This is a genomic window from Trueperella bialowiezensis (assembly GCF_900637955.1).
GTDB lineage: Bacteria > Actinomycetota > Actinomycetes > Actinomycetales > Actinomycetaceae > Trueperella > Trueperella bialowiezensis.
Genome location: NZ_LR134476.1, coordinates 1,899,035 through 2,014,377, shown reverse-complemented (window position 1 = coordinate 2,014,377; position 115,343 = coordinate 1,899,035). Strand labels below are relative to the sequence as shown.

General features: G+C 59.1%; 106 protein-coding genes, 1 tRNA gene and 1 pseudogene (2 of these 108 running past the window's edge). 31 read left to right on the top strand and 77 right to left on the bottom strand.

The annotated features are described in order from the left end of the window. The 17 genes from priA to hrcA all read right to left on the bottom strand — a co-directional run. A protein-coding gene (priA, locus tag EL234_RS09140) for a bifunctional 1-(5-phosphoribosyl)-5-((5-phosphoribosylamino)methylideneamino)imidazole-4-carboxamide isomerase/phosphoribosylanthranilate isomerase PriA (protein ID WP_126417157.1) crosses the window boundary here: on the bottom strand, nucleotides 1–62 show its start. The gene continues 679 nt to the left of window position 1, outside the view; the window shows 62 of its 741 coding nt (coding positions 1–62); the start codon lies at nucleotides 60–62; its stop codon lies off the left edge, out of view. A gap of 22 nt (nucleotides 63–84) precedes the next feature. Further along, nucleotides 85–612 carry a hypothetical protein gene (locus tag EL234_RS09135; protein ID WP_126417156.1) on the bottom strand — a complete coding sequence of 176 codons (528 nt, stop codon included), beginning with the start codon at nucleotides 610–612 and terminating at the stop codon, nucleotides 85–87. Continuing rightward, nucleotides 609–1,208 (bottom strand): imidazoleglycerol-phosphate dehydratase HisB, encoded by a 600-nt coding sequence (gene hisB, locus EL234_RS09130; RefSeq protein ID WP_126417155.1) that lies wholly within the window; start codon nucleotides 1,206–1,208, stop codon nucleotides 609–611. Before hisB ends, EL234_RS09135 begins: the two co-directional genes overlap by 4 nt. Beyond that, entirely contained in the window at nucleotides 1,205–2,341 is a 1,137-nt protein-coding gene (locus EL234_RS09125; RefSeq protein WP_126417154.1) for a histidinol-phosphate transaminase, read from the bottom strand. Before EL234_RS09125 ends, hisB begins: the two co-directional genes overlap by 4 nt. Beyond that, nucleotides 2,341–3,702 carry a histidinol dehydrogenase gene (gene hisD / locus EL234_RS09120; protein ID WP_126417153.1) on the bottom strand — a complete coding sequence of 454 codons (1,362 nt, stop codon included), beginning with the start codon at nucleotides 3,700–3,702 and terminating at the stop codon, nucleotides 2,341–2,343. The genes EL234_RS09125 and hisD overlap by 1 nt, the downstream gene beginning before the upstream one ends. Before the next feature lie 43 nt (nucleotides 3,703–3,745). After that, on the bottom strand, nucleotides 3,746–4,501 hold the full coding sequence (uppS, locus tag EL234_RS09115; protein WP_277870829.1) for a polyprenyl diphosphate synthase: 756 nt from the start codon (nucleotides 4,499–4,501) through the stop codon (nucleotides 3,746–3,748). After that, on the bottom strand, nucleotides 4,498–5,232 hold the full coding sequence (gene recO, locus EL234_RS09110) for a DNA repair protein RecO (protein WP_126417152.1): 735 nt from the start codon (nucleotides 5,230–5,232) through the stop codon (nucleotides 4,498–4,500). Before recO ends, uppS begins: the two co-directional genes overlap by 4 nt. A 15-nt stretch (nucleotides 5,233–5,247) precedes the next feature. Continuing rightward, nucleotides 5,248–7,017 (bottom strand): 2-isopropylmalate synthase, encoded by a 1,770-nt coding sequence (leuA, locus tag EL234_RS09105; protein ID WP_126417151.1) that lies wholly within the window; start codon nucleotides 7,015–7,017, stop codon nucleotides 5,248–5,250. 186 nt (nucleotides 7,018–7,203) lie between these two features. Beyond that, a complete protein-coding gene (locus EL234_RS09100) occupies nucleotides 7,204–7,992 on the bottom strand; it encodes a PP2C family protein-serine/threonine phosphatase (protein ID WP_164712457.1) in 789 nt (262 codons plus the stop codon). Nucleotides 7,993–8,058: 66 nt separating this feature from the next. After that, nucleotides 8,059–9,558, bottom strand: a complete 1,500-nt coding sequence (locus tag EL234_RS09095) for an alpha/beta hydrolase family protein (protein WP_126417149.1) — start codon at nucleotides 9,556–9,558, stop codon at nucleotides 8,059–8,061. Then, the gene (era, locus tag EL234_RS09090; protein WP_126417148.1) at nucleotides 9,555–10,472 is read right to left on the bottom strand and encodes a GTPase Era; all 918 of its coding nucleotides are present in this window, start codon (nucleotides 10,470–10,472) and stop codon (nucleotides 9,555–9,557) included. The genes EL234_RS09095 and era overlap by 4 nt, the downstream gene beginning before the upstream one ends. Further along, a complete protein-coding gene (locus EL234_RS09085) occupies nucleotides 10,465–11,703 on the bottom strand; it encodes a hemolysin family protein (protein WP_126417147.1) in 1,239 nt (412 codons plus the stop codon). The genes era and EL234_RS09085 overlap by 8 nt, the downstream gene beginning before the upstream one ends. Next, nucleotides 11,700–12,212, bottom strand: a complete 513-nt coding sequence (gene ybeY / locus EL234_RS09080) for an rRNA maturation RNase YbeY (protein WP_126417146.1) — start codon at nucleotides 12,210–12,212, stop codon at nucleotides 11,700–11,702. The genes EL234_RS09085 and ybeY overlap by 4 nt, the downstream gene beginning before the upstream one ends. Then, nucleotides 12,209–13,174, bottom strand: a complete 966-nt coding sequence (locus EL234_RS09075) for a PhoH family protein (protein ID WP_126417145.1) — start codon at nucleotides 13,172–13,174, stop codon at nucleotides 12,209–12,211. The genes ybeY and EL234_RS09075 overlap by 4 nt, the downstream gene beginning before the upstream one ends. Before the next feature lie 10 nt (nucleotides 13,175–13,184). Beyond that, on the bottom strand, nucleotides 13,185–13,916 hold the full coding sequence (locus EL234_RS09070; protein WP_126417144.1) for a 16S rRNA (uracil(1498)-N(3))-methyltransferase: 732 nt from the start codon (nucleotides 13,914–13,916) through the stop codon (nucleotides 13,185–13,187). After that, nucleotides 13,913–15,025: a molecular chaperone DnaJ gene (gene dnaJ, locus EL234_RS09065; protein ID WP_126417143.1), complete on the bottom strand. Its 1,113-nt coding sequence runs from the start codon at nucleotides 15,023–15,025 to the stop codon at nucleotides 13,913–13,915. Before dnaJ ends, EL234_RS09070 begins: the two co-directional genes overlap by 4 nt. Nucleotides 15,026–15,036: 11 nt before the next feature. Then, complete coding sequence (gene hrcA / locus EL234_RS09060; protein WP_126417142.1) at nucleotides 15,037–16,053, bottom strand: heat-inducible transcriptional repressor HrcA; 1,017 nt, start codon at nucleotides 16,051–16,053, stop codon at nucleotides 15,037–15,039. Nucleotides 16,054–16,149: 96 nt separating this feature from the next. On the opposite strand from hrcA, the gene EL234_RS09055 reads away from it, so the two are divergent. Continuing rightward, the gene (locus EL234_RS09055; RefSeq protein WP_126417141.1) at nucleotides 16,150–17,007 is read left to right on the top strand and encodes a DUF3097 family protein; all 858 of its coding nucleotides are present in this window, start codon (nucleotides 16,150–16,152) and stop codon (nucleotides 17,005–17,007) included. Between the two features lie 13 nt (nucleotides 17,008–17,020). On the opposite strand, the gene EL234_RS09050 is transcribed toward EL234_RS09055, so the two are convergent. Genes EL234_RS09050 through lepA form a run of 4 tightly spaced genes read right to left on the bottom strand, consistent with a single transcriptional unit; the run spans nucleotide 17,021 to nucleotide 21,448 of the window. Continuing rightward, nucleotides 17,021–17,629: a hypothetical protein gene (locus tag EL234_RS09050; protein ID WP_126417140.1), complete on the bottom strand. Its 609-nt coding sequence runs from the start codon at nucleotides 17,627–17,629 to the stop codon at nucleotides 17,021–17,023. A gap of 33 nt (nucleotides 17,630–17,662) precedes the next feature. Next, nucleotides 17,663–18,823, bottom strand: a complete 1,161-nt coding sequence (gene hemW, locus EL234_RS09045) for a radical SAM family heme chaperone HemW (protein WP_126417139.1) — start codon at nucleotides 18,821–18,823, stop codon at nucleotides 17,663–17,665. Continuing rightward, a complete protein-coding gene (gene trmB / locus EL234_RS09040) occupies nucleotides 18,816–19,592 on the bottom strand; it encodes a tRNA (guanosine(46)-N7)-methyltransferase TrmB (RefSeq protein WP_126417138.1) in 777 nt (258 codons plus the stop codon). The genes hemW and trmB overlap by 8 nt, the downstream gene beginning before the upstream one ends. Continuing rightward, entirely contained in the window at nucleotides 19,589–21,448 is a 1,860-nt protein-coding gene (gene lepA, locus EL234_RS09035) for a translation elongation factor 4 (RefSeq protein ID WP_126417137.1), read from the bottom strand. The genes trmB and lepA overlap by 4 nt, the downstream gene beginning before the upstream one ends. A gap of 143 nt (nucleotides 21,449–21,591) precedes the next feature. Between lepA and EL234_RS09030 the strand changes: the two genes are divergently transcribed. The 4 genes from EL234_RS09030 to rpsT all read left to right on the top strand — a co-directional run bounded on the left by EL234_RS09030 (nucleotide 21,592) and on the right by rpsT (nucleotide 23,656). After that, nucleotides 21,592–22,191, top strand: a complete 600-nt coding sequence (locus tag EL234_RS09030; RefSeq protein ID WP_126417136.1) for a hypothetical protein — start codon at nucleotides 21,592–21,594, stop codon at nucleotides 22,189–22,191. A gap of 12 nt (nucleotides 22,192–22,203) precedes the next feature. After that, nucleotides 22,204–22,776, top strand: coding sequence for a type II toxin-antitoxin system PemK/MazF family toxin (locus tag EL234_RS09025; RefSeq protein WP_241969015.1), 573 nt, complete (start codon nucleotides 22,204–22,206; stop codon nucleotides 22,774–22,776). Nucleotides 22,777–22,914: 138 nt separating this feature from the next. Next, nucleotides 22,915–23,148: a CsbD family protein gene (locus tag EL234_RS09020; RefSeq protein WP_126417135.1), complete on the top strand. Its 234-nt coding sequence runs from the start codon at nucleotides 22,915–22,917 to the stop codon at nucleotides 23,146–23,148. 241 nt (nucleotides 23,149–23,389) lie between these two features. Further along, a complete protein-coding gene (gene rpsT, locus EL234_RS09015) occupies nucleotides 23,390–23,656 on the top strand; it encodes a 30S ribosomal protein S20 (protein WP_126417134.1) in 267 nt (88 codons plus the stop codon). Between the two features lie 67 nt (nucleotides 23,657–23,723). Here rpsT and pntB read toward each other — a convergent pair whose 3' ends face one another. From pntB to leuS, 11 genes are all read right to left on the bottom strand, one after another. Further along, a complete protein-coding gene (gene pntB, locus EL234_RS09010) occupies nucleotides 23,724–25,157 on the bottom strand; it encodes a Re/Si-specific NAD(P)(+) transhydrogenase subunit beta (protein WP_197718438.1) in 1,434 nt (477 codons plus the stop codon). A 2-nt stretch (nucleotides 25,158–25,159) separates the two neighbouring features. Beyond that, entirely contained in the window at nucleotides 25,160–26,692 is a 1,533-nt protein-coding gene (locus tag EL234_RS09005; protein ID WP_126417133.1) for a Re/Si-specific NAD(P)(+) transhydrogenase subunit alpha, read from the bottom strand. 93 nt (nucleotides 26,693–26,785) lie between these two features. Beyond that, a complete protein-coding gene (holA, locus tag EL234_RS09000; RefSeq protein ID WP_126417132.1) occupies nucleotides 26,786–27,742 on the bottom strand; it encodes a DNA polymerase III subunit delta in 957 nt (318 codons plus the stop codon). Nucleotides 27,743–27,809: 67 nt separating this feature from the next. Continuing rightward, a complete protein-coding gene (locus EL234_RS08995) occupies nucleotides 27,810–28,046 on the bottom strand; it encodes a hypothetical protein (RefSeq protein WP_126417131.1) in 237 nt (78 codons plus the stop codon). A 363-nt stretch (nucleotides 28,047–28,409) separates the two neighbouring features. Next, nucleotides 28,410–29,129, bottom strand: coding sequence for an ABC transporter ATP-binding protein (locus EL234_RS08990; RefSeq protein ID WP_126417130.1), 720 nt, complete (start codon nucleotides 29,127–29,129; stop codon nucleotides 28,410–28,412). 5 nt (nucleotides 29,130–29,134) lie between these two features. Continuing rightward, nucleotides 29,135–29,845 (bottom strand): hypothetical protein, encoded by a 711-nt coding sequence (locus tag EL234_RS08985; protein ID WP_126417129.1) that lies wholly within the window; start codon nucleotides 29,843–29,845, stop codon nucleotides 29,135–29,137. Beyond that, nucleotides 29,805–30,416, bottom strand: a complete 612-nt coding sequence (locus EL234_RS08980; protein ID WP_126417128.1) for a hypothetical protein — start codon at nucleotides 30,414–30,416, stop codon at nucleotides 29,805–29,807. Before EL234_RS08980 ends, EL234_RS08985 begins: the two co-directional genes overlap by 41 nt. A gap of 515 nt (nucleotides 30,417–30,931) precedes the next feature. Next, nucleotides 30,932–33,142, bottom strand: coding sequence for a ComEC/Rec2 family competence protein (locus tag EL234_RS08975; RefSeq protein ID WP_126417127.1), 2,211 nt, complete (start codon nucleotides 33,140–33,142; stop codon nucleotides 30,932–30,934). Between the two features lie 8 nt (nucleotides 33,143–33,150). Further along, complete coding sequence (locus EL234_RS08970) at nucleotides 33,151–34,029, bottom strand: ComEA family DNA-binding protein (protein WP_126417126.1); 879 nt, start codon at nucleotides 34,027–34,029, stop codon at nucleotides 33,151–33,153. A 91-nt stretch (nucleotides 34,030–34,120) separates the two neighbouring features. After that, nucleotides 34,121–35,092: an aldose 1-epimerase gene (locus EL234_RS08965; protein WP_126417125.1), complete on the bottom strand. Its 972-nt coding sequence runs from the start codon at nucleotides 35,090–35,092 to the stop codon at nucleotides 34,121–34,123. Nucleotides 35,093–35,194: 102 nt separating this feature from the next. After that, nucleotides 35,195–38,071 (bottom strand): leucine--tRNA ligase, encoded by a 2,877-nt coding sequence (gene leuS / locus EL234_RS08960; protein WP_241969013.1) that lies wholly within the window; start codon nucleotides 38,069–38,071, stop codon nucleotides 35,195–35,197. A gap of 100 nt (nucleotides 38,072–38,171) precedes the next feature. Here leuS and EL234_RS08955 point away from each other — a divergent pair, with 100 nt between their 5' ends. Continuing rightward, nucleotides 38,172–38,603 carry an HIT family protein gene (locus EL234_RS08955; RefSeq protein ID WP_126417124.1) on the top strand — a complete coding sequence of 144 codons (432 nt, stop codon included), beginning with the start codon at nucleotides 38,172–38,174 and terminating at the stop codon, nucleotides 38,601–38,603. 24 nt (nucleotides 38,604–38,627) lie between these two features. Here the strand turns inward: EL234_RS08955 and EL234_RS08950 are convergent, their stop codons facing one another. The 3 genes from EL234_RS08950 to EL234_RS09425 are packed head-to-tail and all read right to left on the bottom strand — an operon-like array spanning nucleotide 38,628 to nucleotide 40,594. After that, nucleotides 38,628–39,311 carry a vitamin K epoxide reductase family protein gene (locus EL234_RS08950; RefSeq protein WP_126417123.1) on the bottom strand — a complete coding sequence of 228 codons (684 nt, stop codon included), beginning with the start codon at nucleotides 39,309–39,311 and terminating at the stop codon, nucleotides 38,628–38,630. Further along, nucleotides 39,292–40,065 carry an HAD-IIB family hydrolase gene (locus tag EL234_RS08945; protein ID WP_126417122.1) on the bottom strand — a complete coding sequence of 258 codons (774 nt, stop codon included), beginning with the start codon at nucleotides 40,063–40,065 and terminating at the stop codon, nucleotides 39,292–39,294. The genes EL234_RS08950 and EL234_RS08945 overlap by 20 nt, the downstream gene beginning before the upstream one ends. A 7-nt stretch (nucleotides 40,066–40,072) precedes the next feature. Continuing rightward, complete coding sequence (locus tag EL234_RS09425) at nucleotides 40,073–40,594, bottom strand: hypothetical protein (protein WP_126417121.1); 522 nt, start codon at nucleotides 40,592–40,594, stop codon at nucleotides 40,073–40,075. Nucleotides 40,595–40,697: 103 nt separating this feature from the next. On the opposite strand from EL234_RS09425, the gene EL234_RS08935 reads away from it, so the two are divergent. Together EL234_RS08935 and EL234_RS08930 are read left to right on the top strand one after the other, a co-directional pair. Further along, entirely contained in the window at nucleotides 40,698–41,999 is a 1,302-nt protein-coding gene (locus EL234_RS08935; RefSeq protein WP_126417120.1) for an AI-2E family transporter, read from the top strand. Nucleotides 42,000–42,075: 76 nt separating this feature from the next. Continuing rightward, a complete protein-coding gene (locus tag EL234_RS08930) occupies nucleotides 42,076–42,783 on the top strand; it encodes a purine-nucleoside phosphorylase (protein ID WP_126417119.1) in 708 nt (235 codons plus the stop codon). A 36-nt stretch (nucleotides 42,784–42,819) separates the two neighbouring features. Here EL234_RS08930 and EL234_RS08925 read toward each other — a convergent pair whose 3' ends face one another. Next, nucleotides 42,820–43,017 (bottom strand): hypothetical protein, encoded by a 198-nt coding sequence (locus EL234_RS08925; protein ID WP_126417118.1) that lies wholly within the window; start codon nucleotides 43,015–43,017, stop codon nucleotides 42,820–42,822. A 98-nt stretch (nucleotides 43,018–43,115) separates the two neighbouring features. Here EL234_RS08925 and EL234_RS08920 point away from each other — a divergent pair, with 98 nt between their 5' ends. Then, nucleotides 43,116–43,736: a thymidine kinase gene (locus tag EL234_RS08920; RefSeq protein WP_126417117.1), complete on the top strand. Its 621-nt coding sequence runs from the start codon at nucleotides 43,116–43,118 to the stop codon at nucleotides 43,734–43,736. On the opposite strand, the gene EL234_RS08915 is transcribed toward EL234_RS08920, so the two are convergent. The 3 genes from EL234_RS08915 to EL234_RS08905 form a co-directional block, all read right to left on the bottom strand. Further along, nucleotides 43,733–44,047, bottom strand: coding sequence for a branched-chain amino acid transporter permease (locus EL234_RS08915; protein ID WP_126417116.1), 315 nt, complete (start codon nucleotides 44,045–44,047; stop codon nucleotides 43,733–43,735). The genes EL234_RS08920 and EL234_RS08915 overlap by 4 nt on opposite strands. After that, a complete protein-coding gene (locus EL234_RS08910) occupies nucleotides 44,044–44,781 on the bottom strand; it encodes an AzlC family ABC transporter permease (RefSeq protein ID WP_126417115.1) in 738 nt (245 codons plus the stop codon). Before EL234_RS08910 ends, EL234_RS08915 begins: the two co-directional genes overlap by 4 nt. A 131-nt stretch (nucleotides 44,782–44,912) precedes the next feature. After that, the gene (locus EL234_RS08905) at nucleotides 44,913–47,012 is read right to left on the bottom strand and encodes a glycoside hydrolase family 3 protein (protein WP_126417114.1); all 2,100 of its coding nucleotides are present in this window, start codon (nucleotides 47,010–47,012) and stop codon (nucleotides 44,913–44,915) included. Nucleotides 47,013–47,246: 234 nt separating this feature from the next. On the opposite strand from EL234_RS08905, the gene EL234_RS08900 reads away from it, so the two are divergent. The 4 genes from EL234_RS08900 to EL234_RS08885 all read left to right on the top strand — a co-directional run bounded on the left by EL234_RS08900 (nucleotide 47,247) and on the right by EL234_RS08885 (nucleotide 51,593). After that, on the top strand, nucleotides 47,247–48,236 hold the full coding sequence (locus tag EL234_RS08900; protein WP_126417320.1) for a methionine ABC transporter ATP-binding protein: 990 nt from the start codon (nucleotides 47,247–47,249) through the stop codon (nucleotides 48,234–48,236). After that, nucleotides 48,233–48,955 carry a methionine ABC transporter permease gene (locus EL234_RS08895; RefSeq protein WP_126417113.1) on the top strand — a complete coding sequence of 241 codons (723 nt, stop codon included), beginning with the start codon at nucleotides 48,233–48,235 and terminating at the stop codon, nucleotides 48,953–48,955. Before EL234_RS08900 ends, EL234_RS08895 begins: the two co-directional genes overlap by 4 nt. 70 nt (nucleotides 48,956–49,025) lie before the next feature. Next, nucleotides 49,026–49,850 carry a MetQ/NlpA family ABC transporter substrate-binding protein gene (locus tag EL234_RS08890; RefSeq protein WP_126417112.1) on the top strand — a complete coding sequence of 275 codons (825 nt, stop codon included), beginning with the start codon at nucleotides 49,026–49,028 and terminating at the stop codon, nucleotides 49,848–49,850. A 117-nt stretch (nucleotides 49,851–49,967) separates the two neighbouring features. Further along, nucleotides 49,968–51,593, top strand: a complete 1,626-nt coding sequence (locus EL234_RS08885; protein WP_126417111.1) for a formate--tetrahydrofolate ligase — start codon at nucleotides 49,968–49,970, stop codon at nucleotides 51,591–51,593. A gap of 53 nt (nucleotides 51,594–51,646) precedes the next feature. Here the strand turns inward: EL234_RS08885 and EL234_RS08880 are convergent, their stop codons facing one another. Next, nucleotides 51,647–52,900, bottom strand: coding sequence for a class I SAM-dependent RNA methyltransferase (locus EL234_RS08880; RefSeq protein WP_126417110.1), 1,254 nt, complete (start codon nucleotides 52,898–52,900; stop codon nucleotides 51,647–51,649). Nucleotides 52,901–53,015: 115 nt separating this feature from the next. On the opposite strand from EL234_RS08880, the gene gcvP reads away from it, so the two are divergent. Genes gcvP through EL234_RS08860 form a run of 4 tightly spaced genes read left to right on the top strand, consistent with a single transcriptional unit; the run spans nucleotide 53,016 to nucleotide 58,623 of the window. Next, nucleotides 53,016–55,844: an aminomethyl-transferring glycine dehydrogenase gene (gene gcvP / locus EL234_RS08875; protein WP_126417109.1), complete on the top strand. Its 2,829-nt coding sequence runs from the start codon at nucleotides 53,016–53,018 to the stop codon at nucleotides 55,842–55,844. A gap of 11 nt (nucleotides 55,845–55,855) precedes the next feature. Next, a complete protein-coding gene (gene gcvT / locus EL234_RS08870) occupies nucleotides 55,856–56,956 on the top strand; it encodes a glycine cleavage system aminomethyltransferase GcvT (RefSeq protein ID WP_126417108.1) in 1,101 nt (366 codons plus the stop codon). 29 nt (nucleotides 56,957–56,985) lie between these two features. Beyond that, on the top strand, nucleotides 56,986–57,366 hold the full coding sequence (gene gcvH, locus EL234_RS08865) for a glycine cleavage system protein GcvH (protein ID WP_126417107.1): 381 nt from the start codon (nucleotides 56,986–56,988) through the stop codon (nucleotides 57,364–57,366). A 39-nt stretch (nucleotides 57,367–57,405) separates the two neighbouring features. Continuing rightward, entirely contained in the window at nucleotides 57,406–58,623 is a 1,218-nt protein-coding gene (locus EL234_RS08860; RefSeq protein WP_126417106.1) for a hypothetical protein, read from the top strand. A gap of 126 nt (nucleotides 58,624–58,749) precedes the next feature. Here the strand turns inward: EL234_RS08860 and EL234_RS08855 are convergent, their stop codons facing one another. Then, nucleotides 58,750–59,205 (bottom strand): hypothetical protein, encoded by a 456-nt coding sequence (locus EL234_RS08855; protein WP_126417105.1) that lies wholly within the window; start codon nucleotides 59,203–59,205, stop codon nucleotides 58,750–58,752. A 4-nt stretch (nucleotides 59,206–59,209) separates the two neighbouring features. Beyond that, complete coding sequence (locus EL234_RS09420; protein WP_197718437.1) at nucleotides 59,210–60,832, bottom strand: DUF5979 domain-containing protein; 1,623 nt, start codon at nucleotides 60,830–60,832, stop codon at nucleotides 59,210–59,212. A 403-nt stretch (nucleotides 60,833–61,235) separates the two neighbouring features. Between EL234_RS09420 and EL234_RS08845 the strand changes: the two genes are divergently transcribed. Further along, nucleotides 61,236–62,231, top strand: coding sequence for an acyl-CoA thioesterase (locus EL234_RS08845; protein WP_126417103.1), 996 nt, complete (start codon nucleotides 61,236–61,238; stop codon nucleotides 62,229–62,231). Between the two features lie 187 nt (nucleotides 62,232–62,418). Here the strand turns inward: EL234_RS08845 and EL234_RS09485 are convergent, their stop codons facing one another. The 3 genes from EL234_RS09485 to EL234_RS08825 all read right to left on the bottom strand — a co-directional run bounded on the left by EL234_RS09485 (nucleotide 62,419) and on the right by EL234_RS08825 (nucleotide 65,859). After that, nucleotides 62,419–63,954, bottom strand: a complete 1,536-nt coding sequence (locus EL234_RS09485) for an ABC transporter permease (RefSeq protein ID WP_241969011.1) — start codon at nucleotides 63,952–63,954, stop codon at nucleotides 62,419–62,421. Then, on the bottom strand, nucleotides 63,941–64,915 hold the full coding sequence (locus EL234_RS08830) for an ABC transporter ATP-binding protein (protein WP_126417101.1): 975 nt from the start codon (nucleotides 64,913–64,915) through the stop codon (nucleotides 63,941–63,943). The genes EL234_RS09485 and EL234_RS08830 overlap by 14 nt, the downstream gene beginning before the upstream one ends. A 182-nt stretch (nucleotides 64,916–65,097) precedes the next feature. Beyond that, nucleotides 65,098–65,859 carry a hypothetical protein gene (locus tag EL234_RS08825; protein ID WP_126417100.1) on the bottom strand — a complete coding sequence of 254 codons (762 nt, stop codon included), beginning with the start codon at nucleotides 65,857–65,859 and terminating at the stop codon, nucleotides 65,098–65,100. Between the two features lie 317 nt (nucleotides 65,860–66,176). Between EL234_RS08825 and EL234_RS08820 the strand changes: the two genes are divergently transcribed. Beyond that, complete coding sequence (locus EL234_RS08820; protein ID WP_126417099.1) at nucleotides 66,177–66,980, top strand: hypothetical protein; 804 nt, start codon at nucleotides 66,177–66,179, stop codon at nucleotides 66,978–66,980. A gap of 1,000 nt (nucleotides 66,981–67,980) precedes the next feature. Here the strand turns inward: EL234_RS08820 and EL234_RS08815 are convergent. The 9 genes and pseudogenes from EL234_RS08815 to EL234_RS08775 form a co-directional block, all read right to left on the bottom strand. After that, entirely contained in the window at nucleotides 67,981–70,368 is a 2,388-nt protein-coding gene (locus tag EL234_RS08815; protein WP_126417098.1) for a Cna B-type domain-containing protein, read from the bottom strand. A 285-nt stretch (nucleotides 70,369–70,653) separates the two neighbouring features. Then, entirely contained in the window at nucleotides 70,654–71,565 is a 912-nt protein-coding gene (locus EL234_RS08810) for a hypothetical protein (protein WP_126417097.1), read from the bottom strand. A 294-nt stretch (nucleotides 71,566–71,859) separates the two neighbouring features. After that, nucleotides 71,860–71,940, bottom strand: a pseudogene (locus tag EL234_RS08805) (terminase); the annotation flags it as partial. A gap of 998 nt (nucleotides 71,941–72,938) precedes the next feature. After that, nucleotides 72,939–73,011: transfer RNA gene (locus EL234_RS08800), tRNA-Ala, on the bottom strand. Between the two features lie 87 nt (nucleotides 73,012–73,098). After that, entirely contained in the window at nucleotides 73,099–73,800 is a 702-nt protein-coding gene (locus tag EL234_RS08795) for a histidine phosphatase family protein (RefSeq protein ID WP_126417096.1), read from the bottom strand. Continuing rightward, nucleotides 73,800–74,234 (bottom strand): ribosome silencing factor, encoded by a 435-nt coding sequence (rsfS, locus tag EL234_RS08790; RefSeq protein ID WP_126417095.1) that lies wholly within the window; start codon nucleotides 74,232–74,234, stop codon nucleotides 73,800–73,802. Before rsfS ends, EL234_RS08795 begins: the two co-directional genes overlap by 1 nt. A 14-nt stretch (nucleotides 74,235–74,248) precedes the next feature. Next, nucleotides 74,249–75,037, bottom strand: coding sequence for a hypothetical protein (locus EL234_RS08785; protein WP_126417094.1), 789 nt, complete (start codon nucleotides 75,035–75,037; stop codon nucleotides 74,249–74,251). Next, nucleotides 75,038–75,700, bottom strand: a complete 663-nt coding sequence (gene nadD / locus EL234_RS08780) for a nicotinate-nucleotide adenylyltransferase (protein WP_126417093.1) — start codon at nucleotides 75,698–75,700, stop codon at nucleotides 75,038–75,040. Next, entirely contained in the window at nucleotides 75,687–76,955 is a 1,269-nt protein-coding gene (locus EL234_RS08775) for a glutamate-5-semialdehyde dehydrogenase (RefSeq protein WP_126417092.1), read from the bottom strand. Before EL234_RS08775 ends, nadD begins: the two co-directional genes overlap by 14 nt. A 135-nt stretch (nucleotides 76,956–77,090) precedes the next feature. Here EL234_RS08775 and trxA point away from each other — a divergent pair, with 135 nt between their 5' ends. Further along, the gene (gene trxA / locus EL234_RS08770; protein WP_126417091.1) at nucleotides 77,091–77,453 is read left to right on the top strand and encodes a thioredoxin; all 363 of its coding nucleotides are present in this window, start codon (nucleotides 77,091–77,093) and stop codon (nucleotides 77,451–77,453) included. A gap of 83 nt (nucleotides 77,454–77,536) precedes the next feature. On the opposite strand, the gene EL234_RS08765 is transcribed toward trxA, so the two are convergent. From EL234_RS08765 to EL234_RS08740, 6 genes are all read right to left on the bottom strand, one after another. Next, nucleotides 77,537–78,484, bottom strand: coding sequence for a hypothetical protein (locus tag EL234_RS08765; RefSeq protein ID WP_126417090.1), 948 nt, complete (start codon nucleotides 78,482–78,484; stop codon nucleotides 77,537–77,539). Between the two features lie 266 nt (nucleotides 78,485–78,750). Continuing rightward, nucleotides 78,751–79,848: a glutamate 5-kinase gene (gene proB, locus EL234_RS08760; protein WP_407701390.1), complete on the bottom strand. Its 1,098-nt coding sequence runs from the start codon at nucleotides 79,846–79,848 to the stop codon at nucleotides 78,751–78,753. Between the two features lie 21 nt (nucleotides 79,849–79,869). Next, complete coding sequence (obgE, locus tag EL234_RS08755; protein ID WP_126417088.1) at nucleotides 79,870–81,384, bottom strand: GTPase ObgE; 1,515 nt, start codon at nucleotides 81,382–81,384, stop codon at nucleotides 79,870–79,872. Nucleotides 81,385–81,471: 87 nt separating this feature from the next. Beyond that, nucleotides 81,472–81,726 (bottom strand): 50S ribosomal protein L27, encoded by a 255-nt coding sequence (gene rpmA, locus EL234_RS08750; protein WP_126417087.1) that lies wholly within the window; start codon nucleotides 81,724–81,726, stop codon nucleotides 81,472–81,474. 39 nt (nucleotides 81,727–81,765) lie between these two features. Then, nucleotides 81,766–82,071: a 50S ribosomal protein L21 gene (gene rplU / locus EL234_RS08745; RefSeq protein WP_126417086.1), complete on the bottom strand. Its 306-nt coding sequence runs from the start codon at nucleotides 82,069–82,071 to the stop codon at nucleotides 81,766–81,768. A 145-nt stretch (nucleotides 82,072–82,216) separates the two neighbouring features. After that, nucleotides 82,217–84,529, bottom strand: coding sequence for an Rne/Rng family ribonuclease (locus EL234_RS08740; protein ID WP_126417085.1), 2,313 nt, complete (start codon nucleotides 84,527–84,529; stop codon nucleotides 82,217–82,219). 452 nt (nucleotides 84,530–84,981) lie between these two features. Here EL234_RS08740 and EL234_RS08735 point away from each other — a divergent pair, with 452 nt between their 5' ends. The 5 genes from EL234_RS08735 (at nucleotide 84,982) to EL234_RS08715 (ending at nucleotide 93,047) form a co-directional block, all read left to right on the top strand. Further along, on the top strand, nucleotides 84,982–86,493 hold the full coding sequence (locus EL234_RS08735) for a cytochrome ubiquinol oxidase subunit I (RefSeq protein ID WP_126417319.1): 1,512 nt from the start codon (nucleotides 84,982–84,984) through the stop codon (nucleotides 86,491–86,493). 8 nt (nucleotides 86,494–86,501) lie between these two features. Continuing rightward, the gene (gene cydB, locus EL234_RS08730) at nucleotides 86,502–87,638 is read left to right on the top strand and encodes a cytochrome d ubiquinol oxidase subunit II (RefSeq protein ID WP_126417084.1); all 1,137 of its coding nucleotides are present in this window, start codon (nucleotides 86,502–86,504) and stop codon (nucleotides 87,636–87,638) included. A 130-nt stretch (nucleotides 87,639–87,768) separates the two neighbouring features. Beyond that, the gene (cydD, locus tag EL234_RS08725; RefSeq protein ID WP_126417083.1) at nucleotides 87,769–89,619 is read left to right on the top strand and encodes a thiol reductant ABC exporter subunit CydD; all 1,851 of its coding nucleotides are present in this window, start codon (nucleotides 87,769–87,771) and stop codon (nucleotides 89,617–89,619) included. After that, nucleotides 89,616–91,370 carry a thiol reductant ABC exporter subunit CydC gene (cydC, locus tag EL234_RS08720; protein ID WP_126417082.1) on the top strand — a complete coding sequence of 585 codons (1,755 nt, stop codon included), beginning with the start codon at nucleotides 89,616–89,618 and terminating at the stop codon, nucleotides 91,368–91,370. The genes cydD and cydC overlap by 4 nt, the downstream gene beginning before the upstream one ends. A gap of 33 nt (nucleotides 91,371–91,403) precedes the next feature. Beyond that, nucleotides 91,404–93,047 (top strand): sensor histidine kinase, encoded by a 1,644-nt coding sequence (locus tag EL234_RS08715; RefSeq protein WP_126417081.1) that lies wholly within the window; start codon nucleotides 91,404–91,406, stop codon nucleotides 93,045–93,047. A gap of 23 nt (nucleotides 93,048–93,070) precedes the next feature. On the opposite strand, the gene EL234_RS08710 is transcribed toward EL234_RS08715, so the two are convergent. The 8 genes from EL234_RS08710 to EL234_RS08675 are packed head-to-tail and all read right to left on the bottom strand — an operon-like array spanning nucleotide 93,071 to nucleotide 99,737. Further along, nucleotides 93,071–93,694 carry a response regulator gene (locus EL234_RS08710; RefSeq protein WP_126417318.1) on the bottom strand — a complete coding sequence of 208 codons (624 nt, stop codon included), beginning with the start codon at nucleotides 93,692–93,694 and terminating at the stop codon, nucleotides 93,071–93,073. A gap of 46 nt (nucleotides 93,695–93,740) precedes the next feature. After that, entirely contained in the window at nucleotides 93,741–94,610 is an 870-nt protein-coding gene (gene mutM / locus EL234_RS08705; protein WP_126417080.1) for a bifunctional DNA-formamidopyrimidine glycosylase/DNA-(apurinic or apyrimidinic site) lyase, read from the bottom strand. A 2-nt stretch (nucleotides 94,611–94,612) separates the two neighbouring features. Next, nucleotides 94,613–95,302 (bottom strand): ribonuclease III, encoded by a 690-nt coding sequence (gene rnc, locus EL234_RS08700; protein ID WP_241969007.1) that lies wholly within the window; start codon nucleotides 95,300–95,302, stop codon nucleotides 94,613–94,615. Then, on the bottom strand, nucleotides 95,295–95,858 hold the full coding sequence (locus EL234_RS08695; protein ID WP_126417078.1) for a YceD family protein: 564 nt from the start codon (nucleotides 95,856–95,858) through the stop codon (nucleotides 95,295–95,297). Before EL234_RS08695 ends, rnc begins: the two co-directional genes overlap by 8 nt. Beyond that, complete coding sequence (locus EL234_RS08690) at nucleotides 95,855–96,361, bottom strand: hypothetical protein (protein WP_126417077.1); 507 nt, start codon at nucleotides 96,359–96,361, stop codon at nucleotides 95,855–95,857. The genes EL234_RS08695 and EL234_RS08690 overlap by 4 nt, the downstream gene beginning before the upstream one ends. Continuing rightward, nucleotides 96,358–96,834 (bottom strand): pantetheine-phosphate adenylyltransferase, encoded by a 477-nt coding sequence (gene coaD, locus EL234_RS08685; RefSeq protein WP_126417076.1) that lies wholly within the window; start codon nucleotides 96,832–96,834, stop codon nucleotides 96,358–96,360. The genes EL234_RS08690 and coaD overlap by 4 nt, the downstream gene beginning before the upstream one ends. Nucleotides 96,835–96,839: 5 nt before the next feature. Further along, nucleotides 96,840–97,409, bottom strand: coding sequence for a 16S rRNA (guanine(966)-N(2))-methyltransferase RsmD (gene rsmD, locus EL234_RS08680; protein ID WP_126417075.1), 570 nt, complete (start codon nucleotides 97,407–97,409; stop codon nucleotides 96,840–96,842). Then, complete coding sequence (locus EL234_RS08675) at nucleotides 97,410–99,737, bottom strand: ATP-dependent DNA helicase RecG (RefSeq protein WP_126417074.1); 2,328 nt, start codon at nucleotides 99,735–99,737, stop codon at nucleotides 97,410–97,412. Nucleotides 99,738–99,959: 222 nt separating this feature from the next. Between EL234_RS08675 and rpmB the strand changes: the two genes are divergently transcribed. Continuing rightward, nucleotides 99,960–100,151, top strand: coding sequence for a 50S ribosomal protein L28 (gene rpmB / locus EL234_RS08670; RefSeq protein WP_126417073.1), 192 nt, complete (start codon nucleotides 99,960–99,962; stop codon nucleotides 100,149–100,151). Nucleotides 100,152–100,373: 222 nt separating this feature from the next. Here rpmB and EL234_RS08665 read toward each other — a convergent pair whose 3' ends face one another. The 3 genes from EL234_RS08665 to EL234_RS08655 form a co-directional block, all read right to left on the bottom strand. Continuing rightward, nucleotides 100,374–101,333 (bottom strand): thiamine-phosphate kinase, encoded by a 960-nt coding sequence (locus EL234_RS08665; RefSeq protein WP_241969006.1) that lies wholly within the window; start codon nucleotides 101,331–101,333, stop codon nucleotides 100,374–100,376. A 122-nt stretch (nucleotides 101,334–101,455) separates the two neighbouring features. Beyond that, a complete protein-coding gene (locus EL234_RS08660; RefSeq protein ID WP_126417071.1) occupies nucleotides 101,456–101,998 on the bottom strand; it encodes an NADPH-dependent FMN reductase in 543 nt (180 codons plus the stop codon). Between the two features lie 187 nt (nucleotides 101,999–102,185). Next, entirely contained in the window at nucleotides 102,186–103,295 is a 1,110-nt protein-coding gene (locus EL234_RS08655) for a D-alanine--D-alanine ligase family protein (protein ID WP_126417070.1), read from the bottom strand. 157 nt (nucleotides 103,296–103,452) lie between these two features. Between EL234_RS08655 and EL234_RS08650 the strand changes: the two genes are divergently transcribed. Then, the gene (locus EL234_RS08650) at nucleotides 103,453–104,139 is read left to right on the top strand and encodes an AMIN-like domain-containing (lipo)protein (protein ID WP_126417069.1); all 687 of its coding nucleotides are present in this window, start codon (nucleotides 103,453–103,455) and stop codon (nucleotides 104,137–104,139) included. Nucleotides 104,140–104,145: 6 nt separating this feature from the next. On the opposite strand, the gene murA is transcribed toward EL234_RS08650, so the two are convergent. The 4 genes from murA to leuC form a co-directional block, all read right to left on the bottom strand. Then, nucleotides 104,146–105,465 carry a UDP-N-acetylglucosamine 1-carboxyvinyltransferase gene (murA, locus tag EL234_RS08645; protein ID WP_126417068.1) on the bottom strand — a complete coding sequence of 440 codons (1,320 nt, stop codon included), beginning with the start codon at nucleotides 105,463–105,465 and terminating at the stop codon, nucleotides 104,146–104,148. Between the two features lie 128 nt (nucleotides 105,466–105,593). Further along, nucleotides 105,594–105,779: a hypothetical protein gene (locus EL234_RS08640; RefSeq protein ID WP_126417067.1), complete on the bottom strand. Its 186-nt coding sequence runs from the start codon at nucleotides 105,777–105,779 to the stop codon at nucleotides 105,594–105,596. 284 nt (nucleotides 105,780–106,063) lie between these two features. Continuing rightward, the gene (leuD, locus tag EL234_RS08635; protein ID WP_126417066.1) at nucleotides 106,064–106,720 is read right to left on the bottom strand and encodes a 3-isopropylmalate dehydratase small subunit; all 657 of its coding nucleotides are present in this window, start codon (nucleotides 106,718–106,720) and stop codon (nucleotides 106,064–106,066) included. A gap of 26 nt (nucleotides 106,721–106,746) precedes the next feature. Beyond that, nucleotides 106,747–108,153, bottom strand: coding sequence for a 3-isopropylmalate dehydratase large subunit (leuC, locus tag EL234_RS08630; RefSeq protein WP_126417065.1), 1,407 nt, complete (start codon nucleotides 108,151–108,153; stop codon nucleotides 106,747–106,749). A 72-nt stretch (nucleotides 108,154–108,225) separates the two neighbouring features. Here leuC and EL234_RS08625 point away from each other — a divergent pair, with 72 nt between their 5' ends. The 4 genes from EL234_RS08625 (at nucleotide 108,226) to EL234_RS08610 (ending at nucleotide 113,096) form a co-directional block, all read left to right on the top strand. Then, nucleotides 108,226–108,954 carry an IclR family transcriptional regulator gene (locus EL234_RS08625; protein ID WP_126417064.1) on the top strand — a complete coding sequence of 243 codons (729 nt, stop codon included), beginning with the start codon at nucleotides 108,226–108,228 and terminating at the stop codon, nucleotides 108,952–108,954. 113 nt (nucleotides 108,955–109,067) lie between these two features. Then, nucleotides 109,068–110,225, top strand: coding sequence for a glycosyltransferase family 4 protein (locus EL234_RS08620; protein ID WP_277870827.1), 1,158 nt, complete (start codon nucleotides 109,068–109,070; stop codon nucleotides 110,223–110,225). Beyond that, on the top strand, nucleotides 110,222–111,040 hold the full coding sequence (locus tag EL234_RS08615) for an LD-carboxypeptidase (protein ID WP_126417063.1): 819 nt from the start codon (nucleotides 110,222–110,224) through the stop codon (nucleotides 111,038–111,040). The genes EL234_RS08620 and EL234_RS08615 overlap by 4 nt, the downstream gene beginning before the upstream one ends. Nucleotides 111,041–111,074: 34 nt before the next feature. Beyond that, nucleotides 111,075–113,096, top strand: a complete 2,022-nt coding sequence (locus EL234_RS08610; RefSeq protein ID WP_126417062.1) for a M3 family metallopeptidase — start codon at nucleotides 111,075–111,077, stop codon at nucleotides 113,094–113,096. Nucleotides 113,097–113,120: 24 nt separating this feature from the next. Here the strand turns inward: EL234_RS08610 and EL234_RS08605 are convergent, their stop codons facing one another. After that, the gene (locus tag EL234_RS08605) at nucleotides 113,121–114,062 is read right to left on the bottom strand and encodes a class C sortase (RefSeq protein ID WP_126417061.1); all 942 of its coding nucleotides are present in this window, start codon (nucleotides 114,060–114,062) and stop codon (nucleotides 113,121–113,123) included. A 24-nt stretch (nucleotides 114,063–114,086) separates the two neighbouring features. Continuing rightward, nucleotides 114,087–115,343 carry the 3' portion of a SpaH/EbpB family LPXTG-anchored major pilin gene (locus EL234_RS08600; RefSeq protein WP_126417060.1) on the bottom strand. Its footprint extends 381 nt past the window's final position, so the window shows 1,257 of its 1,638 coding nt (coding positions 382–1,638); its start codon lies beyond the right edge, outside the window; its stop codon occupies nucleotides 114,087–114,089.

Here is a 115,343-nt window from a genome sequence, read left to right as displayed (position 1 = left end):
AAGCGGACTGCCTTGCCGTCAACAACATCGACAGCCGGGAGTAGTTCAAGACGCTTTGACATACATATCCTCTCTTTGCGGCCTTCAGGGCCTGTTTTCTTCGCCATCTTCACCGAGCAGTTGTGCCACGTCTTCTACCGTGAGCTCTGCCGTGGAGATCGCGTCCTTGTCAAGATCGACGTCACCCAAGACGAGACTTTCAACTTTGGAATCGACAGTGTTGAGCAGCATGCCTGCGGCTACCTCGTCACCACGTTCACCACCCACGTAACGTACCGCGGTGACGAGCCCGGATACGCCCACTTCGGCTCCGACGTCGTCGCCAATTTCGGCCGTAAGCAGCACGACGCCGTAGTTCGACAGTTGCGACAGCGGACCGGCAATGTTCGCCGGATCGTCCGACGGGTCCGAAGAATCGGCCGACTCGGGTTGTTCTCCGAATAGTTCAGCAATATCCCAGTCTGTGAATTCGGGTTTGCTCGTTTCACGCACCACGCACACCCCGGATTTGGTGGCTATAACGTGGGCGTCGATCCCCCGCAGGCGTAGCACACCGGCTACCACCTGCGGGTTTGGGAACGGCGTGAGGACGACGTAGCGCCGCTGGCTCACAGTGCGCCCTTCGTGGACGGCACCCCGTCAACCCGAGGATCAAGCTCAGCCGCGGCACGCAATGCGCGAGCGAGGGCCTTAAACTGCGATTCCACGATGTGGTGCGGATCGCGCCCGTACACGAGCTCGATATGCAAGCAAATGTCTGCGTTCAGGGCGAGGGATTCGAACACGTGCCTAGTCATTGACCCGGTGAAGTGCCCGCCGATCAGGTGGTATTCCTGCCCTGCCGGCTCGCCACGGTGGACCACGTAGGCACGCCCCGACACGTCAACGACGGCGCGTGCCAGCGATTCGTCGAGTGGAACGAGCGCGTCGCCGAAACGGGCGATGCCCTTCTTGTCACCCAGCGCCATTTTGAGTGCCTGACCCAGGCAGATCGCCGTGTCTTCCACGGTGTGGTGGACGTCAACATGTACGTCCCCTTCTGCCTCGACTTTCATGTCGATGAGCGAGTGCTTCGACAGCGCAGTGAGCATGTGATCATAAAACGGCACTCCCGTGCTGATCTGGGACTTGCCTGTACCGTCCAAGTCGATCTCAACCTTGACGGACGATTCACTGGTGATTCGTTCAATCTTGCCTATACGGCTCATCTCATGGCCTCCTTAAGCCCCGCAACAAACGCCTCGTTTTCGTGAGGCTGACCAATACTAACCCGGAGCCATCCCTCCGGCCCGACTTCACGTATTAATATGCCCTGATCGAGTAGCCGCTGCCAGACCTTGTGACGATCTGCAAACGTGCCGAACATGATGAAGTTAGCATCCGACGGCGCTACGTCCAGTCCCATTCCGGTGAGCGTGCTGGCAAGCTTATCGCGTTCTTGGCGAATCTGTTCGACTTGCTCCATCAGCGAATCTCGGTGTGCGAGCGCTGCGAGCGCAGCCGCCTGGCTGACGGCAGACAGGTGGTAGGGCAAGCGCACGATCCGCACGCTGTCAATGATCTCTTGGCTTGCGGCCATGTATCCGAGCCGCAGCCCGGCTGCCCCAAAGGCCTTCGACATTGTGCGGGTGACGATCAAGTTCGGGTACTCATCCAACAGTTCGAGTGCGCTTGGCACGCCTTCCCGGCGGAATTCGCCGTAGGCTTCATCAACGACGACGATCGCGTCCGCCCGATCTGCCCCACCAGCGCCTTCCGCGCCATTGGTGAGCTGCGGCCCGACGCCACGGCTAGCTTCAAGGATGCGTTGCAGGTCGCCTGGTTCTACCGCCGTACCTGTTGGGTTGTTGGGCGATGCGATGAGCACGACCGCCGGGCGATGCTGTGCAAACTGATCTGCCAACGCAGCGCAATCGATGGAAAAGTCCTCGCGGCGTTCGATTCCCACGAAGGTGGAATACACGTTGCGCGCATATTCGGGATACATGGAATACGAGGGCGTAAACGTGAGGACGGTACGGCCGGGGCCTGCGTATGCTTGCAGGATCTGCGCCATGACTTCGTTGGATCCGTTGGCTGCCCAGATCTGGCTTGCAGGCAGGCGCACGCCCGATTCACGGGCAAGATAGCCGGCGAGTTCACCGCGTAGTTCGAGCGCTTCGCGATCTGGGTAGCGGTTTAATCCGGCGGCCGCGTCAGCAACCCGCGAGGCAATCTCAGCCACGACCTCATCGGCTGGCGGGTATGGGTTTTCATTCGTGTTCAGCACGACTGGCACGTCGAGTTGCGGGGCGCCGTAGGGTTCTTGGCCTGCAAACTCTGGGCGTAGGGCGAGTGGCATTATCGCTCGGCCTCCCCCTTCACAGCGGGCTCGTTGGCGGTGCGGATCTTGAGCGCATCACCATGGGCCGGCAGGTCTTCCTCGTTAGCGAGCGCCACGAGTGGGCCTTCCATGGATGCCATCGCTTCGCGCGTGTATTCGATTTCCTGCACCGGTTTGATGTAGGCCATGACGTTGAGCCCGGCAGCAAAGCGTGCGGTACCACCGGTGGGTAGCACGTGGTTGGATCCTGCCATGTAATCACCCAGCGGCACAGGCGAATACGGGCCGATGAAAATGGCGCCCGCGTTGCGGATCTTTTGCGCGTCAGCACGCGCATTTGCCGTGTGAATCTCCAAGTGTTCCGCGGCGTAAGCGTTCGCCACGTCGATGGCGGCCGCGACGTCGTCAACAAGCACGATCCCGGACTGCGGCCCGCCGAGCGCGGTACGTACCCGTTCGACGTGCTTCGTCTGCTCGACTTGCGCAATGAGCGCCTGCTCGCACGCGTCCGCAAACTGTTCGGAGTTCGTGATGAGCACGGAGGCAGCGGCTGGATCGTGTTCGGCTTGAGACAGCAGATCGGATGCCACATAGTCCGGATTTGCGCCCTCGTCGGCAATGACCGCGATTTCAGTGGTGCCCGCCTCCGCGTCGATGCCGACGACGCCGTGCACCGCGCGTTTTGCTGCGGCCACATATATATTGCCCGGGCCTGTCACGACGTCGACAGGGCGGCATAGAATCTCCGGATCTGCTGTTCCTTCTTCGCCGCGCGCACCATAGGCGAACATGGCAACCGCCTGCGCACCTCCAACGGCATAAACCTCGGTCACGCCCAGCAACTTGCACGCCGCCAAAATAGTGGGGTGCGGAAGGCCGTCAAATTCTTTTTGCGGCGGAGAGGCGAGCGCGATTTCACTCACGCCTGCCGCTTGCGCGGCGACGACGTTGTGCACCACCGACGACGGGTAGACGGCAAGCCCACCCGGCACGTATAGGCCAACCCGCTCGACCGGTATCCAGCGCTGGCGCACCACACCACCTGGCACAATGACGGTTTCTTTCGGCTCGGGCAGCTGAGCCTCGTGACCTGCCCGATTATGGTCAATCGACAGTTGTAGGGCATGGCGCAATTCGCTACTGAGTTCCGCTTCAGCCTTATCAATAGCTTCCGTGGGCACACGCAGATGCTCTGGACGCACGCCGTCAAACTTCTGTGCGAGCGCGCGCAGGGCTCCCGCTCCGCCGTCGCGAACCTGGTTAATGATTGGGATAACCGATTCCAGTGCGACGTTGATATCCACGCTCGCACGCGGTAGCCGCTGGGCGATCTCGGCGCGCGAGAGTGTAGTTCCACGAAGGTCCAAGCGTTGCATCATGCTCACCATTGTACGCAATCACAGGGACCATCTACTTTTTCGTTCAGGTGGCGGTATCCGTGCCCGGCTCGAGGGGCGCCCGGACGGCGTCGATCGCGCTCCCAAAGCGGCGATCGCGCTCACTGAAGGCCCTCAAGCATTCCCAGAGCGTATGCCGGTCAAAATCTGGCCAAGGGACATCGGTGAACATGAACTCCGCATAGGGAGATTGCCAGATGAGGAAGTTCGACGTGCGCTGCTCGCCGCCAGTGCGGATAAACAGGTCGACGTCGGGAAGATCCGGCTGGTACATGTAGCTACCCAGCAGTTCGGGCGTGACTTGGTCAGGGGTGATAGTGCCCGCGCGCACGTCGCGTGCAAGTTCAGCGGCGGCGTCCGCGATTTCCGCTCGCCCACCGTAGTTGACACAAAAATTCAGCGTGAGAACTGTGTTGTTGCGCGTGAGCCGTTCGGTTTCCTTGAGCTGTTTGAGAACCGAGCCCCACAGCCTGGCTTGCCGGCCAGACCAGACCACCTTGACACCCCAGTCGTTGAGTTCTCCGCGGCGTTTGCGGATAACATCGCGTGAATAGCCCATGAGGAAAGAAACTTCACGCGGTGAGCGTTTCCAGTTCTCGGTAGAAAAGGCGTAGACGGACAGCACCTCAACACCGGCGTCGATAGCTCCGGCGATCACATCCATGAGGGCGTCTTCACCAGCGCGGTGGCCTTCTGTGCGAGGTAGGCCGCGAGCGTTAGCCCACCGCCCGTTGCCGTCCATAACAATCGCCACATGCCGCGCGCCATGATGAGCTGTCACTGCTGTTCACCAATCTCCACCATGTTCAAGGATTTCACTTTTGATTCAAGCTGCCATTGCACGAACGCCGCGATGAGCGGCCCGGCTTCTTTACGTGCCGACGTTGGGGCACGATCAGCAATAAGCCAATCCCCTTCAGCAAGGGCCGCGATCAGCTGCCATGTTTCCACCGCCGGAGTTGCAGATCCCGGTGGTCGGCAGTCATCGCACACCGCTCCGCCGGACTGCACGTGAAAAGCCTCGTGCGGACCTTCACCGCCGCACAGCGCGCACTCAAACACGGCGAGCGCCCAACCGGATAGCGCCATCGCACGAAGCATATACGAGCCAAGCACGAGATCGGGTTCGTGTGCTTTCGTGGCTACCGCATGTAACGCGCCATGAAGGAGCTGAAACTGCGCTGGATCCGGGTCATCTCCCGTGAGCCGGTCGGCGAGCTCGAGCATTGCCGACGCCGTCGTATACGCACTGTAACTGGTCACCAGTGTGCGTCCGTACTGGTTACGCGACTCGACCTGCGTGATTGTATCCAGATTGCGGCCCTTGTACAGCTGCACATCCACCATCGAAAACGGCTCGAGCCGGGCACCAAACCGCGACTTTGTACGCCGCACACCCTTGGCCACTGCACGCACCTTGCCATGAGTTCGACTCAATAACGTGATGATGCGATCGGCCTCGCCAAGATCGTGGTGGCGCAGCACGATCGCATCGTCACGGTAAGTCTTCACACGGCCAGTATACGGCTAGCGCAAGGCCCTGTTGATCGCGGACACGATGGCTTTAAATCCGGAGGTCATCGTGGACGGGTCGATACCCACACCCCACAGCACTTGACCGTCCACGTCGCATTCCACGTACGAGGCCGCAGTCGCGTCTCTGCCTTCTGACAGCGCGTGTTCGGCGTAGTCAAGAACGTGCACGTCAAGATCAAGCTGTTCAAAAGCCCGCGTGAAAGCATCGATCGGGCCGTTACCGCGCGACTCAAGCGTGTGCGTGATCGTCTCATCACCCGCACGCTCGCGCAACGTGACAGTCAGATGCGTTTCCTTACCCTCGTCAGCCGTGGTAGCGGTAATACCATGTAGGCTGAACCGGCCCCACGGTTTCAGCCCGTCGACTTCCGTGTAGGGCAGGTATTCGTCCGCAAAAATCTTCCACAGCTCATCGGCCGTCACCTCTTGCCCGGTGCGGTCCGTAAAGTTCTGCACAAGATTCGACACCTCAATCTGCAGGCGCCGCGGCAGATCCAAGTTCCTCGTGGACGACAGCAGATAAGCCACCCCACCCTTGCCGGACTGCGAATTCACACGCACCACGGCTTCGTAGGTGCCGCCCACGTCCTTTGGATCGATCGGGAGGTACGGCAGCTCCCACAGCACGGCGTTCTCGTCTCCGCCTGCGGCTGCCACCTTCTTCGCCCGGTCGGCAAAGCCCTTCTTAATCGCATCCTGGTGCGAACCGGAGAACGAGGTGTAGACCAGATCGCCGGCATACGGTGCGCGCGCGGGAACTTCCATCTCCGTGCAATATTCGACGACCTCGCGAATGCGCGGCAGATTAGACAGGTCCAGTTGCGGATCAATGCCGTCCGAGAACAGATTGAGAGCCACGGTCACCAGATCAACGTTTCCGGTACGCTCCCCCTGGCCGAACAGGCAGCCTTCCACGCGGTCGACGCCGGCCAGCATCGCCAGCTCCGTGGTCGCCACGCCTGTTCCCCGATCGTTGTGATTATGCGCTGATAGGCACACGAACTCACGCCTCGACAGGTTGCGGCTCATCCACTCGATCTGATCGGCGTACACGTTCGGAGTGGACCGCTCGATTGTGGTCGGCAGGTTAAGGATCACTTCGCGATCTTCTGCCGGCTGCCAGACGTCCATGACCGCCTCGCACACCTCGAGCGCAAAGTCGAGCTCGGTATCCACAAAGATTTCCGGCGAATATTCGAAGCCCACCACGGTTTCATCCCCGAAGGACTTTTCCATGTGAGCCACAACTTCCTGGGTTCCGGACACCGCGAGTTGCTTGATCTGCTCTTTGCTCATCCGGAACACGACGTCGCGAAACACCGGCGCAGTCGCGTTGTACAGGTGCACGGTCGCACGCGGCAAACCTTGGAGCGCCTCGATCGTGCGGTGAATGATTTCCGGGCGGGACTGAGTCAACACCGAGACGGTGACGTCCTCTGGAACGGCGTCGTCGTCAACAAGCGAACGCACGAAATCAAAATCAGCTTTCGACGCCGCCGGGAAACCCACTTCGATTTCCTTCACGCCGATCTCCACAAGCAGATCGAACATCTTGCGCTTCTTGTCTGGATCCATCGGATTAATGAGCGCCTGATTGCCGTCCCGCAGATCCGTCGATAGCCACCGGGGCGCCTTCGTAATCCGATTATCTGGCCAAGTACGGTCAGGTAGGCTCACCGGATTCGTATCGAGAAAATGCCGATACTTAGAAATTGGCATCGCCGATGCCTGCTGACGATTAGTAAACCCGTTGGTTTTCATAAAAGCTTCTCCTACAGTTCAATAACGGATATTCCAGTTAGCCAACACAAGTACCCGCGGGGAGGGGTCAGCTGGTGACCTCGCCGCGGCGAATAAGTAGGAGCAACGAAATGTGCACCCTCCTAGATTACCCCGCAACTTTCAAATTCTCAGTTGGACGTCCAGAAAGTGAACGACGCCGCGCTGCTAGGCGTTAATCTCAGCAACAACCACTGAAATGTTGTCATGGCCGCCGGCGTCGAGCGCGGCTTCCACCAGATGTTCGGCAAGATCTTCCACACTCACATGCGCTTCGGCGTCGTTGCCAAGAAAGTCTGCGTTCATGAGGCGAAGAATTTCGGCGTCATCCAACTCGTCCGATAGTCCGTCTGAACACAGCAAGACCACGTCGCCCGGCACCAGATCGACAGCGGTAAATTCCACGGCCGGTGGCCCATAGGTGCCGATCGCACGCGTGATGATATTCCGCCGCGGATGGTTGTGTGCTTCTTCCGGCGTGATCTCGCCCGCGTCCAACATTTCCTGGACGAGAGAATGATCGTGAGTGACCCGCAGCAGCTGACCGGCACGATAGCGATAGGCCCGCGAATCACCAACGTGAAACACGAGCGGCGTCGCACCCAGATGCAAAGCCGAAAGCGTCGTACCCGCAGCCCGCGAAAAGTTGAGAATCCGAGTCACAGTATTGCCAGACCCTCGCCCCTCAAGGTGCCGGCAAATCTTGTCTGCAACCTCGGTGAGTGCTCGCTGGACGGCCTGCTCCCGCTCGCCAAGATCACCGATCACGTCAAGTTCACCGGCAATCGCGGCGAGGCCGTCTATTGCGTATTGCGCCGCCACATCACCAAGCGTGTGCCCGCCCATGCCATCAGCGACGGCAAGAAGGCGCTGAGATGTGAACACCCTGTCTTCGTTACGACGCCGAACCAGCCCCGTGTGTGATAAGGCTGCGGCTCGTGCAGTTAATGTGTTCACGATGTCCCTTTCGTCGGCTACCATACTACGCGTATGTGAACTTTGCCGCTGTTAGTTATGCCCCTCCTAATTCAATACACTGGGGTACACGCCCCAATAGGCAAGAGCGAACAGCAAAAGGGTCTGCCCCGCAGTCAGGATGAACAGGCTAACGGCCGCCCACCGAGTCTCCATTCGGTTGGCACGCCAGATTCTTAGCGCCCGCACCAGCAAGTACACCGCGCCCAACGCGAGAATCTGTAAGATCAGCCATCCGCCTTGTACCACCCACCGGTTCGTCTCATAGCTCAGCGCCAACTCGGCCAGCGCAACCACGTAGACGATAAACACGACCCAGGTAAGAAGTATCGCCGCTGAGCTGGTCACCATCGGGCGGCCCACCCCCTGATAGTTTTGCCGCGCGCCAACGGGGAGCTTACCCACGATGAGCAAGCCCGCACCGACGATTGTCAGCGTGACACCGGCCGCTAAGGTCACGAGCATCGCGTGTCCGGATCCGAACCACCTCGGCGTATCAACGGTTTGGGCAACATAGTCTTGGCGCGGCTGTGCACCCGCCACTATGTCACTGACGTAGACCGAACTGGGCAGACCGTTAATAAAATCCGCGATATCCCGGTATGGAGCGCTTTGAAGTTCGCCGTCGATACGCAGGCCGTGGTCAGCGCCGTCGTAGTAACGGACGAGCAAAGATCTATTGTTCGCTTCTGCAAGATCACGCGCCAACATGATGGGCCCTTGCACGATCGGCATCGAAATATCACGCGTACCGTAGGCCATAAACACGGGCACCGTAATTTTGCGATGGTACGGACTGGGATCGAAGTTGGCGTAAGCAAAATTACCGTCTGCAATTGCTCCCGAGATCAGGCGCGGGATCGCTAAGTACAGCTGCTTAGGGGCTCCGATTTCTCGCAAATATGTGTCAGCCGCGAGCGCCCCCTGTTCCCTGATTGGCATGACGGGATCGGAGACGAGGATTAAGAACGCTGTGCGTGGGTCACGTACCGTCGAAATCGGTGCGATGAGTGCACCTTCTGATTCACCGTAGTAGCCGACGTCGCGTTCGTAGACTGAGGGCTGGGAGCGTAACCATTTCGCTACGTCATGGTAGCCGTCTGCCAACGATTCGTAATCCCGGGCGAGTGTTGAATAGCCGTCTAGGTTCTTGTCGGGGACGGCGGTGACGATTCCTGTTGAGGCGAGCCACGTGGCGTGCTCGGCGAACGCCTCGTGGGTGGACGTTCCTGTGCCGTGTAGGAAGACGACGCCGGGGCGCTGGCCTTCAGCGCCCACGGGTTCGCGGAGCGTCACCCTCATGGGTTCGCCGTGTTCGCGTGGCACGTCGTGGATGGTCTCGCGTACCTCGTAGGTTCCTAGTTCTGGCGTGTCTACAGCCGAGGTGACCTCCGTGGAGCTTGTTGATGGCACGATGAGGTTCGTCATCGGCTGCGGATTCCACGCGGGCCCGGCCCACGATCCCCACAATCCGAGGATCAATACTGCAAGCAACCACACCACCGCGAGTGGGACTCGCGTGCGTTTGTCTTCTTCGGTAGTACTCAAAAGCCGAGCCGCCCGAGCATCTTCGGATCACGTTGCCATTCTTTAGCGACTTTGACGTGCAAGTCGAGGTAAACGGGCTGACCAAGTAGACGTTCAATGTTGTGCCGTGCCTGCTGGCCCACCTTCTTCATTCGCTGCCCGCCTTTTCCGATGACGATTCCCTTCTGGGAGGGCCGCTCGACGTACAGGTGGGCGTTAATAGCCATGACCGGCGGGCGCTCATCACCCTTTTTGCGGGGCCGTTCGATCATTTCTTCGACGACGACGGCGATCGAGTGCGGCAACTCTTCACGCACGCCCACAAGTGCGGCTTCGCGGATAAGCTCAGCGATCAGCTCTTCTTCAGTTTCGTCTGTGATCGTGTCTTTCGGGTAGAGCGGTGGGCTTTGTGGCATGAGTTCGATAAGCAGATCGCCCAGCAGGTCGACCTGTTCGCCGGCCACAGCAGACACGGGAACGATCTGGGCGAACTCGTGCATCTGGGAGACCTCAATGATGCGCTCGGCTAGCGCTTCCTTCGTCACTTTGTCCGTCTTGGTCAGCACCGCCACGATGGGGGCGCCAGCTTTCTTGACCTGGTCGAGAATGAACCTGTCGCCTGGCCCGGCACTTTCGTCGGCAGGCATGCACAAGGCCACCGCGTCCACATCGGCTAGTGCGGTTCCCACCATGTCGTTGAGCCGCTGCCCGAGTAAGGTACGCGGCCGGTGCACCCCAGGAGTGTCAACGAGGATGAGCTGGCCGTCGTCGCGATGGACGATCCCGCGAATCACTCGGCGCGTGGTTTCCGGCTGGTCAGCCGTAATCGCGATCTTCGTGCCCACCATGGCGTTCATAAGCGTGGACTTACCGGCGTTTGGCCGCCCGACGACGGAGACGAAACCAGCTTTAAAATCTTCAGGAAAATCAGTCATCGGAGTCGTCCTCACGCTCGTGTCTCATTTGGACTATCACCGTCGATAGTCGTTTCTTGCGGCCCTCAAACCTGTCCGCCGTCATCAGCAGACCGCCAGCTTCAGCCTTCGATCCGCGGATCGGTAAGCGGCCAAGCTCTTTCGTGAGGAGCCCGCCGATTGTCTCCACGTCGTCGTCGTCAAAATCTAGACCGAAGAGGTCCCCGATGTCATCAATTCCCATTCGAGCTGGCACGCGGTAAACGCCGTCGTCAATCTGTTCGATCTCGGGCTGAGCGCGATCGTGTTCGTCGACAACTTCGCCCACAATTTCTTCGACGACGTCCTCGATCGTCACCATGCCGGCGATACCACCGTATTCGTCGACGGCAAACGCGATATGGTTCTGGCTCTTTTGCATGAACTCTAAAAGCTCGTCGGCAAGCATGAACTCCGGTACGAACTGTGCCTCACGCATAACATCCGACACCACGAGCCCTTCGGTGTCACTGCGCCTGTGCGTACGGCGAATGACATCCTTGAGGTAGAGCACGCCCAGCAGGTCATCGACCGACTCGCCGATCACTGGAACCCGGGAAAAGCCCGACCTTGTGAAAAGCGACAGCGCCCTGTCCAGTGTCTCGTTCGCATCAATCGTAATCATGTCCGTACGCGGAACCATCACTTCACGAATAATCGTGTTCGACAGTTCGAAAATGTTTTGCAACATGGACCGCTCGTCGTCTTCCAACACGTCAGACTCCGACACGCGCTCAACCATCACCTGCAGTTCGTGCTCGCTACGGTGCTCACGCTCTTCCTCGTTCGGTTCACGCCGCGTCACGAAAATCGACCCGATTCGGGCCAGCGGCCACACGATGCTGGCTGTCATCCCCAACACTCGCGCCGAATGCCTACGCCCAAGATCCGACGGAATCACGAAAGCCATGAGAGCAAACAGCGCCGCCGATATGCCTAACGTCAACGCGAACGCCGTCCACACACCATCCACATACCGTGCAACAATGACGGCCACGCCAAATGCCACACAGACGATAAATAAGGTGCGCAAGGCTGATATTGCTGCGAGCGCGGCCGGGCGCCGATCATAAATCTTGTCGAGTTTGCGTTCGCGAGCGTCTTCTTCCACGATCTGCTTGATTCGCATACGTGACACCGAGTTGAGGGCCTGCGCGATCACGCCCATCAAGGCAGAAAGAAGGAGGCTAATTGCGATCAGTGCGATAATCATTCGGTGCCCATCACCGGCGCTGTCTGGTCAATATCGCCCGAGCCTTCCTCGCGAGGCTCGCGAGCAAGGAACGTGAGCAGAAGTCTGCGTTGCAGATCAAACATTTCTTTCTTTTCTTCTTCTTCCGCATGGTCGTAGCCGAGCAGATGCAAGATGCCATGCGTGACGAGCAGCAAGATCTCTTCCATCGTGGCGTGCCCTGCAGCAAGTGCCTGCTTAGCCGCAACCGCCGGACACACGACGATATCGCCCAACAAGCCAGGCGTGGGCTCCACCCCAGGTGGCGCGGGGCGCAGTTCGTCCATAGGGAAAGACAGCACGTCCGTTGGCCCTGGCAGATCCATCCACTGTTCGTGAAGCACCGCCATCTGCTCCTCATCAACGAGGAGGATCGACAGGTCTGCCTGCGGGTGGACCCGCATCTCGTCGAGCACATAGGCTGCTAGCTCCGCTATTTCAGCTACCCCAACAGCAGGTTCGAACCCGGATTCGTCATTAACGTCAATCATCGCCCACCTTCTTCGGCATCATAACGCGCATATGCGTCGATAATGTCAGCGACCAGCCGGTGGCGCACCACATCGGCAGACCCCAGCTCGATGAACTTGATGTCGTCCACATCGCGCAAAATTCTGCGCACAAGCCCCAGCCCTGAACGCTGATTGCGCGGTAGGTCAACCTGGGTCAAATCACCGGTGACTACCATCTTGGACCGATACCCCAGGCGGGTAAGGAACATTTTCAGCTGTTCCGGAGTGGTGTTTTGTGCCTCGTCCAAAATCACGAACGCATCGTTGAGCGTGCGCCCGCGCATGTATGCCAACGGAGCCACTTCGATCGTTCCGGCGGCGAGCAGTTTAACAATCGCATCCGAATCAATCATGTCATACAGCGCGTCATACAGGGGGCGCATGTACGGATCGATCTTATCGTTGAGCGAACCGGGCAGATAGCCGAGCGATTCGCCCGCTTCGACGACAGGCCGCGAGAGGACGATCCGCGAGACTTCCTTTTTCTGCAGTGCCACAACAGCCTTGGCCATCGCCAAATACGTTTTACCGGTGCCGGCAGGGCCGATTCCGAAGACGATCGTGTTGTCATCGATCGCATCCACATACGCTTTTTGGCCAAGGGTTTTGGGCCGGATCGTCTTGCCCCGGTTGGTGAGGATGTCAGAGTTGAGCAGGTCTGTGGGTTTGGCAAGCCCGGATCGCAAAATGGTAATCGCACGTTCAACGGCGTCAACTGTTAAATGCTCTCCGGTTCCTGCCACGGAGATCAGTTCGTTCATGAGATCGGCGGCAAGAGCGACGTCGGCTTCCGGGCCGCTGAGCCTAATATCTTGCCCGAGCACATGAATCTGGACGGGCTCTAGCCCGGCTTCCAAAGCTCGTAGCACCTCGTCGCGATGCCCGAGAATGTTGATCATCGGAATGCGTTCTGGAACGCTTACGGTTGTCTTAGATTCCATCGTTTCCATACTAACCGAGCTTTGCCCTGATCACGGCACTTGCCCACGCGCCTGCCGTTGCAGAACGGAGCACGTGTGCGCCGAGCAGTACCGGGCTCGCCCCGGCCTGCGTTAAGGCGTCGACTTCTGCCGGGCTGATCCCTCCTTCCGGGCCGATGATCACCATGATCTGCTCTGGCCCGGGTGTGTGCGGGAGAACATCGACGAGCCGCTGCGATGCCTCTTCGTGGCATAGGAAAACTTTTCCGGGAAACTCGGCGACCAGCTGGGCAAGTTCCGGGCTCGTCACCACGGGCTCGACACGCGGTACGAATGCTCGCCGCGACTGTTTGGCCGCCGCCCACGCAGTATCTTGCCACTTTGCTCGGCCCTTGCCGGCTCGGGCGGCGTCCCAGCGGACAATCGCGCGCTCGCTCATCCACGGAATGAACGCGTCAGCCCCAAACTCAGTGCACGTTTCCACGGCCTGTTCCGAGCGACCACCTTTGGCAAGGCCCTGCACGATCGTCAGGTGAATCCGCGGCGGTTCTTCCTGAAGTCGGCGAACCACTTTCCCGCGCACCTCGCTTTTTGCCACCGCCTCGACCTCGATAGTCAGGCGTAGCCCTTGCCCGTTTGCGACGTCGATCTGTTCGCCCGGCTGGGTCCGCCGCACCGTGGCTGCGTGGCGGCCTTCAGCTCCGCCGAGAATGACGACGTCGCTATCAGCCAGGTCCGGATCCAGATAGAGCGGCCTTGTCATCGACTTGTAAACCGCTCTTTCAAACGCGAAAAGACCGACGACGTGGTTTGCACAAGCTGCGGGGTGTCTTCTCCACGCATCCGAGCAAACTTTTCAAGGAGTTCGCGTTGGCCAGAATCCAGCTTCGTGGGCGTTGCAACTTGAATGTGAACTTTGAGGTCGCCGCGCCCACCGCGGTGGATCCGCCCCACACCTAGGTGCGGAAGTTTGATGACGTGACCGGACTGCGTACCAGGTTTGAGTTCCACTGTTTGTGTGCCGTCTAGCGTGTCGATCTCAGTGTGCGCACCCAGCGCCGCCGACGTCATCGGCACTTCAAGCGTGCACAGCAAATCATCGCCGTCGCGAGTAAACACTGGATCGGGCGCGATCTGTACTTCGGCGAACAGGTCGCCAGCAGGCCCGCCCGCGATTCCTGCATCGCCGCGGCCTGCAAGGCGGATGCGCATTCCGTTTTCGACGCCGGCCGGAACCTTGATCGTCACATTCTGGTTTGCTCGCACGCGCCCCTCCCCCGAACACTCACCACACGGGGTGACGATCACCGTGCCGAAACCTTGGCACTGCCCGCACGTCGTTTGAGCCATGACCTGGCCGAACAGGGACTGGGTCATCCGCTGCGTGGTGCCCGTGCCGTCACAGTTCGTACACGGCACGGGTTCCGTACCCGGCTCGGTCATATGCCCATGACAGTTGGGGCATTCGATGACGGCGTCGTGATTAATCTCCTTATCCGCGCCGAACACGACGTCGGATAGCGTCAAGTTCAGCCGAATAAGCGAATCCTGGCCGCGCCGAGTACGAGAGGCCGGGCCGCGGCGCGTATTACCGCCGCCAAAAAACGTGTCGAAAATATCTTGGAAGCCGCCGAATCCAGGTGCTGCCAGCCCGTTGCCGGACACGGCCGCTTCCCCACCAATATCGTAGAGTTGGCGCTTTTCCTCGTTCGACAGCACCTCGTAGGCCTTGTTGACCTCTTTAAACTCTTCTTCCGATCCGCCCCCGGCCTCGTCGGGATGCAGTAGACGTGCCTTCTTACGGTACGCCTTCTTAATTTCTGCCTGAGTAGCATCGCGGCTCACGCCGAGAATGTCGTAGTAATCAGCCACCTGTTTCCTTATCAATTAGCCGAAAGAATGTCGGAGAGATATTTTGCCACGGCATACACCGAGGACATCGCCGCCGGATAGTCCATCCGGGTCGGCCCAATAATGCCAAGTCTTGCCACTGTTTGCTGGTCAGAGCCCACATAGTTGGTGGACACCACAGAGGTTTCACTCAAAGCATCATTCACGTTTTCGTGCCCGATATCAACACGCAGCCCATCTTCCTTGTTAGCGAGCATGCGGAGCAACACGACCTGCTCTTCTATCGCGTCGAGCACGGGGAAGATGGATCGTTCAAAGTCGATGTCGTAGCGTGTGAGGTTTGCTGTGCCAGCGACGACAACGCGCTCTTCGGCCTCGTTGCGCAAGGTATCGGCAAGAGCTGTGCCGATCGTTGCGGCGGGCGCGTGAAGGCGCTTGGGAAGACGCTCTTGCACAGCCGCGAAGGCGCCGTCTATCTCGGCCAGTTGTAAACCTTCCAGCTCCTCGTTCAAGGCCGTGCGCAGTTGCGCGAACTCCTCATCAGACAGGCCGACAGTGGTTGTGACAACGCGCTGTTCCACACGCCCGGCGTCGGTAATAATCACCAGCAGAGCTTTCGACTCACTCAGCGCAACGACCTCAACGTGCCGCAGTGCCGTGCGACGCAACGACGGGTATTGCACCATCGCCACCTGATCCGTGATCGAGGCGAGAAGCCGGACGGCCCGGGCGATGACGTCGTCGAGATCGACCGCTTCAGACAGCATTTTTTCGATTGCGGCCCGCTCCCCCTTGGACAGCGGCTTGAGCTCGGCAATCTGATCGACGAATCGGCGATAGCCCTCGTCCGTGGGAACCCGGCCGGCGGACGTGTGCGGCTGGGCGATGAGGCCTTCTTCTTCCAACGCGGCCATATCATTACGCACGGTCGCAGGAGAAACCCCCAAATGGTAGCGTTCAACCACGGCGCGAGACCCAACGGGTTCGCCCGTCTTCACGTAATCTTGCACAATCGCGTTGAGCACCAACGCGCGCCTGTCACGTGCCACGACACCCTCCTCGCAATAGCACTCAGTCCTTTCGAGTGCTAATTCTACGCCGTGTCGAATAATTATCCAGCGGGCAAACTGACTACGCTCATCCCTATGGCTCCAACACAATTCTCTGCCGACCGCTACGGCCACGACGTGCTGGCCGCTCAGCCCGCGCCTGCAAGCCGTGAAGTTCCCGTGGAGGTCGGCATGGTTGTGGAGGAACCAGCCAGCGGTTTCGTCGGAGAAGTCATGTCTGTAGGCCGGGTGGCTGGCCAGTGGCAGATGGAGTTGGAAGACGCCGATTATCGGCGCCGTTCTTTCCCACTCGGCCCGGGCTTTTGGTTGGAAGGCAGACCCGTGTCGCTCACCCCTCCGCCGCCCAAAGACGCGCACGTCAAACCGCGCAGAAAAATCACTGCCTCCGGCTCGTTCCACGTTGACCACGAAGCACGGGTGGCCAAAGCCTCACGGATCTGGGTGGAAGGCAAACACGACGCCGAACTCGTGTCAAAAATCTGGGGCTCCGACCTCGCCTACGAGGGCATCATGATCGAAGAGCTCTTTGGTGCGGATCACCTTGAGGACATCCTCACAATGTTCGGCCCAAGTGACGCTAAACGTGCAGGAGTCATGCTCGATCACCTTGTGCCCGGCTCGAAAGAAGCGCGGATCGCACAGCGCGTGCAAGCAATGCCGGGCGTACTCGTGCTCGGCCATCCGTACGTGGATATTTGGCAGGCCATCAAACCATCCGTGATCGGGCTTCGGGCCTGGCCCGCCGTGCCACGCGGTGAAGACATCAAGGTGGGCACGCTCGCACGGATCGGCTGGCCACACGCCACGGCCGAAGACGTGGGGTTGGGGTGGAAACGAATCCTCGACTCGGTTCGCGACTACCGCGATCTGGAGCCCGCGTTTTTAGGCAGGATGGAAGAGCTCATCGATTTCGTCACCGCCGCCGGCAACTAACTCCCGCCCGCGCCTACTTCCACACGCTAGCGGGAAGATGGCGAATAATATCCGGTGCTTTCTGTGCCACCGTCTTCAGCCGCTCGATCTGGTCGTGACGTTTGCCATCAAACATGTAGGTGATCATGTCTCCACAAAAGTGTACTGCTTGCAGGCCGGGCCAACCGGCGATAAAACGCCGAACGGCGTCGTTAAGAAACTCTGGCACGTCACCATAACCTTCGTAGGTGAGCTCGCCGTCCGATACCCGTACTAGCGCTTCGGAAAACTCAGCTTCTGTGGCATCCGAACGCTGCGGCACCTCAATCGTAAAAAACATGTGCGTGCCAATCGAGGGCGCAACGAAGGAAACCGCACGCCACATCGGAACCGCTCGGCGCGGCGTAATCGCCTCAATGCCGGCAGCCTTGACGGTGATCGGCCAAAACTCGGGCGTGTACTCGGCGCGGAGCAAGAACTTAGCAAGGTTGTCAACGGTGTCTTTGACCCGCCAGCCTTCCGAGCGCATCCGCCCCTTTAATCGCGAGGCCTCGTCCCACGTTCCGGTGGACTTTTTCGATATCAGCGTATGCAGGGTGTAGAGCGTAGGCCCACCAAAGAGCACGGCGATCATTGCGATCACGATGTAATCACGGACGAAAATGATGCCCTCCGATCAAAGAAGTGCGCGTGTGACGGTATCTGCAAGCAGCCTGCCGCGGCGCGTCAGCCGTATCCGCCCGGCGAAAGCCGCTTTGGCTTCGATCAGCTCATCACCAATCAGCTGAGCCACAACCTCCGCGGGCGTGTTGTCAGGAATCACAATACCCTCTTTCAGCCGAATACCGAGCATGATGTTTTCCTCGCGCCGCTCCTGGGCGTTTAACTGTTCGCCGTCCGCAATCGGCAGCTCCCGTCCGGCAAGCTTCTGGCTGTAGGCGATGGGGTGTTTCACGTTCCAGAATCTCACGCCGTCAATATGTGAATGTGCGCCTGGGCCGAATCCCCACCAGTTCGAGTTCGTCCAATAGGCCCGGTTGTGTTCGGACTGCCGGCCAGGTTTGGCCCAGTTGGACACCTCGTACCAGTCATAGCCTGCTGCGGTGAGCGAGTCGTCAGCCATCTCGTATTTGGCGGCCAGCACGTCCGGATCAGGTTCGGGGAGCAGGCCGCGGCGCACCTGCGCACCCATTTTCGTGCCGTCCTCAATCGTGAGCCCATAAGCCGAAATATGCCCAGGTTCTAAGGCGATGGCCGCATCCAGTGAGGCCTGCCAGTCGTCTAAGCTCTCGCCTGGCGCGCCGTAAATCAGGTCCACCGAAAACTCAAGGCCGAGCTCGCTCGCCCAGCCGGCCACGGCTTCTACCTGACCGGGCGTGTGTTGCCGGTCCAGAACCGCCAGCACGTGCGAACGCGCCGACTGCATCCCAAACGAAAAACGGGTGAACCCAGCCTCTTGCAGCTCGGCCAAATACTGTTTTGTGACAGTCTCCGGGTTCGCCTCCGTTGTCACCTCACCAGCCGGATGCCCGAACGCATCGCCTAAAGCCTTCAGAATCCGCGCGAGGTCGCGTGCGGGAAGCAGAGTCGGCGTTCCGCCGCCGAAAAACACTGTACGCAGCGGCGCTACCGGCTCGATCAGTGCGCGCGCCGCGTCAATTTCGCGTAGGAGCGTGTCAGCAAATTCCGCTGCGCTTGCGCCCTGGCCAAAGTGAAGATTCGTATACGTGTTGAAATCACAATAGCCGCACCTAGCAGCACAAAACGGGATATGTACGTAGGCGGACAGCCGATCTACCGGCCCTGAAAGCTGCTCAGTAGTGAAAGGGTCAGCCACTAACCCGGATCGCCTCGACGTCGTAAATCTTCCGGCCAGCTTCAATGCCGCGCTTTTCGAAGCGGGTCATCACTCGGCCCGACCACCTGTCTGCAAACCCGCCCTGGTATTGGCCTTGATCGGCCGGGTCGGGGTTCTTGGACGAAAACGGGTTGGAAAAATACGGGCTGTTTTGCACCACATCGCGCATCTGCCACGCGTAATCCGCCCAGTCTGTGGCCATCCGCCAAATCCCGCCCATCTGAAGCACGAGCGCGGCCGTGGCCGCGAAGTCGTCGCTCACCAGCCGGCGTTTGTGGTGGCGCTTCTTCCGCCACGGATCGGGGAAGAACGTCCACAATTCCCGCGCCCGCGGATTTGCATCCGGGCCGTCACGGAAAATGATCGGCAGCGCCTGGGCGGCGTCTACTTCCATGATCCGCACGTTACGCACGCCCTCACGCACGGCGGCATTCACACAGCGTGCGACGCCGGGGCTCCACGCTTCCAGCGCGAGGAAGTTCCATTCGGGGCGAGCCAGCGCGGCTGCCATCGTCTGCTCCCCCGAACCCGGACCAATTTCAACGACGAGCGGGCCAGGCCGGCCGAATTCTTTCGTTAAGTTGATGTGGGCGTCGTCGGCAATCGTGGTTTGCGCTTCACCTTGCGGGTAGTCGATCACGTACTGGTCGCCGAACTCGGCCATGACCTCAGCGTACTTGTCACCTAGGCGCGAGCCACGCCGTGAAAACGATCGGATTCGCCCGTAGTTCGGGTTGTTCTCGCTCATTTCTTCTTCGACTCCGGCATGTCCGAGGAAAGCGCTGCCACGAACGCCTCTTGCGGCACGTCTACGCGCCCAATCGACTTCATGCGCTTCTTTCCTTCCTTCTGCTTTTCTAACAGCTTACGCTTACGCGAAATGTCGCCGCCATAGCACTTTGCCAACATGTCTTTACGCAGGGCGCGAATCGTTTCGCGAGCAATAATGCGGCTGCCGATCGCAGCTTGGACCGGGATCTCAAACTGCTGGCGTGGAATGAGTTCCTTGAGTTTGCCGGTCATTTCCACGCCGTAGCGGTAGGCGTCGTCGCGATGCACGATCGCGGAGAACGCATCGACCTTTTCACCGTTGAGCAAGATGTCAACCTTGACCAAATCGGCCTCTTGTTCGCCCTCTTCCTTGTAGTCAAGCGAGGCGTAGCCGCGTGTGCGGGATTTGAGCTGGTCGAAAAAGTCAGTGACGATCTCCGCCAGTGGCAGGCGGTAGCGTAGCTCCACCCGATCTTCAGACAGATAGTCCATGCCCTGCATGGAACCACGGCGCTGCTGGCACAGGTCCATCGTTGCGCCCACGTACGACGACGGCGTCAAAATCGTAGCGTTGACCATCGGCTCGTAGATTGTTTGAATCTTGCCTTCCGGGAACTCCGACGGGTTGGACACCACGTGTTCGTGGCCGCCCTCTGCAATCACCCGGTAGATGACCGATGGTGCGGTCGCAATGAGATCAAGATCGAATTCGCGGGACAGACGCTCGGTGATGATCTCCAGGTGGAGCAGGCCGAGGAAGCCGCAGCGGTAGCCGAAGCCCAGCGCGACTGAGTTTTCCGGCTCGTAGGTCAGGGCGGCGTCGTTGAGCTTGAGCTTGTCGAGGGCGTCGCGAAGAGCCGGATAGTCGGAGCCGTCGATCGGGTAGATTCCGGAAAACACCATCGGTTTGGGATCCCGGTATCCGGCAAGTGGGGTGTCAGCTGGCTTGCGGGCGTCCGTGACCGTATCGCCCACGCGCGACTGGCGCACTTCTTTCACGCCCGTGATCAGGTATCCCACTTCGCCCGCGCCCAGCCCAGCAGCCGGTTTTGGCTCTGGAGAGATGACCCCGATTTCCAACAGTTCGTGATCGGTGTGCGTGGACATCATTTGTACCCGCTGGCGGGGTGCCAACGCGCCGTCCACCACTCGCACGTACGTGACAACACCGCGGTAGGAGTCATATACAGAATCGAAAATCATGGCTCGTGGCTCGCCTGCAGGATCGCCGGATGGTGCAGGGATTTCCTCGATAATCCGGTTCAGCAAGTCTTCAACGCCCTCGCCAGTCTTGCCCGATACTCGTAGCACCTCGCTCGGATCCACACCAAGCAGACCGCCGATTTCTGCCGCGTATTTGTCCGGATTGGCAGCTGGCAGGTCGATCTTGTTGAGCACGGGAATAATGGTGAGGTCGTTTTCGATCGCCATGTAAAGATTTGCCAGCGTCTGTGCTTCGATGCCCTGGGCGGCGTCGACGAGCAAAATGGCGCCCTCGCAAGCGGCAAGCGAACGTGAGACCTCGTAGGCGAAATCGACGTGGCCTGGCGTGTCGATCATGTTGAGCACGTAGGCTTCGCCATCCACCGACCATGGCATGCGCACTGCCTGCGATTTGATCGTGATACCGCGTTCGCGTTCGATGTCCATCCGATCCAGGTACTGCGCGCGCATTTCCCGATCAGAGACGATGTCGGTCAGCTGCAGCATCCGATCGGCAAGGGTTGACTTGCCGTGGTCAATATGCGCGATGATGCAGAAATTGCGGATCCTCGACTGGTCAGTCGCAGAGGGCTGAATCTCTTTCAGCTCAGCAACGTTCGAAACTGGCACGAAACTCCTTCAGATCATAGTTCTGTTCCACGATACCAGCGCCACCCGCCACGAGCCGCACCGGTACATGTGAATTTTCGCGGGCGGCGCGTCCTGGCAGCACGGTACTGCCAGCGGATGGCCACTCGTGACACAATGGGGCCATGAGTTTAGGTGCCGGATCACTCAATCTTGTTCTGCCTGTCCTCGAACGGCTTTCGCGCGCTCCCGGGCAGGCGCTCGTGGTCCTTTCTGCCGTAGCTAACGCTATTCTCCTCGTGGTCGGTTGGCTTGCTGGGAGCAGGCAGTCGAGCGTGTCGGCGTGGTTACCCTTTTGCGTCGGTTTAGTTTCCACTGGTGTGCTCGTTTTCTTTGCTGTGCGCCGCCAGCGTCTGGAAAACAGGCTTGATGCCTATCTTGATCACCGTGTTGAAGCCACCGCGGACACTCCTGCGGTTGTCATTGATGAGGACGGCAATACCATTCCCGGGCCCAATCCGGCAGGAATGAAACAAGAAGCAGAGCGGTTAGCGACGCGAGATCGGCAGCGCGCCGCTGAGGCCGAATCCGCGCACAGAAAAGACACGTTCATGGCACGTCTGGAAGCTGCGCAACGAGCAGCGATAGCCGCAGCTGGAGGTATCGAGGCCGCGCCGCATTTAAAGGACGACCTGCGCTGGACGATCCTCAGCGCAATCATCACGCTGGTGGGGTTGCCCGTCGTCGGTATTTTCACGCTCGTCGCATTCTTCATCCTATTTTAAGGGGTTATGTTGGTGGACAGATCAATGTGGTCGAATCTGAAGAGAATCACCCGGCGGCTCACGTCACTCGCCAGCCCGCCACCTCGCAAGCCTGGCACCTCACGAGCACCCAAGCGTGCTGCTTCACCATCTCCTCAGCACAGCGCCTCACCGTTTCCGGGGCCGCACGAGAAAGCGGTGGAATACGACGTCGCACGCTTCGGCCTGCCCGACTTCGAATACGAACCCGTTCGCAACGGGGCGCCTGATCCTGGCGAAGTTGTGTGGACGTGGGTGCCGTTTGACGAAAACGACGGGCGTAGAAAAGATCGCCCGGTGCTCGTCGTCGCCGACACGGAAGAGCACGTCATTTTTGCGCAAATGACGTCGAAAGACAAAACGCCAGCCGCCAGCAGGGAGGCCAAGCACGGCCGGTATTGGATGGACATCGGAACAGGCGGCTGGGATCCACGCAGGCGACCCTCCGAGGTGCGGCTCGATCGCCTGCTTGTAGCTCACGGCAGCCAGATTCGCCGGGAAGGCTCCTATGTGCGTAAAGATATTTTTGACGACGTCGTGCGCGCCATCAAGAATGTGCATAGCTGAGCACACATATTTGCCTGAATTGCGCGCTCAGCCAAATAGCGCTTCAATTTCGCTGCTATCTGGAACCCATCAAGCGTTATCACCTAGGGTGGGTGACGTAAGCGCCCCAGCGGCGAAGAACGAAAGAAAGGCGCAAACATGGGTCTCGCAGATGACGCGAAGAACAAGTTCGAAGAGACGAAGGGCAAGGCCAAGGAAACCATTGGCGAGAAGACGGGCGATGACGCCCTCGAGTTTGATGGCAAGAAGGAGCAGGGCTCGGCCGCCATCAAGGATGCTGTCTCCACTGTGAAGGACGAGGCGAAGAAGCTGGCCAACAAGGTTCAGGAAGCCTTCTCCGGCGATGATGACGAGGACAACAAGGCAGAGTAACACCAGCCTAAGTAGCGTAAAGGCTCTGCAAAAGTGAGCAGATGCACCGCTGTTCGCGCGTGCTCCCGCTTTTGCGGAGCCTTTCGCTTTGCTAAAATCTTCTCTTGGACTTTGAACCTGGTCGGGTGAAAGGTCCGGTCATTCTTCTTCCACGGGCGCCCCACGCCTCAGTCCGAAGGTGACAAGCCCTCAACCGACCGAGGCCCTTTGCGGCCACCATTTCAAACGAAAGAGTTATTCAGTGGCAAACATTAAGTCCCAGATTAAGCGGAACAAGACCAACGAGAAGCGCCGCCTGCGCAACAAGGCGGTCAAGACGGAAGTTCGCACCCTCATCCGTAAGACGCGTGAGGCTGTGGAAGCCGGCAACGTTGAGGAAGCCCAGGAAGGCCTGCGTGTTGCAAGCCGTAAGCTTGATAAGGCTGTGTCCAAGGGTGTTCTGCACAGGAACAATGCTGCCAACCGCAAGTCGAAGCTTGCCAAGCTGGTAGCAACTCTCGACAGCTAAGTTCTACAACTCAGCTAAAGATTGGGGGCGAGCCGTGTGGCTCGCCCCCAATATTTTTCAGACCGCTTTACAGGTAGCTGTTGATCTGCTCCACCGAGTCTTTGGCGTCGCCGAGCAACATCTGCGTGTTGTCGTTAAAGAACAGCGGGTTTTGCACGCCGGCATAGCCTGCGTTGCCCATAGACCGCTTGAACACGATCACTTTGTCTGCTTCCCAGACCTTAATCACTGGCATGCCAGCGATCGGCGAACCGGGTTCTTCAGCTGCAGGGTTGACCGTGTCGTTAGCACCGATGACGAGCACGACGTCGGCCTCACCCATCTCGTCGTTCACTTCGTCCATTTCGTACACGATGTCGTAAGGGACGTTAGCTTCGGCAAGGAGCACGTTCATGTGCCCGGGCAGGCGGCCTGCCACCGGGTGGATGGCGAACGTGACGTCCACGCCACTTGCTCGTAGCTTTTCCGTCATTGACGCCACCGGGTACTGAGCTTGGGCGACGGCCATGCCGTAGCCGGGGGTGATGACGACCTTCTTGGCACCCTTGAGCATCTCAGCGACTTCTTGCGCATCGGTTTCCGTATGCGTGCCGTAGTCCTTCGCTTCGCCCGAGATCGTGCCATCCGAGCCGAAACCGCCGAGGATCACAGAGACGAACGAGCGGTTCATCGCCTTGCTCATAATGTACGACAGGTAGGCACCCGACGAACCAACGAGCGCACCGGTAATAATAAGCAGGTAATTGTTCAGGGTGAAGCCGGCCATCGCGGCAGCCCAGCCCGAATACGAGTTGAGCATCGACACGACGACGGGCATGTCTCCCCCGCCGATCGCAGCCACCAAATGTACGCCCAGTGCTAGTGCAATGATTGTCAGCAAAATGAGCGGGATGAAACCCGAGCCTAGGGAGCGCGTGTGTGCGAACCAGACAATGAGCACAATCGAGATAACGATTGCTCCACCGTTGAGCCAATGTCGCGCCGGCAGCACGAGCGGAGCGCCGGAGACTTTTCCGGATAGCTTGGCGAACGCCACGATCGATCCTGTGAACGTGACAGCGCCGATGAAGACGGCCAGACCCACCTCGCCCATGTGGAAAGCGTTGTAGATGGAATCCCGGCCAGGTTCAAGGATGAACGAGTTGTACCCCACGATCACGGCGGCAAGGCCGACGAACGAGTGCAACAGCGCGATCAGTTCCGGCATCTGCGTCATCTCGACGCGGCGGGCAACCGGTATCCCCACGCCCGCACCGATCGCCAGAGCCAGAATGATAAGGATCGCGGCCAGAGCGGCGTTGCCTTGCACGTTGGCAAGAACTACCCAGATCGTGGCAAAGAGCGCCACGCCCATGCCGACCATGCCGAGGCGGTTGCCGGCCTTCGCCGTCGTCTGCTTGGACAGCCCCGCTAAAGCAAGAATGAAGAGAACGGCTGCCGCAATGTATGCCAGCGTTTGGAAGCGAATCTCAATCGGCATTTCCATAGTAACTAGATCCATGTTTAACTCCTATGGAACATCTTGAGCATCCGCTCGGTGACGGTGAATCCACCAAAGATATTGATCGATCCCACCGCGACCGCAAGGAACGCGAGGATTTGTACTGCCACGTTGTCGGAGCCGATTTGAAGCAGGCCACCGACGACGATGATTCCCGAGATCGCGTTCGTCACTGACATCAGTGGCGTGTGTAGCGAATGGGTGACCGCTGTGATGACGTAGAAGCCAACCACGACGGCGAGAATGAAGACCATGAAGCTGCCATCCATGCCCGGTGGGGCCGACAGGATAAGCCAGGCGAAGATCGCTACGGCGGCGAGCTTCCACCAGTGTTTAGCAAGCCAGGACTTTTCCTGCTGTGGCGGAACAGCCTCAGGTTGCGGCTGGGCGGGCGGCGGGCTCGCCGGTGCGGCCGACACTTGGACTGGCGGCGGCGGGAACATGATCTGATCCTCCAGCGTGACGAGCATTTGCCGTACGATCTCATCATCCAGATCGAGGTGGAGGTTGCCGTCTTTGCCCGGCGTCGTGAGCTTGAAGAAGTTGACGACGTTCTGGCCGAAGAGCTGCGAGGCCTGGCTGGGCAGGCGGCAGGCGAGCTCGGTGTATCCGATGATGGTTACGCCGTTGTCGGTGACGACCACCTCGTCAGGCTGCGAGCCGACGACGTTCCCGCCGTTTCCGGCGCCCATATCAACAACGACGGAGCCCGGCTTCATGTTTGCAACCGCGTCGGCGGTGAGCAGGATTGGGGAACGCTTGCCCGGAATAGCGGCCGTGGTGATGACGATGTCTGCCTCGGCGGCTTGCTGTGCGTATAGCTTTTCAGCTGCGCGGGCTTGTTCTTCGCCCATTTCTTTCGCGTAGCCGTCTGCGGATTCTTGTGCTGCCACCGGAATTTCAACGAACTGTGCGCCCATCGATTCCACTTGTTCGGCGGTTTCGGCACGCACATCGGTGGCCTTGACGATGGCACCCATCGATTTTGCCGTACCGATGGCGGCCAGGCCGGCAACGCCTGCGCCGATCACATAGACGGTTGCTGGCGGCACTTTACCCGCGGCGGTCACCTGCCCGGAGAACACTCGTCCAAACTGGTTCGCTGCCTCGATGACAGCACGGTAGCCGCCCACGTTCGCCAGCGAGGACAGCACGTCCATCGACTGCGCACGGGAAATACGCGGCACCATATCCATCGCCAAACCGGTAATCCCCCGGCTCGACAGCTCGCCTAGCAGCGCTTCGTTACTGCGCGGCGACATGCGTGCGATCAGCGTGGCACCGCGCCGCATGAGATCAAGTTCTGTCTGCCCGGGAGCGTCAATCGCCGTGACGATATCTGCCGCCCATACTTCTTCCTTATTCGTGATCAGCGCCCCGGCGTCGGCATAATGAGAATCAGGGAAACTCGCAGCCACGCCAGCGCCACTTTCGACAGCGACGTCGTAGCCGAGTTTGACTAATTTCCCTACCGTATCGGGAGACGCGGCAACGAGAGCCTGCCCTGCAGGCTCGCGGGGTACACCTATCCGCACCTTTGCTCCTTCATTCGTGTGTGCCTTGCGTGTTACGCTTTGGCCTCTTTTAGCTTAATCGCCTACGCGCGGGCGCGCATAAAGACACGGCGGTTACCGACGGGTGCGTAGCTTAGCGATGTTGACGATTGCTCGTTCGACTGCAAATTCCGGATCGCGTGATTGGCCTTTCACGTCCGCATCTGCTTGCGCGATCAGTCCGATTGCGCGGGCGAGAGTTTCGTTGTTCCATCCACGCAAGTCAGCTTTTGCTCGTTTGATCTGCCAGTCGTTAATCTTCAGGTGCACTTTGGTTCGTGCCGATCTCTGGCCAAGCACTTGGGCCATTGCGCGGAACTTCGCGGCAAGCGCCCCAACGATTGCGACCGGCGAGTTACCGGTAGCGATCGCGTGCCGTGACAGTTCAACGGCGCGGCCTGCGGTTCCTGCGACGACGGCGTCGGCCACGTTGAACGCCGTCGCTTCGACTCTGCCAGCAAAATAGGTATCCACGTGATCTTCGTTAATCGTGCCGTCCACATCCGCAAGGAGTTGGCTCACGGCGGCAAGCAGTTCGCGCAGGTCAGATCCCATGGCTGCAACGAGGGCGTCCACGGCGTCGGCTGTTATCCGCCGTCCTGCTGCGCGCACGTCGTTCATGACGAGCTTGTTCTTTTCGCTTGCATATTTCACTTTCGCGATTGTGACGGTGGGGACCTTGGCTTTGCGAAGCGCGTCGAGTACTTTTTTGCCGCGTGCTCCCCCGTTGTGGCGCAGCACGAGGATCGACTCAGGATCAGGGGCTTTGAGATAGTCCAGCAAGTCGTTTTGGAAAGGTGCGGAGAGCTTTTCTAGGTTGGGCACGAAGACCGCCTTGGGCTCCCCGAAGAGCGATGGGCTCAGCAGCACGGTGAGATCACCTGGCGCATAAGCTGCGGCGTCGATATCCACCAGGTCCGTGTTCGGATCGCGTTCGCGCAGACGCGTGCGAATGGATCGCACGGCGCGATCACCCAGCACGTCTTCCCCACTTTTGATCAGCATGATCGGTGCAAGCTCTACCTCAACCATGGCCACATTATTCCATGCCTGCACGGCTCGCGAAGACCGCTGTTGAAAACTAAGTAGGTACCGCTTTCTAATACCGGTTTCTGAGCGTAGAAAAAGCGAAGACGAGAACAGCTACAGTCATAGCCCACGTGGCGTTCGACGTCGTCACAAGCACATTCCATTCTTGGGGTACGTCTACCGTTCGATAGCCGAATCCGATCATTGGGAAAGCGCACAGCATCGGCGGCAACAGCTGCCATGCGCGATCAAGGAAGCCTGCTGAACAGATCGAAACACCAGCAAAGAAAGCTGTCGCGAACAGCATCGGCGGCAAACATGACTCAACGTCAAATTCTGCGTGTATTTGAACAAAAATGATCCCGACAATGCTTACCACTACAAGGAAAAAGCAAGTACAGCAAACGGTAAGACGACCCGATACTGTCTTGTCCTATTTCCACGTAAAAGCTCTTGATCGGAAGCAACAGGGTTTACTATAACTCCACAGAGTATGCCGAGAATGCATGGTAGAGCGCGGTAGATTTCTAACTCGCGAATCCCATTGAGCGCCATTATCCCATACGACGATGGCATGATCGCGAACGCGACAATCGTTATCAACACCGTAGCCGGTAAGATCACATGAATGCGCCGGATGCGCAGGAAAAGCAAACTGTGATTCCACTGCCTAGCCGAGAAGTTGCTCATAATGCTTCTCCAGCTCTTCAATGCTATTTGAAGCCGGGAACGTTGATGGTCCACAATAGCTGATCGATCCATTGTTCATAACAATGAGATCATCGGCTAGTACATGAACATCTTCGACGAGATGTGTGCTTAAAATGCACAGTGAGTTGGAAAGTGAACGAAGCAAGCGGCGGAATTGCGAGCGTTGCTTCGGATCGAGTCCCACAGTCGGCTCATCAAGGACAAGTAAGGGTGGCTGTCCGGCTAATGCAGCAGCAATTCCTGCTCGCTGATACATGCCCCCAGAGAGCTTTGACAGCCTGGTGCTAGCCTCGTCGGTCAGCTCCACCTTTTCTAACGCTTCTTGGGCTGCGCCAATGAGGGAACCGTTGTACTCACGCATCCACAGCGCATACTCAACAAATTCTTGGGTAGTGAACGACATATCCGCCTGATGATTCTGCGGCAAGTAACCGATTGACTTGCGTAGCACGCGTACGCTCGCCTTGTCACGAACGTCAACGCCTAACACACTAAGCTCGCCGGCCTGCGGAGAATACTGTGTGGTGAGCGTTTTAATTAACGTTGACTTGCCTGCACCGTTAGGGCCCAAGAGGCCGACCAATTTCGCCCCGGAGAGTGCAAACGTTAATGAGTGTAAAACCTCTTTTCTCCCGTAGCCTTGCACAAGGCTGTCGGCTTTGATGGTTAAACTATTCATGAAATTCACCCTTCAGAGATTTCGCAGGTATCACGAAAATGAGTGAGATAGTCCGCTAGCTTCGCGATCTGATCTTCACGAGAAAGCGGTGCCAGCTGAGCCCCAAGACTGTGACTAGATTCTGTGTATTCTTGGTTACCAGAAGAAAAATCTGAGTATCCGATATCACCGTATGTCCAGTTGGTCATCAAATCTAAAAGAAGAAAATGATTCATCCGGACCTCATCATCAGATAACGGACTAACTGAGCTATCACACTGCCATAATGAAGGATCAACGTAACCGCGGGCTGCTGCCCAAGATCCTTCAGCAGCACCAAATGGGTAGATTACTCTTATCTGCGTATATTCAGGATATTCCCGAACCGCACCATCAACAACTGAGGCTTCATCAGAAATTCTTTTGATGTTTGGCTCAGCATATAGCGTCGGCTCCATATCGGCTCCGATCGTATCCATCATTTCGCGAAAATTTTCAGCGTACATCACTAAGTGAGGCAACTTATATTCGTCTTCAGGCCATACACAGACCATGTCAGATCCGACATCCTGACAAGTTGGTGGAATGGCACTCGTACGCGGTTTGGTATCGAGCGTAATGGGAGTGGCAATCCAGACTGAAGCAACTACGACGATAAGCGCTGTCGTCCCCAGAACTTTTCTAAGTTGTATTCCCTTAGCCCAAACGCTTGTCCAAAGACCGCAAAGAACGATCATAGTAAGGATTAGCATTCGCACCAATGCGTTCATGTCGAAGCTGATCCACGTGTAAGACTCCCTTGCAGGTTGTATAGAAAACGTTAGCGCGAAAAAAAACTAAAACATATGACAGAAGTACACCGATAATTGGATTCTCAATAAGGAATGCGATGAGCCAACCCATCACGATAGCAAAAATCAGAGAAGCTGCCGTGAGGGCAACGTATTCGGGCTCCAGATAGCCACGCCCGGTCAAGACCGCTGAACCGATCATAATGACAGCGCTCAAAGTCCCCAGCGGAATTAACGCTAGTCGAATTACATCCGCAGTGAAAAAGCGCGCATTGAGCCATGTCCGTGACGCCACCGCAACGACGCTATCACTCGCTGTCTTTCGCGCTCGATGCTCAAGGTAAGCAAATCCACCAACTAACCCGAACGCGTACACAAAAGAGCAATAGATTCCCGGCCCAACTCCGTGATAACTAACCTTCCAGTCGTTGAAAATGGTGACTGAAAAAAATAATGCCACCACAGTCACGATCAATGAGCGTAACATTTGCGGGCGCCTAAAAAGGAGCCGCGTCATCAAAACTCCTATCTGATCACACGCTGACTTAGTATGTTAGAGTTTCAGTTCTAGCTAAAATATGTTTGAGCTGTATGAACATTGCCCAGACATTTAGTCTGGGCAATCTGATACGCACTGGTACCTTTGGTCACGTAAACTCTCGAACTCACTCGTGTCGCCTGGCCAGTACACCAAACCTTTGTCTGTACATGGCCAGAAATCTCAGCTTTATAACAATCAGTCCAAGCTTGATTTCCATTTATGTACGCCTGACAGCCAGCGACTTTAGTCCCTCGGTATCCCACTCCCGCATGAGCAGGCACTGCCACGGCACCTGCTAGGGCAACTGCCGCTAAGGCAATTGCGGCAATTCTTTCTTATTCTTCACGGCTCTTCCTCTCTCCTTGTTGAGAACCATTTAATCCAAGCCTACAGTGGCGCTGATCACTTGTCTTTAGAAAAAACGAAACTCAAGCGTTCGCTATAAGCGGATTTTGTAGCGAATTGAAAAGCGGTTTACCGGAGCGTGTGTTTTAACATCCAGAGATGACCGACTGCGCCGTCAACGTGATCATTCCGCACTGATCCGTGCGCGCCACGATGGGAGCGTCCCATATCTCGAGGGCTCGCTCGGTCGGATGCCCATAGTCGTTCTCCCCCACGGAAAATAGTGAGATTCGCGGATTGAGTGATTCGGCTAGTTCTGGGCTTTGATCCGCTGCTCCGTGATGGCCGGCAATAACCACGTCAATATCGTGGACGACACCCGTTAACGTGACCTGGCGTTCATAGGGAGCATCCGATAGGACGAGCACCCGGTGCGAATCAGTGTTCATGACGACGACGAGCGAGTCGGCATTCGTACTGGTTACCGCGCCCGTCGTTATTCTGGGCCCGACGACGTCGATAAACGTTTCGCCAGTATCATCGCGATACGTCTCCCCCGGCGCGACCGACCGATGCTGAATCCCGGAGCTATCGAGCAACTCGAAGGCTGGATCGGAATTGTAATGCGGATGCAGGTTGCGTGAATACCAGACTTCGGCCACGGTCACTGTAGCCAGCAGTTCTTCTAGCCCGCGTACGTGATCAGCATCAAAATGGCTAATGATCAGCAGATCGAGATGCTCGATACCCGCGGCCTCCATGCATCCCGAAATGTTTCCGCCTTCTGGCCCAACGTCCATGAGCACTGTCCGTCCGCCGCGGCGAGCAACGAACGCTGAGCCTTGGCCGACGTCACACTGGATTGCTTCCCAGTTTGACGTCTTTGCACTGCCGGGGGTCAACACCGGCAGGCGAAGAAAGAATGGCACTAAAGCTGCTGAGCAAAAAAGCACGCCGACGGCGATAAGGATCATGCGAAGTTTTTCACGCCAGATAGCGCACACAACAGCAGCGAGGATGCACACCTGGCCCGCGAATGCGACTGGCGTAGGTAGATGTGAACCCGGGAAGGAAATGAGTACGTGAGTAACTCCTGCCATCCATCCGGTAAATAATTCACAGACTCGGAGCACTGGCACTGCTACGAATGGTGCAACGGGCAGTGCGAGTGCCCCAGCCATGCCCAGGATTGTCAAGGGCGCAACCACCGGGGCCACAAGCGCGTTCGCGATCGCAGACCAAAGCGAGGCAACCTCTTGGATACGGAAAAGCAGTGGCCCAGTCGCTACCGCGGCAATGACGGATATTGCGAGTACGTCCGCGAGCGCGGACGGCATGTGTTCACGCAGGTGGCGTTGCAGTGGGTATCCAAAGGCGATGATGGCGCCGGTTGCGATGGCGGATAGTTGGAAGCCGAGGCTGCGAGCAAGGTCGAGATCGGTAAGTGCGACGATCAGTACGGTCAGGCACAGGAGCGGAAATGCGGAACTTGATCGGCGAATCGCCACCGCGATGCAGACGAATATTCCCATGTATCCGGCGCGCAGAACTGAGGCTTCTGCTCCGACGAGTTCAACAAGGCCGGCAAGTGCGAGCAAACTGACGAGGCCGGCAAGTAGGGGGCGTGTGCGTCCGATGATGGCGAGGACGACGCCGATGGCTAACGAGACGTGCGAGCCGGATACGGCGGTCAAGTGTGACAGGCCGAGGATTCGCATGTTCTCAGTGGCGTCTTCCGGTAGGCCGGTGTCGTCTCCGACGACGACACCGGGGATGAGCTGGGCGTGCCAGGGTCTATCAGCTACCGCTTCTTTGAGTGCACTTCGGATCGTCTCGGTCGTGCTCGGCTCGCTCACCTCCTGCACGTCGCTGAGTTCCAGTGCGGCCACCGCGGAAAAGTCTGCAGGCAAAGATCGCAGGGTGCCTGTTCCGTGGAAGTCGCTGCCACGGGTGAGGGCTGCGGCATGTGGCACGGATTCAGACCACCTGATGAGAACCCCCTGGGTGGACGTGTGGGTCTCGGTGCCAGACGTGATGGTATGCACGTTGGCGCGGGCTGAGTAGCCGCCGTTGCGATAGCGCGGATAGGAGTCAATGACAGCGTTGACGCTCACCGTGGCGCTGTCGGTGGCAAGTTTCGTGACGGCGTCGCTAGCTTGGACCACGGCGTGAGCCACGCCCGTCACACAAGATGCTAAAACCGCTATCCCGCAGATTGTTAACAGCCAGCGCCTATTGAGCAGCCCGGCGAGCAAAACAAGCGCGCCAATCGCACTCAGCACGAGGTAATCTGCTGGCTTGATGATGGCAATACCCCAGCAGATCAGCGCCGGAAGAAGGAGGCGGTAATCGTGCACGGGTAGTCCTAGGACACCCGCACGTGGTCTCGCAAGCGTTCCAGTGTTTTCGGCCCAATTCCGCTTACTTCCGTCAGTTCGTCAACGGAGCGAAAATTCCCGTGTTCATCGCGCCAAGCGATAATAGCCTGTGCGGTCACCGGCCCTATGCCGGGTATTGTTTCGAGTTCCGCCTGCGATGCGGTGTTGACATTAACCTTTTCCTTGCCCGCGCTACCGCCAGCGTTACCTGCTCCGTCTGTTCCTTGACCGTGATCTGTTGCGCTCCCGGAGACCACTCCGCCCGGGCCTGCTTCTCCCTGAGCGGGCACGTGAACATGACTTCCATCCTCGATACGTTGAGCGAGATTGATGGCCGATAGATCGGCGTCGTCGCTGGCTCCCCCAGCGGCGTCAACGGCATCGACCACGCGCACAGCCCCCTGCAACGTGACGACGCCCGGGCTGCGCACCGCACCGGACACGTGGACGACAACCTCACTCGAGCTAGCCTCGCCGTCAGATTCGCTACCCGGCGCATTGGAGGTCTCACTGGTGGCCGGATCTGGCGTTGCTTCTACCCGCACCGGCGCGGTTTGGCTCTCGTCTTTCGGCGGGATGGCAGAAACGTTGACCGAGCGCGACGACAGCGCGGCAATAATGGCAGACAGAGTAAGAACGGTCAGAAATATCGCAACCAGCCGTAGCGAACGCCCGTCGAGCACAAAACGCCTCCGCACAGGCTCAGCTTCGGCCGTAGCGCTAGTGGTCAGCGAGCCGACGTCGTCGCCAGCACCGGCACGCAGTGCCTGGCGGGCAAAACTCTGCGCTTTCCCCCACTGGCCACCATTGTGACGCACGCGAGGCGATCTGCGGGTGGGGGTTCGGCGCGGAGGTGGAGATGTCATGCAGCTATTGTGCGCGTGACGAAGACGAGCCCCGGCACGTTACCCACAGGCATCGCACATGACGCCCATGTGGCGACCTGTTGATAATGATTCAGTTTCCGCTAAAGCCCGCCGCCTGATAGCTCAACGTGGCCGTCATCCTGCGCGACTGCCCTGCTGCCACTCGAATGGAACTGGCCGCGTCGGGCCGGTTAAACGCGTCTGGAACATGGGACATCGCCGCAATCTGTATCGACTCGCGCGCACCAAGGTTCAAACCATCACCAGTATTGAGGTGCACAACCGGCGCCTCACCAGGCTCTTGCGTGAGGACAATCTGCGCATTCGACGCCGGATCAACCACGCGGGTAGCAACCACCCCGTAGTTATCCGGCACGAGCCCGCGATAGTAATCGTCAAGCTTAACTGCGCCGAGGTAGTCAATTTTCATCGGCGCCTTCACCCCGGCATAGGCAGACTCACCAGGTAGTGGAACGCCGTACCTCGTGGTCAAAATCCGAGTACGAGCCGGCACGGATACTCCAAGGTTCGATACCGCACTCAGTCCGGGCAGTTTCACGTGCGGGCTCCACCCCAGCGATAGCGGCGCCGCCGTATCCGCACGGTTGACGGCAACAATCGTCACCGACAGGTGCTCTTCCCCATCCGCACCCGAGTCGAGTGAATAATGCACGGCTACCTCAACCGGCCACGGATACCCCGGCGTCGTCGGCAATTGCGCACGAAGCGACAGCGTCGAACCAGCTGAGCTTAGGCAAAAGTCTTGCTCATATGCCAGTCCGCGCGCGTCGTCGCCAATCTCGTAGTCAACCCCGTCAAAACTATAGGACCCGCCGTCGATAGCTCCTGCCCACGGCGCCATAATCAGCGCGCGTCCACCTACAGCCGCATCAAGCTCCTTGGCATCAACATAGCTCGATATCAACTCCACACCGGGCTGGGGTTGCCAGGACACGAGGGTTGCGCCCCTGCTGGACACCACCGCGGTAGCTCCAGTAGGAGAAACAATCTTCCACGCATTCCGCCCGAATGCCTCCACCTCGGAGATGTCGATAGCGGCCATCACGTGCCCTTTCTGTTGAGTTCGAACAACTGTAACGCGTCTCGAGTAGTAAGCAGACCCCATTCCAGCCTGTGGACGGAGTCTGCTTGGAATGCCGGCGTTTTACGGCACCACGTTCACCAAGTTCGGTGCCCGGACAATCACCTTACGCGGCTCACCATCCAGGAACTTTTGCACCTTCTCGGACGCCAACGCGAGCTTTTCCAGCTCGTCCGCAGAAATATCCGGTGCGACCTCGAACCGGTCCCGCACCTTGCCCTTGACCTGGACGATCGCGGTGACCGTGTCATCTTCCAGCAGCGATTCATCGGTGACCTGCGGGAACGGTTCGTAGGCCAGCGACTCGTCATGACCAAGCCGCTCCCACAGTTCCTCGGCCACGTGCGGCGCCACGGGAGCAACCATCAACACGAGCGCCTCGGCAACCGAACGCGGAACATCGCGCGTTGTCAAATGATTGTTGAGCACAATCATCTTGGCAATCGCCGTGTTGATGTGCATGTTCGCGTAGTCCTCAGCCACGCCCACAATCGTCCGGGCTGTCAGCTTCGCCGTTTCCAGATCCGGCTCTTCATCAACGACGACGATCTGCCCAGTTTCTTCATCGACAACGTTGCGCCACAGCCGCTGCAAGAAGCGATGCGCGCCCACAACCGCCCGGGTTTCCCACGGGCGATCCACATCAAGTGGGCCCATCGACATTTCATACACCCGGAACGTGTCTGCACCGTACTGTTCAGCCATCTCATCGGGGGTGACAATGTTCTTCAGCGACTTGCCCATCTTGCCGTATTCACGGTTGACCTGCTCGCCGTTCCACATGTACGTGACCTCGCCCGAACCGTCTGCGGCAGCAACTTCTTCCACCTCATCGGCCGGAACATACTGGCCGCGAGAATCAGTGTAAGCGTAGGCCTGTACGTAACCCTGGTTGAACAGCTTGTGGAACGGCTCCGAGGAGCTCACATGCCCCAGATCGTAGAGCACCTTGTGCCAGAAACGGGCATACAGCAAGTGCAACACGGCATGTTCGACGCCGCCGACATACAGGTCGGTACCGCCAGCCTTCTTCTTCTCGTTCGGACCCATCCAGTATTCTTCAACCTGCGGATCAACAAACTTTTCAGTGTTATTTGGATCCAAGTAGCGTAGCTCGTACCAGCACGAACCAGCCCAGTTCGGCATCGTGTTCGTGTCACGCTTATACATCTTCGGCCCATCGCCCAGATCGAGCTCGACGTTCACCCAGTCATCAAGACGGCCGAGCGGCGGCTCCGGGTTGGATTCGGCGTCGTCGGGATCGAACGAACGCGGCGTGTAGTCCGGCGTGTCGGGAAGTTCGACCGGAAGCATCGATTCTGGAAGATCGTGGGGGTGGCCGTCCTCGTCATAGACGATCGGGAACGGTTCACCCCAGTAACGCTGGCGGGAAAACAGCCAGTCCCGGAGCCGATAGGTGACAGTCGCCTCGCCCAGCCCCTTGCTCTCGAGCCATTCGGTGATCGCTTTGACTGCCTCATCAAGATGCATACCATTAAGCGAAATCTCGTCGTTCGCCGAATCAATGATCTCGCCGTCGGCTTCCCACGCCCTATCCCACTCGAAGCCATCTTCCGGTTTCATCGTGGGAATGATGGGCAGATCGAAGGCCTTAGCAAAATCGAAATCACGCTGGTCGTGTGCCGGCACGGCCATAATCGCGCCCGTACCGTATCCCATCATCACGTAATCAGCAGTGAAGACGGGGATCTTCTTCCCGTTGACCGGATTGGTGGCGTAGATACCGGTGAACACGCCCGTCTTTTCACGGGTGTCATCAGCGCGATCAACCTCGGACTTGCGGGCGGCCTGTGCCTGATAGTCAGTGACGGCGACGCCGGGCGTGCCAGCCCCGCCCGTCCACACGGCCTTCGTACCTTCCGGCCATTCGCGCGGAATCCCAGAACCGGCAAGCATCGGATGCTCGGGGGAAACCACCATGAACGTTGCGCCGAACAGGGTGTCCGGGCGGGTAGTAAACACGCGCAGCGTGTGATCGCCGTCGGCACTGTGCGCAACGAAATCCACTTGCGCGCCGTGCGACTTGCCGATCCAGTTGCGCTGCATGAGCCGCACCTTTTCCGGCCAGTCCACCAGATCAAGATCCTCGGCAAGGCGATCAGCGTAGGCGGTAATCCGCATCATCCACTGGCGTAGCTCGCGTTTGAAGACGGGGAAGTTTCCACGTTCGGAACGCCCTTCGGCGGTGACTTCTTCATTAGCCAGCACGGTTCCCAGCCCGGGGGCCCAATTCACCGGAGCGTAGTCAATGTAGGCCAGACGCTTGCTATCAACTGCCTGGCGGCGCTCATCCTCGGACAGTTCGGACCACGGCCGACCATCCGGCGTCGCAACTGTTCCCTGCTCGTATGCCTCAATAAGTTCACTGATCGGGCGAGCACGACCAACCGTGCCTGGTGCGCGACCGGGCGCGTCGGCGTCGTACCACGAATTATAAATCTGCAGGAAAATCCACTGGGTCCAGCCCATGAAGTCGACGTCGGTGGTGGCCACAGACCGGCGCTTTTCATGCGACATGCCAAGCCTGCGCAGCTGACGGGCCATGTTCGCAATATTTTCCTCGGTGGTCACCCGCGGATGCTGGCCGGTTTGTACAGCGTACTGTTCAGCAGGAAGACCAAAGGAGTCATATCCCATCGTGTACAGCACGTTCTTGCCCTGCATACGCGCAAAACGTGCGAGCGTATCGGTAGCAATGTAGCCAAGCGGGTGGCCAACGTGCAGCCCTTTACCTGACGGGTAAGGGAACATGTCCAGCAAGTAATACGGATCCTTCGTGAGCTTCTCACCATCTGCAGGCGCCAAATCTCCTACCGGATTCGGGGCTTGAAAAGTCTCATTCTCATCCCAGCGATCTTGCCACTTCAGTTCAATCTGGTTCGCAAGCTCTGCCGTATACCGATGCGCTGGCGTGTTCATATTACTCCTTTGACTAATCGCGGCCATTCTATCCAAGCCCGCACCCCTGACCTGGTGAGAGCCACTGTGAGAGACGTGACTTTCGCCGTACACTGGAGTCATGGCTAGTGTTTTTTCGAAGATTATTGCAGGCGAACTCCCCGGAAATATCGTGTGGAAAGACGAGCACTGTGCTGTCATCTCAACGATCGAACCGATGCGCCCCGGTCACGTCATGGTGATCCCCATCCGCGAGGTTGATAAGTTCAACGACGTCGAGCCGGAAGTTTTCGCCCACATGGCGAAAGTTTCGCAGGTGATCGCCTCGGCACAAGAACGCGCTTTCGGAGTGCCGCGCGCTGTGGCAGCCATTTTGGGTTTCGAAGTTCCGCACACCCACATTCACGTGATTCCAGCCGAGAGTGAAGAGGCCGCCTACGTGCAAAACGCCCAGCAGGCACCCGCGGAAGAGATTGCTCAGGCGATGGACAAGCTTCGCGAAGCGCTTTCTAGCATGGGCTACGCGGATAAGATTCCGGGGCGTGCGAACTAGAAACTCGGCATTTATCGCCGCTGGTTAGAACACCAGGTCCCATACGTCCCAGAAGGCGACGACGGTGGCGATCACCAGCAGGCCGTAGATGACGCCGACGATCACCCAGCGGTCGCGGACGAGGGTTGAGCCCACTCGCGCCGCACCGGCGCCGAGGTGGCCGGCCTGCAAGGTGCGCGCTACAACGTGGACGAACAGCGGAATCACCGCCAGCCATACGACCACGCAATACGGGCAGATCGACCGTTCTACTCCGTAGGATTGGTAGCCGAACCACAGGACCCACACCATGCCCAGTGTTGTTCCTGCGCTGGCGGCTAGCCACAGCAGGCGGTGCATACGCCCGCCCGTGACTAGGACGAGCCCGAGGCCTACCATTCCGGCAAAAAACAGGGCTCCCCACAGGGCATTAGGAACGTCAAAAAACAGGGTGCCCTGCCATTTTGTAAACCAAGACGAGCATCCTACCAGCGGATTAATATCGCATAAAAGATCGCCAGCGGGGTTCTTGAGGTATGCGCGTTCAGCAAGTAACAGCATGAAAGCTGCGAACATACCAACGAAGCTGGCGACGACCCACACGATCCCGGTTTCCCGGCTTGCTCCCCCCGCCTTTTCATGCTCGGTCGCTTTGGCTTGAAGTTTCGCTAGTCGGCGGTCCAGCTCCGCAATGTCTAAATCATCGAGATCATTGGACGTGTTCGCCACTGTTGTGTGCCTTTTCTACAAAATTTGCCACGAACTGGACGGTATCTTCCCAGCCGGACACCGCATGAGTGTCAATTCCCGTTTTAATGACCGGGTAGTCGTTACCACCTGGATCTAGACGATCCCCGATAAAGAGCATCTGGCCGATATCGATGCCTGTCTGTTGTGCTAGTTCGGTGATGCCGTAAGCCTTGTCTACTCCCTTACGGGTGATATCGACGGACGTGGAACCACCCGAGCGGACTTCGAGATCAGGAAGCCGGGCAGCAACTGCCGCGCGCAAGCGTTCCTTCTTTTCTCCGCTCGGATCCCACGCCTTCTTAGCATCAAGGGGTGCCTGTTGGCCGAGCGCGGAGAACGTGATCTGAGATCCACGATCCTCAATGATGTGCCCCCACGGCTCGGCCTCCCACAGGCCTAGGTTCTTGGCTTCTTCTTCGACGACCCGCATCGCTTCGTCTCGCTCACTTTGCGTGAGGTCCCGAACGTACACGGGCACCCAGTCCGCGCCATCGTGCCTCATATACCTGGTTCCGCAGGTCGGCATGAGGTGTAAGCGCCCGAGCTGGGCGGTATCCGCGCCTAGACCAGCAAGCAACTGGCTTCGGAACTGCTCAAAGTTCCCTCCAGAAATCACGCACACCTCGCGAATATCCAAAAGATCGCGAAGCGTAACCGCCATACTCGGTGGTAACGGTGATTTCGACGGGGCTAGCGTGTCGTCAAGATCGAAAGCAAGAAGTCGATACGTCACGGATCTGTTAGGCGTCCTTACGTGCCGAGTTCACTGCAGCTTCACCCAGGAGTCGGGCTGCACCCACGAGGAACAGGCCAACGGCGATGTCCGCGAGGAACTTCATGAATTCAATGAAAATCCTCAGACCACCGGGGCGCACGTATTCGCTGGCCGTGATCAAATCAATAAAATTGAACAGGCTAGCGGTGACGATGAGAGCAGCGGCCACAATAGCCACGATGTGGATGATCTTCGCGAGACCTGCAGCGAACGAACGCGAGTAGTCAAACGAGAACAGCGAGCCAAAGCCGCCCTGAGCAGGGTAGGCCTGCTGACCGTATGCCTGGGCGTAGCCCTGCTGGCCGTAGCCTTGCTGAGCATACTGTTGCTGGCCGTAGCCTTGCTGAGCGTATCCCTGCTGAGCGTAACCCTGCTGTGGCTGCTGGTAACCCTGCTGGCCATACTGCTGGTTCGGCGCTGACTGGCCGCTCGCGGCCTGGTTGGCGCCTTCCGGCTGGAACTGTCCGTTCGTATTGTTTTCAGACATAAGGATTCCTTTTCCTCGAATACAACGTCACCGATATTGTCTCACTCGACGCCGACAAAACCAATCGTGTCTAAAACCAGGTCAGTGCTATAAGCTTGCACCTATGCACGATAACAGTACCGAGCTCACTCCAACCGCAGAGCCGAGTGATTGCGCCACCGATCGCCGCTCGCCAGTACCGCAAAGCCTCGCAACAGCAGCAGGATGGTCGTGGCGAATTATCGTCATTTCGATCGTGGCGATTGCAATCGGCTGGGTTGCTATTAAATTCTCCACGATTCTCATTGCGCTTCTGGTCGCTCTTCTGCTGGCTGTGATCCTCGAACCGCTGTCAGCTAAATTACGCACACGGTGGAACTGGCCACCAGCAGCCGCGGCAGCATGTGCCCTCATCGGCCTCATCGTCCTGATCGTCGGTTTGCTCGTGGGCGCCGGTACTGGCATTTACTCTGGCCTGTCTGACTTGACGGAACAGGTGGCCAAAGGAATCGGCGCGCTCATCGACGTCGTCACTACTCAGTTCCCAGATCTGCAAAACACGCTCGACGACGCGTGGGAAAGCGCTCAGACGACTATCAAGAACAACTCGTCATCCATTCTGGGTGGTGTGGCCGCGGTCGGTTCCACTGTGACCTCGTTCTTCACCGGGCTCATTCTGACCCTGTTTTCACTGTTCTTTTTCCTCAAAGATGGCCGGCGCCTGTGGCATTGGCTCGTGCGTCTTGCTCCGCACTCGCAGCAGACCCGCATCAACGAGGCCGGCATCCGTGCGTGGGTCACGGTCGGTAATTACACGCGCACCCAGGCCATCGTGGCCGCAGTAGATGCCGTGGGCATCGCCGCAGTCGCCATGCTGCTCAAGACGCCGTTCTCGTTGGCGTTCCCGATCGGCGTCGTCGTCTTCCTCTTCTCGTTCATTCCGATCGTGGGCGCGTTCCTTTCCGGGTTCCTCGCGGTCGTCATCGTGCTGGTCAACACCCAGTCCATCGGCATGGCTTTGCTCATGCTTGCGGGCGTGATCCTCGTCCAGCAGATCGAAGGAAACGTTCTCCAACCGGTGTTACAAGGCAACGCGCTGAACATGCACGCGCTGGCCATCGTCATCATCGTCACGGGTGGTTCGGCAGTGGCCGGTATTTTCGGCGCGCTGTTTGGGGTGCCGCTTGCCGCCGCGATCAACACGGCAATCCTGTACTTCCAAGGCCACGACACCTATCCCTATCTTGACCGGATGGAAGACCGCCCGGGCGGGCCGCCACGCGAATTTGAGTATTTCAACAAACAGCACTGGGAGCGCTTTGACGAGAAGGTCGCTCAGCATTTGACTCCGGCCGAACGACGCGCGGCGCGCAAGAACAAGAAAACCGCCGCGGAACCCGTCACCGCAGCGGACGAGGAGAGCTAAGCCTTTCGGCCCCTGCACCGCAGAGGTTTTTGGGCAATAATATTGGGCAGCTGATCCCTACGATTACGGAGTTAACATGGCAACACCACACATCAACGCTGAGAAGGGCGATTTCGCTCCCGCAGTCCTCATGCCCGGTGATCCCAAGCGGGCCGAGCGCATGGCTAACCTCCTCATGCCAGACGCGAAAGTCGTGTCGGATGTGCGCGGCATTAAGGCATTCACAGGCGAGGTGGACGGCAAGCCGCTGTCCATCATGGCCTCCGGCATGGGCCAGCCCTCGCTCGCGATTTACGTGACGGAGCTGTTTACCGAGTTCGACGTCGAGCGAGTAATTCGCGTCGGTACGTGCGGCGGGCTGTCTGACGTGGTGAAGATCGGCGACGTCGTTATCGCTAACGGCGCGCACTACGAAGGCGTGATCAACACACACCTGATCCCAGAAACCCACTTCTCTGCAGTGGCCTCGCACAACCTTGTGCAGGCGGCTTGGGAAGCAGCTGAGGGTGATCCGGGCGTCGTCGTCGCTCCCGTCATTTCGCGGGATCGGTTCTATGACGTGCCACGCGAGGTAGATGAGGCTGCTGCACGTGTGGGAACCGCTGGTGCAGAAATGGAAGCCGGTGCTCTCTACGGGCTGGCCGCACGCCACGGCAAGCAGGCTCTTGCCGTGTTGACTGTGTCCGATCACCTCACGGTGGATTCTGTAGACATGACGGCCGAAGAACGCGAGACCAATTTCCAAAAGGCGCTCAAGCTCGCAGTGGCTGCTGCCCTGTCGTAGCGGGCGGTTGCCACAGGCCAGCATGCGCGCCCGGAGTTAACCCTCCGGGCGCGCGGCGCGTCCAGGCCAGCTTCCTGCCCATATTGCCGGCGCAGGACCACGGACAAGGGGTAGCTGATGGTGTGGCATCAGCATGTCAACCGGACATGCCGGCGGCCATGCGGTTGTCAAAATCCACCCCATCTTCGGCACCCGCCACGGATACCGTTCCTTTGTTTCCACGTCGATGTTCATACCCCTAGGTTTCCATGCACGTCCGACAAAAATATGCCCGCCCCGATATGCTTACTTTTTGACGTTCCTCTTACCTATGGGCTGAAAGGTTGAGCTCGGTGGCAAAACTCTACTTTCGATACGGCACGATGAACTCCGGCAAAACTGCTGGGCTTCTCATGGCGGCACACAATTTCGAAGAGTCTGAACAGAAGGTGTTCATCGTCAAGCCGGCTCTTGATTCGAAAGCGGGCGGTGCGCTGAGCACACGGCTTGGTATTGAACGGCTTGCCGATCATCTGGCCCAGCCCGACGACGACCTCTATGACATCACCAGCAGGTGGGTGGCAGCCAACGCCGGGTCAACCATCGGGGGCGTGCTCGTGGATGAAGCGCAGTTCCTCACCGCACGTCAAGTCGACCAGCTTTTACTTGTGGCACTAACACTCGACGTCCCAGTGTTGTGTTATGGGCTGCGCACAGATTTCCTCACCCATGTGTTCCCGGGTTCGGCCAGGCTACTCGAAACCGCACACACGCTTGAAGAATTGAAGACGATGTGCGGAGCTGGGTGCCGGCGCAAAGCCAACTTTAATGCCCGTAAGGTTGATGACCGTTTCGTGCTCCACGGCGATCAAGTGAGTATTGATAACCAGGACAACGTCGAGTACGTGGCACTGTGCGGGCAGTGTTTCCTCAAGCTCGTCGGCCCCATCGAAGGCGCTAACTACGAGCGTTAAAACATGGCAAGCGCGAGCGCAAAAGCGCCCGTTCCACCTAGCAAGGACACGAGTACTTTCCGAAACGCAAGATGTAGGCAGCACGTAGCAACGACGCCAACTGCCGCTGGCACCCATGATTCGGCGCTCGCAAAGGTGATATCACGCAGCGAAAACACGACGAGGATTGCCATGACCCCGGCGGGCATGGTGCGGCCAAGGTAGGCAAGGGTTTGCGAGTCGCGTACCTTGGCTAAGAAAACGAACGGAGCGGCGCGCAGTCCGTAGGTGATCGCCCAGACGGTCACCGTGACTGTAAGAATGTAGGTCATGCCCGTGCTCCTTCCCCGGCACCTGACCCGTTAGCTATCCGCGGTTCGTCCGTGCCGGACGCAGGCGGCACAGCGGGTGCAAAGCGAGCCGATACCACGAGCATTGCCGTGAACGCGCTGAGCGCAATCGGCAGATAGAGATCAGCTGGGGCGAGCAACGCGACGGCGGCCACCACACATGCAAGCACGAATTCCATCCGGATCTTCTCGCCCATCGACTCGATCATTAACACAATAAAAAGTGCTGTCATGACGAAGTTGAGCACCCGCGGATCGAGCGGCAGTGCCAAGCCCACGAAAGCGCCCAGTGTACAGCCGGTGATCCACCACGAATGGCAGGCAACTTGCGCGGCAATAATGCGTTGTCCGCTGAGCTCACGGCGTGGGATCGCAGAAATGAGAGCGTACACCTCGTCAGTGATCGCGTGGATCGAATACAGCTTCGCCAGCTTCGGTTTGACCAGATCCAACGGAAACGAGATTCCATAAAAAACGTGCCGGAATTGGATGAGCAAGGTGGCTAACGCGATCGCAGCAATTGGTTCGCGTGCCACGATCATTGGCACCACGAGGTATTGCATTGAGCCGCCGTACATGACGACGGCGAACACGGTTGCCCACCACCAGTCCAGTCCGGAACCGGTGAGCAGCATTCCCATTCCCATGCCAAGCGGGATGTAACCTAGCCCGACTGCAACCGAGTCACGTAAGCCGGCCACAATTCTCGAATTCATGCCTTGAATCTAAGACTCTCAACCGTGAACGCAAAATTGCGCCGGTGGGCGGAATCAATCCGCCCACCGGCGCTGAGATGACCCTTCTAGCCGAGCTCCCCCGAATTAGCGGGTTTGCTCAGCTGCAGGCGTTAGTCCTCGTAGGTCAGGCCGTGGCCGAGCTTGTAGACGTTGCCGTCCGAGTCCGTCCAGGCGTAGTCGAGGCCTTCTGGCATGTACTGCTGCTTGTCGTAGCCCGGAACGTCGTTCGGGGAGACGCACACGCCGTTCTCGTCAACCGCGATGGCTGCTTCGGTTCCCGGAGGCGTGATCGGCAGCTTGCCTTGCGGCTTGAACTTGCCGGCGATCACTTCGCCCTGGGCGTCGAAGAACGAGTGGAACGAGCCGATCAGCGCGTCAGCGAGCGGTTCGACGTCGTCGATAATCCACGCCAGCGAGTAGTTGACCGAGATGATGACCTTCTGGCCGCGTTCGCGACCATCGCGTGCCATCTGGCGGAACTCCTCAGCACCCGACACGGTGGTCTCGGTGTACGGCGTGCCGTCGACTGCCTTGAGCGGCTTGTTCTCACAAATCGTGAGCTCAAGCAGACCCGGGGTGGCGTTGAAGTAGTCACCCGACTGCGGATCGACCATGAGGATGAGCGCTTCGGCGTCTTCAGGCTTGTCAACAACGACGAGGCCGTCAACAGAACCGATCTGCTCGCGCGCCTCGGCGGTCTTCTGCTCGGAGACTTCTGGCTTCTTGTGCCACATCTGGACGTACACCTTCGTGCCATCGGCAAGCGGCAGAGTCTTGTTCGAGTTCTTCATGAGAACAACGGACTTGCGGTGCACGTCCTTAGCGATCTCCCAACCCGGGGAGTTGGCAACGATATCGTCGGCTGCCTCGGCGTCCACGTAGGTTTGGTCATCGAACAGGCCGAGCTGGAACATCTCCATGAGCAGGCGGAAGTTCGCCTCGTCGATACGCTCCATGGAAATCATGCCGCGCTCGACTGCTTCCTTCAGATCCTCAACATTGTTCGTGTCAGCAATCAGGTCGGTTCCCGCGTTGACTGCCTTCGCGAAACGGCCAGGACGATCGAGATCCTCCACGCCCCAGCACATGTTGTCGGTCACACCGGAATCGGAGTTGATGTAGCCCTTGTAGCCCATGCGCTTACGCAGCACCTCTTCAATGAGGTACCAGTTGAAGGTGAAGCCGACCTCTTCGAAGGGGACGTCGATGCCGTCAAGCTTCTGTACCACCGACTTCTCGATCGACGGGGCCGAGTAGTACGGCATCATCGAGGCAGACTTGATCGCAGCCTTGAAGCCAGGCATGTGGTACTTCTCCAGCGAACCAGGCGTAGCGTAGACGTTCCACTTACCTTCCACGTAGTGCGGATCGAAGCCGTTTTCACGCGGGCCGCCGCCCGGGTAGTGCTTCGTGGTCAGCGCGATCGAATCCGGGCCGAGCTCATCGCCCTGGAAGCCCTGGACGATGCGTTCCATCGCGTCAACGATGAGGTCCGGGCTCTCACCGAACGTGCCATAGGTACGCTGCCAGCGCGGATCGGTCATGACGTCGGCCATGTACATGTATCCCTTACGGATACCTGCTGCCTTCCACTCGATGCGGGCGGCTTCGGCGTAGTCGGTGAACAGCTGGCCGTCCTTGCCGAGCGCCTTTTCGCCGAGCACCGCGGCCGCCAGGCCCATTGTGGCCGGGAACGTGGAGAACACGCCCATGGCATCGTTCATGCCGAACACGAATTCGCCGTTGTCGTTACGCGGATTCGACGTGGTGATCGTCGGAATACCGAGGCGGGTGCCTTCCGCAATTTCATTGAGCTTGTTGTTCCACCGGGCGAGTTCGGTGGGCGAGAAATTGTCACGCAAAATGAAGTGGCGGATGTGGAGATCTTCGATCGTGTAGGTAGTGCCCCACACCTTGCGCATGGCGAAGATGGTGGCGCCCTGCTCGATCACTTCCTCATCGATGATGCCATCGTGCGAGGTTTCGCCGCCTTCTGGCGTGTTGTAGCCGGTGCGGCGCGTGTTAATGAGCATGTTGCCGACCTTTTCGTCCAAGTTCATCTTGGACACAAGATCCTTCGCACGCTCTTCGTAGGGCAGGCGCCAGTCCTCGTAGGGGTCGAGTTTGCCATTGCCGTTCAAGTCCTTGAACTTCAGGCCGTCAACCTCAATGATGTTTTTCACTCGAGTTTCGAGCTTTGGTTGCTCCATTGCATACCTCTCTCTGGGTAATTGACTGTCTCAGCCAGTCTATACAGGAAGATGAAAATAATTTGCAAGTTTCCATAAATTGCCAGTACACTGGCGGGTTTCATGTCCAATGGGTGTTGCTTCGTCATCTTGGGCACAGCCCGTGAGATTAATTTGCAACCCTTATCGCGCGCGGTGTTAACTTGTCTTCATCCAGTTAGGGTTTTCATGACGACGGCGGCGAAGGCGGCACAGATGATCGAATTGCGCGGGGTGACGAAGGTCTACCCACGTAAGGGCAACGATCCCGTCGTCGCGCTCAATAATCTCACGCTGTCTATTCCAGATAGGGACATCCACGGAATCGTAGGCGAATCCGGTGCCGGTAAATCTACGCTCATCCGGTGTTTGACGGCCCTGGAGCGCCCGACGTCGGGATCCATCCTCGTCGACGGCGAAGATCTCACAACGCTCACCGAATCCCAGTTGCGTGCCGCACGGCGTCGTATTGGAATGGTCTTCCAGGGCGCGAACCTCTTCGAAGCGCGCACGGCATGGGACAACATTGACTACCCGCTCAAAGTATCTGGCATGCCAAAAGCTGAACGCAAGGAACGGGTGGCCCAGCTACTTGAACTTGTGGGGCTTGGCGATCGGGGTGCCTCCTATCCGGCACAGCTCTCGGGCGGGCAGCGCCAGCGCGTTGGCATTGCGCGCGCGTTAGCGGCTAATCCGGCGGTCGTCCTTGCTGACGAACCAACATCGGCACTCGACATGGAGACCACCGATCAGATCCTCGGTCTACTAAAAGACATCCGCGATCAACTCGGGGTGACGATCCTCGTTATTACCCACGAAATGTCTGTGGTACGCAAGATTTGTACGTCGGCCACCCTGTTAGAAACAGGCAATATTGTTGAAACGGGGTCGATCGAAAAGACGCTCGCCGAGCCCAGCTCGCGGCTTGCGAAGAAGCTCATCCCGCTTCCCGACGTCGATCCACACGCCGTTGGAGACAACTCGATTATCGACATCTACTTCACGTCCAGCCCGGGGATTCCCACCGGATCGGCTGTCATGGATCTGGTGGCCCAGCTCGGCGCGGACATCTCGGCTGGCACGTTCGAATCGGTGGGCCAAATGCAAGTGGGCCGCCTAGCGTTGGCCGTGGCACACGACGACGTCGAGCCCGCGTTGCGTACGTTTGCTCAGCAGGGGATTTTTGCGGAGGTGCGTGCCCTATGACGAACCTGCAAGCTTTGATCGCGTCGGCTCCCCTGTTCGCGAATGGGACCTGGTTTAACAACTCTGCGATCCAACGCGGCCTGTGGCCGGCCTTCTTGGAAACCATTTACATGGTCGGGGTCTCCTCGCTGTTCATCGTGCTCCTTGGCCTGCCGTTGGGTGTTTTCCTGGCGGAAACCCGCAAAGGCGGACTCATCGAAGCTCCGCTCGTACACCGAATCACCGGGATCTTGGTTAACCTCGGCCGAGCAATCCCGTTCATTATCCTCGCGATCATCGTCCTGTTCATCATCCGGCTTATTGACCTGCCGTTCTTGAAAGCGGTGGGCTGGCCCGCGTTCACGATCGCACTCGTGGTTAGCGCGGTCCCCTATTTCGCCCGGCTCGTTGAGTCCAACGTGCTCGCAGTCGAGGCCGGCAAAGTGGAGGCCGCACAGATGACGGGCGCCTCCCGCGTAGCCATCATGGGCGGGATCCTCGTGCGTGAAGCCCTACCGTCGATCATCAACTCGATCACAATCATGGTTATCACCGTGGTCGGTTATTCAGCAATGGCGGGTGCCGTGGGCGGCGGCGGACTCGGTGCGCTCGCGATCAACCAGGGCTACCAGCGCTACAATTTCGACGTGATCGTCATCGTCGTCGCCATCATCCTCGTGCTCGTCCAACTCATTCAGTGGATGGGCGACATGCTGAGCCGGATGGTTGACCACCGCTGAGGCGCAACCATCCGGGTTTATGAGGCCTCGGCCACATCACTAACCACGTTCATTTCAGAAAAGGATCATCATGCGTAAAATTTTTGCACTCCTCGCAGCTGCCAGCTTGGCGCTTGCTGCTTGCTCATCGGATAACGGCGATACGAAAGAAACGACGGGCGCGAACGGCGACGTCGTCACCCTCAAGGTCGGCGCCTCCCCTGTTCCGCACTCGGACATCTTGCAGTTCGTCTCCGATAACCTTGCCGCCGACGCCGGTATCAAGCTCGAGATCAAGGAATACACCGACTACGTTCAGCCGAACGTTGATCTGGACGCCGGCGATCTGGACGCTAATTTCTTCCAGCATATTAATTACCTGGATACCGAAAACGCGGATAAGGGCTACAGCCTCGAACACGGCGAGGGCATCCACATTGAGCCGTTCGGCCTGTATTCGAAAGTCGTCAAGTCGGCAAGCGACGTTCGTGAGGGCGGGATCGTCGTCGTGACGAACGACCCGTCGAACCAGGCACGCGGCCTGAAGCTGCTCGAACAGCAAGGTCTGATCAAGCTGGCCGACGTCGAAAACCCGACTATCTACGACGTCGTCGACAACCCCAAGAATCTGGACATCCGCGAAACGGAAGCACCCGCGATTCCGGTGCAGCTGCCCGATGTTGACCTCGCGGTCATCAACGGTAATTTCGCGCTCGAAGCCGGGCTCGTGCCAGCCACGGACGCGATCGCACTGGAAGATATTGAGAACAACCCGTACGTCAACGTGTTGGCGTGGAACAAGGATTCCGACAAGCTCGAGGCGATCAAGAAGCTTGACGAGCTCCTGCGTTCGCCTGAGGTGGCCAAATTTATTGCGGAGACCTACCCGAACGGTGAGGTTATTCCCGCCTTCTAACGCCAGGCATAACGCCTAGCGCGCTAGGTCAACGCGAGCGGCGGCGCCCGTCGAGTTTTCTCGGGGGCGCCGCCGCTTTTCACGTAGGATGGGAGCACTCCGGCGTAAGGATGCTCCATGATTTCAGACGTTGACATCGCCCAAGCGGCTCACCTCCTCCCAATTTCTGAGGTTGCTCGCAATCTCGGCCTGGCTGAATCTGAGTACGCTGCCTACGGGCGCGATAAGGCCAAGCTCGAGCTGACACCGCGCCCGGATCGCCCCCGTACCAAGCTCGTGCTCGTCACCGCGATGAGTCCCACGCCGTACGGTGAGGGCAAGACGACGATCAACATCGGGCTGTCGATGGCGCTCAACAGGCTCGGTAAGAGTGCGATCAGTACGCTGCGTGAGCCGTCGCTTGGTCCGGTGTTTGGGCGCAAGGGCGGAGCGGCCGGTGGCGGATACGCGCAAGTGGTTCCGATGGATGACATCAATCTTCATTTCACCGGTGATTTCGCCGCGATTGCGGCAGCGAATAATCTGCTGGCGGCATTGATTGACAACTCGATGTATCACAGCAACCAGCTACGTATCGATCCGGAACGCATCACCCACCGGCGTACGATTGATATGAATGATCGGGCGCTGCGCCGGATCACGGTGAGTGTGGGTACAGGTGTGGAGCGGGGCGAGCACTTTGACATCGTGCCCGCCTCGGAAATCATGGCCGTGCTGTGCTTGGCCTCCGACCTTGCCGATCTTAAACGCAGGCTCGCCAATATGATCGTTGCCTACACCGCGGACGGCGAGCCCGTCACGGCCGAGCAGCTCGGCGCCGTTGGTGCGATGACCTTGTTGCTCAAAGACGCGCTCAAGCCGAACCTCGTGCAGACGCTCGAGAACACGCCCGCAATCATTCACGGCGGGCCGTTTGCCAACATCGCCCACGGTTGCAATTCCATCATCGCCACGCGCATGGGCCTCCAGCTCGCGGATTACACGATTACGGAGGCGGGCTTCGGCGCCGATCTGGGAGCGGAGAAGTTCTTTGACATCGTCTGCCCCGCCGCCGGTTTTGTTCCGGACGCGGCCGTCGTCGTCGCTACTGTACGGGCGCTGCACTACAACGGAGCCGGGCACGCTCAGCCGCTGCAGGCCGGGTTTGCGAACCTAGAACGGCACGTGAACAACCTGTGTGCGTACGGGGTTCCGCCCGTGGTGGCTCTCAACAGGTTCCCTACGGATTCGGACGACGACGTCGCCGTCGTGCGTGACATGTGCGGCCGACTCAACGTGCCGTTCGCTGTGACTGACGTTCATGCCAAAGGAAGCGAAGGCGGGATCGATCTGGCGAACGCTGTCATGGACGCGTGCGAGGCCGGCGCTGATTTTAGCCCGCTGTATGAAGCTGAGTTGCCGCTGACCGAGAAGATCGAAACTATTGCGCGCAGCATTTATCGGGCAGGCAGCGTCGAGTTGACCGCGAGCGCCGCCGCTGATCTGGCGCGTTTCGAGGCGATGGGATATGGGCGGCTACCGGTGTGTATCGCGAAGACGCAGTATTCGTTTAGTGACGACCCGGAGCTTGTGGGCGCCCCGGCGGATTTCCCGCTGGTGATACGCGAGGTGCGGCTGAGTGCGGGTGCTGAGTTTGTGGTGGCGTTGACGCGGTCGATGATGACGATGCCGGGACTTCCGGCCGAGCCTGCCGCGGCCGGTATGGACGTTGCCGACGACGGCACAATCACGGGGCTGTCGTAAACGCTGCTCTCGTTGGAGCGGGCTCTCCTAGGCACAGACTCTCGCAGAACCGTTCACGCGAGGATGCATACGGTTTCTACGAAGTGGGTCTGCGGGAAAATATCGAGCGCGTGGAAGGCCAGGAGCTTCCTGCCGCCGGCCACGAGCGCGGCGAGGTCGCGGGCCATTGATGACGCGTCGCAGGAGACGAGGGCGATCTTCTCGGCGGTGCTTGCTGCAAGGATCGCTGCTGCTGGTGTGCCCAGACCACTGCGCGGCGGATCGGCGATGACCACCTGCGCGCCGCGGATCAGATCGCCGATCGTGCGGGCGTTGATTGTGACGGCCTCGGCGCCCGCCCACGGATACGCCGCAAAATTGTTGGTGGCCGCGGCGCTCGCCGTCGTGTTGCCCTCGTAGGCGCGCACCGTGCCAGATGGCCCAACGAGGTGCGCTGCCACCAGCGAAAACAGCCCTGCGCCGGAGTAGAGGTCGACGACGTGGGCGCCCTCCTCCACGGCTAGCTCGTCTACAACGCACGCCACCAGTTCGCCGGGCGCGTGGGTGTGGACCTGCCAAAAACCTCCCGCAGCAAGTTCGTAGGCGAACTCGGTGCCGCGGTACGTGACCGTTTCTCGGATGCGTGGCTCTGCTGGCCGTCCCGGTGCGTGGAAGGCCTGCTCGCCGGCGAGAACGAGTGGTTCTCCCCCGCTCGGTGCGACGAGCCGGATGTGCGTGCCGGGTGCGACGGCGTCGTCCCAGTCGGCGCCGAAAATGCCGAGTTCGGCGAAATCACGGACGGCAAGCGGCAAGTCGGTAACCCGCTCACGGCGCGGCGTGCCATCGGGTTGGCGGATATTCATCCCGACGCCGGTGGGCAGCTTGTCGACGGCGATGCGCGTGCGGTAGCGCCAGCCGGGGGCGGCCGGGTCAGGGTCGGCGACGCCGTCCACGAGCACATCTCCGCCGCGTGCCGTACGCACTTGTTCGACGAGGCTCGTGCCGCCGGCCAGCTCCAATTCGCGCCAAAGCATGCGCGACTTCATCTCGCGCTGCGTTTCCAGGTTCATGTGCCCGTAATCGGCCGCGCCCGTCGCGTTCACGGCGCCGAGCGGCCAGGGATGCTCGATGCGTCCAGCAGCGGGCTCAAGCACGCGCTGAATCGTGCCGAGGTATCCGCGTTTGCGCCGGTGCGTGATGAGCACCTGCAGGCGTTCGCCGAGCACGGCCCCGCGCACGAACACCGCCTCGCCGCCCGCCAAGTGCCCGATAAATTCGCCGCCGAAAGCGACGTCGCTCATGGTCAGCTCAACAACGCTTCCTATCACGTACGCACCTCCTGGCTGGCTAGGTGTCCACCCTATCGCGAGCGCGGTAAGCCAGCGGTGGGGCGCGGTATAGTTGGGGGAAGATTCCGCACGGCACATTGAGGAGTATTTTCGTATGGCTAGCGCTATTACTGGCACGTTCGCAGCTCGGCATATTGGCCCGCGCACAGACGAGGTCACCCACATGCTTGACGAACTTGGATACGCCTCGCTTGAGGAGATGATGGTAGCCGCAGTGCCGTCAAGTATCCGTCAGCGCGACCCGCTGCGCCTGCCCCCTGCGCTCTCGGAGCCGGAAGCCCAGGCGAAACTGCGCGCGATGGCTTCCAAGAACGTGGTCAAGCGCCAGCTGATTGGGCAGGGCTTTTACGATACGCACATGCCGGCTGCGATCCGCCGCAACGTGTTTGAAAACCCGGGCTGGTATACGGCTTACACGCCCTATCAGCCGGAGATTTCGCAAGGCCGGCTCGAAGCGCTGCTGAACTTCCAGACGATGGTTGCTGACCTGACGGGTTTCGATCTGGCGAACGCGTCGATGCTCGACGAGGCGTCGGCCGCCGCCGAAGCCGTGCTGCTCATGGCCCGCGCAAACCGGAAGAATCGCGACGGCAAGATCGTGCTTGATTCGAACATCTTCCCGCAAAACCTTGCGGTCATCCGCGGGCGCACGCGCGCACTCGGTATCGAGACCGAGGTGACCGACCTGACCGGCGGGCTCCCCGAGGGCACGATCGCCGGCATCGTCGTGCAACAGCCGGGTAACGACGGCGCGATCGTCGACCACGCCGAGATTATTGCCCAGGCTAAGCAGGCGGGCGCGATGGTCACCGTGATCGCCGATCTGCTCGCGCTGACCGTGATCACGCCCCCGGGCGAACAGGGCGCCGACATCGCGGTTGGCAACACGCAGCGCTTTGGCGTGCCGCTGTCATTTGGCGGCCCGCACGCGGCTTACATGGCCGTCGGCGACAAGCTCATTCGCCAGCTTCCGGGCCGGATTGTTGGGGTGTCTGTTGACGACGCCGGCCGGCCCGCCTACCGCCTCACCCTGCAGACCCGCGAGCAGCACATTCGCCGTGAAAAGGCGACGTCCAACATCTGTACCGCGCAGGCGCTGCTGGCCGTACTCGCCGGTTTCTACGGGGTGTACCACGGCCCGGACGGGCTGACCGCCATCGCCAGGCGTGTACACGGACATGCCGTACGGTTGGCACAAGCGCTTAAGGCGCAGGGCTACGCGCTTGCCTCTACCGAGTTCTTTGACACCGTCGTCGTCGAAGTTTCCGACGTCTCGGCAACCATCGCGCAAGCCTGCGAGGCCGGCTACAACCTCCGCCGGTTTTCTGACACACAGGTGGGAATCTCCTTCGACGAAACCACGACGAACGCCGACGTCGCAGAGGTTGCCGCCGTGTTCGGCGTCGTGCTTGACGACGCCGAGGATACTGCCAGCGCTATCCCGGCGACCATGGTGCGCACGTCGGAGTTTATGACGCACGAGATCTTCCATTCGATCCGGTCGGAAACTCAGCTCATGCGCTACATGACCCGCCTGCAAAACCGCGATCTGGCGCTCGATCGGACGATGATCCCACTGGGCTCGTGCACAATGAAGCTGACTGCGTCCGCGGAGATCGAGCCGATCACATGGCCCGAATTTGCTGGTATTCACCCCTACGTCCCCCGCGATCAGGCGGCCGGATGGCTCGAACTCATCGAGTCTCTCGAAGGTTGGCTGGCCGAGATCACCGGGTACGCGGCAGTCAGCGTGCAGCCCAATGCTGGCTCGCAAGGCGAATACGCCGGCTTGCTCGCCATCCGCGGGTACCTTGACGCGCAGGGCGAAGGCCACCGCAACATCTGTCTCCTGCCATCTTCTGCACACGGCACGAACGCGGCCAGCGCGGCGCTTGCCGGCTTGCAGGTCAAGGTGATCAAGACGGCCGACGATGGCTCGATCGACGTCGACCACCTCGATGCTCTACTCGCCGAACACGGAGCGAACGTTGCGGCGATCATGGTCACCTACCCGTCAACAGCCGGCATTTACGAAGACCGAATCGCCGAAGTGTGCCAGAAGGTTCACGACGCCGGCGGGCAAGTCTACGTTGATGGCGCGAACCTCAACGCGCTTGTTGGTATCGCTCAGCCAGGCAAGTTCGGCGGGGACGTCTCCCACCTCAACCTGCACAAGACGTTTGCGATCCCGCATGGCGGGGGCGGCCCGGGCGTTGGCCCGGTATGCGTGGCTGAGCACCTCGTGCCCTACTTGCCATCCGACCCGCTTCGTGACGAGGCCGCCGCGCCGGTTGCCGCCACCCAATACGGCTCGGCGGGGGTCTTGCCAATCACGTGGGCATATATTGCGATGATGGGCGCCGACGGGCTGACTCGGGCTTCGCAGACCGCGGTCCTATCCGCGAACTATCTGGCGAAGAAGCTCAGTGGCCACTATCCGATCCTGTACACCGGAAACGGCGGACTCGTCGCTCATGAGTGCATTGTGGACATTCGCCCGATCGCCGCAGAGACGGGCGTGAGCGCCGAAGACGTGGCCAAGCGGCTCATGGATTTCGGCTTCCACGCGCCCACCATGTCGTTCCCCGTGGCGGGCACGCTCATGGTGGAACCTACCGAGTCTGAAGACCTCGCCGAGCTCGACCGGTTCGCCGAAGCGATGATCACGATCCGCGAGGAGATCGCCGAGATCGAACGTGGCGAAGCCGAACTCGAAACGTCCGTGCTCCGCCGTGCTCCGCATACTCTTGCCGCCGTCGTCGACTCGAACTGGGATCGGCCATATTCGGTGGAGAAGGCGGCCTTCCCGGTACCCAGCCTCAAAGTGGACAAGTATTTCACTCCGGTGGGCCGGATTGATCAGGCGCGCGGCGACCGCAACATTTTCTGCTCGTGCCCACCCGTTGAAGCGTTCGAGAACTGAAAGGCAAGCTCATGAAGCACTCCCCACTACACGCAGTCCACGAATCCGCAGGCGCAAGTTTCACCGATTTTGGCGGCTGGAACATGCCGCTGAAGTTCGGAAAGGAACTCGACGAGCACCACGCCGTGCGCACGGCTGCCGGCTTGTTCGACGTGTCGCACATGGGCAAGATCTGGATCACCGGCCCGCAGGCGGCCACCGGTCTTAACACTGCGCTGGCTGGCAATTTCGCGGCGATGTCCATCGGCCGCGCCCGCTACACTCTGGCGCTCACGGCCGAGGGCACGATCCTCGATGACCTCATCGTCTACCGCTTTGCTGAGGATCGTTTCCTTGCGATTCCGAATGCGGGTAATGCCGGCGTCGTGCTCGACGCGCTGCAAACGCGACTGGCCGGATTCGACGTCGTCATTCGTGACGAAACGGCCGACCATGCGCTCATGGCCTTGCAAGGTCCGGCATCGCTTGAGGTGCTGCGCGCACTCGCCGCCCCAGATCTTGCCGAGCGTGCCGCTGAGCTCACAAACTACACGGCTGTCGAACTGCCCGAGCTCGGTGTCATTCTGGCACGCACCGGATACACGGGCGAACTCGGCTACGAGATCATCATCGGCGCGCAGCAGGCCCCCGAGCTGTGGCAGGCGCTTATTGATGCAGGCAAGCCGCTCGGGCTGCTCCCCTGCGGGCTGGCTGCACGCGATTCGCTGCGCCTGGAAGCCGGCATGGCGCTGTATGGCAACGAGCTGTCGACGTCGATCACACCGTTCGAAGCCGGGCTGGGCGGCGTCGTCAGCTTCAAGAAAGAAGAAGACTTCACCGGCCGTAGCGCGCTCGAACCTCACCTCGGTGAGACTCCGCGGCGTGTGCTCGTCGGGCTGGTATCCGAGCAGCGCCGCGCGGGGCGTGCCGGGGCGGCGCTCGTCGTCGATGGAGAACAAGTCGGGCACATCACGTCCGGTATCCCGTCGCCTACGCTCGGCCATCCCATCGCCATGGGATACATCGACTCCGAGCACTCCGCGCCGGGAACTAAAGTGGATGTGGACGTGCGCGGAAAGGGACTCCCATTCACGATCGTGCCCCTACCGTTCTACACTCGAGCTAAGAAATAACGATCCCTACAAGCGAAAAGAGAAACACTATGACCGTTGTCAAAGCTGGCCTGCGCTACACCGCCGACCACGACTGGATTAACTCCGAAACCCCCGCGCGCGTGGGCGTATCCGACTACGCGCAAAACGAGCTGGGCGAGGTCGTCTACGTCGAGCTTCCCGAGGTCGGAGACGAGCTGACCGCCGGCGAATACTGCGGCGAACTCGAATCCACCAAGTCGGTAGCAGAACTTGAAGCGCCAGTGAGCGGAACCGTCGTCGAGGTCAATCAGGAGGTGCTCGACAACCCTGAGCTCGTCAACGAAGACCCGTACGGTGCAGGCTGGCTCTACACGGTGACCGTCACCGAGGAAGGCCCGCTGAGCAGCGCCGAGGAATACGCTGAAGAAGTGGGCGGCACCATCGAATAAAGCGTCGACTAGCCTAATCATGAGGTGAGGAGCGACACAGTGGCCGAGATCGATAAGCACCGGGATGCCTCGTCGCATCATTCGTTAGCGTCCGCGCTCATGCGGGTCCTTATCATTTTTGTGGTGGTCACGTTCTGGTCACTCATGCTCTCCATCGCCTACGCCTATCGGATGATCCCCACCGGCTTGTTCGGGTGGATCCGCTTGCCGGCGGGGATCTCTCCGTTCGAAAAACTCAACTTGGGGATTGCCGACGTCGTCGCCTATGTTGCGCTCTTCGTCGCCATCCTCATCGCTGCAACTGTTCAGCAAAACTCGACAATCGCGTCTGCCGAATCGATTGTTGACAACCGGCCCACAAACGCGGCCGAAGCGAAACAACAGCAAAAAGCGCTCGCCGTGTATTCCAGCCAGGCAGAAATGTCCACCCTCGTCAGCTTCGGCGCTGCTTTCGGTGTGCTCATGCTCGCCTGCCTTTTCGGGCTACAAGAAATGGCACTGACCGGAGCGGCGGACGCCGCCGTCGACCAGCACGGCGTGGGCTGGAACGGCTTCATCAAGTCTTTGCACGCGCTCGCCCATCCGCGCGTGGCCTTCCTGTTCTTCGTCAGCCTGCTACTGTTCATGACCACTTACGCCTCGATGCCGTCGTGGAAATCTACGGGTTTGTTCCGCCGGCAGGTTGAAGATAATGCATGGGCGGCCAAAGAACGCCTGCGCCTGATCGCTGAAGAACACGACCTCGACAACGTCAAGCCGATCAAAAATCCGGTTGGAGCGACGGCCGCAGCCGCCCTCGGCTACCTGGGATACGTCGTGCTCTTCACGGTGGCACTCAACGGACTACTCGTTCTCTTGGCCTCCGGCGACGGTTTTCATAGCCTTTTAGCATCGGAGAATCTCAAGTTCCTTGCACTGCTGAGCCTGGTGGCGATCACGGTTTCGACGACCGTTGGGAACCTCATGCTCCGCATGATGCACCTACAAGGCCAAACCACCACGCTCATTTCGGTCTCCCTGATAGCGAGCCTAGCCACCGCCATCTATATCGTGCATGCCGAAGGTGCCATGTGGTCGCTTGCGCTTGTTATCGCCATCCTGGCTTACGCGTGCCTGTGGGCGGCGCTATACAAGAACGCCGGGAAGATTCTCGACGAAAAGAATCCCGCCACATGGGAATTCCTTGTCAATCCGCCGAAGTTCATCGTCATGCGCCGCTACGAACGCATCCGCGCCTCGGCCGCCACGCTGGCATAGGCGAGCGTGATCGAGGGCACAGGCGAGTGTGATCGAGATTCGCCGTGCGATGTTGGGCCTTGCTGCAACTATGTGCAGGGCTGGCTGAAATCGCATCCTGAATCTCGGGCTAGGAGGAATCCTGAACTAAGAGTAGATCGGCTTTCCACCCATCGACACGACCCACTGCTCTAACATCGCACCCGGCGAGGTCTGCGGGGTGACTCCAAGGTCGTCCGCGTACTGCCAATCAGCGGCCAAACCGCCGTTGATGTTGTCATACGACATGATGATCCGGTACGGCGGTTGGAAGTTGCCGTGAAGAATGGTTTGTAACAGTTCTCTCCCACCGCTGTTTGCGATCTCCCGACCCAGTTCGAAAGCGCTCACACCATCGGTGAGCTCCCTGTTAGCGACCTCGTTCGAGTTGAGGAACTCGTTGCCAACACGGAAGTACACCGCCTGCCCGACCGATAGGTCAGCCATATCCGTGTAAATCCAAATCTCAGATACAGCCTGCGAACCGCCAATATAGTTGACGGCCGCCTGCATCGCGTTCATACTGTACGTTTCAAACGCCGCTTTAATCGGATCATGAGACATCGGTTTATTCCTTCCCGCGGCGAACCAGTGCACCACCGCCAGTCAGTGCAATTATCGCAATAATCCCCAGGCCGACGACGCCGGACGCGCCGGTTCGCGGCAACGCAGGAGGTGTCGTCGGCGTGGGTGTTGGGGTCGGCGTGGGCGTGGGCGTAGGCTCCGGCGTGGGTGTTGGGGTCGGCGTAGGTGTCGGTGTTGGCTCCGGCGTGGGTGTCGGCGTCGGCGTCGGCTCCGGCGGCGGAACCGACGCTTTGTTCACCAGCACGAGGTTGACGATCTGCGCCTCACCGGGGTTGACCGTAAACGTGCCGTCGCCGTTATCGACCACGCCGTCTCCGGTGATCGTGTAGTTTTCCCACGAGATGCCGGGCACGGCCGGAAGATCGACTTCCTTGATCGTGAACACGGCCGGTTTCGGATGGCGGATCGACTTGCTCGCATTCTCGGCGCCCACGCCGTGGATGTCCACAGTCCTCACCGTCGGATCATCACCCACGGTGTAGGCCACCCTGAATTGCGTGTCGGCAGGTATCTGGTCTGCGCCGTCGCCCTCAACTTCTTTCGCGATAGCAAACCGCGTGTACGCATCCCCTTGAGCTGTGATCTCATACGACGTTTCGTAGTCGACGATTTTGACTTCTTTGAAGCTCTCTACCGTGGCCTCGTTGGCGAATTTATCACCTTGGACGACGGTGCCTTGAGGCCGAGTCTCGTATTCAATCCGGTATTCGCGCAGCTCGTCAGGGTAAGTTTTGAATCTCAAGATAAACGATGTTTCGCCTGCTTGAGCCGTGTTGTACTCGATGAACTCTGCAGGAATCTCGGTCCACTGCTCAGGATCGTGCTTAGACAGAATGTTGCCCTGTGCGTCTTCAACAAGCTCCATCGACCTGATCGTGAACTGGTCCGCGTTGAACGCAAGCTCGTGCGGTTCACCGGTTCTGGAAACCATCTTGTCCGTGACCGTGATGCGCCCTTCGGCATCAGCCACAGTCGAGGGAATGGCGATCCGCCAGATGAGATTTCCGGCGTTGTCGACCCAACCGGTTTTAATCGGCTTTTGCATCCGCGGCTCGTTCGGCAACGGAAGAACCTGACCACCTGGCACAGGAACGTAACGGATCTCCGTGCCAATATTGAATGCGAACTGGCTAATGTTCTCCTCTGTGTGAATCTGCGCGTTGATGGAGAGCTGGCCGTGAAGGTTTTCCGTCAGCCCTGCTAGATCGGTGATCTGGCACACCAGAGTGGCGGGCTCCGCGGTGGCCCAGACGTATGGAGTTTGCTTGCATTCACCGATCTTACGGCCGCTTACCTCGAGGTCTTTGTCTTCCAGCGTGCCGTAGTAAATGAGCTCCTTAGGTAACTCAAGGCCGAACGTATCGCCGACCTTCACGCCGTCGGGATTCGGGCTCCCATCTGCAAGGACGGGGTCTGGCAAACGCCAGTCGGCCGTGACCGACAGTCTGTCCCACTGGTAGGTTCCAGAAGGATCCTGCCTGTCGATGTTCTCAACCTTGATGTTGGTGAACGCGTTGTTGTGGGTGAGCTGCACCTGTGAAGCGACCGCCGAGGGTACAACAGAGAGCACCCCGAAAAGGAGCACGAACATGGCAAGCAGTGCCACCAGTAATTTTGACGAAGGTTTCCTTGATAAGGCCCCTTGCCTAACAGGCATTCGCATTTGTACGTCCATTTCTCACATTCATGCCACTGCCGCGGCTTACTTACCGGATGGTTCTCCGGCACCAGTTTCCTTTAAACGATCCAAATTGCCAGTTTACATGACACGCAGAGTTTCACCTTCGGCATATTAGTATTCGGAATCCCGACGCCGGATGGATCTTGCCGCGAGCGCATTCCAATCAGTCGCGAGCGCGTGTCATCCAGCTGTTGCTTCTTGGCGTCCAGTCGTGTCCCGCGCATTTTGCTCACGTGAGTGGGCGTTGCCAGATACTATGAAGGGGTGGCGATGCGAATCGCTCGCCTAGACAGTTGGCCGAAGACTTCACAGAGGAAGCGAATCAGACATGTCCCATCGCCGTGACTCAGTAACACTTCGTTTCTTAGCCGCCCCCACGGATGTCAACACGCACGGATATGTTGACGGCGGCAAGATCCTGGAATGGATCGATAAGGCAGGGTACGCATGCGCCGCCGCATGGTCGGGCAAGTATGCCGTCACTGGCTACGTGGGCAATATTAGATTTTCGTCGATTATCGCGGCTGGCGACATGGTCGAGGTCGAAGCCCGGGTGGTGTTTACCGGCAGGACGTCGCTCCAAGTGGTGTGTACGGTCTCGTCGTACAATCCGCTCGAACCCGAGCGAATTTTGAACACACAATGCTTGCTGGTGTTCGTTGCGATGGGGTCCGACGGGCGGCCTGCTCCGGTCGAAAAGTTTGAGCCCTACGATGAGTGGAGCCGGATTGAGCACGAGCGTTCGATCACGTTGGCTGGTGTACGCAAAGAGATCGAAGATGCGATGGCCGACCAGGTGTACACCGACGACACCGAAGCCTGCCGGGAGACTTTGCGTTTCTTGGCCGCGCCCACCGATGTGAATTGGGGTGGCAAGGTGCACGGCGGTTACGTCATGCACTGGATCATGACGGCCGGGCAGCTGGTTGCTGAGCGTTGGTGCCACGGCCGCGCCGAGGCAGTGTACGCCGGCGGGTTCCGGTTCTATCGGCCGATGCTGATTGGCGACGTCGTCGAAGTTGACGCCCGCCTGATTTACACGTCGGGTAGCGATATGCACGTGTCCGTGTGGGTGCGTTCTGGCGACCCGCGCGGAACCGAGCTGCAGACCACCACGCATTGCATCATCGTATTTTCCGCACGCAACGACGCCGGCGAGGACGTCCCCGTTCGTCCGTGGGTTCCGCGCCTGCCAGAAGATCGGGCGCTGGAGCGTCACGCGGTTGATCTTGTTGAGATTCGTAAGAAGCTCGTGCGCACAAAGCATCACAAGTCTGCTGAGATGAAGCAAGCCGACGCCGAAAGGGCAAACCGCAGCTCGTAGGGCTGGGGAGTCGCTCAAACGCGGAGCTAACGATTGAGGATTTTCGGTTTGCTGCACATATACGCAAGGCTTCGGAAAATCTCAATTGTTAGCTCCGCCCCGCAAGCAAGCGTTCCGCAAAATGAGCCGCTTTTGCGGTGTTGCTTGCGGGGCGTTGCTCGTAGGCCGACGTTACTTCCGTGCGGCGCTACTTGCGCGGCGAGGTTGCGCGTACCAGAACCACGCCGCTGAGTGCAATGAGCCCGCCGTACCAGGCGACGAAAGCGAATACCGCCGTCGTGGATGGGGTGCCTGCAACGAGGCCGTCCACAAGTTCGGCAACTGCCGTGATCGGGGAAACGTCAACGACTGGGCGCAACGCCGGGGCGTACATGTCGCGTGGCATCATTGCCGTGTTGAAGAACATGGCGGCCATGACGAGCGGCACGAAGCTGACCGCGCCCTGCGGGGTGTTGACGACGTAGCCGAGCATGACGCCAACGCTTGCCGCCGCGAGCGCCACGACGGCGAGTACGGCGACGACGCCGAGCCCGGCACCAAGCGTTCCGACCCTGCCGCCGAGTGCGAGCCCGAGGCCGAAGGCGACGAAGACGGTGATGCCGGCGCGGATCGTCTCTGCCGCGACCCACCCAAGGACCGGTGCCGAGCGCCGCCCGGGCATGGTGGCCAAACGCTGCGGCAGGCCCTCGTGGCGCTCCTGCACGATCGAGCCAGCTCCCATGAGCGCGCCCGTGAATGCGGCACCCACGGCGACCATGAGAGATAGGGGAAGAACTTCCAGCGACGAGCCTGTGAATAGTTTAACCATGCCGTCGAACAGGATGAGCACGAGCCCGATCATGACCACCGGCAGGGCGGCCGCCATGATGAGCACTGAGCGCGAGCGCGCCCACCGCAGCAGGATACGGTTCGCATGAATTGCAGTAGTGTTGACGAGATTCATGAGCGCCTCCGAAATACGCGTGCCACCCATACGCTGCCGACCACGAGCCCGCCGAGTAGCCAGCCAGCCGCCTCGATCGCCGTCGTGCCAAGCGCTCCCCCCGGTGAGCAGGGCGCGGATCGTGTCAATGAGCGGCGAAAACGGCTGGTGCGTGATGATTGGTTGCAGCCAGCCGGGCAGCGTGGCGACTGGGATGAACGCCGTCGACGCCATGAGAAGCGGCATCTCGATGCCCTGGATGAGGCTAGCGGTTTGCACGGGGTGTTGTGAGCGTAGTGCGAGACCGGACGAGGCCAGGCCGAGCACGAGGCCGATCCCCTGCGCGAGCAAGAAGGCCGCCAGCAGACCCGCCGCTGAATCGGGTTGTGCGCCGAACAGAAGGCCGAGCAGTACCACCGTGCCGGCTGAGAGGAGCGAGCGAATGAGGTCGGTGGCCAGCCGAGAACCGATGGTGACGAGCGCGCTGATCGGCATCGTCTGCAGTCTGGCGATGAGCCCCGATTCGATATCCACCGCCATCGCCATTGCCGAACCGCCGGCGGTGAACATGACGGCTTGGAACATGGCGGCGGCCATAAGGTAGAGCGGATAGTCGAAGCCGATGGAGCTGGCCGCATGGCCGAACACGGCGATGAAGGAGACCATGAACAGGCCCGGAATCACAAAAGCGGACACGAGGGAGGCCGCGTTGCGGCGCAGGCGAATGTTGTTGCGCCAGGTGGCACCCGCGAAGGCTCGCATCGTGGACGGGTTGGTGGCGCTGGCCTCAGCGTTGAGCATCGGATGCCTCCTCGAAGGCGCTGCCGAGGAAGACGTCGTCGAGCGACGGCGGCGCGACCTCTGCGCTGACGACTGGCACGTTGGCGTCCGCAAGCGCGGTGAGTGCGCGGGCTAGGTCGGTGGGGCCGCCGTTGACTGGGAAGGAAACCGTTTGATTGGTGCGGGTGACGTGTTCGGCGTCGATCCCCAAAGCTTGTGGTAGCAGCTGGGCGGCGCGGGCGGCGGCGTCGTTGCTTGCACAGGTGACCGAGCCGACCGATTCACCGAACTGCTGGCGTAGCTCCACCGGCGGGCCTTCCATGATGTTGACCCCGCCGCGGATCATGACCACCTTGTCTGCCAGCCGCTCGGCTTCGTCGAGGTACTGCGTGGTGAGGAGGATCGCGACGCCGCGGGCTGCGAGCGCATCGACCATGTCCCATAGTTCGCGGCGCGAGCGCGGGTCGAGGCCGGTGGTTGGTTCGTCAAGGAAAAGCAGCTGCGGCTCTACGACGAGCGAGGATGCGATGTCGAGGCGGCGGCGCATTCCGCCTGAGTATGAGGCGACGCGCTGGTTGGCGGCGTTGGTGAGGCGGAATTCGTCGAGGAGTGCCTCGGCGCGGGCGCGCGCTTGTGGCATGCGCATGCCGTGGAGGCGGGAAAAGAAGATGAGGTTTTCGCGGCCGGTGAGCTCGCCGTCGACCGCCGCGAACTGGCCGGTGAGCGAGATGGTTTCGCGGACTCGTTCGGGGTTTTGTACGACGTCGTGCCCGCACACCGTGATCGTGCCCGAATCCGGTAGAAGCAACGTGGAGGCGATGTTAACCAGCGTGGTCTTGCCAGCTCCGTTGGCGCCGAGGAGGGCGACGACTTCGTTGGGTTCGACGGTGAAGCTCAGCCCGCGAAGTACGGGCTTTGCTGTGGTGCCCGTGCCGTAGGCTTTGTGCACGTTGTTGACTGCTAGAACGGGTTGTGAGCTCATAGATCCACCTTGAGATTTGCACGTGAAGATCGCGCGGATAACGCCATGCGGCTATGTGATTAGGTTAGCCTAACCTAACTGGCGCGCGTCAAGGGTGTCCGAAGCGGACAAGTGAGCTCTTAATAAGAGGCTACTGCTCGCAGCTACACACTCCTCGGAACCAGCGTGGAAAACTGAAAGAATTAGTCTTTCTCGCCGGACTCGGTGTTTTCGGACTCGGTCTCCACGGCCATTTTCGCATATTTCTCGGTAAGAATTTCGAACGTCTCCCGCTTTTTATCTAGATCTAAATTAGCAATTTTCTCTCCCACTGCGTAACAAATGGGAGGAACGATCATGAACACAAAAAACAAAACAGCACCCAAGGCCGGTTGTCCTGTTTTCAAATCATCTTCAGCAAGGCTGATAAGGAGGGCGACTATTGATATAATTACTGCGATAAAACTCAGCACTAGATCACGAATAGCACCTAAACTCGGATATGTTCGGCGCAAAAGAACACGAACACGCTCATCGGAGGACAGCTTGACGCTATTCTCAACACGAGTCAAATTCTTCATGGCATCCTCAATACTCGCCAGTCTCTTTTTCTCAAGCCGCGCTCGAGCCGTGAAAGACCATTTCTTCATAGCCAGCCAATTGGCAATTGAAGGCAAGAACAGAAATGAAAAACCAGACACAATTAGGATTGCAAGAGAAATCCGCTCGCACAGCTCTAACCTATCGCTATCTGACGTTAGAAGCGCGAATATTCCACTACTACGCAAAAGATAAATACCAGACCCAAGATAGCAAATGAATAAAACAATAAGAACAATGAAACCAGGATTGGCCTGCGCCCATTTTGTAATGGCTTCTATTTTATTGGTTCTTCCTTCTTTAGAGTCACCTAGTTCCTTTAATTCGTCGATTAGTGTTTTGTTTTTTTCGCACATATTGACCACTTTACCATAATAGTGAGGTTACCTTCGGGTTGTGGACAGTCGAGTTAGCGGGTTTTGAGTCGCGTGTGGATTTCTCAGCTGATAGACGACCTCGGGGATCCAGCCGGACATTCGAGTGGCGCCATGCTGTGTCGGTAACGGAGTCCAAGAACTTTCAAGATACGGCACGACCAAGCCCTTCCCTCTTCATATTTGACAGTGCCAGGTGAGCCTCAATCGGCTAGCACTCTTTGCGTTGGTTGACACCCGGCACAAGGGCAACCGCGAACCGCAAATACACCGCATTCCATCACGTAACGTATGCGATACTTGTCACTGTGGAGGAACATTTTTTAGAGGCCATAGGCTACCTGCCTGACTGGCAAGCAAATCTCACCCTTATCGACCGCTCGGCGCTTCGTGGCGTGCAGACTAAATCCCAGTGGGAGCACGTCGTCGTCTACAATGATCCGTCGGGCTCCGCACTGTCGCTGTTTCAATCCACGGACGGCGTATCGGGCGAATCGTTTACTGTCCACGGAACACCACGTATTTGCGTTGAGGCATGGCAGCTCACGCCAGGATTGGTCGAGCTGACCGTCATGGATGAACAAGGCGATGTGTTAACCAAGATCTTGGCCCAGGTTGACGACCCACACATGTACCCCCTCTATCCGCTCAAAGCCGTGGGAGAACCGGCTCGTTACGACGATTACTACCTCGGTGCAATTGCAGTAGACGTTGACGTGTTCGACAACGAAGACGCGTGGAAAAAGACCCAAACTCCTCTCGCCTCGCCTACTCTCGCCACGGAAGACGTTGCCGACGGATTCCCCGGTGAAATGTATATTGGTCCGCGCTTTGTCACGAGCCCGTGGCTATTCGCCGTATACGGTGGCGACGCGACGGCAGAAGAAGCCAGCGCTATCAGCATGTTCAAAGCAGTCTGCAAGGACGTTGAGATAGTGGTCAACCAGCTCACTGGCAAGCAGTGGTACCGCATTCACGCTGACTGCAGCATCCCTGTCACCTTGGCGCTACCTATCACAACCACACCTGCACCCAAGGTTGGAAGTATTGTTGATGGGAAAGTATTCCTCACGGGTACAACCGGATTCTGGCTCGACCACCACGGCTCATAGGATCACAGCCCTTAGCCATCTTCCAGCGGTCGTTACGCTGGGTAGCTGAGGGATTTCACGACATCGTTCCGACTATCTCACGCGGCTATATCACGCGACACGGTTCATTTCAGACAATATCCCGCCGGAATCCCTCTTGGTTCGCCCAGTCGGCGAAAATTGGTTGTGCCCGCAGAGGGGCTTATACTCGGCACACTCCGCACAGCAGGTGAAAAAGCGCCGCTTTTCATGGTTTCGGCAATGAGATTACGCTAGGTCACCTGTTACGCGGACATAGCAAGGTATTCTCACGCCGAAGACCCGAGCCACCATAGGGTTAAGGGACAAACAGGGAGCAGTACAACGTATTCCCGGGGTACCTGTTTCGTTCCTGGGGTAGACAAATCGCCGGATTTGGTACCCCTGGAAGTGAACGTGTACCCCCGGAACGCAAATAAAGGATTGCGGCAGTGCTCCAATGAGCCAGCGCAAATAGGTGGCGAGTCGCCTAATCCCTACGTTTCTGCTTATATAGCAGTTTTGGTGAACTCAAGGGAGCTAACCGGCCTCGCTTCTGCTACCACAGCAGAAATGCGTAGAGTAGCCCCTAACGATCACTATCGTGAAATCTAGCCTGCAGGACTACGAGGTCCTCACCATCGACGAGATAGACCACTCTCAATCGAAAGTGCATCGTTACGCTTCGCTATATAGGCTTATTGTCATCCCAGATGAACAAGAAGCAGGAGTACAGACGAAGGTGCCGACCCTTACAATAAGAGTCGGCACCTTCCCTTCCAGAGGGGATCTGATAAACGCCGTGTTTACCAGTTCTCTTGGAAGGTCGAGTCTCGAATCCGGCAAGGGGACACAAGCCGGACTAGGTAATAGAACTCCAAGCGCGTTGCCTTCCTAATTAGGCCCCTTCAGGCGAACAAAAGTTCAGTTTGCTCGCACCTTAGAACGCTGGCGGAGCGCTAAGCCATCTAGCTGTTCGTGGACTAGAGAGACTCAAACCTGTTTAACTCGTTGGCTTTTGACGCCTCCGATTAAGCAGAGACAATGCGCTTCCGACCAGCAGAGCGATGAGCCCGACTGTTCCGAGGGTTTGATAACCCGATGCGCCAGTTAGAGGCAACGCAGGAGGCTGCTTTGAGTCAACGATCGGAGGTGTCGTTGGTGGAACAGGCGGATCATCGGGGATTCGTGTGTTCGTAACAACAGACCCATCCTCAGAAACGGTTTTATTAAACCCGGAAGGAACGTTTAGTTCGTCAACTCTGTAAGAATAGGGAGTTCCCGAGTTGTCGGTCGTTGGCAGATCTGTCCACGTGTAGCTCCACTCCGAGTCCGCGCTAACCTTTACCGGATCGCCGAATTCAACTTCGGAGCCATCATCGACTTTCTGGTATAACTGCAAGTCGACCTCCGGCAGCTCATCGTCATCGACGCCTTCCCATACTTTAGTGGCAGTGAAAGTGGTTACTCCCGGCGTGTAGGTATTCGTCACCGTCAACCCATCATCAGACACCGACTTCGTGTAATTATCCGGAACATCCACCTCATCTACCGTGTAGACATACGGATTGCCATCAAAATCAGTTTCCTCAAGATCAGACCATGTAGCACTGGTCTGCCCATCAGCAAGAGTAACCTCAGACCCTTCCACAGCAACCCCATTACGGAACAGCTGCAAAGTCACCTCCGGGCGAACACTAGGACCGCCCTCCCACACCTTAGAACCAGTGATAGTCGTAACTCCCGGCGTGTAGGTATTCGTCACCGTCAACCCATCATCAGACACCGACTTCGTGTAATTATCCGGAACATCCACCTCATCTACCGTGTAGACATACGGATTGCCATCAAAATCAGTTTCCTCAAGATCAGACCACGTCGCACTGGTCTGCCCATCAGCAAGAGTAACCTCAGACCCTTCCACAGCAACCCCATTACGGAACAGCTGCAAAGTCACCTCCGGGCGAACACTAGGACCGCCCTCCCACACCTTAGAACCAGTGACTTGAGTCCGCTTTATTGAGGCTTTGTTGGTCAACACGAGGTCAACAATTTGGTTTTCACCAGGATCAACCGTGTAGGTTCCATCGCCATTGTCAACAACGCCCTGCCCGGTTATCGCATACTCGTCCCAAGAAATTCCCGGTACGGCTGGCAGTTCAATTTCTTTGATCGTGAAAACCGCAGGCTTAAGGTGCCTAATTGACTTGCTCACGTTGCCGAGACCGTAGATGTCAACAGTTCTAACCGTCGGATCATCATTGACGGTATATGAAACCTTAAATGTTGTGTCGTCCGGTATTCGGTTGACAGCTTCGCCTTCGAGCTGTTTCGAAATAGAGAAACGCGTGTACGCATCACCGTTCGCGGTGATTTCCACCGACGCTTGATACTCCACTTCCCGAGTGATTTGTGTAGTCTCAACCTTGGCTTCATTCACGAATCTATCGCCTTCAAGCACGTCGCCACTCGGCTTCGTCTCATATTCAACTCGGTATTCGCGCAGTTCACCAGGATAAGTACGGAATTTCAGACTGAAAGAAGTCTCGCCCGCTTCAGCGGTGTTTTCCTCAATATAATCTGCCGGAAGATCCGTCCATTGCTCAGGATCATGCTTCGAATAGAGGCGTCCGTCGTCGCCTCTCTCCAACTCCAAGGACTTAATCTTGAAGCCTTCGGGCCCGGATGCGAGCTCGTGAGGCTCCCCCGTACCCGATAGCATTTTATCGCTTACTGTGATTCGGCCTGTCGAGTCCGCGGCTGATGAGGGAATCGCGATCCGCCAGACGAGATTTCCTGATGCCCCCACCCATCCATTTTTAGTTGGCTCAGATAGTCTGGGCTCGAGCGGAATCGGAAGGACTTCGCCTCCTGGCACTGGAACATAAATAATCTCTGTACCAATATTGAACTCAAACTCGGTTACATGTTCGGTCGAGCGCACCTGGGCATTAATGGCGAGTTTTCCATTGAGATTCTCGGTAAACCCTCCCAGATCTGTGATAGTACACAGCAGTTTTGCGGGCTCATCCGTGTCCCAGTTGTAAGGGGTTTGTTTACATACGCCGACCTTATGGTCATCAATCATGAGGTCTTTGTCGCCTAACGCACCGTAGTACGTTAACTGTTTTGGCAACTCGAGTCCAAAGGTATCCCCCACTTTTGTACCTTCTGGATTGACAGAACCGTCTTCAAGAATGGGGTCGGGTAAACGCCAATCGGCGGTGATAGAAATGCTGTCCCATTGGTACGTCGCAGACCCACCCGGATTGGATGTGTTTTCTACCTTGATGTTAGTAAACGCATTATTATGCGTAAACTCTGACGGCGATGCCTGAACTTGCGTTACGCCGAGAATTCCAGAGAAGAGAAGAAAGATCGTAAGAAGCACACCGAGCTTCTTAGAAACTAGCTCCCCCCCCCGCGAGAATTTTATTAGGAGGATTCATATTCCTAACCTTTCTTCATACAGCATGCCTTTAATAAGTGAGCACATAGATCATTTTGGTACTGTTTCCTGCCAATAGCAAGTTTTGTGGAAGAACTACATTCTTTAGCGCTCAGATCGTGGAACATCCGGGACCCCAGATCGACGTAGTCACTGTAGACATTTCGTCCCACCATCTCGAATCCACACATTTTCTTGCACGATCTCAGCTGGGTTACTTGTTAACGGTTACTGACACTCGTTTTCAGCCGCACGTGGGCTTCTCAGCAGGTAGACGACCTCGGGGATCCAGCCAGATATTCGAGTGGCGCCATGCTGTGTCTGTAACGGAGTCCAAGAACTTTCAAGATACGCCTCGGCACTCAGTGAAACACCAGCGTATTCGCGGGCAATCGCAGCCCAATGCGGAAGAACCTCATAACCATAAAGTTCCCAGTCAGGGCGGTTGGTCGGCACCGTGCAGTCCGCCCGATACGGGTGGGCCTCGGTAAGATCCACGAAATCGCTGGCGCTGTTAATTCTGAGAATCTGCCCCACATCGCATTGAAAATCCTGCGGATCAACAACGCGCATCCCTGATTTATCAGTCGCCTTCCACCTCATAATTTTCATGGGAACTTCCGTGATATCACCTTCGAAGAACAAGTCATGGATAGGCATTGACCCAAACAATTGTAAATTCTGAGAGAGCACCGGAGACAAAACTTGGCCTCGATAAAAGGTGATCGGTTGGAAGGTTTCCACGCTTGGCGTCGTCCACCATTGAGTTCCGCCAGCATAATCGTCCGTTAGCTGCCACTGACCGGATTTCGATGGCATCACCACGAAAGATTCCGACACGCATTCCGAATAGGTTTGGACGAAGTGCGAAGACAGCCGTCGTCGTTTATCTTCCGTCACCGACGGAAAATTCACTGGCTCAGAATAGTCAGGTATGCTGCGCAGCAATTCAGAAAAGATCAACAACGCACGTTCGGCGCCGCTGACTTCATCCGGAACCTCACGAAGCAGCTCTTCATCAGAGTGTCCGAAACCTTCCAGAAGGTCGTTGATACGCGGCAGATCGATGGCTGGCGCTGTCGGATCACCAAGCCAACTAGCGATAGCCCAAGCCTGAGCGTTAGGAGTGAGTTCAACCATCGTATTCCGCGGGTCGGTGTAAATATCTAGGTGCGCTGTTGCACAGCATAAAATGTACCATCCTTAGCGCCTGGTACTTATCGCACGACCGAGCCCTTCCCCTCTTTACTTTTGACAGTGCCAGAGGCGCTTTCATTCACTGAGAGCGCCTAGTCATTTTGATACTTGTAGTACGAAATGCTCCGGGGTGCCTTGCAGTCGCGAGCTTTCGATCACTAGTGTAGATTTTCGTGCGCAATCATAGCTGGGCTACATTTCGACCGGCGCTTCTGGATCTCAGCCGTCAGTGATATTCGCGAGCGTCACATCCAAAACATCAGGTTTCGCCCCCGCCCGCACGCGCCGTCCGCCCCGGTTGGTTCCGTCTTTCGCCATAAACGTCCTCCGTATTATGATTAGTTGAACGGATAAACTGCGCTATGGATTTGGGGGCAATAATTGGATGATTGCCATAATAAGCAGCAAGAATCGTCACTATCTTCTGCTGTCCCACTTAAAGCTATTGCGTTTGTTGGGTCAACACAGTTAGTTGCCCTGGCACTTTTTTATTTCGTGACCAAAGTCAACGAAGCAGGCACGCTTTTAGCATCCATACTCGAGATGAGTTCACTAACCGTACTTATCGGCTTGTTCCTCAAAAAAGGCATCATCCTTGCCACGACAATAGCGTTCCTGTTCATAAGCTTCGTAATTTCCACATTCGTAGGATTGGCCACCCACAGATACGCCCTATCTGCGTTTTCGGCACTCACCAGCTTCAGCCTAGGTCTGATGCTATATTTACCATCGGTGAGTAACGTCAACTTGCCGCATGTCTATCAGCTACCCCAAATATCTCTCATCATCCCCCTTCTTTTTGCTACTCCTCTCCTAACCCTTGTTATACAGAAGCCTAACCGTGACGAGTAGAGAGGAGCACCTGCGGCAGAACCCATACTCGGCCCGCTCCGCGTAACACATGAGAAAAGGGCCAATTTCATGCTTTTTGGCAATGAGATTACGCTAGGTCACCTGTTATGCGGACTCGAAGCGGTATCCCCGCAACGAAGAGCCAAGCCCACCACCAGATGGTAAGGGTTAAGGGACAAACGGGGAGCAGTACAACGCATTCCCGGGGTACCTGTTTCGTTCCTGGGGTACCAAATCCGGCGATTTGTCTACCCCGAGAAGCGAACGTGTACCCCCGGAACGTAAATAAAGGATTGCGGTAGTGCTCCGATAAGCCAGCTCAGATTGGTGGCGAGCCGCCTGAGCCCACGTTTCTGCTGATATAGCAGTTTTGGCGAACTCGAGGGCGCTGAACGGCTTCGTTTCTGCTACCACAGCAGAAATGCGGCGAGAAGCCCGGAACTATGTCCGAGACATCGCATTTGTGGAGCTAAGGGGATTCGAACCCCTGACCTCTTCCATGCCATGGAAGCGCGCTACCAACTGCGCCATAGCCCCGTTAACTCGTTTTATATTACTCACAAGTCCACCGCCGCGCCAATTACGCCGCTGGTCTTTCCAGTGAAAACGCTCACCCGCACCCGATTACCGGGATATGTTAGGCGGCACCACTGTACGCCGATTATAAGACCGCAACTGCCACGGCGGGGTGCCACCTTCGCGAGGTTCCACGATTGCCCACCGGCAATTATCCATCCCGTGCAATCCCACCCACTCAGATGGGTTTTGCCCGAGCAACGTCATAATCCCATTGGCGATCGAACCGCCATGGGCAACGAACACGATCGTCTCCCCCGAATCAGCGCCCGCACCAGCACGCGCACCAGCACGCGCACCAGCATCCACACCAGCATCCACACCTACGTCCGCCACGGCATCAAGCACCGCGTCGTATACCCGTTGGCCGGTGGCCTGCCGCGTTTCCAGGCCCACGCTCTCAACTTCACGGCCGGCCCGCCACTGCGCCCATTCGTCCGGGTAGCCGTCACGGATTTCGTCAGATGTCATGCCCTCCCACAGCCCGTAGGCACGTTCGGACAGCCGCTGATCCGCCACAACGCGCAGCCCGGTTTCGTCAGCCAAATACTGTGCGGTCTGCATCGCCCGAGTCAGTGGCGATGAATAAATCCGGGTCGGTTCAATACGTGCCAACTCGGTGGCGGCCGCACGCGCCTCTGCATGCCCGGTCTCGTTCAACGGGAAATCTGACGAGCCTTGTATTCTCAAAGCAAGATTCTGGTCGGTCTGCCCATGGCGCCAAAACACTAAGCGCAGACGGTCTGCCATTAGTCATCTCCCTCGTCGAATACTGGCTGGAAATACTGTGCGAGGTCAGAGGTCTCGGGCTCTTCTACAGTCACGTCGTCAGGCAATTCGATTTGTGGCTGGTCGCCCCACAGTTTTTCGAGCGCATAAAACTCGCGGTCTTCGTCGTGTTGTACGTGGACCATGAGCCCGCCATAGTCGAGGAGCACCCATCGGGCTTCACCTTCGAGGCCTTCACGCCGTAGCCGTTCGTGGCCGGCTTTATACATGGCTTCTTCGATGTCGTCAACCAGACCGCGGACCTGGCGTTCGCTTGAGCCAGACACGATCAGGAACACGTCAGTAAGAACGAGCCGTTCGGAAACGTCGATTGCTGTGATCGACGTTGCCTTGCCGGCGGACGCAGCACGTGCTGCAAGATAGGTGAGGTCAATCGATTCGGGTGTAGCTGCCACGGTGTCCTTTCGCCTTACAACAGCAACTTAAATACGTCGGTCACAACGCTTATTTCTGGTGCGGACAGGTATCGGTGGTTGATCCACGATCCCACTAGGTATCCCACGAGAGCGCCGAGCAGCACGGCGATCAGAATGTTCAGCCATGTGCGCCGCGGGGCTTCCACTTCGGTTTCCATTTCTTCGAGGTCTCCGCCGGTTTCGTAGGTGGCGACCGCCGAGTCTGGCGCTTGTTCAGGTGTGACGCTCTCTGCGGGCTCAGCCACCACTGCGCTTTGCGCTGCCGCCCCTACCGTGTCGTCGCGGCGCGTGCGTGCAAGGAGTCGATCTTGCAAGGATCCTTGCGCGTTTTCGGCTTCGCTATCGTCACTGGTCTCGGTAGCGTCTTTTTCGCCGACGACGCCGTCGCCGTCGGCCTGCTTTTCTTCGGCGGACTCGGTCTTGTCGTCGTCTTCAAACCTGTCGAACACCGATTTGCGCTGTGTTGTTTCCGGTTGCTCCGCAGGTTCAGGATCGGGCTGTTGCTCCGCCTTCGGGGCCTCGTCCACGGAGTCCATCTGCACGGTTTGCGTGCCGCCATCTTCTTCGCCAACATCTTCGCTGACTTCCTCGCCAGCCTGTTCTAAGGCTGCGGCATCAAGCGCCTGCTGCCGTTCTTGTTCGGCTAATTCGCGCAGTTCCTTACGGGAAGGCCGGCGTAGTTTGAGCTCGGCCGTCGTCGAGCCTAATTCTCCTTCAGGAAGCGGCTTGAGCTTGCCCATTTCCCTCAGTTCGCGGCGCGATAACCTGCGACTATCACTCATTTATGACTCCTTGCCCTCAGTGCGTACTGGCACCTGTGAGGTCGTCTCTTCTTCGTTCGATATATATAGATGATACTTGTTTATGTACTGCACTACGCCATCAGGCACCAAATACCAGACGGGAACGCCGTTTGCTGCGCGCTGGCGGATGCCCGTGGAGGAGATCGCCATAGCCGGGATTTCTACGAGCGACACCGATTCGGCCGGCAGCCCGGAAATATCAAGATCGTGCCCTGGCCTGTTCACCCCCACAAAATGGGCGAGTTCCCATAGGTCTTCTTGATCTTTCCACGTCAAGATCTGCGGAAGCACGTCAGCGCCCGTGATAAAGAAAAGGTCGGCGTTGGGATAGATAGCACGCAGGTCGCGCAGAGTATCGATCGTGTAGGTGGTTCCTGGCCGCTCAATGTCAACACGTGACACGTTGAAACGCGGGTTCGACGCAGTGGCAATGACCGTCATGAGATACCGATGCTCGGCGATCGTCACTTTCCGATTCTTCTTAAACGGCTGCTCGCCGGTGGGAACGAAAATAACTTCGTCGAGGTCGAAATAGTATTGCACTTCGGAAGCGGCCACGAGATGTCCGTTGTGGATGGGGTCGAAGGTTCCACCCATGATTCCGATCCGCGGACGCCGCCGCCCGATCTCACTGGCGGACATGCCCGTCACCTTGTACGATCCACGTCGTCGTGGTGAGCTCACGCAGAGCCATCGGCCCGCGGGCGTGCAACTTCTGAGTGGAAATCCCGATTTCTGCTCCGAGGCCGAACTGGCCGCCGTCAGTAAACCGAGTGGACGCGTTGACCATGACGACGGCGCTATCCACGGCCTGCGTGAACATGTTGACGGTGGCCACGTTTTCCGAGATGATCGCTTCCGTGTGACCACTCGAGTATTGGGCAATATGTGCGACGGCGTCTGCCGGGTTATCCACGACACGCACGGCAAGTTCGAGTGCGAGGTACTCGGTCTCCCAGTCAGCTTCCGTGGCCGGCACCGCATCAGCTATCAGCTCGGCGGCCACAGCATCGGCGTGGATGGTCACGCCTGCCTCACCGAGCGACTTACCAAGGCGCGGCAGCAGCTCACCGGCCACATCACGATGCACGAGAACGGTTTCCACAGCGTTACACACGCCCGGGCGGTGGGTTTTCGCATTGACGACGACGTCGTGTGCTCGGTCCACATCAGCCGCGCTATCAACGTAGATGTGGCAGTTACCTACCCCGGTCTCGATCGTGGGCACGGTGGCCTGTTCGATCACTGTTTGGATGAGGCCTGCTCCCCCGCGCGGAATCACCAGATCAACGTATCCGCGAGCGCGCATGAGCGCCACGGCGCCGTCCCGGCCGTAATCGTCGACGCTTGCCACGAGATCCGGGGAAAAGCCTGCCTTGTCGATGCCCGCACGGATCGCCGCAACGAGTACTCTGTTGGATTCCAGTGCCGCCGATCCGCCGCGAAGCAGAACAGCGTTTCCGGCTTTGAGGGCAAGCACTGCGGCGTCCACGGTCACGTTGGGGCGTGCTTCGTAGATCATTCCGATCACACCCATGGGCACGCGCTTGTTTGTGAGCCGCAGGCCGTTGTCCAGTGTGCGGCCTTCCACGATTTCGCCTACCGGATCGGCAAGGGAGGCAACATCCCGTACCGCTTGTGCGATGTCGGCGAGCCGCTGGGACGTCAGAAGCAGCCTGTCGATCAGTGCCGCACTCATTCCTGCGGCTTTCTCACGCTCGACGTCCTCGCGATTAGCGTCCAGGATATTCTGTTCGTTCGCTAACAGCTCATCGGCTATCTTGGCCAGCATCGCATTCTTTTCGGCGGTGTTCGCCACTCGTAGCGCCCGTGCCGCGTCCTTTGCTTTCGTTGCTAGATCGCGGACTGCCTGGTTTGCCTCGGACATACTTACCATCACCACTCCGTCTGATTCCCATTAGTCGGTAGACTCTCAATTATCCTCTACCTTACGGGAATATATGCGCAAGGTATGCGTTCTTCTCGCTAAGCAACTACTTCGGCGCGCACAGCGCCACGAAAGGACGAATCTATGGCAACCGTAGAAGTCACCGCCGAAAACTTCAATGACACCGTCAAAGAAGGCACCGTTATCCTGGATTTCTGGGCGGAATGGTGCGGTCCGTGTAAGACGTTCGGCCCTACTTTTGAGGCTGCTTCTGAAAAGCATGAGGACATCACGTTTGGCAAGGTTGATACCGAAGCGCAGGGCGAGCTCGCGCAGGCTTTCCAGATCATGTCGATTCCTACGCTGATGGTCTTCCGCGATGGGATCCGCATCTACGAGGGTGCTGGCGCACTTCCGCCTGCCGCCCTGGATGATCTCATCGAGCAGGCGAAGGCCCTCGACATGGACGAGGTGCGCGCGAAGATTGCGGAGAGCTCTGAGGAGTAATCTTCACTGACCGAGTTTCGGAGTGCGGCTTTCGGGTCTGCTGCACCTATGTGTAGCACAGCCTGAAATCGCACTCCGAATCTTTATTTTTCGACGTTAATCTGTGCCCGCGCATCCAGCAGAGGCAGGACGCCGCGCAGCACCGACGCCAGGTCAGTGGGCAACGACGCCGGAACGAGGATAATGCCGTCAGCCGCGCCGTATCCCACCCACGATTCGATGGTGTCGGCTACCGAGTAGATCGTGCCATACACATGGGCGATCCCTTCGAAGGGTTGGCAACCAAACATACGCTCAATGAGCAGTGCACGCTCTTCTGCCGCAGTTACAGAACCTGAGATGACGATTCCAAGTTCGGCAAAGACGAGGATGTTTTTGCCGAGTTCCTGGCCGGCGGCACGGATCGCGAAACGGGCTTCCCTTGCCAGGTGCGGGTCGGACACCCGCAGGCGCACAGCATCCGCAATGGAGGCAATGATTTTCGCACGCTCGGCCGATATTGACGGGTTAGTGATAATGACGGCGATCTTGATGCCGGCAGCCCGAGCGTTACGGGCTGCTTCTTCGACACCCGCAAAGTCAGAATCGGTGGCCAGAGTAATTGTGAGACCGGCCCAGCCTTCGTCCTGCGCGGCCAATAAATCGATAGCGACGTCCATCGCTTCGGGGCAACCAGCCACTCCGGCGAATACTCCGCCTTCGGATACCTGTGCGAGCCGGCTGCAGGTTTTCGCAGCGTCGTATTCACACTCCGCGTCGGTTGAGCTGGAATCGTTTTTGAATTCGGCGCCAAGGCTAATGAAATCGATTCCGCCTTTGTGCGCCGCCTTGACTGTTGAGGCCAAGCGAGGGAAGTTCACCTGTGCACGGCAATCGGGGTCAATGCCCGGGCCGACGCACGCGTCAAGCAGCGTCAGATCCATCCCGATCCACGCTGTTGCCAGATGATCGGGCGCCATTGTTTCGTCGGCAATATCGATCGGGTGTGCATAATTCAGCGCTTTGCGTGATGCTGCTAATTCGATAGTCACGGTTACTTCCTCATATTCATAACACGAGGCGAATAATTTTTCGCTCCTGTTAACTCAAAAAAGTACCGAATACAGCCGTGTCCGGTCAATGAAACAATGAGTAAACAGCGCCTCGCCCGCGTTTTGAGAGAGCAAATCTCACTTTTCGGGAAGCGCCTTTCGGCGGAATCTCAACGAAGAGAGGAAATGCCGCCAGATTCTTGTGAACTTGCTTACGAATCGGCGAAAAGTGTGCTAGTCGTTACGATTTAGTAAGTTTGGCGAGATCACTTGGTCGGCAGCACGAGATCATCGGCATGCACCACGGGCCGGGGGGCCGATCTTTTATGCATATATGCATTCAGTTCTGCAGTAGAAAATGCACTGAGTCCGCGTGCCACTTCCACCCCGTTTGAGTCCACGATTGACACCAGATCTCCCGCCGCGATTGTTCCGCGCACGTCAGTCACACCAACGGCCAGCAGCGATGCCCCACCGCTGCGCAGCGCGTTCTTTGCGCCGTCGTCCACGGTGATCGTGCCCTTAACAGCGGCTGCGTGGCGCAACCACAGATCGCGCGCTGGGATACGTTTGGACCTTGGCAAAAACCACGTGCCAACTGTTTCACCGGCGAGCGCGGCACCGAGATCGGCTGTGGATGCCAGTAAGGTTGCCACGCCCCCGGAGGTTGCGATGCGCGCGGCTTCCACTTTGGTGGCCATTCCGCCCGTGCCCACCTCAGAGCCCTTACCCGTAATAGTAAAGCCGGCGAGCTCGTCCATGTCGGCAACTTCGCTAATCAGTGTCGCCCCCGGAGTTCCCGGCGGCCCGGAATACAGCCCGTCCACGTCGGTCAGCAAAATCAGGGCCGTCGCGTCCACAATGTGTGCCACAAGGGCGGCAAGCCTGTCATTATCGCCAAAGCGCAGCTCGTCGGTCACCACGGCGTCGTTCTCATTCACAATCGGAATCACGCCCAGGTGCAACAGGCGCTGCAAAGCGGACTGGACGTTGTTGTAGTGGCGGCGATCAACGACGTCGTCCGGCGTCAGCAATGCCTGCCCGATCGTCACGCCGTAGCGTGCGAATTCGTCGGTGTATGCCTGAATAAGATGGGATTGGCCGACCATGGACGCTGCCTGCTGGTCGCGCACATCTGCTGGCCTGCGCCGAAAACCAAGCGGTTGCAAACCAGCCGCGATCGAACCCGAGGACACGAGCACGATCTGCTGTCCACGCACGTGAGCCGGGCCCAAAACGTCCACGAGTTGCGCAATCTGGTCGCGTGCCAGGGAACCGCCTCGCGTCAGCGACGACGAGCCGATCTTGATAACGATACGCGGCGCTTGCCCAAGCAGAGCCCGATTCGAGAGTAAATGTTGCACGCCAGCCATTCTACCTGCGCGTTAGTTTGCTGACGGGTCTGTCCAAATCCCTTCGTCGCGGTCGGCACGAAGCGCTTGCCTGGCCTCTTCTTTGGCGTCCATCCGCTCGTGGAAAGCAGCCTTACGCTGGGCGCGCGTGGGCCTGGACCAGTCTTCCAACCGCGCATCGGAGCCGCGTGGAGCCAAGTGTTCGGCACCTGTGGACAGGGTGGGTTCCCAGTCGAACACCACACCGCCATCCAGCGGGCCGATGACCACCGTGTCACCACCAATAGCGCCGGCTTTCATGAGTTCTTTTTCCACTCCGAGCGCGTTGAGACGATCGGCGAGATATCCCACGGCCTCGTCGTTAGCGAAGTCCGTCTGGTTGATCCATCGCTCAGGTTTGCGACCGCGCACCTGATAGATGACGGTACCCGAATGGTTGACGGGCGTGACGGTGAAACCGTCGTCGTCTTGACTCACCGGGCGGATGACCGGGCGGGCTTGGGGCACGACGTCGTGGCTACGCACCTCGTCCACGATCTTCGCCAGCGCGAAACCGAGTTCGCGTAGGCCATGCCGGGCCACAGCAGAGACGATGAACACTTGATAGCCGAGCGCTTCGATCTCCGGTTGCACAAATTCGGCAAGTTCGCGCGCTTCGGGCACGTCAGCCTTATTAAGCACGACGACGCGCGGGCGCTCCATGAGTGGCACCCGGTCGTCCATCGGCGGGATTTGGTCGGCATAGGCGGCCAGTTCGGCTTCGATTGTCTTCAAGTCGGTCACCGGATCACGCGTAAACTCGTAGGCCGCGCAGTCAACAACGTGAGCGATCACCGCGCACCGTTCAATGTGGCGCAAAAATTCATGACCGAGCCCCTTACCTTCCGAGGCTCCCGGGATGAGTCCCGGAACGTCGGCCATCGTGAAACGATTATCACCGGCGCTCACCACGCCGAGGTTGGGCACGAGCGTGGTGAACGGATAGTCAGCGATCTTTGGCCGGGCTGCAGACATCGCGGCGATCAGCGATGACTTTCCTGCTGATGGAAAACCGACGAGCGCGACGTCGGCAACAGACTTCAGCTCAAGGACCACCGAGATCTCTTCACCCGGCACTCCGAGCAGTGCGAAGCCGGGAGCCTTGCGCTTCGGTGATGCGAGCGCAGCATTACCCAAGCCACCGAAGCCGCCTTCCGCCACCAGATATTCGGCGCCCTCCCCCACGAGGTCAGCCAGAATGTTGCCGTCCATGTCCTTAACCACCGTTCCGGACGGCACGTGAACGATCAGATCTTGACCGCGTTTGCCATGACGCAAGTCGCCGGCACCGGGCTGACCATTTTCGGCCTTCAAATGCGGTGAATGATGCAAAGAAAGAAGCGTTGATTCTTGCGGATCAACCCGCAAAATGACGTCACCACCGTGACCGCCGTTAGCCCCATCAGGGCCACCTAGCGGCTTGTACTTTTCACGGCGCACGGACGCAATACCGTTGCCGCCTTTACCTGCTTGAATATGCAGTGTCACCCGGTCGATAAAACTAGCCATGACGTCCTCTCTTCCTCAACACAAAAAGGGGTGAAGAGCTCAACGCCCTGTCACCCCTATTTGACGCGCGTGCGCGCGGTAGTCGCCTTAGGCGTCTACCAGCACGTTAATGACCTTGCGGCCGCGCTTGGTTCCGAACTCGACCAGACCGGCCTCAAGAGCGAACAGCGTGTCATCCTTACCGCGGCCGACGTTAACGCCCGGGTGGTACTTCGTGCCGCGCTGGCGCACGAGGATTTCTCCGGCGTTCACAGCCTGGCCGCCGAAGCGCTTGATTCCAAGGCGTTGCGCATTAGAATCGCGACCGTTGCGAGTTGAGCTCGCACCTTTCTTTGTTGCCATCTTCAGACCTTCTTTTCTAAAAAGCTCGTATCGTGCCGATTAGCCGATGTTTGTGACCTTCAGGCGAGTCAGCGGCTGGCGATGACCCATGCGCTTGCGGTAACCAGTCTTGTTCTTGTACTTCACAATGGAAATCTTCGGACCCTTTTCGTCACGAACGATCTCGGCGGTAACCTTAGCGGAAATACCATCGGCAGACGTGGTGACCTTGTCACCGTCGACGAGCATGATCGGCTCTAGCTCGACCTTGTCGCCAGCTTCGCCTTCGATCCTGTTCGTAACCACGATAGATCCGACGGACACCTTCTCCTGGCGCCCGCCCGTCTTAACAATCGCGTAAACCACGTTCAGCTCATCTCTGTCGATTTGGTGCACATATGTGCTTGGAAAATGTTGTAGCGCTTTACGCGCCGAGTTACAAGTTTACTGACAACCGCCAGCCGTAACAAGTTAGCAAAGGGCGATGATCGCCACATTGCGCGGCTTGCTCCTAATCTTTCTTCACGGGGAAGCTCATGATGTGCGACTTGCCGGAACTTCCGGTGCTGATCGTTCCCGACGACGTCACCCGGCGGCGCTCACGCTTCGGCTTGGCCTCGCCCTCAGAATTACCGTCAGCCTTGGCGCTGCTTTCGGCTTCGCCATTGCCTTCTGGCTTGGCGCCGCTTTCTGCCTTGGTGGGCGCGGCCTTCTTCGACTTGCTACGGCGAACCGGCTTCTTCTCCTGTGCCGAAGCCCGCTCCCGCCCATCAGCGGCCTCTTTCTTGTCCGCGGCCTCGCTCTTACCCGCGGCCTCTTTCTTATCCGTGGCGTCGTTCTTGGACGATGCAGCCGCAGCAATGTTAGCCAGAGCTGCACGCACTTCCTCATGTTTCGGATCGGCCGCAGCCTTCTTGCGCGGACGTTCACGGGCCTGGCGGCGGGTGGATGTGCGCGGATTTTGTTCGTCAGTTTCGCCGCGTTCCACAGGGTTTTCATGCGTAATGTAGCCGTGGCCGTCGCAGCACTCACACGTGGTAGAAAACGCTTCAACGAGCCCTTGCCCAACCCGCTTGCGGGTCATTTGCACGAGCCCGAGGGAGGTCACTTCGGCTACTTGGTGGCGAGTGCGATCCCGCCCGAGGCATTCAATGAGCCGGCGAAGCACGAGGTCACGGTTTTCTTCGAGCACCATGTCAATAAAATCGATGACGATGATGCCACCGATGTCGCGCAGGCGTAGCTGGCGGACCACTTCTTCGGCAGCTTCCAGGTTGTTGCGGGTCACGGTCTCTTCGAGGGTTCCGCCCGAACCGGTGAACTTGCCTGTGTTGACGTCGATCACAGTCATCGCCTCGGTGCGCTCAATGATGAGCGATCCACCCGACGGCAGGAATACCTTGCGGTCGAACGCTTTCGCAAGCTGCTCGTCAACCCGGTTCTCCGCAAAGATGTCCTTGTCCGATTCCCAGTGCTCCAAACGATCAACCAGGTCCGGCGAGAGGTCCTCAACGTATTGGCTGATCGTCTTCCACGCCTCGTCACCAGAAACCTTGAGCTTCTTGAAGTCTTCGTTGAAGATGTCACGAACCACACGCACGGCCAGCTCCGGTTCAGCCTTAAGCAGCGAGGGCGCGTTCTTCGACGACTTTGATTTGGCCTGGATCTCTTTCCAAGACTTGGCGAGCCGATCGACGTCACCTTGGAGTTGTTCTTCGGTGGCACCTTCGGCAGCCGTCCGCACAATGACGCCATGTTCACCGGGCACAACCTTCTTCAAGATCGACTTCAGCCGCGAGCGCTCGGTGTCTGGCAACTTGCGGGAAATACCCATCATTGAGCCGCCGGGCACAAGTACAAGGTGGCGGCCTGCGAGGGTGACCTGGCCGGTTAGCCGGGCGCCCTTGTGGCCGATCGGGTCTTTCGTGACCTGCACGAGAACCGGATCGCCCGATTTCAGGGCGTCTTCAATCTTGTGGGTTTTGCCGCTCATTCCAACCGAATCCCAGTTGACTTCGCCGGCGTACAGGACGGCGTTTCGCCCCTTGCCGATGTCAACGAACGCGGCTTCCATTGACGGCAGCACGTTTTGGACGCGGCCAAGGTAAACGTTACCGACCATCGAGGTTTGGGTGTGGCGTGCCACGTAGTGTTCGACGAGCACGTCGTCTTCCAGCACGGCGATCTGGTTGAGGCCGTCCTGTTCGCGTACCAGCATGACTCGATCAACGGCTTCCCTGCGCGCCAGGTATTCCGATTCGGTGATCGTGGTACGACGCCGAGAGGCGCGCCGGCTTTCTTTCCTACGCCTTCTCTTTGCTTCGAGGCGCGTGGAGCCTTTGGGTGCGGTGACGCCGTCGTCGTCGGAAGATCTACGCCGACGCCGACGCCGTACGGTCGTCTCGCCCTGGCCGTTCGCCTTATCGGATTCTTCGGATTCCTCTGCTTTACTGTCAGCCGACTCGCGTGTTTCTTTACTGGAGGATTTACGCTGACGTGTGCGGCGTGTCTTGGTTACTTTGCGCGACGACGTGCCCGATTCTTCATCGGAGGAGTCATCGGAATCTTGCTCGGTCTTGTGAGCTGACTCGCTGCTCTTACGTCCGCCGCGCTTACCCCGGCGGCGCTTGCGAGGCGAGGAGTCGTCGCCGTCGGTAGAATCGCCGCCGCTGCCAGATTCGCGCTCGCTGTCAGGCTCGTCAGCGTTATCCTCACGGCGCTTACGGCGGGCTTTAACCGCGCGGCTCATATCTGGCTCCTGGAACAGGAGCGTTGTCATAGGCGCAATCTGAGCGCCCTCATTGTTTTCGGCACTATCTGCCATCAGTGTTCCCCTAGCCGGCGCCGCGTGCATCTTCGCAAACGCCGAGAGGTAGTCGCGGCTCTCACCGCGGAAGCTTCATCATCGAACCCGCCCGGCTGCAACGCGTCAGCGGCGCACAGAGCAGATTCCCAAGAGCGGATGCCACGCTCTTTTACCGCGTCCCATTCTCGCACATTTGGCCGAGCATGTCACAGTTGCCCTCGGAGAGTTGGCGAACACCACAAGCCAAAGGACCTTGGTCCCAGCTCGGTAGCTGACATGCGCAAAGACGTCAATAAAAATCACAATCTGGAATTAACCATGTTTTAGAGACGGAGTTTCGATCGAGTGTGAGTTAAACTGATCTCAACACATCACCCGTGCTGCGGTGCACGGGTGAAGAAAGTTTCAGTATCTGCGGCTCCTCAAGTTTGCACGGCTTAAGGATTCGCACACTCGGAAAGGTGACACTCGTGGATGTCTTAGACCTTTCACGGTGGCAGTTCGGCATTACAACTGTGTACCACTTCATTTTGGTACCGCTAACGATCGGACTTTCGCCACTCGTGGCAATTATGCAGACCAAGTGGCTGCGTAGTGGGGATACGAAGTACCTGCGCATGTCAGAGTTCTTCGGCAAAATCCTCCTTATTAACTTTGCGCTCGGCGTGGCAACCGGCATCGTTCAGGAATTCCAGTTTGGCCTGAACTGGTCGGAATACTCGCGCTACGTGGGTGATATTTTCGGTGCTCCGTTAGCTTTTGAGGCACTGCTGGCGTTCTTCATGGAGTCGGTGTTCCTCGGCGTATGGATTTTCGGCCGCGGCAGGATTTCCGCGAAGGCACACACCATCGCAATCTGGATGGTGGCGCTGGGCACGAACGTGTCGGCCTACTTCATTCTTGCTGCGAACTCGTTCATGCAGAACCCGGTAGGTGCCGTGTACAACCCTGAAACTGGCCGTGCCGAGCTTGATGGCATGACCGGCTTCCTCGACGTCATCTTCTCGACCACCACGCTCTACGCCCTCCTGCACACGATTGGCGCTTCGCTCATGGTGGCAGGTGCAATGATCTCCGGTATTTCGGTGTGGTGGATCGTCCGCGCGATGAAGATGAACAACGAAACCGAAGCACGCGAGTTCTGGAAGCCCTCTGCCCAGTTTGGGTTCAAGGTGCTGACAGTGGCTGGTGTCGTCACGCTGCTTTCCGGCCACTTCATGGGCCAGCACGTGTACCACATCCAGCCAACGAAGATGATCGCGGCCATGGGCATCGCCGAATCTGGCGAGCAACACGATCTCGCATTGGTCATGACCGGCACGGAGCTCAAGTCCGACAACATCATCGCCCTACCGTTCCCGCCTGGTTTGGAGTCGTTCATGGTGACGAACCACTTCAGCGGCGAAGGCTCCTACCTCATGGGCGTCGACGAAGTGCAAGAACAGTTCTCCGAGAAGTTCTCCGAGGTTTACGGCGACGACGTCGACTACATGCCTAACCCGTTCATCGCCTTCTACTCCTTCCGCATCATGATGGCGCTCGGTTTCGCGTCAACAGGTTTAGGCATACTCGGCTTGTTCTTATTAAGAAAAGACAAGCTGATTACACACGATCTGTGGGCGAAACTGTTCGTGTGGACGATCCCGTTCCCGTACATCGCCTCCACGTTCGGCTGGATCCTTACAGAGATGGGCCGCCAGCCGTGGGTTGTGTACCCGAACTTCCAAAAGGAAGGCGATCTCAACGCCACCGAAATGATCCGGCTACTAACCCAGGATGGCGTGTCACAAAACGTGCTGTCGGCAGAAGTGCTGATCTCCATGGTCGCGTTCACGCTCCTCTATCTAGCGCTTGGTATCGTGTGGTTCCGCCTCATCGTGCGCTACACGCGTGAGGGCATCGATCCGGCTGAGAAGCTGCTGCTCGAAGAGGATCACACGACCGACATGTCCGAGGACACGAAGCTCAGCTTCGCCTACTAGGAGGAACCGTGGAACTTACAGCACTACAAATTATTTGGTTTGTTCTTATCGCGGTCCTGTGGATCGGTTACCTGACGCTCGAAGGCTTCGGCTTCGGCGTCGGCATGCTGCTCAAAATTCTGCCGCGCAATGAAAAAGAGCGCCGGCTGGCACTCAACACGATTGGCCCCCACTGGGATGGTAACGAAGTCTTCCTGCTGACCGCAGGCGGAGCCACCTTTGCTGCTTTCCCCGAGTGGTATGCCACCATGTTCTCCGGCATGTACATGGCTCTCGTGGCCATCCTGCTCTTCCTCATTGTTCGCATCGTCGCCATTGAATGGCGTGGCAAGATCAATTCCCACGGCTGGCGCACCACATGGGACTGGCTGCATACCGGCGTCGCCTGGCTGGTGACGCTCGTGTGGGGTGTAGCTTTCGGCAACCTCGTCCAGGGCACCCAAATCCGGATCGGCCACTACGAACAATATGGCGGCGGCCAGTTCATTGAAGCTGACCGGGCAAACATCGACGCCGCGCTTGCAGCCGGCGACCAGCACTTCCTGACCGGTGGTTTCGTCTCGCTGTTCACGCCGTTCACGATCGTTGCCGGGCTCGTGTTCCTCGCACTGTTCCTCACGCACGGCGCGCTGTGGCTGGCGATCAAGACGAAGGGCGAGTTCCAGGAACGCGCTATTGAGCTGGCGAAGAAGCTCTCGATCGGCTCTACCGGTTTGACTGCCGTGTGGGGTATCTGGGGTCAGCTCGCCTACTCCGATAACGGATTTGGCTGGATCCCGCTGCTACTGGCAGCTGCGTTGCTCATCGGGTCGACTCTCATGGCACAGCAAGCCAAGGATCTACCAGCATTCCTCATGTCGTTCGGTGGACTCGCGCTGGCTGTCACATGGGTGTTCACCACCTTTTGGCCAAACGCGATGAAGTCGACTGTGAGCGATGCGTACCATCTGACGCTGGCACAAGCTTCGGCTACGGCTCCAACCCAGGCGGTCATGCTCATCGCCGCGGTGATCTTCGTGCCGATTGTGTTCGGCTACATGGGCTGGTCGTACAAGCAGTTCGCTGCTCGTATCGGCACCGAGAACATCTCGGATGAACCGGCCGGCCTGCACCCGGATAAGATTCGCCAGTTCGAAACGGCCTAACGGCCAGCGGATAAACGCGACAAGCTGGTGGGGCGCCTAAAGGTGCCCCACCAGCTTTTTGGCCGCTCACAGGTGGAGTTTTCTAGTCAGCACGGCCTAGAATATTGACCTATTCAAGGAAGCAGGTGCTGTGAAACCTTTCGATCCCCGCCTTATGCGCTACGCGCGAGCAACCCGCACGTATATTGCTTTCCTCGTCCTTTTAGGGATTGTTGACGCCGCGTTGATTGCCGTCCAAATCGTCCTCATCGCTAAGGCTGTCTCCCCCGTCTTTTATGGCACTGCTAGCCCGGCCGAGGTCATGCCGTATGTTGGTTGGCTCGCCGTCGTGTTCGCCGTGCGATTCGCCTTCCTGTATGTGCGAGACTCCGTGGGTCACCGTGCCGCGATCAACGTGATCACAGACTTGCGCGGTCAGGTGCTCGACCACGCAGCGAAGCTCGGGGATCGCTGGCTATCTGGTAACACGACGAACACCGTCACGCTCGCAACCCGCGGGCTTGATGACCTCGAAGACTACTTCGTCAATTTCCTCCCCCAACTGTTCCTTTGTGTGACCGCAGGCCCAGCTCTCACCGTGCTGCTCGCGAAATATGACACGATTTCGGCGCTGTTCGTGGTCTTTTGTGTGCCGCTCATTCCGATTTTTATGATCCTCATTGGCAAGATGACCGCGCGGTATTCGAACGAGCGGCTCGGCGCGATGCAACAGCTCTCTGCCCAACTGCTTGACCTCCTCGCTGGGCTGGCCACACTCAAAGGACTCGGGCGCGAAAAGGGCCCAGAAAAGAGGGTGAAGAGCCTCGGCCAGCGGTTCGCCCAAAAAACGATGCAGACCCTGTACGTGGCCTTCCTGTCTGGTGCGGCACTCGAATTCCTTGCCACGCTGTCAACAGCCCTCGTGGCCGTTAACATCGGGCTGCGCATGGTCGGCGGTACAATCCCCCTCGAAATCGGCCTGATCGTCATTATGCTCACCCCGGAAATCTTCAAACCCCTGCGCGAAGTCGGTACACAGTTCCACGCCTCTTCCAATGGCATGGCAGCCGCCGAGCGCGCATTCACCGTGCTGGAAACTCCGATCTACGAGAACACCGGAACAGCTAAGGTGCCTGATCTTTCGGCGTCCGCGATTCGCTTCGACGACGTGTCTGTGTACGCTCCCGGGCGTTCCACTGTGGCGCCGGCGAACTTAACGGCGTCGATCGAACCTGGGCAGATCACGGTGTTGCGCGGACCATCCGGCTCGGGTAAGACCACTGCCGTCCAGGTGTTACTCGGTTTGCTCGAACCCGACGAGGGCGAGGTCTCGGTGGGCGGCGTGCCACTATCTGATATCGATAGGGATCAGTGGTGGGAACATATTTCGTGGGTTCCCCAGCGCCCGGCCATCGTGCCCGGCACTGTTGCTGAGAACGTGGGCGGATCCGACGACGCCGCACAGGCCGCAGCCGAACTGACCGGCTTTGCCGACGTCGTCGCCGCACTACCAGACGGGTGGAACACCCGGATTGGGCATGGCGGCACGGGCCTATCGGTCGGTCAACGCCAGCGCCTTGCGCTCACGCGCGCACTCATCTCATCGAAGAAGATCGTCGTGCTGGACGAACCGTCCGCACACCTCGACGCGATGAGCGAAGAATACGTGACCAACGTGGTGCGCACCCTTAAAAATAACGGACACACCGTCGTCGTTATCGCCCACCGGGCTGCGATCAGCCAGCTCGCGGACACGGTTATCGACGTCGAACCAGCCACTCGTGATATTTCTGCTGAGCTGCGTGAAGCCGCCGCAATCAAAGAATCGGCTGACGTGGCCGACTTCGTGGAAGCCCAGCGTGCTGACTACGCGATCCCACAAGACTGGCTCGGCGCGAATGCGTCCGGCCACAAGGTGGTCAAACTCGCGGTGCCCGCCGCTGATTCCGATAGCGAATCCGGAAGCGATTCCGACGCCCCGGAAGAAAGGGGCGAACTGTGACAGTCATATCCAAAACAGAACGCAAAGCTTTACGGCGGGCCATCGGCATGCTCGACTACGACAAAGCAAAATTCGGCTGGTCGGTCGCTGCCGGTTCAGGCGCAATCGGATCGGGCGTTGCACTCGGCGCTACCTCAGCCTGGCTCATCGCCCGGGCCGCACAACTACCGCCCGTCCTCGACCTGTCCGTCGCCTCAACGGGGGTACGCGCATTCGGAGTGGGCAAGGCCGTCTTCCGCTACCTCGAGCGCATCGCCTCCCACTGGGTCGCACTGTATGGCATGGCCAACCTGCGTTCGCGCGTGTATTCCGCGCTGGCTGATTCGACCACCGACGTCGTCACGTCCATTCGCCGCGGCGACCTGCTCGCTCGCACGGGTTCGGACGTAGATGATATTGGCGACGTCGTCGTCAAATCGATGCTGCCGGCGGCGGTTGCCGCGGTCGTCTCCCTTTTTTCGATCGGAATCGTGGCCTTCCTTTCCCCGCAAATCGCACTCGTGGTAGCTGCATGCCTCGTGCTTTCTGGGATCGTGGCACCGTATATTGCGATGCGCGGGGCACGCATGGACCAGCAGGCCGAGGTGCGTAACCGCGCTGATCTCAACGCCCACGCGCTCACCATGCTCGAATCCGCGTCAGAGCTGCGAGTGTCCGGCCGCATGGCCAGTATTGATGAGCAGCGGCTGGCCACCGAAAAGCGCATCCACAAGAACCGGGATCGTAGCGCGCGGCCAACCGCGCTCGCTTCCGCACTCGACACGCTGGCGATGGGGATCGCCGTCGTCGGCGCCATCATCATCGGCACACGGCAGCTGGCGGCCGGCGATATAGCGGCCATCGACCTCGTGGTCGCCACGCTCACTCCCCTGTCCGCCTTTGAGGCGACCCAGCGGATGGGCGGTGCTGGAGTTCAGCTTGTGCGCTCGGCGTCGGCGGCCAAACGCATTGTTGATCTGCTCGACGTCGCAGAGTCCCGCGAACACCCGCAGCCAGATACGAGCCCGCGCAACGCCACCGGCCTTGTGGCAAACAACCTGTCGATTGGTTGGCCAGGCGGTCCAGTCGTGGCAGGTCCCCTCGATCTGGAACTCACCACGGGCAAGGCGATTGCGATCGTCGGCCCGTCAGGTATCGGAAAGTCCACGCTGCTCTACACGCTTGCTGGAATGTTGGAACCTCATGGCGGTTCCGTCACGCTTGACGGGCGGGAGACCTGGCGGATCGACCGAGCAGAAATCTCGGCACAGCTGTCAATGACCGCCGAAGATGCCCACATTTTCGAAACCTCCGTGCTCGAAAACCTGCGCGTGGCCAGGGCGAGCGTCACCGAACAGGAAGCTGCGGAGCTGCTGCGCCAAGCCGGCCTGGGCGACTGGCTCGCCCAACTACCGGAAGGTGTTCACACGATGCTGGGCGCTGACGCGACGTCGGTATCTGGCGGAGAACGCCGCCGCTTGCTTCTTGCACGCGCGCTTGCTGGTGGAGCTACCTACATGTTGCTCGACGAACCCGGCGAACACCTCGATCCGGCCACGGCCGACGAACTGATCCGCGACCTGCTCAACGTAACAAGCGGTGAACGCGGCGTGATACTTGTGACGCACCGGCTCACACCACTCGACGCCGCAGACGAAGTCATCATGCTCGGCACCGACGATTCCGGGCGGGTCGGAGTGATTGCTCGTGGCACGCACACCGAGCTCATGGCACGCATGCCAGACTACGAGTGGTCACTGACCCAAGAATAGAGTGCGGGCGTAGAATGCGCTCAGGGAGGCGATATGCAGGGTTATAACTCGCTACTCGACTTTTCGCGCCATATCCTCGCCATCGCGTCCACGCTCGATCAGGTGGAGGTGTCGCGGGCGCTCGTGGAATCGGCGTGCGAGCTGACGGGCGCTCAGTTCGGCGCGGTCTCCGTGCTCGATTCGCACGGCGATACGATCCAGTTCATTCACCGTGGCGCGCCCCAAGGTTCAGTGATCGAGCATCCGCCGATCACCCACGGCGTGTTCAACGACATCCCCCACGATTCGTACTTGATCATTAACGACATCGACGGCTATGCCGAGAGCGCCCTTCCCCGCGACCACCCGGCGATGAAGAATTTCCTCGGCGTGGCGATCACTGTTAACGAGCAGGTGTGGGGGCGGCTCTACCTGTCCGATAAATCGAGCGATTTTACGGAGGGCGACGGCGAAGTAGCCCAACTTCTCGCCCGTGCTGCCGCGATCTCTGTGGTTAACTCCCAGCTTTATGATGATTCGCAGAATCGGGCGCGCTGGCTATCTGCCTCTCATAGGATCGTCTCCAGCCTTCTTGAAGGTTCCGATGAGGAAGAGGCTCTCGAGACCATCGCGCACGAGATGCGCATCGCCGCGCAGGCAGATGTGGCAATGATGATTCTCCCCTCGATCCAAGACCAGTGGGTCTCCGAAATTGTGGACTGTGATGATCCCGCCGTCGCCCACCGCCTTCTCGGGCTCAACTTCCCCAAGGAAGGGCGGGCTCGCACGGTGCTACGTGACGAGGGCGGTGTGGTCGTGGACTCCATGCAGCGCCTACGCACGGTCCGTGTGGAAGAGCTGCGCGCATTCGGCTCGGCGCTATATGCTCCACTGACCTCGCAGGGAATCGGGCGCGGGGTGATCTTGCTGTTGCGATTCCCGGGCGGGCTCGAGTTCAACCTGCACGATCTGACGATGGCTGAAAACGTTGCCAAGCAGGCCACGATCGCAATCGAACTAGCTGAAGCACGCCACGCCCAGGCGATGGCCGCCGAACTCGACGAGCGTTCCCGAATCTCACGAGACCTCCACGACCTTGCCATCCAGCAGCTTTTCGCCTCCGGTATGCACGTAACGGCCGTTCGCGGGGAGATGGAACAGCGCGGACTCGACGACACGGTGCTCGACGCCCTTGACGACGCGATCTCCGCAATCGATGAATCGGTCAAACAAATCCGGGCAATCGTCCATTCGCTCCGCGACGAAGGATCCGTGCAAGCCGTGGTGGCCCGGCTCCAGCACGAGACGTCGGTGGCCCGGCGCTCGCTCGGCTTCGCCCCGTCACTACTCGTCACCTGGAACGGGAAGGACATCGACGAATCCGATTACCACCTCGTTGACGATGCGATAGGCGCTGACATCGCCGACGACGTCGTGGCCGTCGTCCGCGAAGGCCTGTCCAACGCTGCACGCCACGCCAAAGCATCCTCGGCGATCGTGCGCGCGGACGCCACGCCAGAAGAAATCAGCATCGAAGTGATTGACGACGGCACGGGCATTCAGCAAACGCTCTCCCGCCGCTCCGGCCTAGCAAATCTTGCTGCACGCGCCCGGCGCCACCACGGAACGTTCCAAATCCTGCCCCGCGACGACGGCCAATCGGGCACGAAGCTCACGTGGAAAGTGAAACTCCGCTAACTTTCACGCGCTCCGCATGAAGCTCACGCGTTTTGGTTACGCCAGCCAGAAGCCCGCTGGCCAGCCACCCACGCAGCCACCTGGGTACGCCGCTGCATTCCCATTTTCGACAGCAACGACGTGATGTGGTTCTTCACCGTCTTTTCGGCAACACCAAGCTTGTCGCCAATCTCCCGGTTCGACAGGCCGTCACCAATCAAGTCAAGAACCTTGCGTTCGGAGGGGGTGAGGTTCGCCGTCGGATCGTCATGATCAGCACGCCTGCGGGTGACCGTGCGTTCGTCGAGCAACACTCGCCCGGCAGCCACCGCCTTGATCACCTCGGTAATCTCCGCACCGCGCACCGACTTCAACAAGTAGGCTTTCGCGCCCGCCTCCAGCGACTCGGCCAGCGCGTCGTCGTCATCAAACGACGTCAACACGATGGATTTCGTGTTCGGGACGAGTTCGCGGAATTGTTGGATGATCTCGATACCCGTGCCATCTGGGAGGCGTAAATCCACCAGGGCCACATCCGGGCTCATCAACTGGGCGCGGCGGATCGCTTCAGCCACCGAACCCGCTTCGGCCACAACCTTGAGACCCTCAGCGCGGTCGACAACCTCGGCGATTCCGCGCCTGACGACCTCGTGGTCGTCAATAATCATGACGGACGTATCTTTTGTGCTCACAGCATCCCATCCTAGCCACAACTCAGCGCGACTTCACACCGCGCGGTCGCTGGCAGCGCGGGCAAAAATGCGACGAGCGGTTCATGAACGTTTCCCGCTTAATCGGCGTGGCGCACACCTGGCACGGCTTGCCCGTTCTGCCGTACGCCTGCAATGCACGCTCAAAATATCCTGATTCGCCGTTGACGTTGACATACAGCGTGTCAAACGACGTGCCGCCCGCCGCCAGCGCGCGTTCCATCACGTCCGCGGACGCCTCGTAGACCTCACGGATTTTCGCGAGCGCCATCCCGTTGGTTGCTCTGCGCGGGTGCACGCGCGCGGTGAACAGTGCCTCGTCGGCGTAAATATTGCCGATGCCGGAGGCCACGGTCTGGTCGAGTAACACCCGTTTGATCTCGGTACGTTTTGCTTTGACGCGCCGTACCACGGCCTCCAGGTCGAAGGCTGGATCGAGTGGGTCGCGGCCGATGTGCGCCACGGATTGCGGCAGCCGGGCGGCCGCGGAACCATAACCGCCTGCATGCCCGTCGTCGGTGAGCGCCCACGTATCTGGCATGAGGTGGCCAAACGTGCGCTGGTCAAGGAAGTCGAGCCGTACGCCGTCGTCGAGCACAAACCGTACCCGTACGTGCGGGTGATCGCCGCTGTCAATACGAAACTGGCCAGACATCCCTAGATGTGCCACTAACGCGTGCTCCCCCACGTCGAACCACATGTACTTGCCCCGGCGCACGACGCCACTGATCTGCCGGCCAACCACCGGAGCCAGGCCCGCTGGTGCCCTGCGTGCGGCACGCTCGTTGAGCACATGTGCCTCACGGATTGTTCGGCCGGTGACGATCGCTTCCAAGCCCTGCCGGATCGTCTCAACTTCGGGCAGTTCCGGCACGCCTACTCCTCGTCGCCTAAGGCGTGGTAGGCGTCTTTACACGCTTCAAGTTTGGCCTGCTTCTGGCTGGTTGCCGTGCCCGTTCCCCAATGCTTGCCGTCAATAAACACCGAGGCCGTGTATACGCGCGCGTGGTCGGGGCCGTCGCCCTCCACCTTGTAATGCAAGTTCCCCACGATCCCCATCTTGCGTGATTTTTCCTCAAACGCCGTACGCCAATCCAACGCAGGGCCGAGCGTGCGCGCCTGTTCGATCTTCGGCTTCAGATGCCGTAGCACGATGTCCACTGTCTTCCTCGGACCGAGCGACAGGTACGTGGCTCCAATCAGGGCTTCCACCGTGTCGGCAAGAATCGAGTCCTTGTCACGTCCACCAGACATTTCTTCGCCGCGCCCGAGCCGAATATAATCCCCCACTTCAAGCTCACGTGCGATTTCCGCCAGCGAGCGTTCGGAAACGGCAGCCGCCTTAACCTTCGACATGTCCCCCTCCGAAGCATCCGGGGAATCTTCGAAAATATAGCAGGCCACCACAAAGCCGAGAATCGAATCACCGAGAAATTCGAGCCGTTCGGCGTGTTCGCCGTCGTTTTCATACGCCCACGACCTGTGCGTAAGCGCCGGCAGCAAGTATTCCTCGCTGATCTCGCCGCCCCAGCGTTCGAATGTTTCCGCGGTTACGCGCTTATTCACCGCGGGCCTCAGCTTCCTGCGCGCGTAACTGCTCGGCCAGCTCATCCAGTGCCGAAAAACGTGGATCGAGGACTTCGTGTTCGTGATCGTCTGGCAGTTCTACCCAGCGCTGCCCGCACTCCGTGCACAGGCCCGGGCAGTCCGGCTCACACAGCGGGTTGAGCGGCATCGCCAGCACAAGGGAGTCGCGTAGCAGTGGTTCGATGTCCACCTCGTCGTCGACGACGACGGGCAAATCCCGTGCCTCTTCGTCACCTTCCGCAATCAGCTGTTCTTGACGCTCAGGATAAAACACCAGTTCAGCGACCGCTTCCTCCATCGGCACGGTCAGGTCAACCAGGCACCGCGAGCACTGACCTTTCGCCGTTGCAGCAACCGTACCCTGTACGAACACGCCTTCCTCAAGAGCAGACAGCCGCAGATCGATCTGCACCGGCTGGCCCTCGGGCACGGCCATGAGCGGCACGCCAACATCCGAGCCGGCTGGTGTTGTGCGCACAAATTCGTAGTCGCCGGAGCGGGCGGTGAGCTCCGAGAGGTGAACAGTCAGGCTCATGCACCCTCCTCTTCTTTGGTGGCGAGGTGTGCCCTGCCAGCCTCAATCTGATCAAGCAGGTGGTTGAGCTCGTCGGACAGGTCTGCGAGTGTGGTTGCCGCATAGTCATCGGCACCGCGCCGCAGACTATCCGCCTTCGACTTCGCCTCGTCCAAAATCCGGGTAGCCTGCGACTTCGCAGCGATCGTCACCTGATCCTGAGCGACGAGCCGGGAAGCCTGCTCGCGTGCCTCCGCAATAATCGATTCTGCTTCGTGCCTCGCGCTCTCCACAATCTTTTCTGCTTCGTGCCGCGCGTTTTCCGAGACAGCGCCCGCTTCTTGTAGTACAGAATCGGCCTCGACAATCTGGTCAGGCACAATTTCGCGCGCCGTCTTAAGGAGGTCGCTGAGCTGCGAACGGTTAACCATCACTGACGCCGACATCGGCAACGACTTCGCGTTTTCCACGATCTCTAGCAGCTCGTCAAGAATTTCCAGGAGGGATTCACCTTTGTCGCTCATCTTTGAACCTTTTCTGTTAGTGCTTGTGCCACGTTCGCGGTGACGAGATCATCGATTTTGCCGCCGTATGCGGCGATTTCTTTGACGAACGACGACGCCACGTGGTTCAACGCCGGATCACCCATAATAAACACGGTTTCAATCCCGCTCAGGTGACGGTTGAGCAGTGCCATGGCCTGTTCGTCGTCGTAATCAGCGGCCCCGCGCAAACCTTTAACTATTGCTACTGCGCCACGTTCGCGAACGAAATCCGCCAAAAGGCCGCCGACGAGTTCAACACGCACGCCGTCAATACCCTGTAAGGCTTCCCGGGCAAGGGCCACCCGTTCGGCGTCGCTAAACAAGTATCGTTTCTTCGCGTTCTGTGCCACGCCGACGATCACCTCGTCAAACATACCGCGGGCACGTTTGACGACATCAACGTGGCCCAAGGTCAGCGGATCGAACGATCCGGGGCAAACGGCGATACTCATGGCCTCTATTCTACTGGTTGTGCCTGTTCTATGCGCACAACAGCGCTCCACACGCGTGTGTCTCCCAGCTTGCGGACATCATCGTGAACGAGGCTGGCCGGCCACTGTGGCTCCGGTGCTTTCTTACTCCGTTCGACGACAACCATCGCGTCATCTTTCAAATGCGGCTCGAGTAGCGACAGCACGATCGCAAGTTCTTCATCCGAAATATCGTACGGCGGGTCAAGGAGTGCGACGTCAAACAGGTGCGTGGGCTCGTTGGCAAGGAAGGTTTCGGCTTTAGCGTTGATGACGTCGATATCCAACCCCGTTGCTTTCGCGTTCGCGATCGCCACCTGCGCGGCTGGCCGGTGTGCTTCCACAGCGACGACGCGGCTCGCCCCACGCGATTTCGCCTCCAGGCCGAGCGCCCCCGAGCCGGCATACAGATCAAGGATCGCACAGTCCTCAATGTAGCCGTAGTGTTCGAGCCGGGAGAAGATGGCTTCCCGCACACGCTCAGACGTTGGGCGCGTTCCCGATTTTGGAACGTTCAGTTTGAGTCCGCCGGCAGTTCCCGCCACGATCCTCGTCATTTAAGCCTTCTCTAGATAGTCGGTCTCATCGCCTTCAGCATCCGCAATCGCCGCGCGTAGCGCACTGTGGTTGGCCAGCTGCGGATCGGCCTGTAGTGTTTCGCGGGCCGCCGCACGCGCCTGCTCGATAATCTCCTCGTCTTTCGTGACGCGCACAAACTTCAGCGCTGACGCCCTGCCGGACTGGGCTGTGCCAAGCACGTTCCCTTCCTTCCGCAATTCCAGATCCCGCTGGGCAAGGAGAAAACCGTTCGTTGTTGAGGCGAATGCCTTGAGGCGTTCACTTGCGAGCGTACCATCTGGGGCGTTGTGCACTGCTAAACAGATAGCTTCTTTCGCTCCCCGCCCAACTCGCCCGCGCAGCTGGTGCAACTGAGATAGGCCGAAGCGTTCGGCGTCCATGATGACCATCATCGTCGCCTCCGGCACATCCACACCAACTTCGATCACGGTGGTTGCCACAAGAATCGGCGTGGCCCCACTTGCAAAGGCAGCCATCGCGCTCGCCTTCTCTTCGGGTGGTAGTTGGCCGTGCACGTATCCGATGGCGACGCCGTCCAGATCCGGATTCGCGCACAGTTGCTGGTACACCTGCTCAACGGAAGCGAGTTGCGAGCCGTCACCTTGGCTGGTGTCAGGCGCTGATTGTGACAGATCGAAAGCGGGCTGTTCGGCTTGCTGTTCTTGTACGGCTTGCCGCGACTGCGTGTCACCTGGCCGTGCGCCGTCGTCTTCCTGCTCGTGCGCACTAATCCGCGGTGCCACGACGTACACGCGCCCGCCGGCCTCAACCTCTTCGCGAGCGCGCTGCCAGACCCTATTCATCCACACTCGGTTGTGTGCGGGTACGAGGGTGGTGGCGATCTTCTGCCGCCCGGCCGGGAGTTCTTTCAACGTGGAGACCTGCAGTTCACCGAAAGAGGTCATGGCGATCGTGCGCGGGATTGGTGTGGCTGTCATGACGAGCATGTGTGCGCCGTCGGCAAGCCTGTCGCGTTGGTCGACTCCGAAGCGGTGTTGTTCATCGATGACCACGAGGCCAAGGAATGGAATCTGTACGGCGTCTTCGAACAGGGCATGCGTTCCGATGATGATGCCCGCTGCTCCCGAGGCAATATTCGCCAGCGTTTGCCGTTTCTTTGCCTGGCTGAGTGAGCCGGTGAGCAGTTCCATGCGCGTGGCGTTGTCGGCCGCGCCGAGCTGACCCGCCGTCGCTAAATTACCCAGCAGAGCTGTGAAGGTTGCGTAGTGTTGCGCTGCGAGAACCTCGGTGGGTGCGACGAGCACGGTCTGCCGACCGGCGTCGACTGCTTGCAACATCGCACGTAGCGCCACGATCGTCTTGCCCGACCCGACGTCGCCCTGCAGGAGCCTGCGCATTGGTGTTGTGCTCGCAAGCTCGGCCGCAAGCTCGTCGCCGACCTCACGCTGGCCTTTCGTCAGCTCGAAGGGCAGCCGGGAGTCGAAAGCGGCGAGAAGGCCGGCCTCGTTAGGAATGGGCAACGCGGGCGCCGGGATCGCTTGCGCGGCAGCCGCACGCTGGGCAAGCAGCGCTTGCAAGACGAACGCTTCCTCGTGTTTGAACCGCTCCACGGCCACGTGCCAGTCCGACTCGGAGCGCGGCTGATGTGCCATGTGGAGAGCCTCGAAACGGGAGGGCAGGCCGTGGTCGGCACGGTAGGTGGCCGGTAGTGGATCGGGCAGATCGTCTTCCGTAACTGCTTGGAGAACCACCTGGATTGCCTTGTGGATTTTCCACGACGGGATCGCACTCGACGCGTGATAGATCGGAATCGGCTCGGCAATCTTTTCCGGATCCACGCTATCGGGATCGTCCACCACCTCGTATTCCGGGTGCGTGAGCTGCAACTGGCCACGATAGGAGGAGATCGTTCCAGAAAACGTGGCGAGCGTACCCGGACGCAGCTTGCTTGCATGGAAGTTGAGCGGACGGGACGACTTCGCAAAGAAAGCAATCTCCAGATTGTGTTGCCCGTCGGAAATCAGCACGTTGAGGATGTAGCCCCGCCGCCGGTTCATTGGGCGCACGCTCGCATCGAGCACGCGGGCGATCACGGTGACCGAATCGCCGTCGCGAATCGCCTGGATCGGAAGTAGTTCGCCGCGGCGCGCCAGCCGGAATGGGACGTGTGCGAGCAGATCACCCACGGTGTGAATCCCCATCTTTGCCAGCGCGTTAGCCGTGCGTTTGCCAAGGTGGCGGTCTAGTGGCCGGGTGAGCGCGGTCCAGCGTTCGGATTCGGTCGCTGCCGCTTGTGAAACCGCTGAGCGCTCAGCTTGATTGCCTCGCTCGTTGAGGTCCGCCATGTCTTCTCCTCCCATGTGTTAGGTTACCTGCTGGCTCCGACACCTCGCGCAACCAGTGCGCATATGCGCTGGTGTGACGGGTAGAAACCGTGGCGAAAGGCTGAGACGTGCGCAATACCACTGGCTACTTGCCTTGGATTCACCGCCTGAAGTCGGTTATCATTCATTGGTTGCAATTTTCTGGGCGTACACGTGCCCAGTCGTCTAGCGAAGGAGATAACCGTGGCCTCTGTATGTGAAGTCTGCGGCAAGGGCCCTGGTTTTGGTAAGCAGGTCTCGCACTCACACGTGCGCACCAACCGCCGTTGGAACCCGAACATTCAGCGTGTTCGCGCTCTTGTTAATGGCGCTCCAAAGCGTCTGAATGTTTGCACCAGCTGCATTAAGGCTGGCAAGGTGACGCGCAACATCTAAGCGCACACTTTTCACATTGGCGGGGATCGAAGCGGTCCCCGCCATTTTGTTGCTTCCCCTTTGCTGCATTGCATTCCCGGGGTACACGTTCGCTTCCGGGGGTACCGAATCCGGCGATTTGTCTACCCCGGGAACGCAACAGGTACCCCCGGAACGCGGCGGTGGGCGTGCCCGGCCCAGCGCCACGGTGCCATCGCACGGGCGCGCCCAGCACCGGCCCAGCTAACCGCCGAAGTGTTCCCAGCCGCCTAGGCCTGCGATATCCCGGCCTTCGAGCGTCACGCGTCCGCCTTGGCTGGCACCCATCACTTCGCCGATCTCCACGAACCCGGCAGGTACAGGCGTGCCCGGCCGAATGGTCGCGAGGAAGCCGTGGTCTTCTCCCCCGGTATAGAGCCACTCGCGGCGGTTGGCACGCAGGCGGCCGGCCGCAATCGCCAGATCCTTCAGCCGCGGCTCGAGGTTCGCGCCTGAAAAGTTCATCCACACGCCCGAAGCTTTGGCCATCCGCCGCGCGTCACGAATGAGCCCGTCGGATACGTCCATCATCGCGGTCAGAACGCCGGATTGCGCAGCGGCCAACGCCTGTTCAAGGGGTGGCTTCGGGCGCCGGAAGTCATCGACCAGTGGTGCCAGGGCGTCGTCGACCTCAATGCCTGCGTTAAGAATTTCGTACCCGGCACGCCCATGCCCAAGATTCCCGGCGTGAATGACGATATCGCCGGGCTGGGCACCGCCACGCAACACTGGCTCGCGGCCCTCCATGTCGCCGAGCACGGTCACCCCAATCACGATCTCGTCAGCCCCCACGAGGTCACCGCCGTCCACGCTCACGCCGAGCCCGCTACAGGCTTCAGCCAGGCCGCGGGCAAAGTCTTCCACCCATTCCACTTCGAGGTCGCCTGGTAAGCCGAGCGAAATCACCAGCGAGCGTGGGCGTGCACCCATCGCCACGGCGTCGGCGAGATTCTGCATCGCTGCCCGGAAGCCGACGTCGCTACCACTCGACCAATCACGGCGAAAATGACGATCCTCCACGAGCATGTCGGTGGAGACGGCGGTGTGCCCGCGCATGTGTAAAACTGCGCTGTCGTCGCCGGTGGGCACGATCGCACTCGACGCCGGAAGTAGAGGTAGGAATCGGGATAAGAGAATGTCCTCGGTCGTCTCCGAAATTAGCATGCTCACCATCATGCCAGATGATATCGGGACGACCGAGGACTAAGGCGGTTTATCATGCAGACGAACTGGTACGCCGCGGAAGTAAACTCACCCCTTACTTCCGACCAGCTCGCCTCTAAGTTTTACTTGTTAGCTTCGACGAACTGCGCGAACGCCTCGATGAACTGCTTGAGCACGGCGCGCGATTCTTCGTTCGTGATCTTGCCGTCTTCAAGCACGCCGGTGCGGGTGCCGTCGATGTAGGCCTCCGGCTGGCTCATGAGCTTCGGGCCGAAGAACAGGAGCGAGGAGCGCAGCTGCTGCTGAGCGAGCGCGGTTCCGATGCCCGACGGCGAATGTCCGGCCGTCGCAACCGGCTTGCCGGCCAGCGGCCACTCACCGTAGGGGCGCGATGCCCACTCGATCGCGTTGTGGATCGGAGCCGAGTAGGAGCGGTTGTGCTCGGGCGTGATGAACAGGACGCCGTCGGCTTCGTACATGAGGTCCTTGAACTTGCGGGCGGGCTCGGGGAAGTCGTGTTCGTTGTCGCGGTTGAACAGCGGGAGATCCTTGATCTCGGCTTCGACCATTTCTACGCCTTCCGGCGCGAGCTCCACGATGGCTTCTGCCAGTGCGCGGTTGATGGAGTCTTTGGACAGCGATCCGACGACGTAAGCGATCTTCATGATGGAACCTTCCGTTGTTTGAGGGTGCCTCAAGGGCAATACTAACCTGTTTTCTGTAATAATTCTAAACTGCAACGGTTGAATATTCAACTTCTTTTAGTGTGTGGTGTATCACGACGCCGTCTAGGCGGCTTTCGAGTTTAGTGCCGGCTCCCCCGTTGGTCAGTTAGCGCAAACTGCTGGCCGCTTAGCGCAAGCCGCGCGGGCGGTCGAGGGCGAGCCTCACGAGCTCGTCAATGAGCTCGGCATAGGGAATGCCGGTGGCTTCCCACATTGTGGGGTACATCGAAAATGGTGTGAAACCGGGCATCGTGTTGATCTCGTTGATGAGCACCTCGCCGGATTCACGTACGAAGAAGTCCACGCGGGTGAGCCCCTCGCATTCGAAGGCGTCGAAGGCGCGCACCGCCAGCTCGCGCACGGCGTCCGTGGTCTCAGGTGAAATCTGCGCGGGGATCGACATCGTCAGCCCGTCGGTATCTACATACTTGCTTTCGAAATCGTAGAAGCCGGCCGTGGGCGCCTCCAGCAGCACCTCGCCGGGAAGGGAGGCGCGCGCCGGGCCGTCCGCTCCCCCGCCGAGCACGGCCACCTCGATTTCGCGGCCCGCAATGCCCTGTTCGATGACGACCTTCGGATCGTGGCGCTGTGCTTCGTCGACCGCCGCGGCGACGTCGTCGATACGCTCCACTCGCGAAATACCAAGCGAGGATCCCGCGCGAGCCGGCTTCACGTACACCGGGAATTCGAGTTCGGCGACGGCGGCAAGCACCTGGTCGCGTTCGGTGCGCCACTGGCGGGCGGTCACCCCGACGTACGGGCCGACCGGCAAACCGGCGCTGACCAGCACTTTCTTCATCATGTCTTTGTCCATGCCCGCGGCGGACGCGAGCACGCCGCACCCCACGTAGGGCACGTTGGCCATTTCGAACAGGCCCTGGATCGTGCCATCCTCGCCGAATGGGCCGTGAAGAACCGGGAAGGCCACGTCGATCGGGCCGAGTACGCGTGCGTCCGTGCCGTCCGCGGAAAGTTCGAGAAGCGGCTGGCTGCCATCACCCGGTGGCAGGACGATCCGGCGATCCGACTCGGGAACTTCGCCCAGTCCGCTGTCCATCGTCATCGCGGCGGGGTCGACCTCGCCGGGTACCCACGTGCCGTCAGGGCGAATGCCGATGGAGACGACGTCGTAGCGCTGCGGATCGAGTGCGCGCAAAATCCCGCCCGCGGTAATACGCGAAATGGAGTGTTCGCCGGAGGTGCCGCCATAGATGAGTGCTAGTCGAATTTTCTTCACGTGGCGATTCTACCTGCCTTGCCTGCTGGGCGAGAGTAGCGCGCCCGCGATAGCGAGAGTAGCGCGCCACGATGGTGAGAAAGGCTTGCCCGCCAAGAATTGTGTCGGAGCCCCATAGTAGCCTTGACGTAGATCACATAGAAAGGCGGTGGCTGTCATGACCACATCGGAAACTAAGCTGTATCTCGGCAAGCGGCTGTTTGGGCTGTGCGCAGTGGTGGCGCTGACGCTCTCCGGGTGCTCGAACTCTTCTGAAGAGGCCGAAAGCACGCCGAGTGCGACAACGGCGTCGGCGTCGGCAAGCCCCACGGCGACTCCGGAGCCGACTCCCACCGACGAGGTGACGCCCAGCCCTAGCCCCGAGGAACCAGCTTTGCCAGACGTTTCAGTCGCCCAGCGTACCGGCGATTATCTCAAGCCGAACGAACCATCACAGTCGCCTAACTGGCCGCATTCTTTAGGTCAGGCTCTACCAATTGCAGCAGCTGAGGGGCCTGGATACTTCACCATTGAGTACGACGCGAGCGCTGGCGAGATGATCGACTGGTATACGGATGGTTGGGCCGAGGCCGAGCTGGCGGTCGAGGAAGGTTCCGGGCTGCCCATCGATGTGAACGGGAAGCGCGCGTTGCAGATCTTCGTGTCTGGCATCCGCTATCCCGAACCTACAGACCCGCAACTTATTGTTAATCCCGAATATCCCTCAGGGCTGACGGGTTCACATGTGAGCGGGCCGTTCGAAGGCATGCACTCAATCGTCATCGGCGCGGATGAAGACATGCCATACCGCATCGAAACGAAAGAAGATCCGATGACGTTAACGATCTTCTTTGACAAGCCGTAACGCCGGTTAGTCCAGCCGTTCGACGTCGGCGTTGAGCGCCTGGAGCTTTTGCATGAAGTGCTCGTAGCCGCGGTTGATCAAGTCGATGCCTGCAACGTTGGACTCGCCTTCGGCAGCCAGCGCCGCGATGAGGTGCGAGAATCCACCGCGCAGATCGGGCACGGTGATGTCTGCTGCCTGCAAAGGCGTGGGGCCTTGGATGACTGCCGAGTGGTAGAAGTTCGCCTGCCCGAATCGGCAGCGTTTAGAGCCGAGGCACTCGCGGTAAACCTGAATCTTCGCGCCCATCTTATTCAGCGCTTTGGTGAACCCGAAGCGGTTTTCGTACACCGTCTCGTGCACGATGGACACACCCTCTGCCTGCGTGAGTGCCACGACCATCGGCTGTTGCCAGTCAGTCATAAAGCCAGGATGCACGTCTGTTTCTATCGGAAGACTACGAAGCGGCGTACCTGGATGCCAGAAGCGAATTCCGCCGTCGAACACGTCAAACTCCCCGCCCACCTTGCGGTAGACGTTGAGGAAGTTCATCATGGGATCCTGGACGGCACCAAGGATCGTAATATCACCCTTCGTGGCGAGCGCGGCGGCCGCCCACGAGCCAGCCTCGATCCGATCCGGCAAGGCGGTATGTGTGAACCCGTGTAGGCGCTCGACGCCTTCGATGTGAATCGTGCGATCCGTATCCACGGTGATAAGAGCGCCCATCTTCTGCAAGATGGCAATAAGATCCATGATCTCCGGCTCAACGGCCGCACCGCGTAGCTCGGTAATGCCTTTGGCGCGTACCGCGGCCAGTAGGGTCTGCTCGGTGGCGCCCACAGACGGGTACGGAAGTTTCACCTTGCGGGCCTTCAGACCGCTCGGGGCTGTCAGGTGCAGGCCGAGTTCTTGTTCGTCGCGTATCGCGCCGAAATCCTCCAGCACCCGCAGGTGGAAGTCGACCGGGCGATCGCCGATGTGGCAGCCGCCAAGATCAGGGATGAAGGCCTCCCCCAGCCGATGTAGGAGCGGACCACAAAACAGGATAGGGATACGCGAGGAGCCAGCAAGTTCGTCCACCATTGCCGGGTCGGGCAGGTGCAGGCTCGCCGGCGTGATCGTCACGGTTCCTGCGGCTTGATCGTAGTCAACTTCCGCACCATGCATACGCAAAAGCTCAGAGACGACGTCAACGTCCCGGATCAACGGAACATTGCGCAACACGGATGTTTCGTCGGTCAGTAGCGCTGCGACCATCGCTTTCGATACGAGGTTCTTCGCTCCACGCACCCGGATCTCACCGGTGAGCGGGCGTCCGCCGCGCACTTTCAACACTCCAGCCATATCCACCTTCCTGCCAGTCCTGCCATCTTACCGGCATCGGGCGGCGATTCCTATGAGGTGTGCGTCGCGCCGGGTGATCAGCGTGTATCGTTCGGGTGAGCCGATGAGTTTTCCAGAAGGTCAGGTGCTCACGTTTTCGGGCGCTGTTTTTCGCTTGATATGAATAATCCCAATGCGATGGCCTGGAGAGTTAGTCCGATCGCCACACAAATCACGGCGTGGTCACGAAAAACACCTGTCGCGGCGAAACAAGCCACCCCAAGGTAGAAAGCGAAGAATGCCCATTTGCGTTTCGGAATAGACTGATTCTTCATCGGATCCTGCTTCGCTTTACCACAACTACTCAAGAATGATCACGCCGCCATGCTTGCGTATTGCTTCGTGTCTCTTGCAATAAAGCTACCTTGTGGCTTAGAGCTCGTCAAGGTTCACAACCTCGTCGAAGCAATCCATGTTCGTCCGCGAATGAAGAATAACAACGGCCTGGCGTCCGCTCTCATGCATGGCTGCGCGTAAATCCACGAGCGCGGAACGCTCGCCTGCACAGAAATCTCAAACTCCTCAAGAAGCCGGACGCGCTCCACGGTCAGCCGGTGCGCTAGACCAGCTGGTCGTCTGCTCCCACGGGCCGCGCCGATTCCACATGCTCGGCCCCCGCTGTTTTCGCAGGCAGGGTCTTCGGTTTGAAGCTCGGCCGGTTGCGTTCGAACTCGGTGATGAGCTCTTCGTCGCGCAAGGTGATGCCGATGTCGTCGAGGCCCTCCATGAGCATCCACCGCGTGTAGTCATCGATTTGGAACGAGCACGTGAAACCAGCGGCATGCACCTGCCGGTTTTCCAGATCCACGGTCACCTCCGTGCCGGGTTCGTTCTCGAGAATCTTCCACAGCTGTTCGATGTCTTCTTGAGCGACGACGCCGGCCACGAGCCCTTGCTTACCCGAGTTGCCGCGGAAGATATCGGCAAAACGCGGCGCGAGCACGGCCCTAAAACCATAGTCTTTGAGTGCCCAGACCGCGTGTTCGCGCGAGGAACCGGTGCCAAAATCTGGCCCGGCCACGAGCACTGAACCACGCTTGTACTCTTCTTTGTTGAGCACGAAGTCGGGATCCTTGCGCCACGCGTAAAACAGCGCGTCTTCGAAGCCGGTGCGCGATACTCGCTTGAGGAAAACCGCGGGAATGATCTGATCGGTGTCCACGTTCGACCTGCGCAGCGGAACGCCAACGCCGGTGTGCTTAATAAACTTTTCCATGCTTTAACTCCCCCAGTCCTCGAGATTTAGTCGACCAAGTCAGCCGGCGTTGACAGCTTGCCGCGCACGGCCGTCGCTGCTGCCACGAGCGGCGAGACCAGATGGGTGCGCGCGCCCTTGCCTTGGCGGCCTTCGAAGTTACGGTTCGATGTCGACGCCGCTCGCTCACCTGGCGAGAGCTGATCCGGGTTCATGCCCAGACACATCGAGCACCCGGCGTTGCGCCATTCTGCGCCGAAGTCGAGGAACACCTTGTCCAGGCCTTCCTGTTCGGCCTGCAGGCGAACACGCGCCGAGCCGGGTACGACCATGACGCGCACGCCCTCCGCCTTCTTCTTGCCTTTGATCACGTTGACCACGCTGCGCAGGTCTTCGATTCGACCATTGGTACACGAGCCGATGAACACGGTGTCGACGGCGATATCGCGCATCTTCGTGCCCGGCTCCAAGTCCATGTATTCCAAGGCGCGCTCGGCTGCTGCGCGCAGCGTCTCGTCGCCCATGTCGGCAGGATCGGGAACCTCGCCGGAGATCGGAATGCCTTGTCCGGGGTTGGTTCCCCAGGTGACGAAAGGTTCCAGGTCGTCTGCGTTGAGGTCCACTTCGGCGTCGAACACGGCGTCGTCGTCACTGCGCAGAGTCTTCCAATATTCGAGTGCCGCGTCCCACTCTTCGCCCTCGGGGGCGTGCGGGCGGCCCTTGATGTATTCGAAGGTCGTTTCGTCGGGGGCAATCATGCCAGCACGCGCGCCGGCTTCAATCGACATGTTGCAGATCGTCATCCGCCCCTCCATGGAGAGGTTGCGGATGGCCTCGCCGCGGTATTCGAGCACGTAGCCCGAGCCGCCGTTCGTGCCGATTTTCGCGATGACGGCCAAAATGATGTCTTTCGCGGTGGTGCCTGGCTTGAGCTTGCCGTTGACGTTGATCGCCATCGTCTTAAACGGCGCGACCGGCAGGGTTTGGGTGGCCAACACGTGTTCCACCTGGGAGGTGCCGATTCCGAAGGCGAGCGCGCCGAACGCGCCATGCGTGGAGGTATGCGAATCGCCACACACGATGGTCATGCCCGGCTGGGTGATGCCCAGCTGCGGGCCGACGACGTGCACGATCCCCTGGTCGGCATCCCCCAACGAATGCAGACGCACGCCGAAATCCTCGGCGTTTTTACGCAGCGTGTGGATTTGCGTGCGCGAGGTGGGATCAGCGATGGGCAGGTCGATGTTGACCGTGGGCGTATTGTGGTCTTCGGTCGCGATAGTCAGATCGGGGCGGCGAACTTTACGCCCAGCCTGCCGCAGGCCTTCGAAGGCTTGCGGGCTGGTCACTTCGTGAACAAGCTGTAGGTCAATGTAAAGGAGGTCGGGCGCACCGTTCTCGCCTTTTTTGACGATATGATCGCGCCATACTTTTTCTGCTAATGTGCCGCTCATATTTCCTCACTTTTACTGAACTACTGACAAAACTAGCTTGCATCTCATCTCTTGAGATGAGAATATCAGGGTATGGACAATCGTAGCGGAAGTGGCGTCGGAGTTCTAGACAAGGCCACACTAGTTTTATCAGCACTGGAGTCCGGGCCGCTCACGCTCGCCCAGCTCGTCAACGCAACTCACCTTGCCCGCCCCACCGCACATAGGCTTGCGGTTGCCTTGGAATATCACCGTTTCGTGGCTCGCGACGTGCAGGGGCGCTTCACGCTTGGGCCGAGGCTTTCTGAGCTCGCGTCGGCTGCGGGTGAGGATCGTCTCCTTGCTGCAGCTGCGCCCGTTCTCACAGCTTTGCGCGACCACACGGGCGAGTCGGCACAGCTGTTCCGCCGCCAGAACGACCAGCGGGTGTGCGTGGCCGCCGCGGATCGTTCGATGGGTTTGCGTGATTCGATCCCGGTGGGTGCCACGCTGTCGATGCACGCCGGTTCGGGCGCGCAAGTTCTGCTGGCATGGGAAGAGCCGGATAAGCTTCATCGCGGCCTACACGGAGCAGAGTTTACGGCCACGATTCTTTCAGCGGTACGACGCCGTGGCTGGGCTCAGTCGATTGGCGAGCGTGAAGCAGGGGTCGCCTCTATTTCGGCGCCTGTGCGCGGGCCGTCGGGGCGCGTGATTGCTGCCGTGTCGATCTCCGGGCCGGTGGAACGCATGGGCCGCCAGCCTGGACGCCAGCATGCGGCCGCCGTCGTCGCTGCAGCAAACCGGCTTACGGAGATTCTCAAGCGTACCGAGGAACTGTAACAAGCGCGGCGGAACTTCGACAATCACGGCGGAACTTTGATCTGCGCAGGCGAGCTCTGATTTTCGCGCCGTTGGCCGCCAGACTCGTCGGTGGAGCCAGATAGACTGAAGGCATGGACTCAGGGATGAAGAAGACGCTGCTCGTGACCAACGATTTCCCGCCGCGTGCGGGAGGTATCCAAACCTTCCTCGAAGGTTTCGTAGGAGAGCTCGATCCTGCCCAGCTCGTCGTCTATGCGTCCACTCCCCCAGATTCCGACGCCGCTAGCGGTGCCGAGCTCGCCCGCGACTACGATGAACGCCAGGCGTACACGGTGGTGCGCTATCCCGGCACGGTCATGTTGCCCACACCCGAGGTCAAGCGGCAGATGCAGGCGGTTATTCACGAGCACGAAGTCCACAACGTGTGGTTTGGAGCCGCCGCTCCGCTGGGGATTTTGGCGAACGCGGCACGCGAGGCCGGAGCCGCTCAGGTTATCTCCACCACTCACGGGCATGAAATCGGCTGGTCGATGATCCCCGGCGCCCGCCAGATTTTGGAGAAGGTGTTCGCCGACGCCGACGTGGTCACCTACCTGACGAAGGCCACTTTGCGGCGGCTCAAGCCTTTCATTGGTGGCACGCGGATCATGCAGCTGCACGGAGCGATTGATCCCGAACAGTTCGCGTTTGACGAGCAGGCGCGCGCCGAGTTGCGTGCCCGTTACGGGCTGGGCGACGCGCCCGTCGTCGTGTGTATTTCCCGGCTGGTGGAACGCAAGGGTCAAGATCGGCTGATTGAGGCGTGGCCGTCGGTGGTGGCCAATCACCCGCAGGCGAAGCTTGTGATCGTGGGCAAGGGCCCGTACGGCAGCAAACTGGAGCAGATGGCCGCGCGCTCGCCCGTGTCGAGTTCGATTGTGTTCACGGGCGAAGTGCCCTACAGCGAACTTCCGGCGCATTACTCGCTTGGTGACGTGTTCGCGATGCCCGCACGCACCCGCGGCGGCGGGCTAGATATCGAGGGGCTGGGGATCGTCTACTTGGAGGCCTACGCGGCAGGGCTGCCCGTGGTTGCCGGCGATTCGGGCGGCGCGCCCGAGGCCGTGCTCAACGGGAAAACCGGTCTTGTGGTCAACGGCAATTCGGTGCCAGCAATCGTGGCGGCCGTCGATTACTTCCTCTCCGATCCGCAGCGTGCCAAAGAGATGGGCGAGGCCGGCCGGCAGTGGGTGGATGCTAAGTGGCGCTGGTCGGATGTGGCTAAGCCGTTGCTGGAGCTGCTGTCGTGACTGCCACGATTGCCCTGGCTGGCTGTTCGAACCCGCCGCTTGCGTGGCTACGCGACGAGCTGGATAACTGGCGCGGCGTCGTCGAAAGTGCCGGATATCGCGTCGATACGCGGATGGTGGACCGCTTCACCGGGTGCGAATCGACGGCAGGCGCTGGCCGAGCGTGGCGAATACCCCCGCAGGTGCGAGCGGACGTGGTGACGGAACTTTTTGCTGATGACGCCGTGGACGCTATTTTTGACGTGACCGGCGGCGACCTCGCGAACGAGGTGCTGGAGCTCATCGACTGGAGCGTGGTGCGGGCGAACCCGAAACCGTTCGCCGGGTTTTCCGACCTGTCGACCGTGGTCAACGCGATCACGGTAGTCGACGGGCAGCGCGCGGTATTGTGGAATCCCAGAACAGTGACCGTGCGCGGGGCGGGTGACATCGCGGCGATTCTCGACGGCGCACCTATCCGCCCGCAGATCACCGGCGAGGGCCCGCTTCCCGAGGCGCCGATCATCGGGGGTAACGTGCGCTGTTTTGCCAAGCTGGCGGGCACGCGGTTTTGGCCGAACGCGGACGGCCGGCTCGTCTTGCTCGAGGGGCTAGGGCCGGGGCTGGAGGCGTGCGCCTCCTACATGGAGCAAATGCGCCAGCTGAGGTTGTTCGACCGCGCGGCTGGGCTGATCCTCGGCCAGTTCACCGCGATAGACGGCGACGGCGAACGCGAGGCGCTGATCGGCGTCGCACGTGAGATCACCGGGCTCGACGTGTGGGAGGCGCCGCAGGTCGGGCACTCGCGCGATAGTGCTCCTGTGACCATCGGCTAACGATTCGTCGCTATCAGTCCGTATGATGGACGCCATGACGAATAACCCTCTTCTTAGCGAATCCACCCTTCCCTACCGCGTGCCGGATTGGCGGGCAATCAAGCCCGAACATATTTTGCCGGCTGTCACCGAGCTTATGGCTCGGCAACGGGAGGCGTGGGAGGCCGTGGCGACGAACCCGGAGCAGGCCACTGCCGAGAACACGGTTCACGCGCTGGAAGATTCGGGGTTAGCGCTCGATTTGGCGCTCAATGCCGCGTTCACGCTCGTCTCGTCGATTGGCGGTGACGAGCTGGAGGCCGTGCAGGCCGAGCTCATGCCAATGCTCACCGAGCACGGCAATGCCTACCGGCTCGATAAGCGGATTTACGAGCGTTTCGTGGCGATCGACGTCGCCGATCTGGATCCGGAAACCCGCCGATACGTGGAGGAAGAGATCAAGGCCTTCCGCCTGTCGGGTATCGAACTCGACGACGCCGGGAAGGCTCGGCTGCGCGAACTGGACGCCGAACTGTCTGCCCTCGAAGTGGAGTTCTCGCAGCGTGTGGTCAAGGCGATGGAGGACAACGCCCCCGTGTTTGATAGCGCCGAGGAGCTCGAGGGCGTTCCGGCGGATCGGCTCGAAGCTGCGAAGCAGGAGGATGGCACGTATCGGTTCGCCTTGGAGAATTTTACGAACCAGACCCTGCAGCTTGATCTTGTGAGGCCGGAGTCGCGGGCGAAGGTGTTGGAGGCGTCGATGTCGCGCGGTCTTGGCGAGCACGCAAGCTCGGACACGCGCCAGACCGTGCTCGATATTGCGCGCTTGCGCGCCGAGCGTGCCGAACTTCTCGGCTATCCGTTCCACGCGCAGGCCGTCGCCGAGGCCGGTATGGCCAGGGATTCGCAGGCCATCGTCGATCTGCTGGGCTCGGTTGCCCCTAAGGCCGTGGCGGCCGTGGACCGCGACCGCGAAGAGCTGGAGAAGCTGGCGGCCGCGGACGGCTGCGAGTTGACCGCCGCTGACTACACCTACTATCAGGAAAAGCTACGCGCCCGCCTAGGTCTGGACGATAACGCGCTACGGCCCTACCTCAAGCTTGACAACGTGGTGGAAAACGGCATCTTCTACGCAGCGGAAAAGCTCTATGGGATCACGTTTAAAGAGCGGGATGACATCGCCGGCTACGTGCCCACTATGAAGACCTGGGAAGTGTTTGACCCGAACGGCGAGGGCATCGGCTTGTTCCAGGCTGATTTCTATCGCCGCCCGGGTAAGTCGGGTGGCGCGTGGATGAACTCGGCGGTGGACGCCTCCACGCATGACGGCACCAAGCCCGTGATCCTCAACAACTGCAATTTCGCTGAGCCTGCGCCCGGCGAGCCCACGCTACTCACGTGGGATCACGTGATTACGGTGTTCCACGAGTTTGGTCATGCCTTGCACGGCCTGCTTTCGCGTACAACCTACCGTTCGCTTGCTGGTACCTCGGTGGCCCGGGATTTCGTGGAGATGCCCTCGCAGCTTAATGAGATGTGGGCCTACCATCCGCAGGTGATGGCTAACTACGCCGTCCACCACGCCACCGGCGAGCCGCTTCCGGCTGACTTGGTGGCAAAGCTAACTGAGGCCGCGACGTTCGGGCAGGCGTTTGCCACCACCGAGTTTGTGGCTGCCGCTCTCATTGATCAGGCCTGGCACCGGCTCGGCCCGGATGAGATTCCCGCTGATGTGGACGAGTTCGAGGCTCACGCCCTTGCCGAGTTTGGCGTGGCACACGAGCTTGTTCCGCCGCGGTATCGTTCCGCGTTCTTTGCTCACACGTTTGGTGGCGGCTACGACGCCGGATACTACTCGTACATGTGGGCCGAAGTGCTTGTGGGCGATCTGGAGGATTGGTTCCGTACCGAGGGCGCTATTGACGGCGACGGCGGGCTCAACCGCACAGCTGGCGAGAAGTATCTGACGGAGTTGCTGAGCCGCGGTAATTCGCGCGACCCGATGGAATCGTTTGTGGCGATTCGCGGCCGGGAGCCGCGAGCTGAAGCGTTGTTGGAACGCCGCGGACTCGCCTGAGATGCCAGCTTGCTTGCCGGGCGTTTAGCAGGCGTCTGCCCGATGCCGGGCGGGCCTGTCCGCTTGGTCTTTAGCCGGCTTGTTTGCGTATGTTTCGGATTCGCTGCGCGGCTTTTCGTAGCCGAGCTTCCACAGCAACACTCCGAGCCCTACGGTTCCGAGTACGAACACCACCGCCCACATCGGAAATCCGGGGTGGGTGGGCTCGCCGGCACGCGCTAAATCTGCGGCTGGGGTGGGCCAGATGCGTTCGCCGGTGACGAGCACCCGGTGGGTGTTGACGCCGAGCGGAGTACATGTGACGAGGGTGACGAGGTCGTGCCCGGAATCCACGCGAAGTGATTCGGTGTCTTCGGGTTCGACAGTGGAGATTTTCGTGACCTTGTAGGTGAGGATCCGGCCGAAGGTTTCGAGTGTGAACGTGTCGCCAACTTCGAGTTTCGGCAGGTTGTCGAACATTGTGGCATTCGCAAGGCCGCGGTGTGCCGTGATCACAGAATGAGTGTTCTCCCCACCTACGGGCAACGAGCTTCCTTCGAGGTGGCCGGCGCCTTTGAGGAGCGTGTCATCGTCGGTGCCGTGGTAGATGGGAAGGTCAACGCCGATCGTTTCGATGCGGAGCCGCGACATGATTTTCGATGGTGAGGAGCTGAGTATCGAGTAGTAGTCGAGGTCGTTGTCGGCAAGTTGGCCTGACGACGTCGGGATCCGCTCGTTGGAGAGCAGGTCGACGCCCATGTTGAGTGCTTTATTGTATTGTTCTGCTTTGGCCAGTTCGGATTTTTGTAGGGAGTCGTCGCTGACTTCTTCTACGTACCGGCTAGCCGCGTGGGATTGGTTGACTTCGTTGAGCCACGAGGAGGCGAAGGGGTATGTGCCGAGTAGTAGGCCGACAAACGCGAACACAACCCCGATCACTAGGGTTGGTGACGGCTTCCATGCGCGTCGGATCGGGGTTGTGTTCACGTATTGCCTAGATGCTACTGGCGGTTATGCCTGGTTACGACGGCGAACCGTCGCCACGATCAGGCCACCGGCTGCAACGAACAGGAGGCCTGCCGAACCGAGGAGGATCAGCTTACCGGTTGCACCCGTCAGGGGCAGACCGGGAACGAGAGGCTTTACGTTCTCAACCTTCAGGTCGTAGGTGTCAACCTGAGTTTCGCCAGCGGTGACCTTAACTGGCTGGACGTCAGCCTTGATGTATCCAACAGGCGGCTCGGTCTCTTCGAGCACGTAGCAACGCGTATCCGAGGACTTACCTTCGGTTACAACGGCGCCCGAAGCATCTTCCTTCTCGTACATCGACGAGACGAAGAGACCGGAGATCTTCACTAGGCCGTTCTCGTCAGACTCGAAAGTGTTCTTTCCATCGACCGTGATCGGCATTGCGGCGTCAGCCTTTTCGGCCTTGCACACGCCATCCGTTGGGTACGGATCCTTGGCTTCGAAGATCTGGAACTTCGCGTCGCGAAGCGGCTTCGACTCATCGTTGTCTGCAAACTTCAGGATGCGGAGGTCGCCCCACTTGGTACGGACCTTTTCAGATGGGGTTCCCGGCTTGGACGGGTCGAATCCCTTGTCGGGGCTCGAGGAGTAGGTCGCATCGTTTTCGATGGTGCCGTTACCGATCGAGGTCACGGTGGTGGAGAAGACGACGACCACATTCTTGCCCTGGTTATCCTTGAGCTTCGTCAGGCCGTCATTGATGAAGTGGACGCGTGCCGTCTGCCCGTCAACCTTGACTTCGTAATCAACATCCTTCGTCAGAGGCTGGTTATCGATCGAAACAGATTCGACCACGTTATCCAGTGCGATCGAGAGACGATCGTCGAACTTATCGGACACCACGTAGTGGGTGAACGTGTCGTAGCCCTCGGGCAGAGCCGGGATCGAGGACGTCACGGTGAACTTCACGTTAGAGCCGAGGCCGAGGTCTTCCTGCTTCACGTTTTCCTTCGTGATCTCACCGAGCTCGTTCTTCGGGTAAGCGTGAACGTCGTAGAGCCACTTCTTCGATGCCTTGGCAGGATCAGCCGGGGTCGCTGCCGCGTCCTCGTACGGGAACGGAACGGTGATCACAAACGGACGAGCCGGGGTGACGACGGATGCCGGTGCGTCCGTCTCACAGACGAGGTATGCGGCAATCTTCGGAGCGTCCGTGTTATCAGTGCGGTTACCCCACGTAGCCGTACCATCAGCAAGTGTAGTGAGCTTCTTAACTTCCTGAACTTGGAAATCAGTGCT

Coding starts and splice junctions, on each gene's coding strand:
- hisB (WP_126417155.1), bottom strand. CDS start 1,208: ATGAGCCGTATAGGCAAGATTGAACGAATCACCAGTGAATCGTCCGTC.
- EL234_RS09125 (WP_126417154.1), bottom strand. CDS start 2,341: ATGCCACTCGCCCTACGCCCAGAGTTTGCAGGCCAAGAACCCTACGGC.
- hisD (WP_126417153.1), bottom strand. CDS start 3,702: ATGATGCAACGCTTGGACCTTCGTGGAACTACACTCTCGCGCGCCGAG.
- leuA (WP_126417151.1), bottom strand. CDS start 7,017: ATGAAAACCAACGGGTTTACTAATCGTCAGCAGGCATCGGCGATGCCA.
- era (WP_126417148.1), bottom strand. CDS start 10,472: ATGACTGATTTTCCTGAAGATTTTAAAGCTGGTTTCGTCTCCGTCGTC.
- EL234_RS09085 (WP_126417147.1), bottom strand. CDS start 11,703: ATGATTATCGCACTGATCGCAATTAGCCTCCTTCTTTCTGCCTTGATG.
- ybeY (WP_126417146.1), bottom strand. CDS start 12,212: ATGATTGACGTTAATGACGAATCCGGGTTCGAACCTGCTGTTGGGGTA.
- EL234_RS09075 (WP_126417145.1), bottom strand. CDS start 13,174: ATGGAATCTAAGACAACCGTAAGCGTTCCAGAACGCATTCCGATGATC.
- EL234_RS09070 (WP_126417144.1), bottom strand. CDS start 13,916: ATGACAAGGCCGCTCTATCTGGATCCGGACCTGGCTGATAGCGACGTC.
- EL234_RS09055 (WP_126417141.1), top strand. CDS start 16,150: ATGGCTCCAACACAATTCTCTGCCGACCGCTACGGCCACGACGTGCTG.
- trmB (WP_126417138.1), bottom strand. CDS start 19,592: ATGAGCGAGAACAACCCGAACTACGGGCGAATCCGATCGTTTTCACGG.
- EL234_RS09030 (WP_126417136.1), top strand. CDS start 21,592: ATGAGTTTAGGTGCCGGATCACTCAATCTTGTTCTGCCTGTCCTCGAA.
- EL234_RS09020 (WP_126417135.1), top strand. CDS start 22,915: ATGGGTCTCGCAGATGACGCGAAGAACAAGTTCGAAGAGACGAAGGGC.
- pntB (WP_197718438.1), bottom strand. CDS start 25,157: ATGGATCTAGTTACTATGGAAATGCCGATTGAGATTCGCTTCCAAACG.
- holA (WP_126417132.1), bottom strand. CDS start 27,742: ATGGTTGAGGTAGAGCTTGCACCGATCATGCTGATCAAAAGTGGGGAA.
- EL234_RS08995 (WP_126417131.1), bottom strand. CDS start 28,046: ATGCTGTTCGCGACAGCTTTCTTTGCTGGTGTTTCGATCTGTTCAGCA.
- EL234_RS08990 (WP_126417130.1), bottom strand. CDS start 29,129: ATGAATAGTTTAACCATCAAAGCCGACAGCCTTGTGCAAGGCTACGGG.
- EL234_RS08985 (WP_126417129.1), bottom strand. CDS start 29,845: ATGATCGTTCTTTGCGGTCTTTGGACAAGCGTTTGGGCTAAGGGAATA.
- EL234_RS08980 (WP_126417128.1), bottom strand. CDS start 30,416: ATGACGCGGCTCCTTTTTAGGCGCCCGCAAATGTTACGCTCATTGATC.
- EL234_RS08970 (WP_126417126.1), bottom strand. CDS start 34,029: ATGACATCTCCACCTCCGCGCCGAACCCCCACCCGCAGATCGCCTCGC.
- EL234_RS08965 (WP_126417125.1), bottom strand. CDS start 35,092: ATGGCCGCTATCGACATCTCCGAGGTGGAGGCATTCGGGCGGAATGCG.
- leuS (WP_241969013.1), bottom strand. CDS start 38,071: ATGAACACGCCAGCGCATCGGTATACGGCAGAGCTTGCGAACCAGATT.
- EL234_RS08955 (WP_126417124.1), top strand. CDS start 38,172: ATGGCTAGTGTTTTTTCGAAGATTATTGCAGGCGAACTCCCCGGAAAT.
- EL234_RS09425 (WP_126417121.1), bottom strand. CDS start 40,594: ATGTCTGAAAACAATACGAACGGACAGTTCCAGCCGGAAGGCGCCAAC.
- EL234_RS08935 (WP_126417120.1), top strand. CDS start 40,698: ATGCACGATAACAGTACCGAGCTCACTCCAACCGCAGAGCCGAGTGAT.
- EL234_RS08930 (WP_126417119.1), top strand. CDS start 42,076: ATGGCAACACCACACATCAACGCTGAGAAGGGCGATTTCGCTCCCGCA.
- EL234_RS08925 (WP_126417118.1), bottom strand. CDS start 43,017: ATGAACATCGACGTGGAAACAAAGGAACGGTATCCGTGGCGGGTGCCG.
- EL234_RS08915 (WP_126417116.1), bottom strand. CDS start 44,047: ATGACCTACATTCTTACAGTCACGGTGACCGTCTGGGCGATCACCTAC.
- EL234_RS08910 (WP_126417115.1), bottom strand. CDS start 44,781: ATGAATTCGAGAATTGTGGCCGGCTTACGTGACTCGGTTGCAGTCGGG.
- EL234_RS08905 (WP_126417114.1), bottom strand. CDS start 47,012: ATGGAGCAACCAAAGCTCGAAACTCGAGTGAAAAACATCATTGAGGTT.
- EL234_RS08900 (WP_126417320.1), top strand. CDS start 47,247: ATGATCGAATTGCGCGGGGTGACGAAGGTCTACCCACGTAAGGGCAAC.
- EL234_RS08895 (WP_126417113.1), top strand. CDS start 48,233: ATGACGAACCTGCAAGCTTTGATCGCGTCGGCTCCCCTGTTCGCGAAT.
- EL234_RS08890 (WP_126417112.1), top strand. CDS start 49,026: ATGCGTAAAATTTTTGCACTCCTCGCAGCTGCCAGCTTGGCGCTTGCT.
- EL234_RS08885 (WP_126417111.1), top strand. CDS start 49,968: ATGATTTCAGACGTTGACATCGCCCAAGCGGCTCACCTCCTCCCAATT.
- gcvP (WP_126417109.1), top strand. CDS start 53,016: ATGGCTAGCGCTATTACTGGCACGTTCGCAGCTCGGCATATTGGCCCG.
- gcvT (WP_126417108.1), top strand. CDS start 55,856: ATGAAGCACTCCCCACTACACGCAGTCCACGAATCCGCAGGCGCAAGT.
- gcvH (WP_126417107.1), top strand. CDS start 56,986: ATGACCGTTGTCAAAGCTGGCCTGCGCTACACCGCCGACCACGACTGG.
- EL234_RS08855 (WP_126417105.1), bottom strand. CDS start 59,205: ATGTCTCATGATCCGATTAAAGCGGCGTTTGAAACGTACAGTATGAAC.
- EL234_RS08845 (WP_126417103.1), top strand. CDS start 61,236: ATGTCCCATCGCCGTGACTCAGTAACACTTCGTTTCTTAGCCGCCCCC.
- EL234_RS09485 (WP_241969011.1), bottom strand. CDS start 63,954: ATGCTCAACGCTGAGGCCAGCGCCACCAACCCGTCCACGATGCGAGCC.
- EL234_RS08830 (WP_126417101.1), bottom strand. CDS start 64,915: ATGAGCTCACAACCCGTTCTAGCAGTCAACAACGTGCACAAAGCCTAC.
- EL234_RS08810 (WP_126417097.1), bottom strand. CDS start 71,565: ATGGTTGAACTCACTCCTAACGCTCAGGCTTGGGCTATCGCTAGTTGG.
- EL234_RS08795 (WP_126417096.1), bottom strand. CDS start 73,800: ATGGCAGACCGTCTGCGCTTAGTGTTTTGGCGCCATGGGCAGACCGAC.
- EL234_RS08785 (WP_126417094.1), bottom strand. CDS start 75,037: ATGAGTGATAGTCGCAGGTTATCGCGCCGCGAACTGAGGGAAATGGGC.
- nadD (WP_126417093.1), bottom strand. CDS start 75,700: ATGTCCGCCAGTGAGATCGGGCGGCGGCGTCCGCGGATCGGAATCATG.
- EL234_RS08775 (WP_126417092.1), bottom strand. CDS start 76,955: ATGGTAAGTATGTCCGAGGCAAACCAGGCAGTCCGCGATCTAGCAACG.
- trxA (WP_126417091.1), top strand. CDS start 77,091: ATGGCAACCGTAGAAGTCACCGCCGAAAACTTCAATGACACCGTCAAA.
- obgE (WP_126417088.1), bottom strand. CDS start 81,384: ATGGCTAGTTTTATCGACCGGGTGACACTGCATATTCAAGCAGGTAAA.
- rpmA (WP_126417087.1), bottom strand. CDS start 81,726: ATGGCAACAAAGAAAGGTGCGAGCTCAACTCGCAACGGTCGCGATTCT.
- EL234_RS08740 (WP_126417085.1), bottom strand. CDS start 84,529: ATGGCAGATAGTGCCGAAAACAATGAGGGCGCTCAGATTGCGCCTATG.
- EL234_RS08715 (WP_126417081.1), top strand. CDS start 91,404: ATGCAGGGTTATAACTCGCTACTCGACTTTTCGCGCCATATCCTCGCC.
- EL234_RS08710 (WP_126417318.1), bottom strand. CDS start 93,694: ATGATTATTGACGACCACGAGGTCGTCAGGCGCGGAATCGCCGAGGTT.
- EL234_RS08695 (WP_126417078.1), bottom strand. CDS start 95,858: ATGAGCCTGACTGTTCACCTCTCGGAGCTCACCGCCCGCTCCGGCGAC.
- EL234_RS08690 (WP_126417077.1), bottom strand. CDS start 96,361: ATGAGCGACAAAGGTGAATCCCTCCTGGAAATTCTTGACGAGCTGCTA.
- coaD (WP_126417076.1), bottom strand. CDS start 96,834: ATGAGTATCGCCGTTTGCCCCGGATCGTTCGATCCGCTGACCTTGGGC.
- rsmD (WP_126417075.1), bottom strand. CDS start 97,409: ATGACGAGGATCGTGGCGGGAACTGCCGGCGGACTCAAACTGAACGTT.
- EL234_RS08675 (WP_126417074.1), bottom strand. CDS start 99,737: ATGGCGGACCTCAACGAGCGAGGCAATCAAGCTGAGCGCTCAGCGGTT.
- EL234_RS08665 (WP_241969006.1), bottom strand. CDS start 101,333: ATGCTAATTTCGGAGACGACCGAGGACATTCTCTTATCCCGATTCCTA.
- EL234_RS08660 (WP_126417071.1), bottom strand. CDS start 101,998: ATGAAGATCGCTTACGTCGTCGGATCGCTGTCCAAAGACTCCATCAAC.
- EL234_RS08650 (WP_126417069.1), top strand. CDS start 103,453: ATGACCACATCGGAAACTAAGCTGTATCTCGGCAAGCGGCTGTTTGGG.
- murA (WP_126417068.1), bottom strand. CDS start 105,465: ATGGCTGGAGTGTTGAAAGTGCGCGGCGGACGCCCGCTCACCGGTGAG.
- EL234_RS08640 (WP_126417067.1), bottom strand. CDS start 105,779: ATGAAGAATCAGTCTATTCCGAAACGCAAATGGGCATTCTTCGCTTTC.
- leuD (WP_126417066.1), bottom strand. CDS start 106,720: ATGGAAAAGTTTATTAAGCACACCGGCGTTGGCGTTCCGCTGCGCAGG.
- leuC (WP_126417065.1), bottom strand. CDS start 108,153: ATGAGCGGCACATTAGCAGAAAAAGTATGGCGCGATCATATCGTCAAA.
- EL234_RS08625 (WP_126417064.1), top strand. CDS start 108,226: ATGGACAATCGTAGCGGAAGTGGCGTCGGAGTTCTAGACAAGGCCACA.
- EL234_RS08620 (WP_277870827.1), top strand. CDS start 109,068: ATGGACTCAGGGATGAAGAAGACGCTGCTCGTGACCAACGATTTCCCG.
- EL234_RS08610 (WP_126417062.1), top strand. CDS start 111,075: ATGACGAATAACCCTCTTCTTAGCGAATCCACCCTTCCCTACCGCGTG.